The 115,343-nt window shown below is 34.4% G+C and carries 106 protein-coding genes (1 of these 106 running past the window's edge); 37 read left to right on the forward strand and 69 right to left on the reverse strand.

The window, feature by feature from the left end; all coding sequences use genetic code 11:
- Positions 1–32: 32 nt before the first annotated feature.
- From B0A67_RS14895 to gltB, 21 genes are all read right to left on the reverse strand, one after another.
- On the reverse strand, positions 33–722 hold the full coding sequence (locus B0A67_RS14895) for a GNAT family N-acetyltransferase (protein WP_072956811.1): 690 nt from the start codon (positions 720–722) through the stop codon (positions 33–35).
- A 39-nt stretch (positions 723–761) separates the two neighbouring features.
- Complete coding sequence (locus B0A67_RS14900; protein WP_072956807.1) at positions 762–1,631, reverse strand: alpha/beta hydrolase; 870 nt, start codon at positions 1,629–1,631, stop codon at positions 762–764.
- 139 nt (positions 1,632–1,770) lie between these two features.
- Entirely contained in the window at positions 1,771–2,274 is a 504-nt protein-coding gene (locus B0A67_RS14905) for an SRPBCC family protein (protein WP_072956802.1), read from the reverse strand.
- 51 nt (positions 2,275–2,325) lie between these two features.
- Positions 2,326–2,826, reverse strand: a complete 501-nt coding sequence (locus tag B0A67_RS14910; RefSeq protein WP_072956800.1) for an SRPBCC family protein — start codon at positions 2,824–2,826, stop codon at positions 2,326–2,328.
- A complete protein-coding gene (locus tag B0A67_RS14915) occupies positions 2,816–3,142 on the reverse strand; it encodes an ArsR/SmtB family transcription factor (protein ID WP_072956797.1) in 327 nt (108 codons plus the stop codon). Before B0A67_RS14915 ends, B0A67_RS14910 begins: the two co-directional genes overlap by 11 nt.
- A gap of 194 nt (positions 3,143–3,336) precedes the next feature.
- Positions 3,337–4,047, reverse strand: a complete 711-nt coding sequence (locus tag B0A67_RS14920) for a M949_RS01915 family surface polysaccharide biosynthesis protein (protein ID WP_072956884.1) — start codon at positions 4,045–4,047, stop codon at positions 3,337–3,339.
- An 80-nt stretch (positions 4,048–4,127) separates the two neighbouring features.
- Positions 4,128–4,625 (reverse strand): YegJ family protein, encoded by a 498-nt coding sequence (locus B0A67_RS14925; protein ID WP_072956795.1) that lies wholly within the window; start codon positions 4,623–4,625, stop codon positions 4,128–4,130.
- 50 nt (positions 4,626–4,675) lie between these two features.
- Positions 4,676–5,860, reverse strand: coding sequence for a hypothetical protein (locus B0A67_RS14930; protein ID WP_072956792.1), 1,185 nt, complete (start codon positions 5,858–5,860; stop codon positions 4,676–4,678).
- A 195-nt stretch (positions 5,861–6,055) separates the two neighbouring features.
- A complete protein-coding gene (locus B0A67_RS14935; protein ID WP_072956788.1) occupies positions 6,056–6,445 on the reverse strand; it encodes a VOC family protein in 390 nt (129 codons plus the stop codon).
- Between the two features lie 129 nt (positions 6,446–6,574).
- A complete protein-coding gene (locus B0A67_RS14940; RefSeq protein ID WP_072956785.1) occupies positions 6,575–7,132 on the reverse strand; it encodes a hypothetical protein in 558 nt (185 codons plus the stop codon).
- Positions 7,133–7,147: 15 nt separating this feature from the next.
- Positions 7,148–7,516, reverse strand: a complete 369-nt coding sequence (locus tag B0A67_RS14945) for a DUF5071 domain-containing protein (protein ID WP_072956782.1) — start codon at positions 7,514–7,516, stop codon at positions 7,148–7,150.
- Positions 7,517–7,518: 2 nt separating this feature from the next.
- Positions 7,519–8,007 carry a DUF2947 family protein gene (locus B0A67_RS14950; protein ID WP_072956778.1) on the reverse strand — a complete coding sequence of 163 codons (489 nt, stop codon included), beginning with the start codon at positions 8,005–8,007 and terminating at the stop codon, positions 7,519–7,521.
- Positions 7,988–8,707 carry a PA3715 family protein gene (locus B0A67_RS14955; protein ID WP_072956775.1) on the reverse strand — a complete coding sequence of 240 codons (720 nt, stop codon included), beginning with the start codon at positions 8,705–8,707 and terminating at the stop codon, positions 7,988–7,990. The genes B0A67_RS14950 and B0A67_RS14955 overlap by 20 nt, the downstream gene beginning before the upstream one ends.
- 8 nt (positions 8,708–8,715) lie before the next feature.
- The gene (locus B0A67_RS14960) at positions 8,716–9,435 is read right to left on the reverse strand and encodes a hypothetical protein (protein WP_072956772.1); all 720 of its coding nucleotides are present in this window, start codon (positions 9,433–9,435) and stop codon (positions 8,716–8,718) included.
- 324 nt (positions 9,436–9,759) lie between these two features.
- Positions 9,760–10,128, reverse strand: coding sequence for a hypothetical protein (locus B0A67_RS14965; protein WP_072956769.1), 369 nt, complete (start codon positions 10,126–10,128; stop codon positions 9,760–9,762).
- A gap of 93 nt (positions 10,129–10,221) precedes the next feature.
- Positions 10,222–10,635 (reverse strand): helix-turn-helix domain-containing protein, encoded by a 414-nt coding sequence (locus B0A67_RS14970; protein ID WP_072956766.1) that lies wholly within the window; start codon positions 10,633–10,635, stop codon positions 10,222–10,224.
- A 180-nt stretch (positions 10,636–10,815) separates the two neighbouring features.
- Positions 10,816–11,355, reverse strand: a complete 540-nt coding sequence (locus B0A67_RS14975; protein WP_072956763.1) for a hypothetical protein — start codon at positions 11,353–11,355, stop codon at positions 10,816–10,818.
- A gap of 163 nt (positions 11,356–11,518) precedes the next feature.
- Entirely contained in the window at positions 11,519–11,833 is a 315-nt protein-coding gene (locus B0A67_RS14980) for a GIY-YIG nuclease family protein (protein WP_072956759.1), read from the reverse strand.
- 442 nt (positions 11,834–12,275) lie between these two features.
- Positions 12,276–13,499, reverse strand: coding sequence for a diaminopimelate decarboxylase (gene lysA, locus B0A67_RS14985; RefSeq protein ID WP_072956756.1), 1,224 nt, complete (start codon positions 13,497–13,499; stop codon positions 12,276–12,278).
- A 391-nt stretch (positions 13,500–13,890) separates the two neighbouring features.
- Positions 13,891–15,345, reverse strand: a complete 1,455-nt coding sequence (locus tag B0A67_RS14990; RefSeq protein WP_072956752.1) for a glutamate synthase subunit beta — start codon at positions 15,343–15,345, stop codon at positions 13,891–13,893.
- A 184-nt stretch (positions 15,346–15,529) separates the two neighbouring features.
- Positions 15,530–20,047: a glutamate synthase large subunit gene (gene gltB / locus B0A67_RS14995; RefSeq protein WP_072956749.1), complete on the reverse strand. Its 4,518-nt coding sequence runs from the start codon at positions 20,045–20,047 to the stop codon at positions 15,530–15,532.
- Positions 20,048–20,462: 415 nt separating this feature from the next.
- On the opposite strand from gltB, the gene sucC reads away from it, so the two are divergent.
- A complete protein-coding gene (sucC, locus tag B0A67_RS15000) occupies positions 20,463–21,656 on the forward strand; it encodes an ADP-forming succinate--CoA ligase subunit beta (protein WP_072956880.1) in 1,194 nt (397 codons plus the stop codon).
- Between the two features lie 206 nt (positions 21,657–21,862).
- On the opposite strand, the gene B0A67_RS15005 is transcribed toward sucC, so the two are convergent.
- The 4 genes from B0A67_RS15005 to B0A67_RS15020 form a co-directional block, all read right to left on the reverse strand.
- A complete protein-coding gene (locus B0A67_RS15005) occupies positions 21,863–22,327 on the reverse strand; it encodes a DUF1456 family protein (RefSeq protein WP_072956877.1) in 465 nt (154 codons plus the stop codon).
- A gap of 223 nt (positions 22,328–22,550) precedes the next feature.
- Positions 22,551–23,582 (reverse strand): aminotransferase class I/II-fold pyridoxal phosphate-dependent enzyme, encoded by a 1,032-nt coding sequence (locus B0A67_RS15010; RefSeq protein ID WP_072956745.1) that lies wholly within the window; start codon positions 23,580–23,582, stop codon positions 22,551–22,553.
- Between the two features lie 5 nt (positions 23,583–23,587).
- Entirely contained in the window at positions 23,588–24,598 is a 1,011-nt protein-coding gene (locus B0A67_RS15015) for a dipeptide epimerase (protein ID WP_072956874.1), read from the reverse strand.
- A 26-nt stretch (positions 24,599–24,624) separates the two neighbouring features.
- The gene (locus B0A67_RS15020; protein WP_072956742.1) at positions 24,625–25,425 is read right to left on the reverse strand and encodes an alpha/beta hydrolase; all 801 of its coding nucleotides are present in this window, start codon (positions 25,423–25,425) and stop codon (positions 24,625–24,627) included.
- Between the two features lie 56 nt (positions 25,426–25,481).
- On the opposite strand from B0A67_RS15020, the gene B0A67_RS15025 reads away from it, so the two are divergent.
- Complete coding sequence (locus tag B0A67_RS15025; RefSeq protein ID WP_072956738.1) at positions 25,482–25,883, forward strand: excinuclease ABC subunit B; 402 nt, start codon at positions 25,482–25,484, stop codon at positions 25,881–25,883.
- On the opposite strand, the gene uvrB is transcribed toward B0A67_RS15025, so the two are convergent.
- The 11 genes from uvrB to B0A67_RS15080 form a co-directional block, all read right to left on the reverse strand.
- Positions 25,880–27,871, reverse strand: coding sequence for an excinuclease ABC subunit UvrB (gene uvrB / locus B0A67_RS15030; protein WP_072956735.1), 1,992 nt, complete (start codon positions 27,869–27,871; stop codon positions 25,880–25,882). The genes B0A67_RS15025 and uvrB overlap by 4 nt on opposite strands.
- A gap of 233 nt (positions 27,872–28,104) precedes the next feature.
- On the reverse strand, positions 28,105–29,043 hold the full coding sequence (locus B0A67_RS15035) for an alpha/beta fold hydrolase (protein ID WP_072956732.1): 939 nt from the start codon (positions 29,041–29,043) through the stop codon (positions 28,105–28,107).
- Positions 29,044–29,124: 81 nt separating this feature from the next.
- Entirely contained in the window at positions 29,125–29,322 is a 198-nt protein-coding gene (locus B0A67_RS15040; protein WP_072956729.1) for a hypothetical protein, read from the reverse strand.
- A gap of 10 nt (positions 29,323–29,332) precedes the next feature.
- The gene (rlmF, locus tag B0A67_RS15045; RefSeq protein ID WP_072956725.1) at positions 29,333–30,289 is read right to left on the reverse strand and encodes a 23S rRNA (adenine(1618)-N(6))-methyltransferase RlmF; all 957 of its coding nucleotides are present in this window, start codon (positions 30,287–30,289) and stop codon (positions 29,333–29,335) included.
- A gap of 380 nt (positions 30,290–30,669) precedes the next feature.
- The gene (locus tag B0A67_RS15050) at positions 30,670–31,332 is read right to left on the reverse strand and encodes a thiamine diphosphokinase (protein WP_072956722.1); all 663 of its coding nucleotides are present in this window, start codon (positions 31,330–31,332) and stop codon (positions 30,670–30,672) included.
- Positions 31,333–31,585: 253 nt separating this feature from the next.
- Positions 31,586–32,044 carry a RidA family protein gene (locus tag B0A67_RS15055; RefSeq protein ID WP_072956718.1) on the reverse strand — a complete coding sequence of 153 codons (459 nt, stop codon included), beginning with the start codon at positions 32,042–32,044 and terminating at the stop codon, positions 31,586–31,588.
- A gap of 146 nt (positions 32,045–32,190) precedes the next feature.
- Positions 32,191–32,631: a DinB family protein gene (locus tag B0A67_RS15060; RefSeq protein ID WP_072956871.1), complete on the reverse strand. Its 441-nt coding sequence runs from the start codon at positions 32,629–32,631 to the stop codon at positions 32,191–32,193.
- Positions 32,632–32,782: 151 nt separating this feature from the next.
- Positions 32,783–33,265, reverse strand: a complete 483-nt coding sequence (locus tag B0A67_RS15065) for a GyrI-like domain-containing protein (protein WP_072956714.1) — start codon at positions 33,263–33,265, stop codon at positions 32,783–32,785.
- Positions 33,266–33,273: 8 nt separating this feature from the next.
- Positions 33,274–34,095 carry a DUF4249 domain-containing protein gene (locus tag B0A67_RS15070; protein ID WP_072956710.1) on the reverse strand — a complete coding sequence of 274 codons (822 nt, stop codon included), beginning with the start codon at positions 34,093–34,095 and terminating at the stop codon, positions 33,274–33,276.
- Between the two features lie 38 nt (positions 34,096–34,133).
- Positions 34,134–36,515 (reverse strand): TonB-dependent receptor, encoded by a 2,382-nt coding sequence (locus B0A67_RS15075; RefSeq protein WP_072956706.1) that lies wholly within the window; start codon positions 36,513–36,515, stop codon positions 34,134–34,136.
- 272 nt (positions 36,516–36,787) lie between these two features.
- Positions 36,788–39,010, reverse strand: coding sequence for an NADP-dependent isocitrate dehydrogenase (locus B0A67_RS15080; RefSeq protein ID WP_072956702.1), 2,223 nt, complete (start codon positions 39,008–39,010; stop codon positions 36,788–36,790).
- 405 nt (positions 39,011–39,415) lie between these two features.
- Between B0A67_RS15080 and B0A67_RS15085 the strand changes: the two genes are divergently transcribed.
- Entirely contained in the window at positions 39,416–39,829 is a 414-nt protein-coding gene (locus B0A67_RS15085) for a helix-turn-helix domain-containing protein (protein ID WP_072956699.1), read from the forward strand.
- A gap of 701 nt (positions 39,830–40,530) precedes the next feature.
- Here the strand turns inward: B0A67_RS15085 and rplS are convergent.
- On the reverse strand, positions 40,531–40,881 hold the full coding sequence (gene rplS / locus B0A67_RS15090) for a 50S ribosomal protein L19 (protein ID WP_072956695.1): 351 nt from the start codon (positions 40,879–40,881) through the stop codon (positions 40,531–40,533).
- 304 nt (positions 40,882–41,185) lie between these two features.
- Between rplS and B0A67_RS15095 the strand changes: the two genes are divergently transcribed.
- Positions 41,186–41,923: a hypothetical protein gene (locus B0A67_RS15095; RefSeq protein WP_072956688.1), complete on the forward strand. Its 738-nt coding sequence runs from the start codon at positions 41,186–41,188 to the stop codon at positions 41,921–41,923.
- A gap of 56 nt (positions 41,924–41,979) precedes the next feature.
- Here the strand turns inward: B0A67_RS15095 and trmD are convergent, their stop codons facing one another.
- On the reverse strand, positions 41,980–42,660 hold the full coding sequence (gene trmD, locus B0A67_RS15100; RefSeq protein ID WP_072956684.1) for a tRNA (guanosine(37)-N1)-methyltransferase TrmD: 681 nt from the start codon (positions 42,658–42,660) through the stop codon (positions 41,980–41,982).
- A 260-nt stretch (positions 42,661–42,920) separates the two neighbouring features.
- Here trmD and B0A67_RS15105 point away from each other — a divergent pair, with 260 nt between their 5' ends.
- The 10 genes from B0A67_RS15105 (at position 42,921) to B0A67_RS15150 (ending at position 50,056) form a co-directional block, all read left to right on the forward strand.
- The gene (locus tag B0A67_RS15105) at positions 42,921–43,253 is read left to right on the forward strand and encodes a hypothetical protein (RefSeq protein WP_242670974.1); all 333 of its coding nucleotides are present in this window, start codon (positions 42,921–42,923) and stop codon (positions 43,251–43,253) included.
- Positions 43,254–43,367: 114 nt separating this feature from the next.
- Complete coding sequence (locus B0A67_RS15110) at positions 43,368–43,820, forward strand: nuclear transport factor 2 family protein (RefSeq protein WP_072956681.1); 453 nt, start codon at positions 43,368–43,370, stop codon at positions 43,818–43,820.
- 272 nt (positions 43,821–44,092) lie between these two features.
- Positions 44,093–44,554, forward strand: coding sequence for an IS200/IS605 family transposase (gene tnpA / locus B0A67_RS15115; protein WP_072956677.1), 462 nt, complete (start codon positions 44,093–44,095; stop codon positions 44,552–44,554).
- 30 nt (positions 44,555–44,584) lie between these two features.
- Entirely contained in the window at positions 44,585–45,502 is a 918-nt protein-coding gene (locus B0A67_RS15120) for an archaemetzincin (RefSeq protein WP_072956674.1), read from the forward strand.
- A 2-nt stretch (positions 45,503–45,504) separates the two neighbouring features.
- Positions 45,505–46,038 carry an NADPH-dependent FMN reductase gene (locus B0A67_RS15125; protein ID WP_072956670.1) on the forward strand — a complete coding sequence of 178 codons (534 nt, stop codon included), beginning with the start codon at positions 45,505–45,507 and terminating at the stop codon, positions 46,036–46,038.
- A 57-nt stretch (positions 46,039–46,095) separates the two neighbouring features.
- Entirely contained in the window at positions 46,096–46,968 is an 873-nt protein-coding gene (locus B0A67_RS15130) for a sugar phosphate isomerase/epimerase family protein (protein ID WP_072956667.1), read from the forward strand.
- A gap of 55 nt (positions 46,969–47,023) precedes the next feature.
- Positions 47,024–47,371 carry a cupin domain-containing protein gene (locus B0A67_RS15135; protein ID WP_072956663.1) on the forward strand — a complete coding sequence of 116 codons (348 nt, stop codon included), beginning with the start codon at positions 47,024–47,026 and terminating at the stop codon, positions 47,369–47,371.
- A gap of 145 nt (positions 47,372–47,516) precedes the next feature.
- Positions 47,517–48,662, forward strand: coding sequence for an MFS transporter (locus B0A67_RS15140; RefSeq protein ID WP_242670975.1), 1,146 nt, complete (start codon positions 47,517–47,519; stop codon positions 48,660–48,662).
- Positions 48,663–48,713: 51 nt separating this feature from the next.
- Complete coding sequence (locus B0A67_RS15145; protein WP_072956657.1) at positions 48,714–49,646, forward strand: peptidylprolyl isomerase; 933 nt, start codon at positions 48,714–48,716, stop codon at positions 49,644–49,646.
- A 98-nt stretch (positions 49,647–49,744) separates the two neighbouring features.
- Complete coding sequence (locus B0A67_RS15150; RefSeq protein WP_072956654.1) at positions 49,745–50,056, forward strand: cytochrome C; 312 nt, start codon at positions 49,745–49,747, stop codon at positions 50,054–50,056.
- Positions 50,057–50,162: 106 nt separating this feature from the next.
- Here the strand turns inward: B0A67_RS15150 and B0A67_RS15155 are convergent, their stop codons facing one another.
- The 3 genes from B0A67_RS15155 to B0A67_RS15165 form a co-directional block, all read right to left on the reverse strand.
- The gene (locus B0A67_RS15155) at positions 50,163–50,558 is read right to left on the reverse strand and encodes a GreA/GreB family elongation factor (protein WP_072956650.1); all 396 of its coding nucleotides are present in this window, start codon (positions 50,556–50,558) and stop codon (positions 50,163–50,165) included.
- 440 nt (positions 50,559–50,998) lie between these two features.
- Entirely contained in the window at positions 50,999–51,553 is a 555-nt protein-coding gene (locus B0A67_RS15160; RefSeq protein WP_072956646.1) for a thioredoxin family protein, read from the reverse strand.
- A gap of 129 nt (positions 51,554–51,682) precedes the next feature.
- Positions 51,683–52,576, reverse strand: coding sequence for an alpha/beta fold hydrolase (locus B0A67_RS15165; RefSeq protein WP_084074481.1), 894 nt, complete (start codon positions 52,574–52,576; stop codon positions 51,683–51,685).
- A gap of 134 nt (positions 52,577–52,710) precedes the next feature.
- On the opposite strand from B0A67_RS15165, the gene B0A67_RS15170 reads away from it, so the two are divergent.
- Positions 52,711–53,046: a tRNA-binding protein gene (locus B0A67_RS15170; RefSeq protein ID WP_072956642.1), complete on the forward strand. Its 336-nt coding sequence runs from the start codon at positions 52,711–52,713 to the stop codon at positions 53,044–53,046.
- A gap of 140 nt (positions 53,047–53,186) precedes the next feature.
- Here the strand turns inward: B0A67_RS15170 and B0A67_RS15175 are convergent, their stop codons facing one another.
- The 3 genes from B0A67_RS15175 to B0A67_RS15185 form a co-directional block, all read right to left on the reverse strand.
- The gene (locus B0A67_RS15175; RefSeq protein ID WP_072956638.1) at positions 53,187–53,732 is read right to left on the reverse strand and encodes an RBBP9/YdeN family alpha/beta hydrolase; all 546 of its coding nucleotides are present in this window, start codon (positions 53,730–53,732) and stop codon (positions 53,187–53,189) included.
- Positions 53,733–53,841: 109 nt separating this feature from the next.
- Positions 53,842–54,210: a PUR family DNA/RNA-binding protein gene (locus B0A67_RS15180; RefSeq protein ID WP_029268690.1), complete on the reverse strand. Its 369-nt coding sequence runs from the start codon at positions 54,208–54,210 to the stop codon at positions 53,842–53,844.
- 68 nt (positions 54,211–54,278) lie between these two features.
- Complete coding sequence (locus tag B0A67_RS15185; protein ID WP_072956634.1) at positions 54,279–56,057, reverse strand: ABC transporter ATP-binding protein; 1,779 nt, start codon at positions 56,055–56,057, stop codon at positions 54,279–54,281.
- 203 nt (positions 56,058–56,260) lie between these two features.
- Here B0A67_RS15185 and B0A67_RS15190 point away from each other — a divergent pair, with 203 nt between their 5' ends.
- The 3 genes from B0A67_RS15190 to yajC all read left to right on the forward strand — a co-directional run bounded on the left by B0A67_RS15190 (position 56,261) and on the right by yajC (position 58,894).
- Positions 56,261–57,373, forward strand: a complete 1,113-nt coding sequence (locus B0A67_RS15190) for a Glu/Leu/Phe/Val family dehydrogenase (RefSeq protein WP_072956631.1) — start codon at positions 56,261–56,263, stop codon at positions 57,371–57,373.
- Positions 57,374–57,646: 273 nt separating this feature from the next.
- Positions 57,647–58,558 carry a transcription antitermination factor NusB gene (nusB, locus tag B0A67_RS15195; protein ID WP_072956860.1) on the forward strand — a complete coding sequence of 304 codons (912 nt, stop codon included), beginning with the start codon at positions 57,647–57,649 and terminating at the stop codon, positions 58,556–58,558.
- Between the two features lie 60 nt (positions 58,559–58,618).
- Positions 58,619–58,894 carry a preprotein translocase subunit YajC gene (gene yajC / locus B0A67_RS15200; protein WP_072956627.1) on the forward strand — a complete coding sequence of 92 codons (276 nt, stop codon included), beginning with the start codon at positions 58,619–58,621 and terminating at the stop codon, positions 58,892–58,894.
- A gap of 278 nt (positions 58,895–59,172) precedes the next feature.
- Here yajC and pepT read toward each other — a convergent pair whose 3' ends face one another.
- The 3 genes from pepT to B0A67_RS15215 form a co-directional block, all read right to left on the reverse strand.
- Positions 59,173–60,450, reverse strand: coding sequence for a peptidase T (gene pepT / locus B0A67_RS15205; protein ID WP_072956625.1), 1,278 nt, complete (start codon positions 60,448–60,450; stop codon positions 59,173–59,175).
- A 232-nt stretch (positions 60,451–60,682) separates the two neighbouring features.
- Positions 60,683–61,816: a formylglycine-generating enzyme family protein gene (locus B0A67_RS15210; protein WP_072956621.1), complete on the reverse strand. Its 1,134-nt coding sequence runs from the start codon at positions 61,814–61,816 to the stop codon at positions 60,683–60,685.
- A 133-nt stretch (positions 61,817–61,949) separates the two neighbouring features.
- Positions 61,950–62,852 (reverse strand): DUF6515 family protein, encoded by a 903-nt coding sequence (locus B0A67_RS15215; protein WP_072956618.1) that lies wholly within the window; start codon positions 62,850–62,852, stop codon positions 61,950–61,952.
- Positions 62,853–62,986: 134 nt separating this feature from the next.
- Here B0A67_RS15215 and B0A67_RS15220 point away from each other — a divergent pair, with 134 nt between their 5' ends.
- Positions 62,987–64,021 carry a quinone-dependent dihydroorotate dehydrogenase gene (locus B0A67_RS15220; RefSeq protein ID WP_072956615.1) on the forward strand — a complete coding sequence of 345 codons (1,035 nt, stop codon included), beginning with the start codon at positions 62,987–62,989 and terminating at the stop codon, positions 64,019–64,021.
- Here B0A67_RS15220 and B0A67_RS15225 read toward each other — a convergent pair.
- Both B0A67_RS15225 and B0A67_RS15230 read right to left on the reverse strand, forming a co-directional pair.
- Positions 64,007–64,723 carry a DUF3307 domain-containing protein gene (locus tag B0A67_RS15225; protein ID WP_072956612.1) on the reverse strand — a complete coding sequence of 239 codons (717 nt, stop codon included), beginning with the start codon at positions 64,721–64,723 and terminating at the stop codon, positions 64,007–64,009. The two genes, B0A67_RS15220 and B0A67_RS15225, sit on opposite strands and share 15 nt — an antisense overlap.
- Positions 64,720–65,334 (reverse strand): hypothetical protein, encoded by a 615-nt coding sequence (locus B0A67_RS15230; protein WP_072956608.1) that lies wholly within the window; start codon positions 65,332–65,334, stop codon positions 64,720–64,722. Before B0A67_RS15230 ends, B0A67_RS15225 begins: the two co-directional genes overlap by 4 nt.
- 297 nt (positions 65,335–65,631) lie before the next feature.
- Between B0A67_RS15230 and B0A67_RS15235 the strand changes: the two genes are divergently transcribed.
- From B0A67_RS15235 to guaB, 4 genes are all read left to right on the forward strand, one after another.
- Positions 65,632–66,498, forward strand: a complete 867-nt coding sequence (locus B0A67_RS15235) for a hydroxymethylglutaryl-CoA lyase (protein WP_084074479.1) — start codon at positions 65,632–65,634, stop codon at positions 66,496–66,498.
- A gap of 204 nt (positions 66,499–66,702) precedes the next feature.
- Positions 66,703–67,254 (forward strand): hypothetical protein, encoded by a 552-nt coding sequence (locus B0A67_RS15240; protein WP_072956605.1) that lies wholly within the window; start codon positions 66,703–66,705, stop codon positions 67,252–67,254.
- On the forward strand, positions 67,251–68,651 hold the full coding sequence (locus B0A67_RS15245; RefSeq protein ID WP_072956602.1) for a DUF5723 family protein: 1,401 nt from the start codon (positions 67,251–67,253) through the stop codon (positions 68,649–68,651). The genes B0A67_RS15240 and B0A67_RS15245 overlap by 4 nt, the downstream gene beginning before the upstream one ends.
- A gap of 502 nt (positions 68,652–69,153) precedes the next feature.
- Entirely contained in the window at positions 69,154–70,626 is a 1,473-nt protein-coding gene (gene guaB / locus B0A67_RS15250; RefSeq protein ID WP_072956599.1) for an IMP dehydrogenase, read from the forward strand.
- Positions 70,627–70,792: 166 nt separating this feature from the next.
- Here guaB and B0A67_RS15255 read toward each other — a convergent pair whose 3' ends face one another.
- The 18 genes from B0A67_RS15255 to B0A67_RS15340 all read right to left on the reverse strand — a co-directional run bounded on the left by B0A67_RS15255 (position 70,793) and on the right by B0A67_RS15340 (position 89,953).
- Positions 70,793–71,938: an FAD-dependent oxidoreductase gene (locus B0A67_RS15255; RefSeq protein WP_072956596.1), complete on the reverse strand. Its 1,146-nt coding sequence runs from the start codon at positions 71,936–71,938 to the stop codon at positions 70,793–70,795.
- A gap of 102 nt (positions 71,939–72,040) precedes the next feature.
- Positions 72,041–72,631 carry a TetR/AcrR family transcriptional regulator gene (locus tag B0A67_RS15260; RefSeq protein WP_072956593.1) on the reverse strand — a complete coding sequence of 197 codons (591 nt, stop codon included), beginning with the start codon at positions 72,629–72,631 and terminating at the stop codon, positions 72,041–72,043.
- Between the two features lie 332 nt (positions 72,632–72,963).
- On the reverse strand, positions 72,964–73,845 hold the full coding sequence (locus B0A67_RS15265; RefSeq protein ID WP_072956589.1) for a L,D-transpeptidase: 882 nt from the start codon (positions 73,843–73,845) through the stop codon (positions 72,964–72,966).
- 144 nt (positions 73,846–73,989) lie between these two features.
- On the reverse strand, positions 73,990–74,580 hold the full coding sequence (locus B0A67_RS15270) for a hypothetical protein (RefSeq protein ID WP_072956586.1): 591 nt from the start codon (positions 74,578–74,580) through the stop codon (positions 73,990–73,992).
- A 129-nt stretch (positions 74,581–74,709) separates the two neighbouring features.
- A complete protein-coding gene (locus tag B0A67_RS15275) occupies positions 74,710–75,291 on the reverse strand; it encodes an NUDIX domain-containing protein (protein ID WP_207557347.1) in 582 nt (193 codons plus the stop codon).
- 55 nt (positions 75,292–75,346) lie between these two features.
- Complete coding sequence (locus B0A67_RS15280) at positions 75,347–76,618, reverse strand: adenylosuccinate synthase (RefSeq protein WP_072956580.1); 1,272 nt, start codon at positions 76,616–76,618, stop codon at positions 75,347–75,349.
- Between the two features lie 96 nt (positions 76,619–76,714).
- Positions 76,715–77,173, reverse strand: coding sequence for a Fur family transcriptional regulator (locus tag B0A67_RS15285; protein ID WP_026981862.1), 459 nt, complete (start codon positions 77,171–77,173; stop codon positions 76,715–76,717).
- Between the two features lie 89 nt (positions 77,174–77,262).
- Entirely contained in the window at positions 77,263–79,485 is a 2,223-nt protein-coding gene (locus B0A67_RS15290; RefSeq protein ID WP_072956576.1) for a RelA/SpoT family protein, read from the reverse strand.
- A gap of 144 nt (positions 79,486–79,629) precedes the next feature.
- Complete coding sequence (locus B0A67_RS15295) at positions 79,630–80,418, reverse strand: TrmH family RNA methyltransferase (protein WP_072956573.1); 789 nt, start codon at positions 80,416–80,418, stop codon at positions 79,630–79,632.
- A gap of 206 nt (positions 80,419–80,624) precedes the next feature.
- Positions 80,625–81,554 (reverse strand): DUF2167 domain-containing protein, encoded by a 930-nt coding sequence (locus tag B0A67_RS15300; protein WP_072956570.1) that lies wholly within the window; start codon positions 81,552–81,554, stop codon positions 80,625–80,627.
- Positions 81,555–81,599: 45 nt separating this feature from the next.
- The gene (locus B0A67_RS15305) at positions 81,600–82,685 is read right to left on the reverse strand and encodes a phosphoglyceromutase (RefSeq protein ID WP_072956567.1); all 1,086 of its coding nucleotides are present in this window, start codon (positions 82,683–82,685) and stop codon (positions 81,600–81,602) included.
- A 118-nt stretch (positions 82,686–82,803) separates the two neighbouring features.
- Complete coding sequence (locus tag B0A67_RS15310; RefSeq protein ID WP_072956564.1) at positions 82,804–84,135, reverse strand: DUF58 domain-containing protein; 1,332 nt, start codon at positions 84,133–84,135, stop codon at positions 82,804–82,806.
- A 34-nt stretch (positions 84,136–84,169) separates the two neighbouring features.
- Positions 84,170–84,784 (reverse strand): hypothetical protein, encoded by a 615-nt coding sequence (locus B0A67_RS15315; protein WP_072956561.1) that lies wholly within the window; start codon positions 84,782–84,784, stop codon positions 84,170–84,172.
- Between the two features lie 55 nt (positions 84,785–84,839).
- Positions 84,840–85,853: an AAA family ATPase gene (locus B0A67_RS15320; RefSeq protein WP_072956559.1), complete on the reverse strand. Its 1,014-nt coding sequence runs from the start codon at positions 85,851–85,853 to the stop codon at positions 84,840–84,842.
- 220 nt (positions 85,854–86,073) lie between these two features.
- Positions 86,074–87,279, reverse strand: coding sequence for a DUF4350 domain-containing protein (locus tag B0A67_RS15325; RefSeq protein WP_072956556.1), 1,206 nt, complete (start codon positions 87,277–87,279; stop codon positions 86,074–86,076).
- Positions 87,272–88,045 (reverse strand): DUF4129 domain-containing protein, encoded by a 774-nt coding sequence (locus B0A67_RS15330; protein ID WP_072956553.1) that lies wholly within the window; start codon positions 88,043–88,045, stop codon positions 87,272–87,274. The genes B0A67_RS15325 and B0A67_RS15330 overlap by 8 nt, the downstream gene beginning before the upstream one ends.
- A complete protein-coding gene (locus B0A67_RS15335; RefSeq protein ID WP_072956550.1) occupies positions 88,038–88,988 on the reverse strand; it encodes a hypothetical protein in 951 nt (316 codons plus the stop codon). The genes B0A67_RS15330 and B0A67_RS15335 overlap by 8 nt, the downstream gene beginning before the upstream one ends.
- Positions 88,988–89,953 (reverse strand): stage II sporulation protein M, encoded by a 966-nt coding sequence (locus B0A67_RS15340; protein ID WP_072956548.1) that lies wholly within the window; start codon positions 89,951–89,953, stop codon positions 88,988–88,990. The genes B0A67_RS15335 and B0A67_RS15340 overlap by 1 nt, the downstream gene beginning before the upstream one ends.
- 20 nt (positions 89,954–89,973) lie before the next feature.
- On the opposite strand from B0A67_RS15340, the gene B0A67_RS15345 reads away from it, so the two are divergent.
- The 4 genes from B0A67_RS15345 (at position 89,974) to B0A67_RS15360 (ending at position 92,790) form a co-directional block, all read left to right on the forward strand.
- A complete protein-coding gene (locus tag B0A67_RS15345) occupies positions 89,974–90,717 on the forward strand; it encodes an RDD family protein (RefSeq protein ID WP_072956544.1) in 744 nt (247 codons plus the stop codon).
- Between the two features lie 138 nt (positions 90,718–90,855).
- Positions 90,856–91,704: a hypothetical protein gene (locus B0A67_RS15350; protein ID WP_072956541.1), complete on the forward strand. Its 849-nt coding sequence runs from the start codon at positions 90,856–90,858 to the stop codon at positions 91,702–91,704.
- A gap of 7 nt (positions 91,705–91,711) precedes the next feature.
- Complete coding sequence (locus B0A67_RS15355; protein ID WP_072956538.1) at positions 91,712–92,137, forward strand: PH domain-containing protein; 426 nt, start codon at positions 91,712–91,714, stop codon at positions 92,135–92,137.
- Positions 92,138–92,187: 50 nt separating this feature from the next.
- A complete protein-coding gene (locus B0A67_RS15360) occupies positions 92,188–92,790 on the forward strand; it encodes a trimeric intracellular cation channel family protein (protein ID WP_072956518.1) in 603 nt (200 codons plus the stop codon).
- A gap of 159 nt (positions 92,791–92,949) precedes the next feature.
- Here the strand turns inward: B0A67_RS15360 and B0A67_RS15365 are convergent, their stop codons facing one another.
- A complete protein-coding gene (locus B0A67_RS15365; RefSeq protein WP_072956515.1) occupies positions 92,950–93,633 on the reverse strand; it encodes a cell division ATP-binding protein FtsE in 684 nt (227 codons plus the stop codon).
- A 340-nt stretch (positions 93,634–93,973) separates the two neighbouring features.
- Here B0A67_RS15365 and B0A67_RS15370 point away from each other — a divergent pair, with 340 nt between their 5' ends.
- The 10 genes from B0A67_RS15370 (at position 93,974) to secDF (ending at position 114,184) form a co-directional block, all read left to right on the forward strand.
- Positions 93,974–96,988 carry a tetratricopeptide repeat protein gene (locus B0A67_RS15370; RefSeq protein WP_072956511.1) on the forward strand — a complete coding sequence of 1,005 codons (3,015 nt, stop codon included), beginning with the start codon at positions 93,974–93,976 and terminating at the stop codon, positions 96,986–96,988.
- Between the two features lie 74 nt (positions 96,989–97,062).
- The gene (locus tag B0A67_RS15375; RefSeq protein ID WP_072956509.1) at positions 97,063–97,926 is read left to right on the forward strand and encodes a PhzF family phenazine biosynthesis protein; all 864 of its coding nucleotides are present in this window, start codon (positions 97,063–97,065) and stop codon (positions 97,924–97,926) included.
- 106 nt (positions 97,927–98,032) lie between these two features.
- A complete protein-coding gene (locus B0A67_RS15380) occupies positions 98,033–99,787 on the forward strand; it encodes a TonB-dependent receptor (RefSeq protein WP_072956506.1) in 1,755 nt (584 codons plus the stop codon).
- A 139-nt stretch (positions 99,788–99,926) separates the two neighbouring features.
- Positions 99,927–100,376 carry a hypothetical protein gene (locus tag B0A67_RS15385; RefSeq protein WP_072956503.1) on the forward strand — a complete coding sequence of 150 codons (450 nt, stop codon included), beginning with the start codon at positions 99,927–99,929 and terminating at the stop codon, positions 100,374–100,376.
- 733 nt (positions 100,377–101,109) lie between these two features.
- Complete coding sequence (gene asnB, locus B0A67_RS15395; RefSeq protein ID WP_072956496.1) at positions 101,110–102,786, forward strand: asparagine synthase B; 1,677 nt, start codon at positions 101,110–101,112, stop codon at positions 102,784–102,786.
- Between the two features lie 322 nt (positions 102,787–103,108).
- Positions 103,109–104,725, forward strand: coding sequence for an asparagine synthase B (asnB, locus tag B0A67_RS15400; RefSeq protein WP_072956493.1), 1,617 nt, complete (start codon positions 103,109–103,111; stop codon positions 104,723–104,725).
- Between the two features lie 216 nt (positions 104,726–104,941).
- On the forward strand, positions 104,942–107,677 hold the full coding sequence (locus B0A67_RS15405) for a M16 family metallopeptidase (RefSeq protein WP_072956490.1): 2,736 nt from the start codon (positions 104,942–104,944) through the stop codon (positions 107,675–107,677).
- A gap of 322 nt (positions 107,678–107,999) precedes the next feature.
- On the forward strand, positions 108,000–109,943 hold the full coding sequence (gene gyrB, locus B0A67_RS15415; RefSeq protein WP_072956484.1) for a DNA topoisomerase (ATP-hydrolyzing) subunit B: 1,944 nt from the start codon (positions 108,000–108,002) through the stop codon (positions 109,941–109,943).
- 105 nt (positions 109,944–110,048) lie between these two features.
- Positions 110,049–110,984 (forward strand): malate dehydrogenase, encoded by a 936-nt coding sequence (gene mdh, locus B0A67_RS15420; protein WP_072956482.1) that lies wholly within the window; start codon positions 110,049–110,051, stop codon positions 110,982–110,984.
- Between the two features lie 227 nt (positions 110,985–111,211).
- Positions 111,212–114,184, forward strand: a complete 2,973-nt coding sequence (gene secDF, locus B0A67_RS15425; protein WP_072956479.1) for a protein translocase subunit SecDF — start codon at positions 111,212–111,214, stop codon at positions 114,182–114,184.
- Between the two features lie 426 nt (positions 114,185–114,610).
- Here secDF and lgt read toward each other — a convergent pair whose 3' ends face one another.
- Positions 114,611–115,343, reverse strand: partial view of a prolipoprotein diacylglyceryl transferase gene (lgt, locus tag B0A67_RS15430; RefSeq protein ID WP_072956476.1) — the 3' portion only. 200 nt of this gene lie beyond the right edge of the window; the window shows 733 of its 933 coding nt (coding positions 201–933); its start codon lies off the right edge, out of view; the stop codon is at positions 114,611–114,613.

The following is a 115,343-nucleotide window of genomic DNA, read 5'->3' on the forward strand; positions in this document are numbered from 1 at the left end:
ATTTGTGTCCAGACGGTAGGTTGCCATCGGGGCTAGGCGAGAGGTTTAGAAATATTCCAGAAGCTCATTTTTCTTCTTGTGACAAAACCTAGTTTTTCATACAGACCAATTGCTCCAATATTACTTTCGACTACATGCAGGTAAGGCGTTTTGTTCTCCTCGAAAATTCTGTTCACCACATGTGCAATCAATTGTTTTGCGTAGCCTTTTCCGGTGTGATCAGGATGAGTAATAATAGCGCTGACCTCTGTAAAATCATTCATTTTCATGCGTTCCCCTGTAATAGCAATAAGTTGATTGTCTTTAAAAATGCCGTAATAATTGCCTAACGAAGGTGTTTTAGTTTTGAAATATCCCGGCTGAACCAAATTAACCAGCTGTACTAATGCATCATTATGTTCTTCAGTAAGTCTTACGATTTCAGTAGTAATTGGCAGATTTATTTTATTGTAAATAACCATTTGCAGACAAACTAATTCTTTTCCAATCTTTAGGGAATTACCGATTTCGGGTTTTTCGCCCACAATAAAAAAGCTTTCTGCCAAAGCAGAATATTGATTTGCGGCATCTAAAGTGCTTTCTGGTTTTACAAAACCTCCAAAAGGGCAATAATCGGGATTATAAAATTTAGTTCCATTATAATCAATAGTAAATGCGGTATGAGTTTCAGACAAAGAATTCCAAACCGGATTGTCTAATTTATGTTCTGCTGTATTTTTCATGTTTGTCAAACTTGTTTTTTCATTTCAAAATATTCGCTTTTATTCTTTGCCTTGCGGATAAAAGAATTTAAAGGAATTTGAAGCTGCAGGATGTAAAATAGTAGCATGATTTTCCTGAGGGAAATAATCAAAATACACCTTTATATTTTTACTTTTAGTAGCTTTAATTTTTTCGGCCAGCAGATTTGCATCTACTTCCATTACTCTTGGGATTTCTGTTGGCGTAAGACCTTCTTTACCAACAGCGATATAAATATCAGTTTGCTGTGTAAAATTCTCGTGCAAAATTGGACTGTCCAAATTTAATACAGCACCATTATCCCACCAGATACTTGGGCTTACAATGACATATTGATTAAAAAGAGTGGGTTTCCTGAATAAGATTTCGGTTTCTAACAATCCTCCTAATGATTGTCCTATAATGGTTTTAGAATGGGTAGTTTTGTATTTTTTATCAATAAAAGGCTGTAATTCCTTTTCGATAAAAGCAATAAATTTATCCGAATGTCCTGAAGTAGCAAAACGTTTTTGATCTTTTTCGATAGTGGTCGGAAAAGTAAAATCCCTTCTTCTGTCAACCGTAGCAATTCCCACAACAATTGATTTTGGAACCTGATTGATCCACTCAAAACTATTGAATTGTACTAATCCTGCAATATGAATAAAATCCTCGTCAGCTGAGCCATCCAGTAAATAGATTACAGGATATTTCGTGGCGTCTTCTGCTTTATAACCTTCAGGAAGATAAATGTTCAGGATTCTTTTTTCGCCCAGTTCTTTCGATTGTATTTCTTCAATCACACCTAACACAAAAGGTTTACTGGTATCTGTTGACTTGGATTTGTTATTTTGACTAAAAAGAAATGTTGAGGTAAAAAGGAAAAAGGTAAGACAAATAATTTTATTCATTTTGTGGTATTATTGACCATTTAGGTTTTGGTCTTATTATCTAAGCAAGATTTTTTTGTAAAACGAAAATACAAATTTAAAATCAAAAAAATCCCATTCGTTTTTGCCGAATGGGATTTTACCGAGTATGAATCAGATTTTAGTTTGTTCTCGGAGCAAAAATAGCATCCAAACCTTGCATAGCAATTGTAAAACCTTCTTTGAATCCCATTTCGATTATTTTCTCCAAATCAGATAATGTATCATGTTTGATTGCGATATCAACAATCGTTGAATCTCCCTGCTCTGAAAAACTCACATTCCAGTCAGAACGTGGGAAATCGTTGTTCAAATTTCCTTCATTATCCGAAAAAGCATCCAGATATTTGAAATTTGATTTTGGAGTTATAGAAGTAAAATCCGCTAAAGCCCAATGTTCTTCGCCTGCCGGACCAACCATGGCATACAGTCTTCGTCCGCCTTCTTTAAAGTTCATACTTTTTGTTTTAGATTTCCATGGGGCAGGAGCCCACCATTGGTCTAATATCTCCGCTTCTGTCCAGGCAGCCCAAACCTGATCAAGCGATGCATTGAACTCACGTTTTACATTCACCGTACTCGTTTCTTTGTTTACGGTAAAATTCATTAATAAACTAGATTTCATTTCTTTAGAGTTTAAATTTATTACTATTTAAATGGCATGACTAAAAACAATTTATTTTTGTGCTTCAAAGATTTTGTCCAAACTTTCCATTGCACTTGTAAATCCTTGTTTAAAGCCCATTTCAATTATTTTTTCTAATTCAGATAAACTATCGCGTTTAATTGCAATGTCAACAATGACCGAATTTCCTTGTTCAGAGAACGTTATATCCCAGTAAGAACTTCCCATATTAGAATCCGCGATTCCATTAGAATCACAAAAAGCAGCGGCATATTTGAAGTTGGTTTTAGGAGAGATTGAAGAATAGTCAATAGAGCCCCATCGTTCCTGATTGTCCGGTCCCACCATTGCATACAATCTTCGTCCGCCTACTTCAAATTGCATACTCTTGGTTTTAGATTTAAAAGGGGCAGGAGCCCACCATTGATCTAGTATCTCAGCTTCTGTCCAGGCTGACCACACATGATCGAGCGATGCGTTGAACCCGCGTTTCACATGCACCGTCTTGTTTTCTTTGTCCAGGGTAAAATTCATTAAAAGATTAGATTTCATGTTCTTTCGATTTTAAATTCATTAATACCTGATCGAGTTGACTGAATCGGTTTTCCCAAATTTCCTTAAACTGTTCCAGCCATTGGTCAACTTCTTTCATTTTGTCAATTTTAAGTTGATAATAAATTTCCCGACCTATTTTTTTTTCGTCTAGTAAATCGCATTCATTGAGAATTTTAATGTGTTTTGAAACGGCTTGTCTTGTTGTATTAAACCGCTCAGCAATTGCATTTGGCGTCAGGGCATTAGTAGCTACTAATACTAAGATGGCCCGACGGGTTGGGTCGGCAATAGCCTGAAATATATCTCGCTTCATTTTTATTGATTTAATGCGCAACTAATCAGTTGCAAATATAAGCAGACTTTTGGTTTCTAAAAAATATTTTGTAATCTTTTTTAGAAGGTTAGAGAAATGTAGTTGTTGATATACAGTGTTTTGACTTGTAAATGCCGATGGACTTTGATTGCTTCAAAAAGAAATCAATAAGATTTATAACAATGAAATAGGATTTAATTGTCCCAGTTTTCGACCAGGTTTTTATTCCATAAGTCTTTGGCAAAGTCCTGAAAGACTTTAGGCGCATTCTTAAAATTTGCATCAAATGTAAATTCACCACCTTCAAATGATCTTTTTCCATTTTCATCGATTCCAAATTCAACCTTGTTACGCCCTCTCATGGCATATTTCTGATTGCCTTCGTACATAATAATTTTCATGTCACAAGGGCTTACGTCGCCATGGCAAACGGTTTTGTACATTAACCATATTTCGGCAATACCATTTTTATTTAAGTCTGTAATTTTGAAAGTGTTTTTGACAAAAGCCGCTATAATATCAACAGGACAATCGGCAATAAAATCCTTAACTCTCCAGGTTTGTTTTGCTTCATTATCCGATATTATAAAATGATAGGCATACAACTCAGCGTCGCTGCTGTCTTCAAATTCGTGTGCCAGTTTTTGGTTTCTGTAAATGCCGGTTTCAGTCGTGATTACAATATTATCACCTGCATTATCTGTCCAGCGAACAGCATTTTTGATAAAACCTTCGTATTTAATTGAATTGGGAAACTCCGTCGAATCAATTTTAGTGACTGCTAAATTCTGGCTTTTAGCACCATTTTGTTCAGTGCTTTCAGATGCTTTCAGCTGTTCTTTTTTCTCCTCTCTGCAACCTGAAAATGTTATAATTAGCAGTGACAGAATTGCAATTTGTTTTATGTAGTTTTTCTTCAGCATTTTTTAAAAGACTATAGGATTTTGATAAAATACGCTTAAAAACAAGATGTTCTTACTGTTGCTTAATCTATTTGCATACCGCTTTCGGCATCAAATTGTTTTCTTTCGCTTTCAGGCATTCTGTTTCTCAGCACTTTTATGGTGTAACCGCCAAATAGTTTTCCGTTTTCAATATACATCCAGTCGCTAATGTTTTTACTGTCGACATTTAAAGTGTCTCCAATTTTATAATCCGTAATATATTCCGGTTCATTGTCTAAAATCCCCGAATATTTACCATCCTTAAACTGAACATCACTTAGCCAGATATGTTCTACATCAGTCTCGTTTTGAAATTTAACTTTCAGCGATTTAACTTCAATTTCCGCATTAAGTAACGCAGCATTAAAATCTGTCAGGGTCTGGTTGGCTTTTTCTATTGCTGCATTCATTTCTGTATCATTGCCTTTTACGTTGTAGATATCAGGCTGGTATTTTCTTTCCGTTTTTTCTGTCTTTTCAGAATTTTTACAGCTTATAAAACAAAATAGAATTAATGTAATAAGGATTTTAGTTTTCATTTTTTGATTGTATGGCGTTAAATTGTTTTTGGTTCAAATCAGGAATTTTATCACCTGAATTTATTTCGAACAATAATATCTTTGAGTCTCGCTTTCAAATCTTCGCCGGTATCGTACACCATTTGTTCGTTATTAGGGAATGGCACAGCACGTTTATTAAAATAATTCATGTAATTATCCTCACAAGCGCTTCTGTCTCCTTTGTAGGTAGAATAAATATTTTCAAAAATAGATTCGCTCGTGACCGGAAATGATTGTAACAGTGCATTTGTTTTTACATCAACATAATCTACTTTTGCCGTTATCTGGCAGGATTTAAACTGTCTGAATTCGTATACGTTTGCTCGAAGCCATCTGTAATTATCGACTTTTATTTCTTTGCCCAAACTATCTTTTACAGGTCTTCCGCGACTGTCTAAAAGCGTTTTTACACCATCTTTTACCTGTCTTTCTTTTATGAATTCTTTTTCTTTGATCTGTTCCGGAGAGATATTAATTTGTCTGAAATTAATCACCAGACTATAATCGTATATAATATTTTTTTGTCTGGCATTATGATAAACCGTCCATTTATCATTTAATCCGTAGGTTTTAAAATCTAATAAATCATCCTGAAGCATTTTCGGGATCACCATATTGGTTTCATTTGTAGCATAAACGTCTACAAAATCAGTTCCTTTAGACTGTGCATCTTCCATCAGTTTTTTGGTGTTTTTATATCCCGGACTCAGACTTTCCAGATAGAAAAAATCATCATAAGCTTGTCTGAAATCCAGTTTGTTTTTTGATTTTAAAAGAATGGAAGCTTTCTCATATAAATATTTTGTAAGCGCAATTTTACTGCTTACAATTTGGTTGGAGTAATTATCAAAAGCAAATGAAGCATTTTTTCCCTGTTTCAATAAAGGCAACGGCAATAAAGGCCTGATTTTTTCCTGACGGTTATTCAATTGCAAATAGGTATTGTAAACACGTTCTGCATTCGTAGGCGTAGCTTCTTTAATCATCAAATCAAGATCGCGCAAATCCCTGTCCTTTGCTTTTGCAAAAGCTTCTTCAAGTAAATAGACATAATCCTGTTTTCCTTTTGAGTCTTTTTTAGTTCTCAATGCCTCGACGGCACGATCTATGGCACCATCATAATTACCATCACTTAATAAGGATTGTGTCGTTTTTACGCCACATGACGAAAGGGATAAAAATAATATGGAGAACAGTAATGCTAATTTTTTCATTCTAAAGGCGATTGATTTTAAAGGTGTAAATATATCGGTTTTTAGATGAATTGAGATACTGTAAATTTTAAATTTAAGGAGCAGGAATTTTAGTTTTCATAAAGACCAATTGTCCCGCTTTTGCCTTTATCTCTTAGTTTTTATAAAGGGTAAGCCGCAATAGTGTATGTCTGATGGATTTACTGGAAGATCCTTTTATTTAGGCCAGTACAAGATATTAAATTTATGTCCGTCCGGATCAGAGAATCCAAAGAAATATCCTTTTTCAACAGTTTGAGGTTCAGCGAAAATCTTTCCACCTGCATTTTTCACATTCAGTAACCATTGATGTACTTCGTCTACGCTTTCGGCCGAAAGAGAGAAAATAATTTCATTCCCCAATTTTAAGTCGGCAGCTTCACTACTTATTGCCCACTTAAATCTTTCTTTTATAAAAAAATGAATTGTAAAATCATCCTCTCCAAAAGTAAAACTGGTCAATTCTGTATTGGTACCATTGGGTTTAAAACCTAGTTCACTGTAGAATTTGGTTGTTCGTGCCAGATCTTCTACACCCAAATTGGCCCATATTTTTTTAGTTTTCATAATAATGATTTAAAAAATTAGAACTTAGTTTCGACCATGAAATGATAATCGGACAATAAATTTATGCATTTTTAAATTAATAATTGTATAAACATTGATATGTAGTAGTTTATGCAAAGTATGGCGAGATTACTCCTGCTGAATCCATTCGTATTTGTTATTTTTAAGGTAAATGATTCCACCTCCGCAGCTTTCTTCGGCGTGAATAAATATTCCGTCATTTGGCAGTTTTATTTTGTCTTCTTCTTTTATTTCTTCGTCACCCATTATTTCGCCATCGTCACTTACATTATTCCAGTAAATTTCATTTTTTGGTGCTTTTTCGAATATTCCGGCCCAGTCAATTTCATCGAAACCTTGTTTTAAAACAACATTTCCCATTCCCAGATAATCAGTTCGTTTTCCGTTCCCGAATATGATTCTTAAGCCGCTTTTGTCATTATTGGTACTTCTGACAATTTCGACGGTTTCATTTTTTCCGTCGCCGTCTAAATCACATACCATTTTGTTTTTTTTATGTTTAGAAGATAGTACAATAGTATCTGAATCGCTTTTTGAATTTTCTTTTTCCGGAGCGATTTGTACAGTATCTTTTGCTGAAATTGCTGTTTTTTCGGTTGCTGTTTTTTCTTCTTTTTTGCAGGAAACAACGATTAATGCAGAGAGAATTAGAATTTTAATTTTCATGTTTAAAAAAAAAGTTTAATTAATAATTTCATTAGCGATTTCAGAGACTTCATTGTCTGTCTCCTCTTGTGTTGGATTTTTTGCAATCCTGTTTATTTCCTCAAGCACTAATTTATCTTTAGTGATTTTTCCGAAAGTTACGAGCATCCAATATTTCCAGACTTCATCTTTGCCCTGCAGAATTTTCAGTATTTCAGGTGCAATTTTTTCGGAAAACGGAAGTAAATATTCCGCGATAGGCTGACTAATTGGCCAATTCATATCCTGAAGCCATTCTAACAATTCCTGGATAATAGATTCGATTTGATCGTATGAACAGCTTTTCAGCCTGTCAACGGTTTCGTAATCAAATTTATCTTTTGGAATCAAGGTTTTAATATCCATATTTATAAGCGATCAGCAAGAGACAAGTTTCCGTTTGTACTTAAAATGATTACTTTTTTGCTTTTGGGATTGATGACAATATTGGCTTCATCTTCATATAAAAACGAAATCCAGTATTTGCAGATTAAGCGCCATGTAGTTTCTATTCCGGAAAATTTGTTCCAAAAGAATAGAACAGAGTCATCTTCATCCCAATCAATAAGATTTTTTACATTTTTGTTGAATGCGTCAATATTAGATTCATTCCAATCGTTTTGCCAGTTATATTCCTTTTTAATCTCATTTTTTATTTTCAATTCTTCAGGATGATTGATAAGCATCAAATGTCTTTTATTTTTCGAAACATATTTATCCCAAAGTTCAGAGCAATAATCATCTGTTAAAGCCTTTATTTTAGCTTTGTCATCCTTAGTTAATGCCGGAGTACAATATTCGTTTTCAAAACAATATAATTTTTCCGGAGCATCGTATTTATTTATACTCTTTTCCATTAAAAACTAATTTAGAGGTTTCTTTTCTAATGGTATCCTTAGAGATACAATCATCATTTGTGGGCGTGCTTATCGTTTTTACAATTTTAGTTTTGACTATAATATTGTTGAAATTATTCTTTTGCACTTTGTCCATATCAAAAGTCGAATTACGATCTTCAAATTCGCCGGCACAATTAGTGTCCCATTCTCCGTGTAATTCTGAAATGGTATAATTCTTAAGCACTTGCTTCAAAGAATTTTTATCTATAATGTATAAGGATAAATTGGTCTCACCAAACGGATTAGGCTTGCTGCTGCCATTAAAATCTACTCTGACTCCAAAAGCTCTGGTAGTTTTATTAAGAAGATACAATCCGGTATCAATCGTAATACCGGTCAGCAAAAAAGCATCAGATGTCCAGGCATGGGGCTCGACAGATTTACAGATTATTTTTCCTGTCGCATTATCGATTATTACAATATAAGCATCTAATACAAAATAATAATGACCTTCATTATCTTCTTCATTAATATCATATTTAGGAATCACCAAAACACTTTTTTCCTTATCGTAGGGTAATACTTTTTGAGTAAAAAGATTCAGATTTACCTGGCTTTCTTTTAGGTTAAGCTGTTTTAGAACAGTATTGAGATGATCGACATTTTGTGAAAACGAAAGTTGAAAACAAAATAGTAAGGCAAGAATAGATTTTTTCATCGTTTTGATTATTCTATACTGATTAGGTTGAATTTTTTAAGCTCAGGACTAAATTCATAATTAAAAATACTGCCTTTAAAACAATCTTTTGATTCTTCTAATAAATCAGAATCACTAATCTGTATTTTTTTTGTTCCAATGAAATCATAATCAAATAGAATTCGATTATCCTCCAGAAACTCCATGCATTTTTTATCATTTTTGTCAATAAGCAATGCTGTTAAATTGTCAAACAAGCTTTTGAACGGGATGTGTTTCAGTTCGCCGTTTAAGTATTCGAAAGCGTGAAGATCTTTTCCGTCGCCAACAACATCATTTGTAATTACAATATAATTATTGGCTTTTACTTTATAAATAGATAATACCCAATATCCGTCAACAACTTGAATTTGAAGCGTATTGGGTTGGGTGAGAGAAATTTTTGCAAAATGTTCTGCCGGTGTTGTCGTGTAGTTGAGTTTCTGTATTTGTTTTACAAATTCTATCCTTTCCTTTTTATCCCATCGCCAGCTTGCCATCGTGCTGTCCGGTAAAATAGTAAGAATATCAAAGAGATTTTTATGTTCTTGATAGCTGATTCTTAAAGTGTCTAACGCTCTAATGCCATCATTTTCTCTTTCTGAGCTTTCTTTTGTTTTTTCATCTGAAATTTTCGAATCTGCTTTTTCGTCGTTCTTTTTACAGGAAAATAGAAACACGACTAAAAGGGACAAAATTAATTGTTTCATTCTAAGAATGGGTTGGTTAGAAGTTATATACAAAAAATAGTGTTCGTGGGTATTTGAAAAATGGTTGACCAACAAAACGTATCTTTTGCTAAAATATAAAAATTAACTTACGCCATAGAGACTTTAGAATAGAAAGTTCAATTCTTATTTAATTTATAGCAGAAATATAGAATTTAGGATCAACTTTTTTTATCATTTTTATCAGGATAACGAAGATCTGCTTTATTGATAGTATGTCCTTCTTTTCGGTGATGCAGGAAATACAAAACCGAAATAGAAAAGACAGGAGAATTTGTTTCAATACAATAGACTTGTAAAATGCTTTTATTTTAGTTCTTTTCTGCTTTTTACCTGATACACAATTTCCCAGAACAAAATAGATAAAATAGCATTTGTAAATATTGCCGTTTTTACCAGATAAGGATCATAATTGGCAAGCAGGTGTAAATTTGCAAATTGTACGGCCAAATACAAACTTAGAGCAGCAATAGCGACAGCAGAAATCACATTGAGTAAAGGCGTCCACTTTAGGGCTAAGAAAGTATAAATCAGGTTTAAAACTGCAAAACCACAGCCTAAAGTAATATAAGGATCTGTTTTTAATACTTCACCCAGCGAAAGCAAAAGTGACGTTGTAGAAAGATATAAAAAGAAGAGTATGGAGTAAATTAGGATTCGGACTTGTAGTTTCATTTTGATGTTTTTTTATTTTGATAAAGGTCAAAAAAAATGCACAAAGTCCAAAGATATTTGTGCATTTAATAAGAGTTTTATTTTTCACGAAGATTACTTTCCTTTTAGTAATTTTTCTAAATATTCATTTTTTTCTTTTTCAACCTGTACCAAACGTTCGTAAAGTTCAACCACTTTATCAAGGGGATTGAATGTGCAATAATTATTTGAGTTTTCACCTGAATTATTACCTGCGTTGATTACGCTATCTTTTGTATCGTAATACGTATTGAAATAATTAAAAACTGATTCTTCCGAAAAGTTTTCAATAGCTTCTACCGTAACACCAAGAACTTTTGCAATTTCTACCAGTTTTTTGGTTTCGATTTCCTCGCTTCCTTCAATGCTTGAAACAGTTTGTTGACTTAAGCCAATGGCTTCAGCAAGTGCTTCTTGTTTCATGCCACGAAGTTCTCTGATTCGGCTTATATTTCTGCCAATATGCTTGGGTTTTGTTGCTGTGCTCATACTTCAAAGGTATTTAAAATTTTTTTTACAAAATAGTGCTTGGTAAAAAACAAGTTTTTTGGTACGATACTATTTTTGGTTGCACAAATATATGTTTTTTCGGACATGTAATTGATCTTTTCGTTTCAGGATTTCATCAACATTGTGAGCTGGGGTTCATTATCCGTTGTGCGTACAGATTTAGTTAGATTTCGAAAGCGATTCAATTGGTGGTTCAATATTGTTGCTTATTTCAGGCCTTGGCCCCGATAATGCTTTGTCTACATAACGATTGTACTCAAGAGAATAATATTTCTGCCCATCAGTTTGTGTTAAGCCATTAAGAGAGATGTTTTCGCCCGAATAGGAACTAGTAGGCAATTGATAGCGTTTGTTTCTCTTGCTATATTTGAATTTGTATGTCGGCAATGTTGAGATGAATTTTTTATAAGCCAATTCTGTTTTCAAAAAATATTTTATATTAAGATATTCACTTCCTTCTCCGTCTTCAATAAAGGTTAGTTCAATAATTTCCTTACTGTTTTGATTTTTAAAAATAAATTTTCTTTTGTTTGTCAGAATTGAATCCGTACTTAATTTAAAACCCTTTGATAAAAGCTGTTTGTGGTCTGTTGGATTATGATCATTATACGCTTTCCTAAAATCTGTTATTTTTAGGATTTGTCCAAAAGAGAAATTTACAAATAGTACTAAAATTAAAATACAAACATTCTGTTTCATAGTTCTTATTGAATAAGTTGTTCGTGTCTGTTTTGTGTTGGGATATCAGGCTGAGTTTCCGGCTCCAATTATCCACAATTTTGTTCATTTCGATCCCGATGCTTCGGGGAGAGAAATCTTCGCAAAAGTCTCTACAAAGATTGGAAATATAGCTTAGATAAAATTATAAGAATAAATCATTCAAAAAATCAAGATTTGGATTAATAGTCTTTATCAATTCAATTTTCTTTTCTCTTCGCCAGTTTTTTACTTCTTTTTCACGAGCAATTGCTTCTTGAACCCAGGTAAACTTTTCATAATATAGTAAGTATGTAGCGTGATACTTTGAGGCAAAAGTTTTATTTCCATTTAAGTTATTTTCTGCATGTTGGCTTAAACGAATTCTTAAATTATTTGTAACTCCAGTATAAAAAACAGTTTTATGTTTGTTTGATATTATATATATGTAATAACTGTGGTAGCCTTCTTGTAATTGCATTTTCAATTTTTGGCTAAAGTTAGAATTTAATTTTAAGATTTTTCTTTCTTTTTATTCTGGATTTGATATGCTTTGTAGAGTTTCTTGCGAGGATTTCTCCTTACGTCGAAATGACAAGATTGCGCTGAAGCTTCGACTTCGCTCAGCCCGACAAGATTGACTTTATAATATTATGATAAAAAAATCCGTTTCAATCTGTGTTTTCGCAAAGCGAATCCGCGTCATCCGCGTTCTGTTATTGACTATTTGCTTTGTCGAGTTTCTTGCGAAGATTCTTCATTCCTCAGAATGACAAACGTTATGGTTACTTTGCGTGAGCTTCGACTTCGCTCAGCCTGACAAACGTTTGCCAATCTAAAATCTAGAATCAGAAATCTGCAATAAAAAAATCCCGCCTCAATTAAGAAACGGGATTCAATAGATATTCTCTTTTTTTTTATTTTTAAACTGTTGCTGCAACTTCTTGTGGCAACGGAATTTGATTTTTAAGCAAATCTTCGAATGTTTCGTGTTGACGAATTAAGATTCCTTGTCCGTTCATCCATAAAACTTCAGCTGGTTTGTATCTTGAATTGTAGTTCGAAGCCATCGAGAAACAATATGCTCCGGCGTTTCTGAAAGCCAGAATATCACCTTCGGTAATTTCTGAGATTCTGCGGTTGTTGGCAAAAGTATCCGTTTCGCAAATGTATCCTACTACAGAGTAAAAACGCTCTTTTCCTTTAGGGTTAGAGATGTTTTCGATATGGTGTGACGAACCATAAAACATAGGACGGATTAAGTGGTTGAAACCACTGTCAACTCCGGCAAAAACTGTTGAGGTTGTTTGTTTTACTACGTTTACTTTCGCTAAGAAGAAACCTGCTTCGCTTACTAAAAATTTTCCTGGTTCGAAAATCAACGTCAAATCTCTACCGTATTCTGCGCAGAACGCATTGAATCTTTTTGATAGTTTTTTACCTAATTCTTCGATGTCTGTTTCGATATCGTCTTTTTTGTAAGGCACTTTGAATCCGCTTCCGAAATCTAAAAACTCAAGGTCTTTGAAGTGTTTTGCAGTATCAAACAAGATTTCAGCAGCATACAAGAATACTTCGATATCAAGGATATCAGATCCTGTGTGCATGTGAATTCCCACGATGCTCATTTTGGTATTCTCTACAATTCGCAATATATGCGGAATTTGGTGTACAGAGATTCCGAATTTACTATCGATGTGTCCTACCGAAATATTAGCATTTCCTCCCGCCATTACGTGCGGATTGATACGAATACATACCGGAATTTGTGGATATTTTGTTCCGAATTGCTCCAGAATAGATAAGTTGTCAATATTGATTTGTACACCCATTGCGGCAACTTCTTCGATTTCTTCAAGAGAAACTCCGTTTGGTGTAAAAAAGATTTTTTCAGGTTCATAGCCAGCATGAAGTCCCAATAAAACTTCTTGAATCGATACAGTATCTAAACCAGATCCCATGTTCTTTAATAACTGAAGAATCGCAACGTTAGACAATGCCTTCATGGCATAATTAACTCTCAAGTTTTCTACCTTAGAGAAAGCTTTAGTTAACCTGTTGTACTGAGATTGGATTTTTTCGGCATCATAAACATATAATGGACTTCCAAATTGGTCTGCTAACTGCAGTAAATCTTTTGCTTGCATTTTTTAAACTATTTTGAGCAAAGTTATTACACTTTTGACTAACGGCAAATTAATTGTAGAAAAATAACAAATTATAACAAATTGTTTGTTTTTAAACAAAAACTAGCTTATTTCGAATTTTTATAAAAATTTTAAGCCCACGGATTGTACGGATCAAACGGATGAACACAGATTTTTAAAATAAAGATAAAAAAAATCCGCGTAATTTCGTCTAATCTGTGACATCCGTGGGCAAAAAAACAAAACCCCTGAATGTAAATTCAAGGGTTTGTTAGTAGTTATGTTGTTTATCGGAATAAAGACTTTATAGTTTTAATCTTTAAGTTCTTAAGATTATAAGTTAGAAAGAAACCTTAGTTCCTCAGTACCTTAGCAACTTAGAACCTCAAAACTATAGACTCGGTAAGTCTCCGTTTCCTTTGGTTGGCAAGTTAGTAGAGCCCATTAAGAACAAATCTACTTCTCTTGCTGCTTCGCGACCTTCTGAAATAGCCCATACGATTAACGATTGTCCTCTTCGCATATCTCCGGCAGTGAAAATATGAGGTACATTCGTTTGATAATTTTTTGCCTTATAGTTGCTTCTCATGTCTAATTCAAGACCCAATTGCTCGCTTAAAGTTTTTTCCGGACCTGTAAATCCTAAAGCCAATAAAGCCAAATCACATGGCCAGATTTTCTCTGAACCTTCTTTTTCGATCAATTCAGGACGCTGACCCGGAGTCATTTTCCATTGTACCTCAACGGTTTTTAATCCAACTAATTCTCCTTTTTCGTTAGATAAGAATTCTTTAGTATTGATTAACCAGTTTCTGTCACAGCCTTCTTCGTGAGAAGATGACGTTTTCAACTGTAACGGCCAGAAAGGCCATGGCGTAGATTCACTTCTTCCAACCGGTGGTTTTGGTAAAATCTCAAAGTTAGTTACTGATTTTGCTCCGTGACGGTTTGATGTTCCAACACAGTCAGAACCTGTATCACCACCACCAATTACGATAACATCTTTTCCAGTCGCTTTTACCTGATCCGGAATTGATTCTCCGTATAACACTTTAGTTTGTTGTGTTAAGAAATCCATTGCCTGAACAACGCCTTTGCTTTCGATTCCTTTAGTTGGTAAACTTCTTCTTTCAGTTGCTCCACCGCATAATACGATAGAATCGAAAGCATTTAGTTCTTCAACGCTAAAGTTTACTCCAACATTCACGTTTGTTTTAAAAGTGATTCCTTCCGCTTCAAGGATTAATACACGTCTGTCGATGATTCCTTTTTCTAATTTGAAGTTTGGAATTCCGTAACGCAATAAACCTCCAATAGCATTGTCTCTTTCAAAAACAGTTACCGTGTGACCGGCTCTGTTTAATTGTTGAGCCGCTGCCAAACCTGCAGGACCGGAACCAATAACGGCTACCGTTTTGCCTGTTCTGGTTTTTGGCGCTTGTGGTTTGATCCAGCCTTCAGCAAAACCTCTTTCGATGATGTTTTTCTCTATGTTTTCGATCGCAACAGGTTCTTTGATGATCCCTAATACACATGATTTCTCACATGGAGCAGGGCATAAGCGGCCTGTAAATTCAGGAAAGTTGTTGGTAGACTGCAAAATATTTAATGCGCTCTGCCATTCTTCCTGATGTACCATGTCGTTGAAGTCAGGAATTAAATTTCCTAACGGACAAGCACTGTGGCAAAAAGGAATCCCACAATCCATGCATCTTGAACCTTGTTCTTTTATTTTATCTTTTGCTAACGGAATAGTAAATTCGCTGTAGTTCGAAACACGTTCTGCAACTGCTAAATTACTTTCGTCGGCTCTGTTATATTCTTTAAATCCGCCTATTTTACCCATGACATTTTTAATTAAAGTAAAGGTTTAAAATTCCAATCTTTTAAAATTCCAAATTCTAATTTTTTTTAACCGCAAAGAACACAAGGTTTTTGTTTTTGCTTTTTTGAGTGTTTTAAGTCCGCAAAGCTTTGAGGTTAGTTTCAATCTAAAATCTGAACTCTAAAATCTAAAATTCTAAAATCATTTATCCAGCTATTAATTCTTCTATTTTTTTCTCTTCTGCAATTCGCTGTAATGCTTTTTTGTAATCAGTTGGCATTACTTTTACGAAATGGTTTTGTTCATTTTCCCAGTCTGCTAAAATTCTTTTTGCTAATGGGCTGTTGGTGTACAAAGAGTGATTTTTGATTAGTTTTCTCAATTTCGTCACATCTTCTTCTTCGATAGGATCAAAAGCAACCATTTCCATGTTGCATAATGTTGCATCAAATTGTTGTTTAGGATCGTAAACATAAGCAACACCACCGCTCATACCCGCTGCGAAGTTTCTTCCTGTTTTTCCTAAAACAACCACTGTACCACCAGTCATGTATTCGCATCCGTGATCTCCAATTCCTTCAACAACCGCAGTTGCTCCGGAGTTTCTCACACAAAAACGCTCACCGGCCATTCCATTAATATACGCCTCTCCGGTAATAGCTCCGTAAAGGGCAACGTTACCAATAATGATGTTTTCTTCAGGTTTGAAAGTTGCAGTAGGAGGGACTTTGATAATCAATTTTCCTCCGGACAATCCTTTTCCTAAGTAATCATTACAGTTTCCGTGAATTTTAAACGACAATCCGTTTGTTGCAAAAGCACCAAAACTTTGTCCGGCAGAACCTTCAAAATCAACTAAAATAGTGTCTTCAGGTAAACCTTGTGCGCCATATATTTTTGAGATTTCATTACTCAAAATAGCACCTACAGAACGGTCTGTATTTTTAATTTTAAATGTAACTCTTGTTTTTTCTTTTCTATAAATAGAAGGAATTGCTTCTTTGATAATTTCAAAATCCAATACGTTATCTAAAGCGTGATCTTGCTCAGTTGTGTTGTGATTTGGAACCGTCTTAGCTTTTTCAGGTTTGTATAAAATTGATGATAAATCTAAACCATTGGCTTTGTAATGTTTGATCGCTTTGTTCACATTTAATTTTTGTGACTGACCTACCATTTCTTTTAAAGTTCTGAAACCTAACTGCGCCATAATTTCTCTTAACTCTTCAGCAATAAAATACATGAAGTTGATGACGTGCTCCGGAGTTCCTTTGAAATTTTTTCTCAATTCAGGATCCTGAGTGGCAATACCAACAGGGCAAGTATTCAGGTGACAGGCTCTCATCATGATACATCCTGAAGCCACAAGCGGTGCAGTAGCAAAACCAAATTCTTCAGCTCCTAACAATGCAGCGATAGCTACGTCACGACCCGTTTTCAATTGTCCGTCACATTCAAGAACCACACGGCTTCTTAAATCATTCAAGATCAAAGTTTGTTGTGCTTCAGCTAAACCAAGTTCCCAGGGAATACCTGTGTGCTGTAACGATGTCAATGGTGCAGCACCAGTTCCTCCATCATAACCTGAAATCAGGATCACGTCAGCTTTTGCTTTGGCAACACCGGCAGCGATTGTTCCAACTCCAACTTCAGAAACTAATTTTACGTTGACACGTGCTTCACGATTGGCATTTTTCAAGTCGAAAATCAACTGAGATAAATCCTCAATAGAGTAAATATCGTGGTGTGGCGGAGGCGAAATCAAACCTACATAAGGCGTAGAGTTTCTTGTTTCAGCGATCCAAGGCACTACTTTTTCTCCAGGTAACTGTCCACCTTCACCAGGTTTTGCCCCTTGAGCCATTTTAATCTGGATTTCTTTAGCGTTGGTCAAATAGTTGATCGAAACACCAAAACGTCCTGATGCAACTTGTTTGATAGCACTGTTTCTGGAATCTCCGTTAATTTCTTTCTGGAAACGTTTAGGATCTTCTCCACCTTCTCCAGAGTTACTTTTTCCGCCAATTCTGTTCATTGCAATTGCTAAATTCTCGTGTGCTTCTCTACTGATAGATCCGTAAGACATCGCACCCGTTTTGAATTTTTTCACAATTTCGGTCCATGGTTCTACTTCGTCAATAGAAATTGGATCTAAATTGTTGAATTCGAATAAACCTCTAATCGTCATTAAGTTTGAGCTTTGCTCATTGACCATGTCTGAGTATTCTTTATAGCTTTCAGGACTGTTCAGACGAACGGCCTGTTGTAATTTTGAAATCGTTGTCGGGTTAAACATGTGTTTTTCTCCGCCACGTCTCCATCTGTAAATACCTCCAATTTCTAAAGACAATAAACCTGCGATTTTAGAATTTGGAAATGCTTTCTGAAAACGTTTCTTCACTTCTTTTTCTACTTCCATCAAACCAATTCCTTCGATTCTTGAAGGTGTAAATGGGAAGTATTTATTAGTGAAAGTTTTGTTTAAACCTAAAATCTCGAAAATCTGGGCAGCTCTGTACGAATGTAAAGTCGAGATACCAATTTTGTTCATGATTTTAAGGATGCCTTTTGCAATCGCTTTGTTGTAATTTACAATGGCATAATCCGCTTTTACTCCTGTAATGAATCCCTGGTTTACCTGATCGTGAATGATCTCGTTTACCATATAAGGGTTGATGGCACTTGCGCCGTATCCAAACAATAAAGCAAAATGATGTGGCTCACGTGGTTCAGCAGATTCGATGATGATTCCGAATTTAGAACGAACCTGTAAAATGTTTAACGAGTGGTGAATGTAAGAACAAGCCAATAACATTGGTATTGGAGCCAATTCTTCGCTAACTCCTCTGTCTGATAAAATGATGATGTTACATCCTTCAGAAACCGCTTTAAAAGTAGCCTGAACACATTTTTCAAGCGCTCTTTCTAAACCGTTAACTCCTTTTTCTATTTTATATAAAGTAGAAATAGTAGCCGATTTAAAATCTGCATGATCAATGTTTCTGATTTTATCTAAATCTTCATTTGAGATAACCGGATTCTGGATTTTTAATTTTTTACATTGTTTTGATTCAATTTCAAAAATATTAAAATCTCCACCAATTGCTAAACTGATATCAGTAATGATTTCTTCACGAATACCATCCAAAGGCGGGTTGGTAACCTGAGCAAATAATTGTTTGAAATAGTTGTATAACAATTGAGGCTGTTCTGATAAAACTGCCAACGGCGTATCGTTACCCATAGAGCTAATGGCTTCTGCGCCCTGAGCTCCCATTGGGTTAATGATTGTTTTTAGGTCTTCGATAGTATAACCAAATAATTTTTGTCTTGTCAGGAAATCAAGTTTCTCAACAGGAGTAGGATTATTGGTATACGGTATTTTAGATAATTGTAACAAGTTTTCATCGATCCATTCCTGGTAAGGACGTTTTGTTACAATTGCTTTTTTAATTTCTTCATCTTCGATAATACGACCTTCGTTCATGTCTACAAGGAACATTTTCCCTGGCTCTAAACGACCGTGTTGTACTACATCTTCCGGCTCAACATCAAGTACACCAATTTCTGATGACATGATTACAAAACCGCTTTTTGTTAAAGTGTAACGAGAAGGACGCAATCCGTTACGGTCTAATAACGCACCAATTACGTTACCATCTGTAAACGGAATAGAAGCAGGACCATCCCAAGGTTCCATGATACAAGAGTTGAATTCGTAGAACGCTCTTTTCTCCGGAGACATTGTCTGGTGTTTTTCCCAGGCTTCAGGAACCACCATCATCATCGCTTCCGGTAATGAACGGCCTGTCATTAATAAAAGTTCTACCACCATATCCATAGAAGCAGAATCTGATTTTCCTTCTAGGATGATTGGGAATAACTTTTTGATATCATTTCCGAAAATTTTGCTTTCCATCAGCTCTTCACGAGCACGCATACGGCTAACGTTTCCGCGAAGTGTATTGATTTCACCATTATGACACATGTATCTGAATGGCTGTGCTAATTCCCATGAAGGGAAAGTATTAGTAGAGAAACGTTGGTGCACTAACGCCAGACGAGTCACTAAATCGGGATCTTTTAAGTCAACATAATAACGGCTGATGTCTTCCGGCATCAATAAACCTTTATATATTATGGTAGTTGTCGATAAACTAGAGAAATAAAACATGTGGCTTTCAGAGGTTTTAGATCCTCTTACGGCATGTTCAGCAATTTTTCTAGCTGCAAAAAGTTTTGCATTAAATTCGTTTTCAGTTAAATCCTGACCGTTTTTGCTAACAAAAACCTGTTTAACTGTTGGTTCTTTTTCTGCGGCAATCTGCCCTAAATTTTCGACTTCAACAGGTACATCTCTCCATCCCAATACTTTTAAGTTTTGATCCTTAATAGTCGATTCGAAAGCGTTGATACAAAAAGAAACCTGGTTTTTGCTTTTTGGTAAAAAAACCATTCCTACTGCATACTCACGTGTTTCAGGGATTTCAAAGTCACATACTTTTTTAAAGAAAGCGTGTGGGATATCGAATAAAATTCCAGCTCCGTCTCCAGTTCTTCCATCAGAACTAACGGCACCACGATGTTCCAATTTTATTAAGATATCCAATGCTTTGTGAATAATATCATTTGATTTAATACCATTCAAATTACAAATAAATCCTGCACCACAATTGTCGTGTTCAAATTCAGGCAAATAAAGCCCTTGTTCTTTAACTTTCATTCTTGATATTTTTTCTACAAAAATAAAGATTTCGTTAAATATAATGTATTGGAATTGTAATTTGACTTACATTTTTATTGTAATACTAGAAAAACGCTTCTTAATTGATAATAATATTATATTAACCATTGCGAATTGATAAAATGACAACGGCCGTTAAAATATATTAAGAAAAATCGCCGTAAGCCTAATAATTACAGTAATGTATTTGTTAAATATCAAACGTTTTAGTGGTTTTCCGTTAATATTAACAAATTGTTTTGTTAACTATTTCTTCGCATTGAAAAAGAATAAACGTTTTGTAAATATCTCATATGTTTTTTAATTGAAAAAGATTTTACTATTAAGTTGAATTTTGCTACTTTTGTCGCACTTTTATTCTGAAATAAATTCAGAACCAGACAAATTCTATATTATGAACATACACGAATATCAAGGAAAAGAAATTTTAGCAAGTTACGGAGTACGCATTCAACGCGGAATTGTGGCTAACAATGCAGTCGAAGCTGTGGCTGCTGCAAAACAATTAACTGCCGAGACTGGTACAGGATGGCACGTAATAAAAGCACAAATTCACGCAGGTGGTCGTGGAAAAGGTGGTGGAGTTAAGTTAGCAAAAAACTTGCAACAAGTGGAAGAAATTGCTGGACAAATCATCGGAATGCAATTGATTACACCTCAGACTTCTGCAGAAGGTAAAAAAGTAAACAAAATATTAGTTGCAGAAGATGTTTACTATCCTGGTGAAAGTGAAACTTCTGAATTTTATGTTTCTGTTTTATTGAATAGAGCTACTGGTCGTAACATGATTATGTATTCTACTGAAGGTGGAATGGATATTGAAGAAGTTGCTGAGCACACTCCTCATTTAATTTTTACTGAAGAAGTTGATCCTTCTGTTGGATTACAAGGTTTTCAGGCAAGAAGAATTGCCTTTAACTTAGGTCTTTCTGGAAATGCTTTCAAAGAAATGGTGAAATTTATCGATGCATTATACAATGCTTACATTGGTTCTGATGCTTCTATGTTTGAAATCAACCCGGTTTTGAAAACTTCAGATAATAAAATTATGGCTGTAGATGCTAAAGTAAATATCGATGATAATGCTTTATACAGACAACCAAAATATGCTGAGATGAGAGACATCCGTGAGGAGAATCCAATCGAAGTTGAAGCTAAAGAAGTAGGTTTGAACTATGTAGATCTTGACGGTACTGTAGGATGTATGGTAAACGGAGCAGGTCTTGCAATGGCAACTATGGATTTAATTAAATACGCTGGATTTGAGCCTGCTAACTTCTTAGACGTTGGTGGAACTGCTGATGCAAAACGTGTTGAAACTGCTTTTAGAATTATCTTAAAAGATCCTAATGTAAAAGCTATTTTGATCAATATTTTTGGTGGAATCGTTCGTTGTGACCGTGTGGCGCAAGGAGTTGTTGACGCTTACAGAAATATGGGTGATGCTATTAAAGTGCCAATCATCGTTCGTTTGCAAGGAACAAATGCTGAAATTGCAAAAGAATTAATTGACAATTCAGGTATGCCAATCTTATCAGCTGTTCAGTTTCAGGAAGCTGCTGACCAGGTTAAAGCTGCACTTTCTTAATCAAATAAGAAATCAATTATATAGAAAATCCCTTCGATCATCGGAGGGATTTTTTTTGGAGCAATAATTTAACCGGAATTCCGATAGCTATCGGAAGCAAGGATTTTTAATTATAGAATCTATATAAACGCAAAGTTCGCAAAGCTATATTTGATAAAGCTTTGCGAACTTTGCGTAATTCTTACCGCTCTTTGCGGTTAAAAAGCTTATTTCTTATTTTTCCCGTTTTTGTACACTACTTTTTCTACTACCTGTACTTTAGGAGCAGACTTAGTGTTGTTTTTCTTGAAAGGTTTTTTAGCGGCAGGTCCTGATTTAGAAGGAGCTTTATCGCCTCTTCCTTTTTCAGCATCTTTTGCACTGGCTTTAAATTCAGGTCTTTCTTTGGTAGTGTCTTTCTTTGGAATTTCCGCTTTATGTTTTGCTAAAACATCATTTGGGTTTTTCGGGTTTTCTTTCGTTCCTCTTAAATGAATTACCAATCCGTTTAAGAAATTACGCAAAACCTGGTCACCACATTCCATGTAGTTTTCATGATCCTCGGCTCTAAAAAAAGCACCCAATTCAGATTTTGTAATTCTAAAATCTACTAATTCTAAAATTTCAACTATTTGGTCGTCACGGAGCATCAAAGCCACGCGAAGTTTTTTTAGGATATCGTTGTTCGTCATTTTTTGTTTTTTTGTTTCAAGTTTCAAGTTCTCGCAATCTTTGCCTGAACAACAAACTATGCATTTATTTTTTACAAAGGTACGTTTTAAAACTAATTTGATTACAATTTTAGTTTAAGAACTAGAAGTGCTTTTACTGTTTTTTCGCCAGGAATTCACGAATTGTTATTAATCGCATCAATTTTAAAATTTAATTCGTGAATTCGTGGCTAATTTTTTTATTTTAATTTATGGAATTATATTCGTTTATAATGCTTATTAATTTGTCTAAATCTTCAGAAAGATGATTAGCTGTAACTACAATTCTGTTTAGATTATTCGCATTTTCCTGATATTTAAAATTGGCAATAATGATTTTATTGGCTTTTAATACATCAATCAGGTTATCATTTTTTAAATAAATTAAGGGATAAGTTTTGTCAAATTTGATCGTATGATTTTTGATTAACTTTCGATCAATATAATTCAGATTTTCTAATAATTTTTGATGTTGACTTTTATAAAGAGCAGCTGCATCAGCTAAAGTCTGAACAAAAGCAGGATTCATTCCTGCAGCAGAAATAAAAATATCCTGTTCTTTTATTTGATTGATAAAAGAAGTATCACTTGCAATTACGCCGCCGTTTAAACCAAAAGCTTTTCCTAAAGACGAAATCATGATTTTTCGTTTCACCGGAAGATCGATTTCAGAATAAATTCCACAGCCATTTTCGCCTAAAATTCCAAACGAATGCGATTCATCGATAACCAAAGTAATCTCTTTATGATCTGGAATTGCTGCTAAAACTGATAAATCAATTGCACGGGTTTGAAAAGACGGAACACCATCAGCGAGAATTGTAATTCTTTCGGGTTGAGGATCCAGTAATTTGGGATTTATTTTATCGTTTATAAAAACCGGTAAACTATTGGTTTTGATGGCTGTATGAATGTGTGAAAAATGGAAAAATCCATCTGTATTTTTATTCAATACATCAATAACTAATTTTCCGGCGAGCATTCCGGACGAAACCGTAACGGCGCTTTCTGCCTTTATATGTTTGGCTAAAAAAGTCTCACCATTTTCATAAGCCGTTAGTTTGATATTGGCACTTCTGGAACTTCCGTATGTCGTTCCCCATTTTCGTATGTTTTGGATTACCACTTCCTGAAAATCATTATTTGTTGGCAATCCCAAATAAGCCGTTCCGCCAAAATACAAGTATTGTTCTTTGTCGATTTCGATAATTCTGTCCGGAAACTGATTGACATTCATAAGATTTAAATTAAGGTAACTCCGGTTCCGTTAAGCTCAGAATAATGAATTACACCATTTTTTATCGTTACGCCCGTTGCAATATCTTCGGCTAAAAGTAATGCTCCATCCATATCAACATAATCCAATTGAGGCAATAAATGGGCAATGGCAGAAATTCCCACAGTCGATTCGGTCATACAGCCCACCATGGTTTTTAATCCCAATGTTTTTGCTTCTTCAATCATGCGTTTGCCTGGAGTTAATCCGCCGCATTTGACCAGCTTTACATTTACACCATGAAAATGGTTGAAACATTTGGCAACATCTTCTTCGATAATACAGCTTTCATCTGCAATTACAGGTAAAACCGAATGTTTAAAAACTTCCTTGTGGGCTTCCCAATTATCTGCTTTCATTGGCTGTTCCAGAAATTCGACGCCAAGTTTTTTTAGTTCAATGGCATTGTTTATTGTTTCCTCAACACCCCAACCGCAATTGGCATCAATTCTAAAAATGGCATTAGTATGTTTTCTGAGTTCCTTTACAATCGCAATATCTTCTTTGGTTCCTAGTTTGATTTTATAAATAGGCCACGGAAGTTCCTGCATTTTCGAAACCATTTTTTCTATAGAAGCAATCCCAATGGTATAATCTGTAAGCGGATTATTTTCGATCGTATAGTTCCATAATTCGTATAGTTTTTTGCCTTTCATGCGCGCATATAAATCATTATAAGCTAAGTCTAAAGCGCACAAAGCAAACATATCGTCTTTTAGATACGGATAGATTTTGGCCCAGAAAACTTCAGGAGTTTCATTTTCTGTCCTTTCAATAATGGTTCTGATTTTTTCTAAATCCTGCATCATCATTGGAACGGTTGTTTTGTAATACGGATTCGAAGTGGCTTCTCCAAAACCCGAGAAACCCTCACTTTTGAGTTCGACAATAAGTGAAGGCTGAAAATCAATAGATTCTCTGGAAATCGTAAAAGTATGTTTTAATTTGAGATTGTATTCTCTTAAAATAAGTTCCATAATATATTCAATTGAAATGTATTTTTTTAATAACCCAGCCAAAGAACTGCTTTTGCAAAACCATCCCGCCAGAGTTTCTCGTTATGTTCGCCGCCTTTTACAATTTTAGATTTGGTAAGATGCAAACAATAACACCGTTTAGTGTCTAATAAACGTTCCATTTTGGTCATGTCTTTTACCATATCATCGCTTTCTTTATCTCCGCATAAAAAGTAAATTTTGGTTTTGATTTTTTTGGTTTTTTCTGTCAGCGTATAGATGTCATTCGAAAACCAGAAAGAAGGCGAAAAAACGCCTGCTTTGCCAAATGTTTCGGGATATTTTAGAATGGTATAATAGGACAGCAATCCGCCAAGCGAACTTCCCATAATGATGGTATTTTTAGCTTTTGGTTTGGTTCTGTAATGGTTGTCGATATATGGTTTTAATGTTTTTACAATAAAATCAAGATAATTATCGGCATTTCCGCCACCATATTTTTCATTTTTAAATGGTGTTAATTCATCTGTTCGTTTTTCATTTCCGTGTTCGATTCCTACCACAATTACGGGAGCTTTCAGACTATCCAGTTTTTCATCGACATTCCATTCTCCGGAATAAGCGGTTTTAGAATCGAATAAATTCTGAGCATCATGCATATAAATCACGCTGTATCTTTTGGCTGAAGCCGAATAACCGTCAGGAAGATAAATCCAGATTTTTTTAGTGGTTTTTAATTGAGGTGCTTCAAGAGTAAAAGTAGATACATTTTTTGAAGCAGTACTTTTTTGTGCACTTGCAATAGAAGTGATCCATAACAATACAAAAAAGAAGAGTCTTCTAATCATGAGTTCAGTTGCGTTTTAGATTTAAAAACAATATTTTAGCTAAAAATAATAAATTGATGAATACCGAAACAGAAAAGAGAAGTTTACTTTTAGAAATGATTGCTTTTTCTACCGTTGATGGGCAATTGCATAGAAGAGAGTATGATTTTTTGTGGCTGGTCGCTCAGGAATTGAATATTGATTTAGCTGTTTTTAATGATTTATTTCATCAGGAACATTCTATTCAGATTATAAAGTCTGAGTTTCAAAGAATTCAGCAATTTTACAGACTGGCTTTGATCATGTATTGCGATGGTATTTTGCATGAAAAAGAAGCGAAAGCCATACAACAAATAGCAATAGAGATGGGGTTGAACCCCAATGCAACCAAACGCGTTTTAGATTTAATGAAAAACGCACCAAATGCTATTATTGATCCTAATGTTTTATTGAAGGTCTTTCAGGAACAACACAATTAAGCCAATTGTTCCTGTAGTTTTTTGATATCGTCACGCAACTTCGCTGCTTGTAAAAAGTCTAATTCTTTGGCCGCTTTCTCCATTGATTTACGTTTTTCACGGATCATTTTCTCTAATTCTGCTTTCGATAAATACGCCGTTTCCGGTTCTGCAGCAACAGATAATGTATGACCCAATTCGTATTCTACCAAAGGATTTTTGGTAAAGGCGCTATCAATCTTTTTATTCAAAGCCTGTGGCGTAATGCCGTGCTCTGTATTATAATTGATCTGTTTGGTTCTACGATATTCTGTTTCGTCTATGGTTCTCTGCATACTTGCCGTAACTTTATCCGCGTACAAAATTGCTTTTCCATTCAGGTTTCTTGCCGCACGGCCAATAGTTTGTGTTAAAGATCTGTGATTACGAAGAAAACCTTCTTTATCAGCATCTAAAATCGCAACCAGTGAAACCTCCGGTAAATCAAGGCCTTCACGAAGTAAGTTCACTCCAATCAAAACATCAAAAATACCTTTTCGTAAATCCTGCATAATTTCGATACGTTCCAGCGTATCTACTTCAGAATGTATATAACGACAACGAATGTTTACTTTGGTTAAGTATTTGGCCAGTTCTTCGGCCATTCTTTTCGTCAGCGTAGTCACTAAAACTCTTTCGTCTAATTCGCAGCGTACCTGAATTTCTTCGATCAGATCATCGATTTGATTCAAACTTGGTCTTACTTCGATGACAGGATCTAATAGTCCGGTTGGGCGAATAATTTGTTCTACATAAACACCATCTGTTTTTTGTAATTCGTAATCTGCCGGTGTTGCAGATACGTAAATTACCTGATTTTGTATGGCCTCAAACTCTTCAAATTTCAAAGGTCTGTTGTCCATTGCAGCAGGTAAACGAAAACCGTATTCTACCAGATTCTCTTTACGGCTTCTGTCGCCTCCGTACATGGCGTGAACCTGAGAAACGGTTACGTGACTTTCGTCTACAATCATTAAATAATCACTCGGGAAATAATCTAATAAACAGAACGGTCTTGTTCCGGCTTGTCTTCCGTCAAGGTATCTTGAATAATTTTCGATTCCGGAGCAATAACCTAATTCCCGAATCATTTCTAAGTCGAAATTGGTACGTTCTTCTAAACGTTTTGCTTCTAAGTGTTTTCCTATTTCTTTAAAATAATCGACTTGTTTCACCAAATCCTGCTGAATTTCCCAAATGGCACCTTGCAGTACATCCGGAGAAGTCACAAACATATTAGCGGGATAAATAGTAAGTCTTTTGAATTTTTCGATCACTTGTGAAGTCTTCACATCAAAGGATTCTATTTCTTCGATTTCGTCACCAAAAAAGTGAATTCTGTAGGCATCATCGGCATAACTTGGATATACTTCGACTGTATCGCCTTTAATTCTAAAAGTTCCCGGATTAAAATCGGCCTCGGTTCTGGCGTATAAACTCTGAACCAGACTGTGAAGTAATTTAGTCCTCGAAATAACCTGATCTGTGCTTATTTCAATTACATTTTTCTTAAATTCAACCGGATTCCCAATACCATATAAACACGAAACAGAAGCGACAACCAAAACGTCCCGACGTCCTGAAAGAAGGGAAGAAGTGGTGCTTAAACGCATCTTTTCGAGCTCTTCGTTAATAGATAAATCTTTTTCGATAAAAACCCCTGTTACAGGCATAAAAGCTTCGGGTTGGTAATAATCATAGTAAGAAACGAAATATTCTACCGCATTATTTGGAAAGAATTGTTTGAATTCAGAATATAATTGCGCTGCCAAAGTTTTATTATGGGCCAATACTATCGTTGGTCTTTGCACTTCCTGAATAACATTGGCTACCGTAAATGTTTTTCCGGATCCGGTAACGCCTAATAATGTCTGGTATTTTTCGCCATCGATCACACCTTGTGAAAGTTTTTCGATCGCTTGCGGCTGATCACCTTTTGGACTATACTCTGAGGATACTTGAAAATTCATTTTTGGATGATGAAAAGATTAGTTTTGTAAAGATACAAAGTTTGAATTCTATAAAAAAGCTAAAAAAATACTGCCGTAAATTATACGAATTATTAATCAGTAAATGTGTTGTATTCTATTTGTTTGTCATATTCTTTATGAAAAAGACAAGAAAAAATAGCCACGAATTCACGAATTTATATTAGCTTAATATAGATATGATTCGTGAATTCGTGGCGAATAATTTTAGAAGTTTATTCTAAAAAATCAATCATCGCATCATTTACAATTTTTGACTGATCGATGGATAAAAAATGCCCTGCGTCTTTTATCGTTTGCGTTTTGGCTTTGATTAAGTATTTTTTTGCCCTTTCTAAGCTTTCTTCTGAATTAATGACATCATGATCACCAATTAAAACCAAAACCGGACTGTTAATCAATTTTAACTCATCATCAGAAAAGGGATGCATTTTGAACATACTCGAATTTGATTTAGCATATTTATTGGCCAGATAAAATTGTTTTTTATAAACAGGACTAATTTTTTCCGGATGGGAAGAAAACGTATTTAATGTTTTTCCGAATTTCTTTTCACTCGGAAAAAGTTTTAGCATCAAAGCAGAAGTTGTTTTCCCAACTTTATCAATAAATTTAAATGTTTGTGCCGGACTCAGCAATACTACTTTATCAATTGAGTTTCCTTTTTGAGTGGCCAGTAAAGTGGCGATCCAACCGCCTCGCGAAGCGCCAACAATGTCAAATTTCTTTAACTTATAATGATTAAAAATTTCGTTGTATAAAATCACAATGTCTTCTGAAGAAAGGGATTTTGAAGTTAATGTGGATTTTCCGGGCTCCATCATAAAATCAATAGCGTAGATGCGATGATTTTTGGCTAAAGGCTTTATGTTGGGGTACCACATTGTTGAGCTGGCATCCATTCCGTGAAGTAAGACCAAGTCTTTCCCGTTTTTTGGTCCCGCCAGAATAACATGAGCAGTTCCGTATGAAGTTTTTATATTTTCTTCGGAATATGGAATATCCCAAAGTTTTAAGGCTTTGTCGTAAGAATTGATATAAGCTTGTTTTTCGCTTTTGGTTTTGAAAATATAATCGTCAAATTTTGCATTTTTAGTTGAAGAACAACCGGTAATTATAAGTAATAACAGTATTCTGAAGTATGTTTTTGGCATAGTAATAAAATTCAATTGATATTAAAGGTACGGAAATTGCGCGCCGATACAGTATCAGAATTTTATTTTAAAGTATTATAATTATAATGTTTTTCTTTTCCAGTTTTCAATTTTATTCTTCATTTCATTATGAGAATAAAATTCGCCATTTTGAATTTCATTTTCTGAAATCATAATGTCGTTATTATATAGGTCTGAATTACTTACGGATGTAGATAAATTGTCATCAATTTTTGAAATTTCATAGTTCAAAAGTTTTTTTGATTTAAGAGAATTCATATTATAAATATTACTCAATTTCAAATTTCCACGCTTTTTGCTGGCTTTCACTTAAAAAAGTCCAGGCTACAATACGGCTTGTTTTTTGGCCTTGAGCCATATCAATAGTTTTTATCGAAGAGGCATTTACTTTATTAAGGGTTTTGTAAATGCTCGAAAGATTTTCTCTTTTTGAAACCAAAGTAGTGAACCACAGGGTTTGCATGGCAAATTTTGCACTTTCGTAAATCATTTGGGTTACAAAACCAATTTCCCCGCCATCGCACCATAATTCGGCATTGTGGCCTCCGAAGTTTAAAACCGGATTTGTCTTTTTTCTTTCTTTGGTTAAATTGGAAACTTTACGAACGGTGCTTTGATTCGCGTCTTCGGCAGAAGAATGAAAAGGCGGATTACACATTGTGAAGGTAAAACGATCTTCGGGCGTGATGATATTTTTGAAAATAAAGCGTGATTCGGTTTGTTGCTGTAAACTTATAGCGTCAATCAATTTTGGATTGGCTTCGATGATTTTACTGCAATTTTCGATTGCTTTTTCGTCGATATCAGTTCCTACGAAACTCCAGTCGTAAATGGCATTTCCTAAAATAGGGTAGATGCAATTGGCTCCGGTTCCTATATCTAAACCTAAAACGGATGATCCTTGCGGAATGATTCCGTTATTAGTTTCGGCCAATAAATCGGCCAGATAATGAATGTAATCTGTTCTTCCCGGAATGGGAGGACAAAGATAGTTTTTAGGAATGTCCCAGTTTTGTATGTCGTAATAGGTTTCTAATAAGGCTTTGTTAAGCGCTTTTACAGCCAATGGATTACTGAAATCAATAGTTTCAATTCCGTGAATGTTGATCGCAACGTATGCTTTTAGTTCTGGACAATTCGCGATAAGAAGTTCGAAATCATAGCGGGAACGATGAAGGTTTCGAGGATGTAAATTGTTTTTTTCGGAATTGTCTGTTTCTTTCATTTTTCTGAATTTCCGTGCAAAGATAGTCATTCTTTTTGCGGTAAATGATAATTATGAAAACGATTGCCCTAGCCCTGATGGAAGCGGCATCCTTTTGTGCCGTTGTTCGGCACAAAAGATAAAGTGGACAGCAGGAATAGCTTCTGAAAATAATACTAAAGTTTAAAATTTCAATACTAAAAATCCCAATTCCAAATGCGAATTTAAACACAGAGACATAGATTTTCTGTTGTTATTTTTAGGATACAAAAAAAGCTCGCTTTCTCACATAGCTTGCTATTGTGATTTAAAGTTAGAGTGAAACGACTTTTTTATAGATTTTAAACTATGTTTCTATGTGTTTAAATGAAATTTTTGAGCCTTTTATTCTAATGAAATAATTAATCCATACACTCCATTAACAACAAATCACCATCGGTATGGGTGATACTGACCAAACCATCATGAAGAACAGCATTGCTGCTGCCGGTTCGATAGCCAATTGTTAAAGTGTCGTTTTTTAGTGGATATAATAAATTGGTCGAATTAATTCCGTTTACAACTCCAATAGGAATCAATGAAATAGGCGTTTTTGCCGTATACCATTTTTCGAATTTATTGGGTAACAAGAATATTTTTGAATGATCGTCGAGAATCACAATTTTAAGCAAATTGCGGTAACGAACAATATTAGTGAGGTTTGTAATGGTGTGATCGGCACGTTTTCCTGTCGCCCAAACAACGTTTACAGCGGGGATTTTTCTGGCGATCAAGTAATCAAAAGCTTTTTCTAAATCAGTTTTGTCCTGATCCGGTGTGTGTACAATTTCTATTGGATATTGAGATGTTTTGTAGATTTCGGGATCAAAACCATGATCGAAATCGCCTAAAAGGACATCGATTTTTATCCCTAAATCGACAACTCTCTCGATGGCAGAATCTAATACGATAACCAGTGGCGACCATTCGAGCAATTGTCCCAGTAATTCAGGATTGCATGCTGCTCCGTTGGCAATAATTAGAGCGGGTTCCTGGTCGTCGCGTACGATGTGGTGTGAAGACATTTAGATTTTTGATTTGAAATGTGCTGCAAATGTACGAAAGGAAAGGATTTTAGAGGTTAGATTTTAGATTTTAGATTTTTTTATCGCCGTGATGTTTTGTTTAACCATTAAGATATTAAGAAAGTTACGTTGGCGGGCTGAATATCTTAATGGTTAATTTTTTTTGCCACAGATTATTAAGATTAAAAGGATTTTAACGGGTTTGTGTTTAAGATATCCAAACTTAACTTTCTTAATATCTTAGTGGTAAAAACTATTTTGCAGCTTTAAAAGCGATAGCATCAACTTCGATCTGCATTCCGTCGATGGCTAGTTTGGGAACGGGAATTAAGGTACTTGCCGGAAATGGCTTGTCTTTCCATACTTTTCTGATTTCTTCATTCCATATTTTTAATTTTTCGGGTGAATGATCTACAATCAGAATGGTTATTTTCAGGATGTTTTCCGGTTTTAGTTTGTAGCTGTCTAAAACGATTACGATGTTTTGTAACGCAACCTGAGTTTGTTCTCTGAAGCCGGGGCTCAAAATGTGTTCTTTTCCTAATCCGCCACTTTGTCCTGAAATATAAACGAACTCACCCGGAGCAGTAACTGATGATGCGTGGCTGAAGCCATAAGGCGTTGGGTCGAATAAGGACTCAGGATTTTTGAAAGTCTGGGCTTTTGCACTAAACGCGCAAAGAGAAAATAGTGTAAAAAGTAAGTGTTTCATGTTTTCGAAATATTGAATTAATTGTATGCAAAGTTTGCTTAATTCTTATTTCTAAACCTTTACATATGTTGAGGTTTTTTTAGTATTCAGTCTCAGTATTCAGTCTCAATATTTACTGTAAACCGGGACTGCACGGTAAACAGCTACTAAATCAGTCTTCTATGGTAATTAATTTGTCCTAAATGATAGGCTAAATGGGTGGAGAGGTGTACTAAAAAGAATCCTGTTGTCATTTCTTTTTCGAATACAATTTGGGGATAGATGGCTTCAAGATCTTTTTCGGTTAAACTATTGAAAGCATTGTTTACAGCCAAAATGGTATTATTGATTTTGGTTATTAACTCAGCTTTTGGGATATCTTTCGATGAAAATTCTAAAGGACGATCACGGACATAACCGGTCTTTCCTATTTCGGCCCCAATATAAGTGTTGATGTTTCCGATAAGATGAAGGCAAAGATTTCCTGCTGAATTTGAAATACTTTTATCAATTGCCCAAATTTGACTTTCGTTTTGATACAATTCGATTTCAACTTTTAATTTGTTGAGATCACGGTTGAAGAGAGATTTTAGGGTTTCAATTAGCATAATGTTTTTTTTTTTTTTTGCCACAGATTTTAAAGATTAATCTGAGTTTTTTTAATTAAAAATTACAGGGAAATTCAAATTTTAGTCAATGTTGCGTAATTGTTTATAATCAGTAGATAACCTTTTTAATCAGTGAAATCTGTGGCAAAAATTAAGCTTTATTAATTATCGGAATCCAGATTTCTTCTTCAGAATCCGGATCTTCTTTTTTGTATTGATCACCCATAACGGCAAAATGTGGTCTTTCGTCTACTGTATACCCTGAATTGGGTAACCATTCGACAAAAATAGAATGATAGGTTTTGTGTCCTTCGCTTTGTGGGCCTTTATGAATAAATACAGCATACAAGCCAGTCGGAATTATTAAAGTTTCCATTTCTGAAGGGACTTTATCAAAATTAGAAACTTCAACGGCGGCCCATTTTTGAAAGCTGTTGCTGGGGTCAAAATTATTAAAATGTCCATCAGGGAAAACTTCAAGCGAATATAAATTAGAGTCAATTGAATTCTTGATCTCTTTTCGTTTTGGCATGAAGGAACTCCACAATTGAAACGTTTTATTTTCGATAAACGACATGACAATGTGTTTACCAATTAATTTTTTTTCGGATAATATCTCAATTCTCGCTTCCATTGTACTAATTATTGAATGGTGTATTTTTTATAATCTGTTTCGCTAAGCGAAAAATAACCTAACGGATAATTGGCTTTATCTATTGTATTGATGATGTTCCCTTTTACTGTAGCGGGTGGGGATTGAAATGGTCCGCCAACATTACTCCCGGCAATACTCACTAAGATGCTCATATAATTGTAGTATTGTTTTGAAATTCCATAATGCGTGATTTCGACTTCATTTCCAATTTTTAAATCATCATCATCTGATTTACTGAAATATTCGTTGCCCTGAAAGAATTTATCTTCACCAACATAATAAGTTGAGGTAACTTTATTAGAGTATCCGTATTTGTATAAGTAGAAATTATCTGCATCGGGAGGATCGTTATAAAAGGCTCTGATTTCGATTTCATCGCCTGTAAAACCACCTTCGTTATTTTGTTCTATGCGAGTTATTGGTGCTACAGATTTCATTGTTTCAGTAGCTGTATAAGTAATTCCGTTGCTAATGACAGTCAAAATATAAGTCTCGTCAATCACAGGGTTGAAGTTGGTGCAAACGTATCGGCCTGTTTTAGGAATTTCAATAAAATTGAATTGGTCATTGTGGCTGTTTTTTACAAAAATAGTTGCTCCGGAAACGGTTGGAATCACATTTTCAAAATAACCGGTCGTCGTACTCAGTTTTATAGTCTGCTGTTTTCCTGATGTTCCTTTTTGCCAGTTTATTGCGGCTTCTATGACCAATTTTGGCGGAGCAGTGTCGAGATCAACATCAACAACTTCCTCACAGCCAGTGAAGAAAATCGATATAAAAAATAAGATTAATAAGGTTGCTTTTTTCATGGTATATCTTTTGTTTTCTTTTTACAGAAATTGGTTTTTTAAAATTTGAAGTTATAACTAACGGCAGGAACAATTCCAAAAATAGAAGTTTGTACCGCTTCATTTGCTCCTGTATCGACGTTCTGACGGAAGTTGATAGAAGCTGCATTATGGCGATTGTATAAATTATAAATACTAAAAACCCATTCTCCTTTCAGTTTCCTGTCTTTGTTTTTTCTGGGTGTTAAAGTTGCCGAAACATCGAGATGGTGGTATGCCGGCAGACGATTTTCGTTTCTTAATCCGTAACTCGGAACTGTAATTCCCAAATATTCGTATTGACCGTTTGGATACGTAACCGGCTGACCGGACTGCAAAGCAAAGTTAGCGCCAAAAGACCATTTCTCGTTTAAAGTATAAGCAGATGTAACGGCTAAATTATGTGTTTTATCATAAGCAGAACTGTACCATTGCCCATTGTTGATTCCTGTTTCTTCAGGAGTTCTTCCCGGCGTCTGTTGTTGTGATTTTGACAGCGTATAAGAGATCCATCCGTTTAGTTTGCCTTCGTTTTTCTTCAGCATAAATTCAACTCCGTAAGAACGCATTCTTCCGTTCAGGATTACTTGCTCGATAGCGTCATTGGCAATCAGATCAGCGCCATCAATATAATCCAGTCTGTTTTGAATTTTCTTGTAATACGTTTCGACTTCTACAGAATAAGCGCCGTTATTAATATTTCTAAAATAACCCAACGCAACCTGATCTGCAATCTGTGGTTTGATATAATTATCACTTGGCATCCAGACATCCAGCGGGGTAGGTGATGAGGTATTGGATATCAATTGTAGATACTGCGCCATTCTGTTGTAACTCGCTTTTATCGACTCGTCATCATTTAGTTGATATGAAGCGGAGAATCGTGGTTCTAAATTATTATAACTCTGAATTTCTTTGTTTTTACCAAAATACTTGGTTGAGGCTGGTGTTCCTTTTTCATAAATCTGCATATCAGTATTGAAAATAACAGGTTCGTTATTGTCATAATAATTGATTGTAGAAGCACCTAAACGATAAAATAAGCTGTAACGCAATCCGTAAGAAACGGTAATTCTTTTCGAAATTTGATTTTCGGCTTCTATATAAACAGAAGGTTCAAACGCATATTTTTTATCCAGCTGATCCGGATTAATTCCCGATGTTTCATTACTTGGTTTGATTGTTCCGGGATTAAATTCGTAATAAATACCGTTTAAACCATAATTCAATTTGAATTTATCTGAGATATAGTTCTTGAAATCGTATTTGATATTGTAATTTTTAATCCCCGAATCCCATTTGAAACCTACGAAGTCCAGATCAAGTCCATAATAATAGTCGCTGTAAATCAAAGATAAATTAGCAAACAGTTTATCAGAGTACAAATGATTCCAGCGCAGGTTTAAAGTAGAGTTTCCGTAGATATTCGTAAAACTTTTGTTCAGGCTAAACACGTCACGGCCAAAATAACCGGATAAATACAAACTGTTATTGTCGTTTAATTTATAACTTAATTTTGTGTTTAAATCATAAAAATAAGCGGAATTGTCTTTTTGATCTTCTGATAATTTTAAAAACAAATGCGCATACGAAGCTCTTCCGCCAATTAAAAAAGATCCTTTGTCTTTTACTATTGGGCCTTCTGCAAGAATCCGGCTTGAAATTAATCCGATTCCTCCATTCACATGAAATTCCTTGCTGTTTCCGTCTTTTTGATAAATATCCAAAACAGAAGAAGCCCTTCCGCCGTAACGAGAAGGGATTCCGCCTTTGTATAATTTTAAATCTTTGATGGCATCCGGATTAAAAACAGAGAAAAACCCAAAGACATGAGAAGAGTTAAAGATTGTGGCCTCATCTAATAAAATTAAATTCTGATCAGCTCCACCGCCACGAACATTAAATCCTGAAGCACCTTCGCCGGCATTGGTAACACCCGGAAGTAATAAAATCGATTTTAGAACATCGACTTCACCCATCACAACAGGCATTTTTTTAATAGTAGCAATAGAGAGTTTATTGGCACTCATTTCAGGCGATTTAATATTGATTTTGCCCCTGTTGTCTTTTATAACAACTTCCTGAAGCTCTTCGCCGCCTTCCTTAATTCCAAAATTTGTTTTGGTATTTTGATTTAAAATAACTATTTTTTGAATGGTTTGGTAGCCTACATAACTAATTTCGATCTCATGTTCGCCTTTAGGAACAGTAAGAGAATAAAAACCGTATTCGTTGGTTGTAGTTCCTATTTTTAAAGCAGGAATATAAACATTTACACCAATTAGGGTTTCGTTGTTTTTAAAGTCAGTGATTATTCCGCTTAAAGTATATTTTTCCTGAGAAAATGATGTTAGGGTCGTTAAAATGAAAAAGAAGATAAGGCCAATTTTTTTTGTAATCATTGTCTTGTATTTGAAGCACATAGTTAATAATTCTTACTAAATATTGTTGCGTAACATCTGTTAAACATTAGTTAAGAATATTCCTTTTTTGTTACAGGCTTTTGATCCTTTTATTTATTGCCTATAAAATCCTCAATTACCGCTTTTAGTATTTAATAGTATCTTAAAATGGGAATTCCAAAATACAAAAAAAAAAGACAACCGTTTAAAGTTGTCTTTTTTGATATTTATAATTCACAGCAAAGATGTACCGCAGTACTCTTTTAGAGTAATTATTTTATTTCAGCAATAATAGTATTGAATGTTGCACTAGGACGCATTGCTTTGCTCACTAACTCAGGAGTTGGCTGGTAGTAACCGCCAAGAGTTTGAGGTTTTCCCTGCGCACCAATTAATTCAGTATCGATTTTGGCTTCGTTAGCTTCAAACTGAGCAGCAATTGGAGTAAAGATCGCTTTTAATTCTGCATCTTTATTTTGAGCCGCTAAAGCTTGTGCCCAATAATAAGCAAGGTAGAAATGAGAACCACGGTTGTCAATCTGACCTACTTTACGAGCTGGAGATTTATCGTTTGCCAAGAATTTATCGTTTGCCTGGTCTAAAGTTTCAGATAAAACAATTGCTTTAGAATTGTCTAAAGTTTGTCCTAAATGCTCTAATGAAGCACCAAGAGCTAAAAACTCTCCTAATGAATCCCAACGTAAATATCCTTCTTCAGTAAATTGCTCAACGTGTTTAGGGGCAGAACCTCCGGCACCTGTTTCGAACAATCCACCACCATTCATTAACGGAACGATAGATAACATTTTAGCAGAAGTTCCTAATTCTAAAATAGGGAATAAATCTGTTAAGTAATCACGTAAAACGTTTCCTGTTACTGAGATCGTGTCTAAACCTTTGATGATTCTGTCTAAAGTAAATTCAGTGGCAGCAATTGGGTTTAAGATACGGATGTCTAAATTAACGGTATTGTAATCTTTTAAATATTTTTGAACTTTTGCAATCAATTCTCTGTCATGTGCTCTGTTTTCATCTAACCAGAAAACAGCTGGAGTATCAGATAAACGTGCTCTGTTTACGGCTAGTTTAACCCAGTCCTGAATAGGAGCGTCTTTTGCCTGACACATTCTGAAAATATCATTAGCTTCAACATCCTGCTCCATTAAAACAGTTCCTTTGGTATCTACTACACGAACAACACCGTCAGCTTTTACCTGGAAAGTTTTGTCATGAGAGCCGTATTCTTCTGCTTTTTGAGCCATCAAACCTACGTTAGGAACGCTTCCCATTGTTTTAGGATCAAAAGCACCGTGTTTTTTACAGAAATCGATAGTTGCAGTATAAATTCCTGAATAAGCGCGATCCGGAATCACGGCGATGGTATCTTGTTGTTTTCCTTCTTTGTTGTACATCTGTCCTGAAGTACGGATCATTGCCGGCATAGAAGCATCAACAATAACATCAGAAGGAACGTGTAAATTAGTGATTCCTTTATCAGAATTTACCATTGCCAAAGCTGGTCCGTTTTCGATAGCTTTAGTAATATCAGCTTCAACTTCAGCCTGCTCAGGTCTTCCTGCAATTTTTGCATAGATATCACCTAAACCATTTCTGGTGTCAATGTTTAATTCAGCAAATAAAGCAGCATATTTTTTGAAAAGATCAGCAAAATATACTTCAACGATAGCGCCAAAGATAATTGGATCTGAAACTTTCATCATAGTAGCTTTTAAATGCACAGAAAGTAAAACTCCTTCTTTTTTAGCGTCAGCAATTGCACCGGCAACAAACGTTTTTAGAGCTTTTAAATGCATTACAGAACTGTCGATGATTTCACCGGCTTTAAGAGGCGTACTTGCTTTAAGAACAGTTGTTGTACCGTCTTTAGCCACGAATTCGATCTTTACATCATTTGCTTCTGCTACAGTAAGTGATTTTTCACTTCCGTAGAAATCACCATCCGGCATAGAAGCTACTTTTGTTTTAGAATCAGCTGACCATGCACCCATTGAGTGTGGATTTGCTTTTGCAAAGTTTTTAACTGCTCTTGGAGCTCTACGGTCAGAGTTGCCTTCACGTAAAACAGGATTTACGGCAGAACCTAAAACTTTAGCGTATTTTGCTTTTATTTCTTTTTCAGCATCATTTTGAGGATCTTCCGGAAAATCAGGGATTTTGTAACCGTGAGATTGCAATTCAGCAATAGCAGCCTTTAATTGCGGTACAGATGCTGAAATGTTTGGTAATTTGATGATGTTTGCTTCTGGTTGTGTTGCTAATTGACCTAATTCAGCCAAAGCATCTCCCGTTTTTTGAGCATCTGTAAGAAGCTCAGGAAAATTGGATAAAATTCTACCAGCTAAAGAAATGTCTCTAGTTTCAATTGCAATACCAGCTGTGGCAGTAAATGCCTGAACAATAGGTAAAAAAGAATAAGTCGCTAACAATGGCGCCTCATCAGTCAAGGTGTAATAGATTTTTGAATTCTGTGTCATTTTTTTTTTTTTTTTTTATAATCGTATTGCCAAGATGTAGCAATGTAAAAGGTATAGTCGGCTCAGAATGAGCGGAGCAAATATAATAAAAACAGTCCGAAAACGGTATAGTTTTCCGGAGAAATGCCGAAATTATCAGATTGTTATTTCGGGATCGATTAATTGTCAAATCGATTGTTTTGGTATTAAAAAATTACGGTTTTGATGAATCATAAGTAAAAGTGGAAGATTTAGAAAAAGGAAAACGTGAAAGGTTGCAGAAAACCATTTTGGCTTTGGTAGTTTTTGTCTGAAAAGTTGTAATTTTGACTAAAATGTAATAGACATATAACAAATGTAAGATACATTGTTTAATATGTTTTTTACTTGTTGTTTATTATTACCCTTAATCATTATCTTTGAATTATGAGCACACTTACAAAACCAAATCATATAGGGCGAAAAATAAGCCGTATTCGTGAACTTCGTGATATGAAACAGGAAGCTTTGGCGCAAGCTTTAGGAACAAACCAACAAGCTATATCTGCTATTGAAAACAGTGAAACGATAGACGATCAAAAACTTGCCGAAGTTGCAAAAGCGCTTGGTGTAACTGTTGAGGCAATTAAAAGTTTTTCAGAAGAAAATATGATTAGCTATTTTAATAGTTTCCATGACAACAGTATCAATAATGGTCAAAATGCTGCATATCCAATATATAATTTTAACCCGCTTGATAAATTAATTGAAACTTTTCATGAAAAAGAAAAGCTTTACGAGCGTTTGCTACAAGCTGAAAAAGATAAAATCGAATATTTGGAAAAACTATTAAAAAAATAGAAAGCCAATTTTCCTTAAAATACAAACCAATGCTTTATGAGTGTCGGTTTTTTTATTTTGGGCGTGTTCGCCGAAAAAGGCGAACCAGGCTATCCGTTTTAAGTCCTCGCACTTCCTTCGTCAGGCTGTGGGCTTTCCAACTTCTATCCCTCACGCAAACCGTAAAACAAGAGCTTCAATCTTGTCATTTCGACCGAAGGGAGAAATCACACGCGGGATTCGACAAAGATTAACGATTTTGATTGCGTCCCGAAGCTCGACAGTAATTCGTAGAGTTTGTCATTTCGAGGAACGAGAAATCTCCGCAAGAAACTCGACAAAGATTGGTGATTTTAGGAACGGAGTTTCTCGCGAAGATTTCTCCTCCGTCGAAATGACAAGATTAAGCAGATAAAATCCGTTTTAATCTGTGTTTTCGCAAAGCGAATCCGCGCCATCCGTGTTCAATATTGTCGCCAATCTTTGTCGAATCCCGCGTGTGATTTCTCGTTCCTCGAAATGACAAACTAAACGAAAATATTGTTATGAAAACGATTGCCCTAGCCCCGATAGAAGTGGAAATCCTTTTGCTTTTTTCTTTAAAAAGCAAAAGATTGAAACGAATAGCGGGATTAGCTCCTGAAAATTTTAAAAATCAGGCACAAAAAAAAACTCGTTTCAAATGATATGAAACGAGTTTTTTATAACAAATAGATAAATGATTATCTTCTTTTATCTTTAATCTTAGCTTTTTTACCAGTAAGTTCTCTGAAGTAGAAAATTCTAGCTCTACGAACAGCTCCTTTTTTGTTGATTTCAACTTTCTGTAAAGCTGGTAAGTTTACCGGGAAGATACGCTCAACTCCAATAGCTCCAGACATTTTACGGATAGTAAAAGTTTCTGTGTTACCAGAACCTCTTCTTTGAATAACAACTCCTTTGAAAAACTGAGTTCTTGTTTTTTCACCCTCTTTAATTTCGTAGTAAACTGTGATAGTATCTCCAGCTCCGAAAACAGGGAAATCTTTTTTAGCAACTAATTCGGTTTGAACGAATTTCATTAAATCTGCCATGATATCTTGTAATTATGGTTTTTTATATAGAGCAACATTCACGGATCTCGCCAGAGGTTAGTCTAATTCGGGTGCAAATGTAGAAAATAATTATGAATTATAAATTGTAAATTATAAATTATTTTAACTTGTTGATAAGATGTGTTTTAGTTTGTTTTTTAAAATTACAGTTTTCAATCTCAGCCTATAGTTACGAAGGTCTTAAAACTGAGTCTGAAGACTGAAAAATGAGTTTTTAGTATAAAAATTAGAAGTAAAATCCTATGTTTGCTTAAGTGTGAAGGTAATTATAAGCTAAAATTATATGGAAAGAAATTATTTAAGGGATTATATTGAGTTTTCTAATGAATTTAAAAAATCTTATGGTTCTAACGAAAGCGTAGCAAAAATCTATGATTTGCTTTATGAATTGGAAAATTTATGTAAAACTAAAGAACAAAAACAGGTCCTTTCAAATGTATATATTCTTTTAGGTTATCACAGATCAGCTTATGAGATTTTTAAAGAAACTGTTGAAAGTAATAATACAAAAGAGGTTTCTAAATTATATGTATTGGAGCAAAAAGCAAAATCACATGAAAACAATTTTATAATTAAAGATGTTAGAAAGGTCAAAGAAAAGAAACAGCAGACGAAATTAGTATTATCTGATTTTGTTACTACTGAAAATGATCCAGATAAGTTTGAAATTCCACAAAAAGAAATTGTTATATTCAATAAAACTATAAAAGGAAAAATAAGAATTTTTCTTCCCGATTCTGATTTTAGAAAATATGCAGATACCATTTCTGAATATTTATCCTGGCTTGCAGATTGTAAAAAGGATTTAATTGAATTTTATAATCAAAACAATGAATTTACAGACAAACACGCAGATGATGACTGGTATAACACTTTAGATATTTACCGAGCGGTTATAACAATTAAGAAGTCTAAAGATATAGAAGCTTTTGTTGCCACCGGAGATACCTTTTCACAAGATCATATTCTTGATTTCGAAATAGCAAACAAAATGATTATTTCAATGAATTATGACGGATAATTTTTAGCCGCAGTTTTCTGATGAACTAAAACTGAAAACTGCGACTGAATACCTTTTTAATGTCCTTCCAGTAAATCAGGACGTCTGTTTTTCGTATGTTCATACGCCATGTCTTCACGCCATTTGTCAATTTTGGCAAAGTGACCACTCGTTAAAACCTCGGGAACTTTCCATCCTTTATAATCTGCAGGTCTTGTGTATATGGGGCCTGAAAGTAAATTATCCTGAAAACTATCTGTCAAGGCCGAAGTTTCATCACTTAAAACACCTGGAATTAATCGGATTAAAGCATCAGATAAAACCAGGGCTCCTAATTCTCCTCCGGACAAAACGTAATCACCAATCGAAATTTCTTTCGTAATAAAATGATCACGAACACGCTGATCTACACCTTTATAATGTCCGCATAGAATGATAATATTCTCATACATCGACATTGTATTGGCCATTTTTTGATTCAGCGTTTCTCCGTCAGGTGACATATAAATGATTTCGTCGTATTCACGTTCACTTTTCAAATGAGTAATACAAGCGTCGATAGGCTGAACCGTCATGACCATTCCGGCACCTCCTCCAAAAGGATAATCATCGACACTTTTCTGTTTGTTCGTAGTATAATCCCGTAAATTATGAAAATGTACTTCGACCAAACCTTTGTCTATGGCACGTTTCATAATCGAAGCCTCAAACGGACTTCTTAATAATTCAGGCAAAATCGTTATAATGTCAATTCGCATTTTTTTTCTTCAAAGAGTTCTAAGCGGCAAAGATACAAAGTTAATTTTTGGGAATTTTAAAGAACTGAAAAATGAGATTTTTTAGTAAGTAATTAAAATGAATACTATTTATTAAAAATGGATTGATTGTTTATCTAACAATTTGTTAAACAATTAGAAACATAGGTATTATATAAGGTGTACGTGTTTTAATGTAATTTTGTGAGGCCCCTTTTCATCTAATATTACACCGTAAAACATTTTACATAAAAATAAATATTATGATAAAAAAAATACTTTTGCTGCTTACAATTTTCATTTTACATTCCTGTTCTTCCTCTAAAAATGCAAGTGACAAATGGATTGGTCAATCTAAAAAAAATCTAATCAAAAGTTGGGGAACACCAATACGCACTTTAAATAATGCGGAACAAGGTGAGATACTTATTTATGGACAACAGGTTTATGCAAACGCCGGTAATGAAGAAGGATCCAGAATTGCCGGCCCAAATCATTGGATTTATACTTATGTATATGCCAATCAGGAAGGGAAAATCTATTCGTATAAAATAGATAAACAGCGCATTACACCTCAGGAAATTGCTGTAAAATAACTATTTACATTTATTTTTATCAGGAGAGATTACATTTTTTAGTGTAATCTCTAATCATTTTTATTATATTTAAATACTGTTATGGTCTGATTTATAATAATTTAAAATGAAGTCATGAAAAAAATAATACTATTTGGTATCGCTTTTTTAGTTATTTCCTGTAATAATCAAAACCAATCAAAAATTATGGAAATCACAAAAAATGAGAAATTAATCAAACAATATTTTGAGTATTTCAACAAGCATGATTGGAAAAAGATGTCGGAAATGTATACTGAAACGGCCGATTTTAAAGATCCTTCCCTGGGGCCAGGAATTATAACACAAACACGCAAGCAGATCGAAGATAAATATGCGGAATTAAATAATATCTTTCCGGATTTACACGATAAGGTGATCCAGGTTTATCCTTCAGGAGAAAAGCATATTATTGTCGAGTTTGTTTCGACTGGAACAGCACCTGATAATTCAAAATTTGAATTGCCTATCTGCACCATTTTCACAATCGAAAACGGATTAATTACCAAAGATTTTACTTATTTCGATAATTTTGAGGAAGGTGAGTAATGGATTGATGGATTTTTAATTTATGTAGTCCCTACGGGACAAATGGGTGTGGTTAAAATTTTTGTTACCGGTATTTTGTTCCTAACCGAACATTTTAAAATGATGTTTTTTTTGATTATAAAAGGATATTAAAAAAAAATAACTGTAGTTTTATTCTTTCATTTTTTTAATGTATTTGCTGTAAAAAATCTATCTTTATTCCTTTTAGGAATTAAATATTGGTAGAAAAAACAATTATAAATTAAAAAATGTTCCGTAGGGACTACACATTTATGGCAAATACATACACTCAAATACATATCCATTTTGTTTTTGCAGTAAAATTTAGACAAGCTATAATACATACTGAATGGAAAGTGGAGTTATATAAATATATAACTGGCATAATTAGAAATAACAACCACAAACTTTTAGCTATAAATGGTGTTTCAGATCATGTTCATATTTTAATTGGGATTAGACCCGCTCAATCCATTTCTGATTTAATGAAAAATATTAAACAAGATTCTTCAAAATGGATCAATAAAAATAAATTTTTAAAAACTGATTTTGAGTGGCAGGAAGGTTATGGAGCTTTTTCATATAGCAAATCACAATTAAATGCTGTAATTAATTATATAGAGAATCAGGAAGTACAGCATAAAAAGAAAACTTTTAGAGAAGAATATATTGACTTTCTTGAAAAATTTGAGGTAGATTTTGATGAAAAGTTTATTTTTAAGGAATTAATCTAAAATTGGTTTTTTAAAAATAGGCTAAAGCAAATGAAAAAAATAATCCTCTTCCTCCTGATAATATTCTGTTCCTGTAACAAAGAAAAAGTAAAAGAAACCCGAAAAGAGGCTTTAAATGATACTTCAAAAGAAATTCCTGAGGAAGCGTCCTATTTTAAACAAATCAAAAATAATGACGTTAAATTGGGTGAACCTGTTTATGGAGATTGGTTGTATACCCGTAAAGAGAAAGGACAAACTTTTGATCAGTATTTCAAGTCTAGACATATTGTTCCAACAAAAGAAGCGAATATTATTTATGTACTGCCTATCGGGAATTTTAATGCTTTGCAAAAGAAACAAATTGAGCTTCTCAATGAATATTTAGAAATCTACTTTCAATTAAAAACCAAAACTTTAGCGCCTATTTCTAATGATGTAGTGCCAAATTCTGCCAGAAGAATGATGGATGGTCATGAACAATTACTGGCCGGTTATCTTTTAACTGATGTATTAAAAGAGCAAAAGCCATCAAAGAGAATTGCATTAATGGGACTTTCAGAACTTGATTTATATCCTAAACCGGAATGGAATTATGTTTTTGGTTTGGCTTCTTATCACGATAAGATTGGTGTGAGTTCAATTTACAGATTACAGGACGGAGAATTAACATCTGAAAACTTTGATCTTTGTTTGTCACGATTACTTAAAATCAGTTCTCATGAAATCGGGCATATGTTTGGGCTGCATCATTGTATTACGGCGAACTGTGTAATGAATGGGACTAACAGCATGTCTGAAACAGATAAAAATGCTATCCGATTGTGTTCTGTTTGTCAGCGAAAATTAAATTCATGTATTTTATACGATAATAAAAAAAGGCTGGAAGATTTAGAAAAATATTTTAAAAGAAATAATTTAACCGAAGGATTTGAGTTAATGAAAAAAGACAGGGTCGTAATTCAGTAAAAATGCAGACAAAAACAATTAAAATCTTCGCCATAACGGGAAGTACAAGAAGAAATTCAAGTAATTACAAAATTTTAAAATACATTTCCGAGAATATAAAACCCAAATTTGAAATTGAGATTTTTGAAGATCTGGTTGATATTCCCCATTTTAATCCCGATTTAGATACTGAGAATCCGCCTAAAGAGGTAAAGGCATTCAGGAATAAAATTAATGAGGCAGACGGGATCCTGATTTGTACTCCTGAGTATGTTTTTAGTTTGCCCGGAAGTTTAAAAAATGCTTTAGAATGGTGCGTTTCGACTACTATTTTTTCAGATAAAAAGACAGGTTTGATAACGGCTTCTGCTTCCGGAGAAATGGGACATGAGCAATTGACATTGATAATGAAAACCCTTGAAGCTGAATTTCAGGATGAAACCAAACTGTTGATACAGGGAATTCGCGGAAAAATTGATGAAGAAGGAAAAATTATAAACGAGGAAACGAAAGTCGGGCTCCGGGATTTTATATATAATTTCGAAAAGCAGTTTTAGTATTTTAACATTCAGTTAAATACGTTAGTTTTACTTCAGGTTTTTTAAAATCAAAAAATGATCACAAGAAGAAAATTTATAATAAATACAAGTCTGGCTGCAGCAACAGTTTTGGCTTTGCCATCATTCGCTTTTACTATGGATAAAAAAGAAATAGGTTTGCAATTATACACCTTGCGTGATGAACTTCCAAAAGATGTAAAATCAATTTTAGAGAAAGTTGCAAAATCGGGATATAAAACAGTCGAAACATATGGTTTTTCTATAAAAGATCAGTTTTGGGGATTGAATCCAGTTGAGTTAAAAAAAATCTTAGATGCAAATAATTTAAAAGCTTTAAGCGGACATTATAATTTAGGAAGCTTTTTGTATGACGGCAACACAGAAGAATTGATTGCCGCAATAGAAGCAGCAAGGATTTTAAAAAGTGAATTTTTGACGATTCCCTGGGTTGATGAACCGTTTAGAAGAAATATTCAGGATTATAAAAAGATTGCATCCCGATTGAATGAAGCAGCGGCAATGTGTCAGAAAGCAGGTTTAAAACTAGCATATCACAATCATGATTTTGAATTTCAGCAACATGACGGAACTACAGGCTATGAAATTTTACTAAAAGAAACGGATAAAGATTTAGTTTATTTTGAATTGGATTTGTACTGGGTGGTTCGTTCAGGAAATGATCCGCTAAAATTATTTGCAGCAAATCCGGGGCGTTTTAAACTGTGGCATGTAAAAGATATGGATAAGGCAAATCCCGCTTTGAATACAGAAATAGGTTCAGGATCTATTGACTTTAAAACTATTTTTAAACAAGCCAAAGAATCCGGAATGAAACACTTTTTTGTAGAACAAGAGAATAATTATAATCCTGGAACTTTTGAAGCTATTAAAACAAGCAGTGATTTTATTTCTAAAAATCTGATTTAAAAATAAAACCATCTAAAAGTATTATTTTTGTACCAATTCAATTAAAAAATCAGATATGCAAACTTTCGGAACAAGCAAAGAATTTATAAAAGGAGATGAAATAGAGTGGGAAGTGGTTGGTGAAGGAATCAAACGCAAAATCCTGGCCTACGATGACAGAGTGATGTTGGTGAACGTTCATTTTGAAAAAGGCGGAATTGGTACTTTACACGAACATTATCACACACAAGTAACGTATGTATCCAGTGGTAAATTTGATGTGACTATAAATGGAGTAACTCAAACTTTAAAAGAAGGAGATAGTTTTTATATCCCGCCTCATGCAATTCATGGAGTTGTTTGTTTGGAAAGCGGACTTTTAACGGATGTTTTTAGTCCGATTCGTGAAGATTTTATGAAGTAATGACATTTGAAAAAACGGTATAATTGTTATATGGACGGCCTATTTGAGTCCTGAATTTATAAAATTTATACTTTTTTTAAAGTTTTCATACGAATTAGAATAGTATTTTTGCAAAATGAATTTATCCAAAACGAATGTCTTATTTATGGCAGCTTGCACTGGACTTATAGTTGCAAATCTGTATTACTGCCAACCCTTAATTGTTTTAATTGCCAACGAATTTAAAATTCCTGAAGCCAATGCAGGAACAATAACCTATCTCACACAAGCCGGTTATGCGATAGGGTTATTTTTTATGGTTCCGCTAGGGGATAAAATCGAGCGAAAAAAACAAATTTTAATGACCACTTTTGCCTCTGTAATTGCCTTAATTCTGGCGGCTACGGCAAAAAGTTTTTTTCTTTTGCAAATTGCGTCTTTGTTGATAGGAATTACGTCAATAGTACCACAGCTTATTTTGCCTTTGGCCGCTTCATTATGTGCGCCTGAACAACGAGGAAAAGTAGTGGGAACAATCATGAGCGGATTGCTTGTAGGTATTTTACTGTCAAGAACTTTAAGCGGTTTTATTGGTCAGTATTTAGGCTGGAGATCAATGTTTTATATCGCTGCAGGAATTTGTCTCCTTATCTTTTTTGTCATTCAGAATAAATTTCCGGTCAATAAACCTCAGTTTAAAGGAAGTTACGGTGAATTGATTAAATCCCTTTTCACGCTTATAAAAACAGAACCTGTTTTAAGAGAAGCCACCATCATAAATGTATTTAGTTTTGCGCAGTTTGGAGCTTTCTGGACTACCATGGTTTTATTGCTTTCAGGAGCACCTTTCCATTATAACAGTGCCACAATTGGTTTATTCGGGATTGTTGGAGCATCAGGAGCTTTAGCAGCACCTTTAGTAGGGAGATTGGGCGATAAAGGAGGTTCAAGGGTAGCGGTTGGATACGGCTGTTTATTGATTTTAATAAGCTTCCTCGTTTTTTATTTTTCAGTAGAAAGCGTTATCGGGATCGCTATCGGAATTGTGTTTATTGACATAGGAATTCAGGGTGTTCACATTTCGAACCAAACCCGCGTATATTCTTTGCTTCCTGAAGCCAGAAACAGATTAAACACAGTATTTATGTCGTTTAGCTTTTTAGGAACAGCAGCGGGATCAGCGTATGGATTGTTTCTGTGGAAATTAGGCGGATGGCATGCGGTAAGTATCGGATGTGTTGGCCTTTCAGTATTATCATTAATAGTATACGGGCTTACTTATAAATCAAAATCTAAAAAACAGAAAGCATAAATTGATATAAAATTAATTTGTAAATTTGCATTTAAATAAAAAATAACAACAATGGAAAACGGAATATACGCTAAATTCAATACAAGCAAAGGTTCGATTTTAGTAAAACTAACTCACGATTTAACACCGGGAACCGTAGGGAATTTTGTAGCTCTTGCAGAAGGAAATATGGAAAATAAAGTAAAACCTCAAGGACAAAAATTCTATGATGGATTAACATTCCACAGAGTAATTCCTGATTTTATGATTCAGGGTGGATGTCCAAAAGGAACAGGAACTGGTGATCCCGGATATAAATTTGATGATGAATTTCACCCAAGTTTAAAACACGATCGTCCGGGAGTTTTGGCAATGGCAAATTCAGGACCTGCTAGTAATGGTTCTCAATTTTACATCACTCACGTTCCAACTTCTTGGTTAGACGGAAAACACACTGTTTTTGGTCACGTTGTAGAAGGTCAGGATGTAGTTGATGCTGTTGCTCAGGGAGATAATCTTGATGCAGTAGAAATCATCAGAGTTGGAGAAGAAGCTGAAAAATTCAATGCTATCGAAGCTTTTGTTGGTTTAAAAGGTGCTCGTCTAAAAAGAGATGCAGCTTTAAAAGCGGAATCTGAAGCAAAAATGGAACAATTGGCTGCTGGTTTTGATAAAACAGATAGTGGTTTACGTTATAAAATGATTCAAAAAGGAGATGGTAAAAAAGCTGAATCTGGTAAAACAGTAGCAGTTCATTACGAAGGATCTTTGGAAAACGGAAAAGTTTTTGATTCTTCTTACCCACGTAAAAAACCAATCGAATTTAGATTAGGTCAAGGGCAGGTTATCGAAGGATGGGATGAAGGTATTGCTTTATTACAAGTGGGTGACAAAGCTCGTTTTGTAATCCCTTCTGACTTAGCTTACGGTGCTGCCGGAGCTGGAGGAGTAATTCCGCCAAACGCGACCTTAATTTTTGATGTTGAATTAATGGAAGTAAAATAATAAGATTAAATACTATTTAATTTTTATTTTAAATAATAATCCCGTATGTCATGGCATATGGGATTTTTTTATATTTACTTATAAAATAAAGTAAAACAATGAAATCAAAAATCTTAATTATAACTGCTGCAGTACTGCTTTTAGTTTCGTGCGGAACTCAAAAATCTGGTTCGACTGCTGCTACAACAGCTCCTGTTACTGAAACTGCTAAAGTTGTAGTGTTAACACCTGAATTAGAAGAAGGTAAAAACTTGTATGAGAACAGTTGTGCAAGATGTCATAAATTATATGATGCAAAGAAATTTACTCAGGAAGAGTGGAAACCAATTTTGACAAGGATGCAGAAAAAAGCGAAGTTAGATGATACTCAAATGGCTTCTATATCCAATTATATAATTTCTCAATTGTAGAGAGTTGTTATTGCAGCTATATAAAAACTATTCAGTAAAATTTATTGGATAGTTTTTTTTAATAGAACATAAAAAAACACCTTCACGAGTGAGGTGTTTAAAAAAATTAAGAGTTTTCTTCGGTTGTATTATCAACCGCAACTATTTTTAGCGTCTTTATTCCCGCCGGTAATTCCCAGTCTACTTCGTCATTTTCTTTAAAGCCAATAATAGCAACACTTAATGGTGCCAGAATCGATATTTTACTTTGTTTTAAATCAGCAAAAGAAGGTAAAACAATTTGAATTTTCATTTGTTTTTTTGCTTTTACATCTTCGATAGTAACATGAGAATTGATTCTTATAATCGAGTTGTCCAGTTCGCTTTCTTTGCTGATTACAGCGCGATCTAATTCCTGCGAAAGCTGATTCGCTTCTTTTGCGTTTGTTGAATTTTTACTTTTTAGAATCAATTCTCTTAAGAAATGATAATCTGTTTTACAGAAAGTGGGTGTTGGTTTCATAACTATGTTTTTATATTAATTTATTATTATTGTTATTATTTGTTTGATTGTTAATGGTTTGTTTTACTTCTTTGCAGGCTGATAAATGCATAATTAATATTCCAAATTGTATAAGTACAGTTGAAATTTGAAAATAATGTATGTATTGGAAATTTTTGATTGAAAAAACCAAAAAATTATCTGAGAGAGAATTTACTCTTTCAAATAAAATAAATGATTAAATCGTGGTATAAATCCTCCGCCTGAAAGAAAAGTAATTGAGATAGACGGAGGCCTAATTGATAAAGGCCTTACTATGTGAAATAAATACAGCGGTGCGTGGTCTTCTCGTTAGAGAAAACAACAACATAAAAACTGTAATTAGATTTATAGTGCTCACAATGAGAATGATTAATTTGATCTGCAAAGATAGGTAAACTTTTTGAAATAACGATAATTCTTTATTTCCATTTGATATTACAGCCAATACTTGGCTTTTGAGACTCTTTTAGGCTTCTGTTATAGATGATCGCATCAATAGCACTGCGAAGATCACTTCCGCTTAGGGAAATTCCGTTTCCGGGCCTTGAATCATCCAGTTGGCCATGATAAAATAAGCGATCCTGGTTGTCGAATAGATAAAAATCAGGAGTACAGGCAGCATCATAAGCCTTGGCAACTTCCTGGGTTTCGTCAAATAAATACGGGAAATCTATTTTATTTTCGAAAGCAAATTCAGTCATCAATTCAGGAGAATCCTGTGGGTATTTTTCGATATTGTTGCTTGAAATTGCTACGACCCCAATTCCCTGAACGCGATAATCATTGGCAATCATCACAATTTCATTAATGACATGAAGCACAAACGGACAATGGTTGCAAATAAAAATAACTAAGGTACCTTTTGATCCTTTCAAATCATCAAATGAATATTCATTATTAGAATTCGTATCTTTTAGTCTGAAGTTTGGAGCAATTGTTCCAAGGGGAATATTATTTGAAGGAGTTTGTGCCATTTTTATAGAAATAAGATCTTCAAAAATAGCTTTAAAATTCTGTAAAAGAAAGTTTACAGGATTAAAAAAAAATATCCAAAGGAGCTTTTACAAAATGTATAAAGCTTCTTTGGATTTATATGGTGGTTTTTATGAATTCAAAAAATTCAGTATATCCGCATTCAATTTGTCTTTATGCGTGTAGAACAATCCATGTGGTGCGCCTTCGTAAACAATATAGGTGTTTTCAGTAATGGCTTTGGCAGCTTTTGCTGATGTCAGGTCAATAGGAACGATTTTATCATCGTCGCCATGAATTATAAGTGTTGGTACTTTTATGTAATCCAATTCATCCCTGAAATCAGTAAATGAAAAAGATTCAGCACATTTTAATGTAGCACGAGGAGAAGCAAAGGAACATAACATTCTGTAGTATTCCATTAATGGTGTGCTCAAAGGTTTGTTGATAATATTGATACCAAAAAAGGTTTTACCAAAATTGTCTACAAATCCTATTCTGTCTTCCTTGATGGCATTGGCCGTTGCTTCGCTCTTTTCTTTTGGGTGTCCGTCAGGATTATCATTCGTTTGCAATAAAAAAGGAACTACTGAAGAAATTAAAGCTGCTTTTGTAACGCCTTTTCCGCCATGGCGGCTAAAATAACGTACTACTTCGCCACCTCCCATAGAAAAACCTATAAGCGTTGCGTTTTCTAGCTGAAGTTGCTCTATTATTTCTTTTAAATCATCAGTCAGGGTATCATAATCATATCCGTCATAAGGTTGTGATGATTTTCCAAATCCTCTGCGATCATACACGATTACTCTATAATTGTTCTGAACAAGAAAATCGATTTGATATTCCCACATTTCATTAGAAAGCGGCCAACCATGAATCAGAATTACAGGTTTTCCTTTTCCGTAATCCTTCACATACAGCTTTACATTTTTAGCAGTGTGTATGTATTTATCGGTATTTTGCTCTTGAATATCAAATTCAAAATCTCTTAGAGTTTGATCGGTATTGAGGATTGTATTTTCCATTTCTATGTCTTTTTTGTGTTAGATTAAAAAACTTGTTTTGTAAAATTAACAGTAGAACTCAAAAAAACGGTTATAGAATTAGTGGGAATAATTACAAAATTAATAGGTTTGTAGTTAAACAAATTGAAAATAATATGGATTTAACCTGGAATGAATTTGAAAGAACCGATATGCGTGTGGGAACCATTATAGAAGTAAATGATTTTCCCGAAGCCAGAAAACCGGCTTATCAGCTTACAATTGATTTTGGGGCTGAAATAGGTATTCGAAAATCATCGGCGCAAATAACGACACATTACAAAAAAGAAAATTTAGTAAACAGACAAGTTATCTCAGTCGTAAACTTTCCGAGAAAGCAAATAGGGAAATTCATGAGCGAATGTCTGGTTCTAGGTGCAATAGGCAAGGAGGGAGATGTTATTTTACTGGCTCCTGATTTTAAAATAGAAAACGGCCTTAGGATTGGGTAGATTAGTTTTTAGTCGCAGTCGCACTTTTCAGTCTGAATATAAAAATAGGGCTAATTCTTGGCGTAAATCATTGCGAACTTTGCGGTTGATTTCCTTACCAGCTTAAACTGAAAAGGACGACTGCGACTGAAAATTAAAAATTAAGAAATTTTCTCAATTAACTGCTGTAATATCAACTGCCCTTCTTCCCAGTATTTTAAGTCAGAATCAGAGTTGATATGACCTTGTTGGCCTATGTTTACAAAATTACTTCCCCATTCTTTGGCAAAATATTGTTTTCTTTCGAAAGAAGCATAAGGATCGTTTTCGCTTGCAACAACTATTGAGGGAAATGGCAATTTATAAATGGGCATTGGTGAAAAATTTCTAATGCTTTCCGGAGTGTGTTCCGGTGAATCTACATCTGCAGGAGCTACTAATAAAGCGCCTACGATGTTTTTGTTGGTATTTGTTGCAGCCCAATGCAAAACCAAAGAAACGGCCAAACTATGCGCCACTAAAATCGTTGGCTGATGTAGCTTTGCTACCTCTTCATTTAATCTTTTGAGCCATTCTTCGCGAACGGGTTCGTCCCAATTGTCCTGAACTAATCGAATTGAATTTTTGAACTTTTCATGCCAAAAGGTTTGCCAGTGTTTTTCGCCTGAATTTCCAAGTCCGGGTATTATTAATAATTGTGTTTCCATTGCCGTGGATTTATTTATAGGTTATTTTTTAAAATGGAAATTAAATATATAAAAAAAGTCCAAAATGCAGGACATATTGGACTTGTACTTTTTAAAAAGTTATTTTGGACTAAATATCGTCGAAATCAATATCAGTAAAACTAGATCTTTGTCCTTCAGGTTTATCAGAACCGTATTCTTTTTTAAAATCTTTTTGGTGTCTTTCAGAAATTACTTCTTCGCCTTTGTGGTTCAAGACATACGAAGTCATTTCTTCTAGTATTTCGGCAAAAGCACTAAAATCTTCTTTGTACAAGTAAATTTTGTGTTTTTTAAAATGAAAAGAACCATCTTCTTCAGTAAATTTTTTACTTTCGGTAATAGTGATATAATAATCATCAGCTTTAGTAGCTCTCACATCAAAGAAATAAGTTCTTCTTCCTGCTCGTAATACTTTAGAAAAAATCTCTTCTTTTTCTAACATGTCATTTTCTCTCATAATACGTTCTATCATTTTTGGAATTAATAGTACTCAAAAATCATAAAAAATTATCTATTACGCAACATTTAAAGTAATTCTTTTTCCGAAAGTTGTTTTAAATATAAAGATGCATAATAACCCTCCTGATTTATTAATTGATTATGAGAGCCTTGTTGGATGATTCTGCCATCTTCTAAAATGATTATTTTGTCGGCATTTTTTGCTGATGAAACACGGTGACTGACTATTATGGTTGTTTTATCTTTACAAATCTCGAATAAATTATTCAAAATTGTTTCTTCTGTTTCTGTATCGACTGCTGACAGGCAATCATCAAAAAGCAGGATCGCAGGTTTTTTAATAATGGCACGGGCAATCGATACACGCTGCTTCTGTCCTCCTGAAAGCGTGATGCCTCGTTCTCCTAAAATCGTGTCATACTGCTTGTTGAAAGCGGTAATATTGTCATGAACAACAGCATTTTTAGCCGCTTCGATTACTTCTTCGTCTGTAGCGTTCTGATTACCAAATTTGATGTTGTTTTTGATAGTGTCCGAGAATAAAAAAGCATCCTGAGGAACGATTCCAATATTGTTACGAAGATCATTTAAGTTCAAAGTACTTATTTCGTTCCCGTCAATTGTGATTCTTCCTGAGGTAACATCATACAAACGGGAGATCAAAGATAAAATAGTAGATTTTCCTGAGCCGGTTTTTCCTAAGATAGCCAGTGTTTCTCCTTTTTTTACTGTAAAAGTCACATTTTTCAACGCTTCAATATTAGTATCCTGATACGTATAGCTTACATTTTCGAAAGCAATAGAGCCCTGAATGTCTGATGAGTTTTCGTTGTTGTTTTTGATTTCCGGTTCTATTTTAAGGAATTCATTCAAACGTTTTTGAGAAGCTTCTGCTTCCTGGACCATCGATGAAACCCATCCTAATGAAGCAACAGGCCAGGTTAACATGTTTACGTATAAAATAAATTCGGCTATGGTACCAATGTTTGCAATTGTACCATTGATGTACATAACACCTCCAAAATAAATCACTACCAAATTACTGATTCCGATTAAGGCAATCATTAAAGGACCAAACAAGGATTGCACTTTGGCTAAATCTAAGCTCTTCTTTTTGCTCTCATCGGCAAGCGCTACCATATTATTCTGGTGCTGGTTTTCTAAGGAGTTTGCCTTAATGACCCTGATTCCTGAAAAAATCTCCTGAGAGAAACTCGATACTTTCGATAAATACTGCTGAAAAGTCGTGCTTCGTTTATTGATTTCAGAACTTAATTTAAAAATACAATACGAAAGAATAGGCAAAGGCAGGATAGTATATAATGTCAATAAAGGCGAAACATTGTACATATATATAATGACAATGGCAAAACGTATAAAGGTATTGATGGTGTACATCACGGCCGGACCAACATACATACGTACTTTTGACACGTCTTCGCTAATACGGTTCATTAAATCTCCGGTACGATTTTGCTTATAAAAATTCTGCGAAAGGTTCTCGTATTGTCTGAATACTTCATTTTTTAAATCAAACTCAATATGACGCGACATTACGATTAAAGTCTGTCGCATTAAGAAAGTCAGGAATCCTGCAACGATCGTAGTGGCTATGATTAGCAATACGTTATGGATTAATCCGTCTCTGTAGGTGTCGATAACTGCTTGCGATGTTTGTTCCGATTGTGGGAGCTTATCAAACTTTTCGATAGCATTTAAGGACTTGCTAATTAGCTTAGGAGTGAATAAAGAGAATATTTGTGCGATTATAGTGATTAAAATTCCTAAAGAGAAACTATATTTATATTTGATGAAATATTTGTTTAAATAGCTTAATTCTTTCATTTTTTTAAGAGATTCTATGACGAAATGTTTTGATTTTGTAAATTATTGTGAATTAAAATTAACGGAAAGTATAATTTTATCAAAACAAAACGATTGTTATATTGTTATTTTAAAGATAAAAAATTAGCACATGTATATTTTTTATATAAATTTGAGAAGTCTTTTTGACAAATTCATAATTTTAACTAATAAATACTAGCGCTATGGATGCAACTTTCGCAACTGGAAAGGAACTTCAAAAAATGGATCCTGTTTTTGGTCAACTATCATTTGATGATCACGAACAAATTGTTTTTTGCAATGACAAAGATACAGGTTTAAAAGCAATTATTGGTATTCATAATTCAGTTATGGGACCAGCTTTAGGAGGAACCAGAATGTGGAACTATAATACCGAATGGGAAGCATTAAACGATGTTTTGCGCCTTTCAAGAGGTATGACATATAAATCAGCCATCACAGGATTAAACATCGGTGGAGGTAAAGCAGTAATTATTGGTGATGCTAAAACACAAAAGACGCCAGAATTAATGCGCAAGTTTGGAGAGTTTGTACACTCTTTGGGCGGAAGATATATTACAGCTGAAGATGTTGGAATGGAAACGAAAGACATGGACACTGTTAGAGATGTAACACCTTATGTTACAGGTATCTCTGAAGGAAGAGGTGGTTCAGGAAATCCTTCTCCAATAACAGCTTACGGTGTTTATTTAGGAATGAAAGCTGCTGCGAAAAGCCAGTTTGGAACTGATGTTTTAGAAGGGAAAAAAGTTTTGGTTCAGGGAATTGGTCACGTTGGTGAAGCTTTAGTAGAATATTTGACTAAAGAAGGAGCGATCGTTACGATTACAGATATCAACGAAGAAAAATTATTTCAGGTAGCTCAAAAATACAACGCAACAGTTTATACTGGCACAGATTTGTATACTGCAGATGTTGATATTTATGCGCCATGTGCAATGGGAGCAATCATTAATGATGATACAGTAAACAAAATAAAAGCTAAAGTGATTGCAGGTGCTGCAAACAACCAATTGGCAGATGAGAATGTTCACGGTCAGAGATTGCAGGAAAGAGGCATTTTATACGCTCCGGATTTCTTAATCAATGCGGGTGGAATTATCAATGTTTATGCTGAATTAGAGCATTATGGTAAAGCAGAAATCATGACAAAAACAGAAAATATCTATAATACTACTTTAGAAATTATCGATTATGCTGTTAAAAACGGAATGACTACTCATAAAGCGGCTCTTACAATTGCTCAAAATCGTATCGATTTGAGAAAAATTGAAAACGCTGCTGCTAAGAAATAATTTTTAGTTTACAGTCTTAATTTACAGTCTCAGACTCTGTTTTCAGTTTTGAAAATAGAGTCTGAGACTTTTTTTATGCATTGCGACTGAAAACCACGACTGAATACTGCGACTTTTTAAGCGGTTTCTACAGTACTAGATACCGTGGCTGAATACTATGACTAAAAAGAGGCGAATAAATTTTAATATAAGGATTGAAATCCTTAATTTTGCAGACTAATTTTTAAATGTTCTTACAAGGTGGTAAACAGAAGACACATACGCGTTAAAGTAATGCAATCCATTTATGCAATGCATCAAAGCGGTTCTGATAATATGGAAAAAGAAGAGAAGTTTCTTTTTTACAGTATTGACAATATTCAGGATTTATATCTTATAATGCTTTCTTCATTGATTGAGATTTGCAAAAAAGAATCTATCTTTTTACATCTTTCAAGCAAAAAACATCTTGCAACTGCTGCAGAACGTAATCCGAATGAAAAATTCATCAACAACAAAATTTTTCAACTTCTTGCTGAAAGCAATTCACTTAGCATCGCTTTAGAAAATCGTAAAATCAACAACTGGTCATTAAATGATGATTATATTATTTTACTTTTAAATGATATTAAAGCAAGTGACCTGTATGCAAAATACATGAGTACTTCAGTTAATACTTTTGAAGAAGACAGACAATTTGTAATCGATTTATTTGCTGATGTAATTGTTCCGAATGAGAAATTATATGAGTATTTAGAAGACGATAAATTAACATGGGTTGATGATATTCCAGTTGTTAATACGCATATTGTTAAGCAATTAAAAGCGATTAAAACACAGGATCCTGACGATTTCAGAGTACCAAAATTGTATAAAGATGTTGAAGATAAAGATTTCGCTAAAGATTTGTTTAGAAGAACAGTTTTAAACGAAACTATTTTTGCAAAAGAATACGATGATAAAACACCAAATTGGGACAGTGACAGGATTGCTGAAATTGATACGATTATTTTGAAAATGGCGATCTGCGAGTTTTTAAAATTCCCTTCAATTCCGGTAAAAGTAACTCTTAACGAATATTTAGAAATTGCAAAAGAGTATTCTACGCCAAAAAGCAGTATTTTTATCAACGGAATTTTAGATAATCTTGTTAAAGAGCTTACGGCTAATAAAAAGATGGTTAAAGTTGGACGTGGTTTAATGTAAGACTCAGTCAAGGATTTCAAACTATTAATAATATAATAAATCAAAAACAGAATTTAAATTATGGGACAATTAACTCAATTTGCGCCATTTCTATTAATGTTCGTGGTAATCTATTTCTTCATGATCAGACCACAACAAAAAAGAGCAAAAAACGAAAAAGAATTTGAAAATAGCCTAAAAATAGGTGATAGAATAATTACTAAAAGTGGTTTTCACGGTAAAGTTGTTGAATTAGCTGAAACAAGTGCAGTTATCGAAACAATGTCAGGAAAACTAAAAATTGAGCGTTCTGCTATTTCTATGGAAATGAGTGCTGCTTTGAATAAAAAAGCATAATTTTTTTTTAGAATATCAATATTTAAAATCCCAAATTCCAAAACTGGAATTTGGGATTTTTTTGTTTAAAACTGTCCTTACAAGCAACAAATCGATCTTACTTAGATTTATATAAAAGCATAAAATAAAGTATCCCGGAAGTATGTCATCCCTCGTTCCTTCAATAACAATAAAACGAATAAAAAAACCTTTGTCAAAGTTTTAAAACTTTGACAAAGGTTTATAGGTATAATTGGAATTTAGAATTTTTCTCCTTCACCAATCTTCAAAATTGGAATTTATTTCTTTCTTTTAGGTTTTTCAGCTACATCAAAAATACCCGGAATTGCAGTTAATTCGGCAATTTTTACAATAACATCAGTTGCTTTTTGAATGCTTTCTGCAGGAACATATTCGTATTTTCCATGAAAGTTATGTCCGCCTGCAAAGATGTTAGGGCAAGGTAATCCCATGAATGACAATTGAGATCCGTCAGTTCCGCCGCGAATTGGTTTAATGATAGGTTTGATGTTTAGTTCTCTCATCGCTTTTTCAGCAATATCAACGATGTGTTTTACCGGTAATACTTTTTCTTTCATATTATAATACTGATCTTTTACTTCAGCGGTTACAATATCTTCACCAAATTGTTTGGCGAATTTTTTATTTATTTTTTTGGCAATTTTACCTATTAGATCTTTTCTTTTTTCAAATTTAAGTTTATTGTGATCGCGAATAATCAATTCTAACACCGTTTCTTCGATACTTCCGGTTAGGTGATGTACGTGAAAGAAACCTTCGTAACCTTTAGTTTCCTGAGGCGTTTCTCCTTTTGGGAGTTCGTTGATGAAATCATTCGCAATCAACATCGAATTGATCATTTTTCCTTTGGCATAACCAGGATGAACACTTTTTCCTTTGAAAGTGATTTTGGCTCCCGCAGCATTAAAATTCTCATATTCTAATTCGCCAATCTGACTTCCGTCCATAGTGTAGGCCCATTGTGCCCCAAATTTTTCCACATCAAAATGATGTGCGCCACGGCCAATTTCTTCATCAGGAGTAAAACCAATCCTGATTTTTCCGTGTTTGATTTCAGGATGCTGGATTAGGTATTCCATTGCTGAAACAATCTCCGTAATTCCGGCTTTATCATCTGCGCCTAACAAAGTAGTTCCGTCAGTTGTGATAATGGTTTGTCCTTTATATTGTAATAGATCTTTAAAGTAATTTGGAGATAAAATAATGTTTTTTTCTGCATTCAATACAATGTCTTTTCCGTCGTAATTCTCGATAATTTGAGGTTTTACGTTTGCTCCGCTAAAATCCGGTGACGTATCAAAATGCGAAACAAATCCAATTACAGGAACTTCATGAGCTACATTACTTGGTAAAGTTGCCATGATATAGGCTTTGTCGTCAATGGTTACATCCTTGAGACCAATTGTTTTTAGTTCTTCGACTAATTTATTGGCAAGATTCCATTGTTTTTCTGTACTTGGAGTGGTTTGTGAGCTTGGATCTGATTCGGTATCAATAGTTACGTAACTGATAAAACGATCTATAATATGTTGCATTTTTTTAATTTTTAGCAAATATAAGCAAATAATCAGGCGTTGTGAAGCTCTAAATTATGAAAAATGAAAATTCTGGTTGAAAAAAGTTTGCCACGAATTCCACGAATTTTCTCTGGTAACCATTATTCTGCATGTTAAAATATAAATCCGGTTTAACGAATTACAATTCGCGAAACCGGATTCATATTTAAATTAATTCATGAAAAATCGTAAAATTTGTCGCGAAAGAAAATTATTGTACACATCTAAAACCAATATGGTTCGCAGGTGATTTATAATCTCCTTTACCTCTTGTGCCAACCATGTAGCGCGTGCAATATTGATCTGTACATAAAAAGGATCCTCCGCGCTGTACTTTTTTAGGTAAGTTGGGTTCTCCGGGATCGTATGATGATTCAGGGCCTTGAGGATTTCTTGTAACTTTATCTTTTTGGCTGACTACAGTATAATAATCTGCGGTATACCAATCGTTAGTCCATTCCCAAACATTTCCTCCAATGTCATAAAGTCCATAAGAGTTTGGTTCAAATTGGGCTGTTGGAGCGATACCAATGTAACCATCTTCGCCAGTATCTCCTTTTTCTATAGGAAACTGTCCCTGATAGATATTTGCCTGAAATTTTTCTTTAGGTTTTAATGTGTTTCCCCAGGCGTATAATTGTCCGGATTTTCCTCCACGTGCTGCAAATTCCCATTCTGCTTCAGTAGGTAATCTTTTACCGGCCCATTTGGCATAAGCAGCTGCATCATCATAAGAAACTTGTACAACTGGGTATTTTTCTCTTCCTTTTATAGAACTCATTGGTCCTTCCGGGTGTCTCCAGTCTGCTCCTCCAACATAACTCCACCATTGCATGTAGTTTCCCAGATTTACTTTGGCGGGAGTAGGGGTGAATACTGCTGATCCTGCAATTAGATTTTCTAATGGTGCATCAGGATATTCTTCATGAGTTGGTTTTATTTCGGCTAATGTTACATAACCGGTAGCTTTAACAAAAGCTTCAAATTGCTCGTTTGTTACTTCGGTTTTGTCCATATAAAAACCGTCAACATATACCTGATGTATTGGTGCAGCATCTTTTGTGACGCCTTTTATACTGCACAAACTTTCGTCTTCGACATTGCTTCCCATAGAAAATTCTCCACCGGGAATCCATACCATTCCTTTAGGTGTTTTATTGGCAGGAGGCTTGTTTTTATTTTCGATTGTCGGTTTAAATAAAGAGGTATCAGAAGCATTTGGAGTTTCGGCACAATCCATTGCAGCTAACTTTTGTTCGGGAACAATCAGCTTGTTGTAGCCATAAGCAATTGAAATAATAGAAACTGTAAGTATTGCAATAATCCAGTAGGTTTTCTTTTTCATTGTAATTATTTAATTTTTATAATTGTACGCAAATTATTACAAAAATAGTAAAATAATTTTGCTGATAATAATTTATAAAGTTAAAAAAAATAACCCTATTAAATTCTATTTATTTTATGTAGTTAGTAAAGTTTTATTTGTCTTTCTCAACAAGTACAACTTCGTATTTGTCTTTTCCGTCAACTTGAACAGGCTGATAATAGGTTTCTCCAAATTTCACATATTTTACATCGCCAATAGTAACCTCTTCGCCACCTTCCGGAAGATTATCTACTACAGTTCCTGCAGTTGGAGGAACTACTTTGTAGGAGCTTCCGTCTTTTTCGTAATAAGTACCTCCGTAATAATAATTATTGACAGTTCCTGTATTGACCGTTTCGGCTCCACTCGGAATATTGTTTATTGTTGCGCCAACAGGTGCCGGTACGGCCGTGTAGCCTCCGCTGGACGGTTTATACCAGACGCCCTGGTCATAATGGTACTGGGTATTTTCGACACTAACTACAATTGCCGTAACTGCTAAAGTCGCAACGAAAAATCCCCATGGATGCCAAACAGGTCCCCAATAATAAGGATGGTAAGGACGTGGATAGTATGGGTGGTAACAATTGTATCTGTAGCCATTGTATCTGTAGGGAGGGCGAACGTACGGTCTTGGATTTGGTCGTACATATGTATTGCGATTGTTGCGAACGTGTACGCTATTGTTGACATTAATATTGACATTGTTTCTGTTTCTATTCACGGTATTACCGCTAATATTGGTGTTTCTGTTTACTGTTCTGTTTTGGTTATTAGTGGCATTATTGCCTCCAATTCTCGAGTTCGTACCTGCAGAAGGTCTCGTGATCTTATTGTTTGGTTTTTTAATTCCCGATCCGTTAGACCCTGGTCTTGTTTGAGTTGCCGGTCTCTCACGAACTGCTCTGCGTTCTCCTGCATGGCGCTGTGCTGCACTGTCAATTGAAATCAAAAAAAGAGATCCCATTAAACAAATAAGTGCAGTGTTACTAAGGTTGTTTTTTATTGTTCTCATTTTCAGTGTTTTATGGTGATTAAAGTTATAAAAAAAACAAGAATAATTGTAGGGAAATAAAAAACATTTTAGTGTATAGTTGTGTGAAGTATTATAATTAAATTTGCAATCGAAAAAACACACACAACACTCTTATGTATAAATTGATAATTCGCCCGATACTTTTTTGGTTTGATCCGGAAGAAGTGCACTATTTTACTTTTTCATTTGTTAAATTCATTTCAAAAATCCCAGGAGTTTCATCGATTATACGATCAATTTATGAAGTTAAGGACGTTCGTTTAGAGCGTGAAGTTTTTGGAATTAAATTCAAAAATCCGGTAGGTCTTGCGGCAGGATTTGATAAAGATGCTAAGTTATACAAGGAACTTTCTGATTTTGGTTTCGGTTTTATAGAAATAGGAACCGTAACACCGGTTGGTCAGGAAGGAAATCCTAAAAAACGTTTGTTTAGATTAAAAGCGGATCAGGCGATTATTAACCGAATGGGATTTAATAACGGAGGAGTTCTGGAAGCCGTAGAGCGTTTAAAGAAGAATTCAGGAGTTTTAATTGGCGGTAACATCGGTAAGAATAAAGTAACACCAAATGAAAATGCTGTAGACGATTATATCATTTGTTTTGATGCTTTGTTTGATCATGTCGATTATTTTGTAGTGAATGTGAGTTCGCCAAACACACCAAATTTAAGAGCTTTACAAGACAAAGAACCTTTGACTGCTTTGTTGCAGACATTGCAGAATAGAAATGTCGAAAAGCAAAAAACAAGTACACAGAAAATAAAGCCAATTCTTCTAAAAATTGCTCCGGATCTTACAGACGAACAATTATTAGATATTATTGATATTGTGAAAACGACTCAAATTGCAGGCGTAATTGCAACCAATACCACAATTTCGAGAGAAGGATTGCAATCTGAAAACCAATCTGAAATGGGCGGTTTATCAGGGAAACCATTGACAAAACGTTCGACAGAGGTGATCCGTTTTCTTTCTGAAAAAAGCAATAAAGCATTTCCAATTATCGGAGTAGGAGGAATACATTCTGCAGATGATGCGATCGAAAAACTTAATGCAGGAGCAAGCTTAGTACAATTGTATACCGGATTTATTTACGAAGGCCCGGCTTTGATAAAAGCAATTAATAAAAAGATTTTAAAGCAATTGTAAAAGAACCGTCTGAACAATTAATCCCGTAATAATAGCAGTTCCAAAACTCATCAAAGTACCAATCATAACGTACTCGGTGAGTTTTCTGTCTTTAGCCTCTTTCAGATCTCCAAATCTGAAAATAGATTTAGCAGCCAATAAAAATCCAATTGCTTCAAAATGCCCCGTCAATATAAAGCAAAATACAAATAGCCGCTCTAATATACCAATGTAATTTCCTGCAGTGGCGAGGGAATTATCATCGTGACTATTTTGACTTTCTGGTGTCCAGATAGAAATGATGGTTTTGATAAAAATAGAAGTCGGTTTGGTAATCAGTAAAATTCCCGTTATTAAAACCCAAAGCTGATTGTTCAGCCAGAGAAAGTTTATGGTCTCGCCTTGATAGAGTAGTACAATCCCAATTAAAATCAGGATATGAGCAATTTGGTCCATAACAAACCAGGTGCGTTTTGTATTTGGTTTTTGAAAATTGAGTTTGATTAAATCAATGATGCCATGTGTTACGGCAATTAAAACAGCGTAAGGTATAAACGAAATTTTCCCCACCAAAATTGCTGCCAGAACTGCATGCAGCAGAATATGAAAATATAAATAAATACTTTTATGTTTTTTGACTTCTTTATCCTTGACCCAGGAGTTGGGCTGCCATATAAAATCGCCTAATAAATGTGCTAAAAGTAGTTTTATAAATAAAATCATGGCGTTGTAAGTTGTTTTATTTGTGTTCTGAAATAACGATCTAAATTCATGACCAAATCAAAGTGAGCCCGTTTTTGTCTTCGGCTTACGGCGGCTTGATTAATTCCTAGTTTTAGTCCTAATTCCTCTTGCGATAAATTCGGGTTTTCTATTGCAACGCCAACGAATTGCGCAGGTTGTGCGAGCCAGTTGTCCATAAAAGTCAGTGCCAATTGTAGCATCAAATTCATTTTTTCATCGATAATAGCATCGCCGGTTCGTATCGCTAAAGTCACTTTTTGTTTTTTTAAAGTTTCAAAAAGTTCTCCCGAATGTATAAAAGCAGTACCATAACTTTCGGATATTTTTTTTGCATTATGCGTTTTGTCACCAAAACCAATACTCATTCTGGCGTCTAATTTTATAGCTTTTAAATGTGCTTTTATTAAAATAGCAGACAATAGCGCTTCTTCGGGATTGTTAATCTCGATTTGAAATTCGTCACCTCTGTAAACTTCCCATTGGCTTGGTGTTTCTCCAAACGGGGATAAGATTTTTTTTAAACCTTCTACCCAATCTTTCGATTTTTGCTTTCTGGAATCGATAATATCTCCTGTAATTACGCTTGTCATAATTCAAATATAATTAAAAATAAATTAACTTATATATTACAAATATAGGTAATATTGTTTTCTATTACGTTTTTATGTAATGTTGTATATTATTACATATTTAGGTAATAATTAATGTTATTACGCTATTAGAGAATAGGATAAAAATAAACAATTTATATGATTATTATCACTAGTATTCATGTAGTTAGGTCTTATAACAACTTATATAACTTATAACGTATAAAAATAACACCAACAGTTTTTTTTTATTTCTTTAAAAAAGACATTAACTTAGCCTTCACTAAAGAATAAGCTTTGAATAAAGAAATCAAGATTATCGAATGTCCCCGTGATGCTATGCAAGGTATCAAAACTTTTATTCCTACTGAAAACAAGGTTTCTTATATACAGGCTTTGCTTCGCGTAGGTTTTGATACGATTGATTTCGGGAGTTTTGTTTCTCCAAAAGCAATTCCGCAAATGCAGGATACAGCTGAGGTTCTGGCACGACTTGATTTATCTCAAACTAGAAGCAAATTGCTGGCTATAATTGCCAATACACAAGGTGCCGCATCAGCGTCAGAACATGAGCCTATTCAGTATCTGGGTTTTCCTTTTTCGATATCTGAGAATTTTCAGATGCGAAACACACATAAAACAATAGCGGAATCTTTAATAACGCTCGAAGAAATTCTTGAAATCGCCGATAAGAAAAATAAAGAAGTTGTAACGTATCTTTCGATGGGTTTCGGAAATCCGTACGGTGACCCTTGGAATGTTGAAATCGTTGGTGAATGGACAGAAAAATTAGCCGGAATGGGCGTAAAAATATTATCGCTCTCTGATACCGTAGGCAGCTCAACTCCGGAAGTGATTACGTATCTTTTTTCAAATTTAATTCCAAAATATCCCCAAATAGAATTTGGAGCACATTTGCATACAACGCCAAATAGCTGGTTCGAAAAAATAGACGCTGCCCATAAAGCAGGATGTACACGTTTCGACGGAGCAATTCAGGGTTTTGGCGGATGTCCAATGGCAACGGATAAACTGACCGGAAATATGCCTACAGAAAAACTGATTTCTTATTTTACTGCCAATAAAAAAGCAACAGGCTTAAACTCCTTAAGTTTTGAAAGTGCCTATAATGAAGCTTCAAAATTGTTTGGTAAATATCATTAATAAATCAATAAAAAGGGTTAATCTATTTGTTAGGAGAGATTTTTGAACTTGGGCTGAAATTTGAAGAAGTATTAGATTTAGGCATAATTTCAAAAAGTAATCTCAAAGATTAACGTGATGAAAAATAATAACAAAAAGATAAATACCAATTACGCAATATATAACAAATAAAAGACGTTTTTTGTGTATCCAAATACCACTTCTATGAAGTCAAATCTTATCAATAGGATTTCTATACTACTATTTTTATCCGTTTTGTGTCTTTCCTGTTCAAGCGATCTTGATTTTAATCAGACTAAAGATCTAAAATTAGAGCCTGTTTTTGTGGCTAATCTGGCTTATTTTAATGTTCCTGCAACTGAACTCGCTAATACTGGCGGAGGTCTGGTCGTAGGTGATGTACAGGAATTTGATGCTTTTAAAGAAAAGTTCTTTAGGGACAACCTGGTAAAAGCAGAGCTTAATTTCGAATTAGAAAATACTATAATCCGATCTTTTACTGTCGATGTAGTACTTTTAGATGCCAATAATAAAGTACTAGAAACCGACTCCTATCCAATTCCGGCCTATTCCGGCGGTTCAAATATTGTGAAATTTCCAACTGAAGTATTCGAGAACCAAAGACTAGAGCTGTTGAAAAAAACAGTAAAAATAGCTTTTTATGTCAGAATGGCGGCGGGACCACCGTTAGATCAAAATAGTACAGGAAGTTTGAAATTACGCTCAGGTGCAACTGTTTATATGGTAATAGAATGAGAAAAGTATACCTGATTTTAGTCCTGGCTTTTCAAATTTCGTCTTTTGCCCAAAACAAAGAAGTATTATACAATTTTACATCCATTCCGCAATCTTCACTCGTAAATCCCGGAGCAGATGTTTCGTATAAATTCTATTTCGGAATTCCTGTTTTGTCCGGAGTTTCGGCAAATATAGGGTCTAGCAGTTTTTCTGCTTATGATTTATTCGCCAATAATGGAGTCAATTTTAATGATAAAGTCCGAAACATTATCAATAACTCTTCCGGTCAAGACAAAACTCAGGTCAACCAACAACTCGAATTGTTTTCCGGAGGTTTCAGGGTTGGAGGTAAGGAAAGTAAGTCTTATATTTCGTTTGGAGCCTATCAGGAATTTGATTTCTTAATGTATGTTCCAAAAGACCTTGCTATATTGGCCTTAGACGGAAATAGAGATTATATCGGTAAATCATTCAATCTGGCTGACTTAAATGTCAGAGCCGAAGTGCTGTCTGTATTTCATGTAGGATTTCATAAAAAAGTAAACGACAAACTTGTTTTAGGAGGTCGTGCAAAATTGTATTCGAGCGGAGCAAATGCAACTTCGACTAAAAATTCAGGGTTTATTTATACAGGTCAGAGCACGGGAACGCCAAATGTTTACAACCAGATCATCACCTCAAATTTAGAGCTTAAAACGTCCGGTATTGCCACATTTACAAAAGACGAATACGAAGGGAATATTGCCAAAGATATTGCACACAATACTTTCTTTAACGGAAGTTTAGGTTTAGGAGTTGATGCCGGACTGACGTATTATTTTAAGGATAATCTTCAATTTACAGCGAGTGTTGTCGATCTTGGTTTTATAAAGCACACCAAAGATATCGAAACCCTGACTTACAAAGGAACCTATCAATACAATGGCGTAAATCCTAGTTTTGATCCAAAAAATCAACCTGAAAATGTTTTCGATGAGTTTGAAAAAGCCATACCGCGAGATACACTTTATAATAAATATACCACCTGGCGACCAACCAAATTCTATTCGTCACTTCAGTATTCATTTGGTGAATCACGTTCAGATGATGATTGCAATTGTAGAGGAAAAGTAGCCCGAAAGTATGACAATGCAGTGGGCGGACAATTGTTTGTGATGTCTCTGCCTGCTGAGCCTTTTGTGGCGCTGACTGCTTTTTATAAACGAAGTGTTTTTGAGAAACTGGATGTCAAAGCAACTTATACCTTCGATTCATATTCTAATAAAAATATAGGTGTAGGAATTTCAGGGACACTCGGGAAACTCAATATGTATCTTCTGGTCGATAATGTCCTCGAATATAAAGATGTCTCAAAAGCCAATAGTATAGCATTTCAGTTTGGTTTCAATTTTATTTTCCAGAATTCTGACGATTAATTTACCATATAAGTAATACAAGTTCATTTAATTCTTAGTTTAGTTGCTACTACTTTACGTATAATTCTCTCCCGAAGCCAATGTCATTAAGTTAAGCTTTTAGAAGATAAAATTATTACAAATCAAATCCGTTTTTATCCGCGTTTTTACGAAGTAAATCTGTTTTATCCGCGTCAAAATTAGACGCTGATTTTACTGATTCGCTAAAGCGAAAACGCTGATAAAAATGGATTTTTCTAATTACTGTCTAAACTGTTAAGTAATTTTATAGATTTCCCACTTAACTTAATGACATTGCCCGAAGCCTCGGTACGCTCGAACGGATCAACCTTATTATTCAGATTAAGAGAAATTAAATGAACTTATATTACTTATATGGTTCAAAATGGGAGAGGTCTTTTTTGTAGCCAGTTTCGTGTAAAGTTAAATTTATGAATAAGTTAGTATTCAAGTTTCCAATTTATTCACTATATTTGCACGCAATTCAACTAGAAATTGCAACATGATAGCACACAACTCCAAGATTATCGGCGAAGGTTTAACTTACGACGATGTATTATTAGTACCTAACTACTCGAATGTGCTTCCTCGCGAAGTGAGTATCAAATCAAAATTTTCACGAAATATAACACTTAACGTTCCAATAGTATCAGCTGCTATGGATACTGTTACAGAAAGTTCTATGGCAATTGCTATGGCACAAGAAGGCGGAATTGGTGTTTTGCATAAAAACATGACTATCGAGCAGCAAGCTGCGAAAGTAAGAAGAGTAAAACGTGCTGAGTCCGGAATGATTATCGATCCGGTAACTTTGCCAACGAATTCTACAATTGCAGATGCAAAAAATGCCATGAAAGAATTTGGAATTGGCGGAATCCCAATCGTTGATGAAAACAAAATCCTAAAAGGAATTGTTACCAATCGTGATTTGCGTTTCGAAAAAAACGGAGCCAGACCAATCGCTGAGGTAATGACCAGTACCAACTTAGTTACTGTTGCAGAAGGAACTTCATTAGAACAAGCCGAAGTAGTTTTACAAGGACATAAAATCGAAAAATTACCGGTAGTAAATGCTAACTATGAATTAGTTGGTTTAATTACTTTTAGAGATATTACAAAACTGACTCAAAAACCAATCGCTAACAAAGACGTTTTTGGTCGTTTAAGAGTAGCTGCAGCCATTGGTGTTACCGGTGATGCGGTTCAAAGAGCAGAAGCTTTAGTTGCTGCCGGAGTAGATGCTATCATTATCGATACTGCTCACGGACATACTGAAGGTGTAGTAAATACATTGAAAGAAATAAAATCAAAATTCCCAAATATTGATGTCATTGTAGGAAACATTGCAACTCCGGAAGCAGCTAAATATTTAGTGGCAAACGGTGCAGACGGTGTAAAAGTTGGAATCGGACCTGGTTCTATCTGTACAACCCGTATCGTTGCAGGTGTTGGTTTTCCACAGTTTTCAGCAGTTCTTGAAGTAGCTGCGGCTATCAAAGGAACCGGAGTTCCGGTTATTGCTGATGGTGGAATTCGTTATACAGGAGATATTCCTAAAGCGATCGCTGCAGGTGCTGACTGTGTAATGTTAGGATCTTTATTAGCAGGAACAAAAGAATCTCCGGGAGAAACTATTATCTTCGAAGGAAGAAAATTCAAATCTTACCGCGGAATGGGTTCTGTTGAGGCAATGCAAACAGGTTCTAAAGACCGTTACTTTCAGGATGTTGAAGACGACGTTAAAAAATTAGTTCCGGAAGGAATTGTAGGTCGTGTTCCTTACAAAGGGGAATTAAACGAAAGTATGCTTCAGTTTGTTGGTGGTCTTCGTGCCGGAATGGGATACTGCGGTTCAAAAGATATTCCAACTCTGCAGGAAACCGGACGTTTTGTTAGAATCACGTCAAGCGGAATCACAGAAAGTCATCCACACAACGTTACTATTACAAAAGAAGCTCCAAATTATTCAAGATAATTTTTAGTTTTCATTATAAAACAAAAGGCATAAGAGTTTGATTCTTATGCCTTTTTTGTTTTTACTTAATAGATTTGGCGCAATCTTGTCATATCACAAAATCACGCACAAATTATTGACTTTCAGATTAAATGAACTTACATCGCTTATATGGTAAAAAAAAATATTAAACCCCGCCACGGCTATTCAGGATTTTCTCAGTTGTAACATCTGAATGCAGTAATTCCTCCATTTGGTAAGTTGTACGTTGTGCTTCTAAAGCATAACCGAACATTTTTTGTTCATAATCATCAATTGCCGATTGTAGATCTGAGAACTCGCCATTAGTTAAATTCTCTGTCAATTGATACGCATCCATTAATCCCATATTTACACCTTCGCCGGCAAACGGAGGCATTAAGTGTGCCGCGTCGCCAACAAGTGTAATATTTGAATGGTTTTTCCAGGATTCTTCTAAAGAGAACAAGCGTAATGGCAATCCCCAAAAATCTGTAGAAGCGTTAAAGAATTTTTTATAATCTTCATTCCAGTTCTCGAATTTTTTATTCAGAAAAGCAATTACAGAAGCATTGTCTTCAAAGTCAATTCCATTATTTAAAACCCATTCTTCATTTGCTTTAAAAGAAACACCAAAATGCACAGAACCATCGCGTAAAGTGTGGCTATAAAACATTTTTTTTTCCCCCATTGCCATTACATTTCCATCACCGTATTTAAGTTTGAATTCAGGATAATCTTGATCCGGATTTTCAATTTCTCCCTGAATAATATAAGTTCCCGAAAGTTGAGGTTCTTTATCGGTTACAAATTTTCTGGCATTTGATCTACCGCCATTGGCAACAATTACAAAATCAGCAGTTGTTGTATTGCCGTTTTTGAATTCCAGATGATATTGTTCTTCAACTTTTTCTATATCGATCAATTGACTGTCCCAAACTACGGTTTTTTCCTGTAGATTTTCCAGCATGATTTTTCTCAAATCATTTCTGTCAATTTCAGGTCTTGAATAAGCATTCTCTTCAGTAGGCATTTCTTCCGAAGTAATATTCCCGTGCATATCCGCCATTTTTTCTCCGGTAGGTCTTGCGTATTGATAAAACTCATTCATTAAATCCGCTTTTAGGATCGCTTTTTGTCCTGAATCAGCATGTATGTCCAATGTTCCGCCCGAGGTTCTTGCCTGAGCATTCAGGTCTCTTTCATAAACCGTTACATCAGCACCGTTAATTTGTAAAATTCTCGCTGTTGTCAATCCAACAGGTCCGCCGCCAATAATGGCGATTTTTTTGTTTTTTATAAGTGAAGTATTCATTTGATTTTTATTTAATTGATTTTTTTAGTTTGAATTTGATACCGTTATTGAAATTAACATTGCAATTCATATTAATTTTTGAAATTGAAATTGATTTTTTAATCAGGGAGTCAAAGCTTTTATAACCAAATTAAAAGCTTCATTCCTAATTTCCTCAGTAAATACAAAAGCTTTCCCTGACATAGATTTGCCTTCTCTGTGAAGTTCTAAAAGCGAGTAAAGAGATCCGTAAGCGATGCTCCAGAAAACCTCGAAAGTAATGGGAAGAAGTTCTTTATTTTCAATTGCCTTTGTGATAAATTTTGACATTTGTTCCTTAAAGTCTGTTGTGATTTCTGCTAAAATAGCATCGCCATAAGTAGAATGTTTTAAAAGCTCGAAACAAGTAGTCTGTAAAGAAAAATTAATAGCAAACTTAGAGCGGTTGTCCCATTGCCTGCGTAACCCATCAACAAAGGGCATTTCGGGAGAAAAACCGACGAGCATTTCTTCGAAGAAATTTTTGCCAATTTCGATTCCAACTTTCCTGATTAGATCTTCTTTATCGGAATAATAGATGTAAAGAGTTGCTACAGAAACCCCGCATTTTTTCGCTAACCGATTCATTCCAAATCCTTCGACACCTTGTGAAACCAGCATTTCAATAGCTTTTTGTTTGACGATTTCTTCTTTATTGATATCTCTTGTTCTCATGATTTTACTTAATTATGATGCAAAGATATTAATAATAAATGAACGTTCGCTTATTTATTGTTAAAAAGGTTCAAAGGCTCAAAGAGGTAGAGGGACAAAGGTTAAGGTAGAGAAGCACAGCAGTGCGTTTATTTGAGGTTTTAATAGAATAGCCTCCCGTTTTCGCTCGAGGTTTTGTAAGAGTTAGTTATAAGTGGCTTTAGCCAAATTTAAATAGTAAAAAGAACTTTGTGTCTTAGCGCCTTCGTGGCATAAAAGCATTAAAGAAAAAAAAACTGCTACCATAATTCGTCAAAATTATAATAGCAGCTTTTCCTTGGATAACAATGTATTTATGGAGTAGCGGTTTGTTCTGACGCTCTGACTTTTTGATTTTCTAAAATATTTGGTATAAAAGGTTTTGTTTGTGTTTCTATTTCAGCTTCTGAAATGTCCAATGCTTTTGGATCTTTGACTAATTCAAACCATGGTTTTGGTTCTCCAAAAGGATAACTTCCAAAAACAATTACCGGAGTTCCTTTTACTTTTACATTTTCCTTGTCTTGTAATATCCATTCATCGGCAAATTTGTAAAGGAATTTAGCATCAGTTTCTTGTAATCGTAAACAAGAATGTGAAGCAGGATAACCCGGCAGTGCATATTCGTGAAAACCAACACCTAATTTATTTTCGATATTAAAATTCCATTTTAAGTCCCATTCGTCATTAAAAGTGCTGGTTGTTTTTTCAGCTTTCCAATTGGTAAAAAATAATCCGGTTGGAGTAGGATCTTTTTTTCTTCCCATATTAGTTGGACCTGTATAGACCAATTCACCATTCTCATAAGCAGCAAATGCCTGAGCCGGATAAGAGAAAATGATTACTTTAGAAACTTCTTCTAAAGCAGTTACATGTAACGGAAAAGGAAGATAGTACACGATATCACCCGTAAAATCCGCCGGAATTACAACTGAGTCTAATTTTGAAAAGTTTGCTTTATCCGTTCTGTTTAGCGCATAAGCAATACGAAGTTTAGCGCTGTCAGATTCATTTGTTTTTAGCCATTCTTTTGTTTTTTCAAAATGATAGGCAACAGATTTAGGCTTTGTATGCTCAATTGTTTTTTTTGGTTTTGCTTTTTCTGTGGTTTCAGTTGATTCATTCTTTTTGCATGAACCTAATAAAACTAAAATTAATACAAGTACGATATTGGATGTGTAATATAACTTTTTCATAAAACTGGTTTTTTATTTATGTAAAGTTATTTTAATCATCGGTATAATGAATTACACAATTTTTTGAATTGGTTTCGAGATTTACATTACAACGCATTTGAAAAAGAATTGAGCTTAATTTAAAGAATATTTAGAGGTCTTAGATTATTTTTCTTCAAAAATATCAATTATCTTACTTTTAAAAATGTTGGAATCAAGATCTTCCCATACATCACTTATCTCGTTGCTCTCATAGGTTTTTTGTTTAATCCACTCACCTTTAAATTGCACAAATAATGTGCATTTGATTTTAAATTTATGTGGTGCATTATATCTTGCAATATTTGGAAACTTGGCAAATACATACCTTTTTACAGTCGTACTCTTTGCGGATACTACAATGGGTAAAATTTCAGTAATAGTAGCTGAGTCATTAAATATATCTGTGTATTCTCGTATAGTAACAAAATCAATATTTTCTTTTTGTTGACCAGTTGAAATTTCAACCACCAATTTCACATCATCTAGACACTCGGTTTTACCGCCATTATTAAATAGTGAAATATTTGCAAAAATTACCGGTATTATGCTGTTATCAGTTTTTGTTACATAAAGTTTTACTTGTTTTCCGACTGCGGATTTTAGTTTAAATGAGTAATTACTATCCCAATAAGTATATCCAGAAACTACAATAGCTATAAAAGCTAAAATTACTGCTACTATATCCCAATTATTAGCTGACCAACTTGTATTCATCTTTTTTTTAGCAAATATAGTTGATTGTAAGTGTATGGAAAATCTAAACAAAATATTTATTTAAGTAAATACTTTTATTTGTTTCCTGCCTCAATAAATTTTTAATCTTGTCAATTCTGTCATTTATTTCTAAAACAATCCTTTTATCTTTGCATGCTGTAGTAATAAAATGGTTTTAGCATCTGTAATTTCACCGGATTCAATCATGTTGTAAGCTTCTTCAAAAGTATATTCAAGTACTTCAATATTTTCCTGTTCGGCGTCTAATCCGCCGCCATCATTTACTTTCATGGTTTCGTCGTATTCTCCAACAAATAAATACAAGATCTCTGTTACGGAACCTGGCGACATATAGGTTTCGATTACTTTTTGAACTTTTTGCAAACGATAACCAGTTTCTTCTTCGGTTTCACGAATTACGGCTTCTTCAGCATTGTCCTGATCCAAAAGTCCGGCGCAAACCTCAATCATCATTCCGGTTTTGTTTCCGTTAAGGTAAGTCGGTAAACGAAATTGTCTCGTCAGGATAACTGTTTTTTTTGAAGTATTATACAATAAAATAGCAGCTCCGTTGCCTCGGTCATAAACTTCACGAATATGAGATTCTACTTTACCGTCTTTCTTTTGGTAATCGAAAGTTACCTTGTTTAATATGTACCAATTGTCTGAAAGTAATTTCGTTTCGGTAACTTTAATTTCTGGATTTTTCATAATAAGAAATCTTTTGTATAAAAAAACGCTCTGGTTATCAGAGCGTTTAGAAGTATTATTTTGTTATTGTTTGCTTTCTGTCTGGTCCAACAGATACAATCTTAATTGGCACTCCAACTTCTTCTTCAATAAACTCAATATATTCTTTTAGTTCAATTGGCAATTGCTCGTAAGTAGTCAATCCCGTTAAGTCCGCTTTCCATCCTTTAAATTCTTTATAAACAGGAGTTACGTTTTCCGGCTCGATGTTATAAGGAAAGTGAGAAATGTTTTGTCCTTTGTAGTTGTATTCTGTACAGACTTTCAAAGTTTCGAATCCTGAAAGAACGTCGCCTTTCATCATCATTAACTGAGTTACTCCGTTTACCTGAACAGCATATTTTAAAGCTACAAGGTCTAACCATCCGCAACGTCTTTGTCTTCCTGTAACAGATCCAAATTCGTTTCCAACTTTTGCCATAGTAGCACCAACTTCGTCAAAAAGTTCCGTTGGGAAAGGTCCGCTACCAACACGTGTTACATAAGCTTTAAAAATTCCGTAAACTTCTTTGATTTTGTTAGGAGCAATTCCTAAACCAGTACAAGCTCCGGCAGCAGTAGTATTTGATGAAGTTACAAATGGATAAGTTCCAAAATCAACATCTAATAAAGATCCCTGAGCACCTTCGCATAAAATAGATTTACCTGCTTTTTGGGCCTGGTACATATATTCTTCACTGTCAATGAAATCTAATTTTTTTAATTCTTCGATAGCTTCAAAAAACTCTTTTTCAAGTTCAGCTAAATTGTATTGAATCGCTACATCATAAAAAGCAATCATTGCTTCATGCTTGTCTGCCAATGCTCTGTAACGGTCTTTGAAATCTTCTAATTCTATATCTCCAACACGCAATCCGTTTCTTCCGGTTTTGTCCATATAAGTTGGTCCAATTCCTTTAAGAGTAGAACCAATTTTTGCTTTACCTTTAGAAGCTTCAGATGCTGCATCTAATAAACGGTGTGTTGGTAAAATTAAATGTGCTTTTCTTGAAATGATCAGTTTGCTTTTGATGTCAAGGTTGAATTTTGCTAAACCTTCGATTTCTTTTTGAAAAACTACCGGATCTATTACGACACCATTACCAATGATGTTTATTGAATTTTTATGAAAAATTCCAGAAGGAATGGTTCTAAGTACATGTTTGATTCCGTCAAATTCTAATGTATGTCCTGCGTTTGGTCCTCCCTGAAAACGTGCAATAATATCATAATTAGAGGTAAGAACGTCAACAATTTTTCCTTTACCTTCATCTCCCCATTGTAATCCTAGTAATAAATCTACGGTCATTCTGTTTTAATTTGCGTTGAGGCACTTTGAGTTGCCCTACTGATTAATGTAGTTAATTTTCTTTTTTTTTTATTTTTTAAATAATGCCTTTCCGGATTATTGTTTTTGCTTTTTGTTTCCGTAGAAATACAATGAATGATTCGTGATTTCGATATCAAATATTTCTTCGATTGTTTTTTTGATGGTTTGAATTCTTGGATCGCAAAATTCGATTACCTCACCAGAATCAGTCATGATAATATGATCATGCTGTTTATCAAAATATGATTTTTCGTAGTAAGCCTGATTTTGTCCAAATTGATGTTTTCTAACCAAAGCGCAGTCTAACAATAACTCGATCGTGTTGTATAAGGTAGCTCTACTCACGCGATAGTTTTTGTTTTTCATTTTGATATATAAGTTTTCTATATCAAAATGCTCTTCGCTATCGTAAATTTCCTGAAGTATAGCATAACGCTCAGGAGTTTTGCGATGCCCTTTTTGCTCAAGATACATTGTAAAAACATTTTTTACAATTTCTTGATTTTTAGTGTTGTCAGTTGAAATGAGTGTCATATCCGGCAAAGATAAATTTTTATTTTTAATGAATAAAAGTTTCGGGTTTAAAGTTTAGTTATAAAACCCTTATAGATAGGTTAAAAAGTTTAGGTTCTGTATTCTCTGGTCACTTTATCAACACCATCAATTTTTTTAATCGCATTAATCATTTTTTTCAGGATGGTATTGTTCTGAACAATTACAGCGATCTGACCATGAAAAATTCCGGCATCTGTACTCAGCGAAATACTCTGGATGTTGACGCTCATATTGTTCGAAATTACTCTTGTTAACTGGTTTGTAAGTCCTAATACATCCATTCCGGTAATGTTGATAATGGCTTTGAATTCTTCCTGTGATGAATCAATCCATTTGGCACTCATAATACGATACGCATAATTCGACTGCATTCCGATTGCGTTTGGACAGTCTTTTTTATGAACTTTTATACCTTCGTTTATGGTTACAAATCCAAAAACGTCATCTCCCGGAATTGGGTTACAGCAAGGCGAAAGTTTGTAATCGAGTTTATCGTGCTCAGTTCCAAAAACCAGCATGTCATAATTACTGCTCATCACAGGTTTATGAATGTCTTCTGCAGCGGTCGTTTCTTTATTTCGTTTAATTTTATTTTTAAAGAAATTGATAAACGTATTGCTTTTTTGAGCTGCGTAATCCTTTAACTGCTGATTTTCGATCGCTCCAATTCCAACTCTGTAAAATAAATCTAAACTGGTTTTGAGTTTAAAAAAGTTTACTAATTCGTTGATAACTTGTTCGTTGATCGTTATTTTTAAATGTCTTAGTTTTCGGGTAAGTAATTCTTTTCCTTCTTCAGCAATTTTTTTGGTGTTCTCGTTAAGAACATTTTTTATTTTAGTTTTGGCTCTTGAAGTCGTTACATATTCTAACCAGTTTACTGTTGGTTTTTGGTTGGCAGAAGTAATCACTTCGACCTGATCGCCACTTTTTAATTCGTGATTTAACGGAACCAAACGACCGTTTACACGCGTTCCTCTGGTTTTTATTCCAATTTCGGAGTGAATACTAAACGCAAAATCCAGGGAAGTAGCACCTTTAGGCAGCGATTTGATTTCTCCCTTTGGCGTAAAAACGAAGATTTCTTTTGAATATAAATTCATTTTAAAATCTTCTACAAAGTCAACGGCATTGGTTTCCTGATTTTCCAGTGCTTCGCGAAGTAAATTCAACCAGACATCTAAACCGCTTTCTTCTGTAGCTCCGTTTTTGTATTTGTAGTGTGCTGCATATCCTTTTTCTGCAATTTCATCCATACGTTCGCTTCGAACCTGCACTTCGACCCAACGGCCTTTTGGTCCCATCACGGTAATGTGCAACGCTTCGTAACCGGTTGATTTTGGAGAAGAGATCCAGTCACGCAAACGACTCGGGCTGGGTCTGTAATGATCTGTTACAATCGAATAAATTTTCCAGGCGACAAATTTCTCATCGTGCGGATCTGATTTATAGACAATTCTTAAGGCAAACTTATCGTAAACTTCGTCAAAACTCACATTTTGAGCGCGCATTTTGCGACGAATCGAATAAATAGATTTCGGACGGCCTTTGATTACATAATCGACACCTTCATTGTCTAAAGATTTCTTTAAAACTTCTGAAATATCTTTGATATACGCATCCTGCTCTTCTTTTGTTTCTCTTATTCTGCTGACAATATCATTATAAACAGCAGGTTCAGTATATTTTAAACCTAAATCTTCGAGTTTGGTTTTAATATTATAAAGTCCTAAGCGATGGGCGAGGGGAGCATAAATATAAAGTGTTTCTGAAGCAATTTTGGTCTGCTTGTATTCTGCCATCGAGTCCATGGTTTGCATATTGTGCAAACGATCTGCCAGTTTTATCAAAATTACACGAACATCATCGTTCAGTGTAAGGATCATTTTTCTGAAATTTTCTGCCTGCATCGAAGCATTCAGGTCTTTTTGTACCAATGAGATTTTCGTCAGACCTTCGACCAGCTGAGCTACTTTGGGGTTGAATAATCGCTCAATATCTTCGACTGTCATAGGAGTATCTTCTACAACATCGTGCAATAAAGCCGCAGCAATAGAGGTCGCTCCCAAACCAATTTCAGAAGCCACAATTTTTGCAACTGCAATAGGATGAAAGATATACGCTTCGCCAGATTTACGTCTTTGTTCTTTATGAGCATCAACGGCAACGTCAAATGCTTTACGGATAAGTTTTTTGTCTGTTGGACTTAAAGTCTGATAACTGATTCGAAGTAGTTCTTTGTACTCTTGGGCAATTGCTTTATTTTCTTTCTCAATGTCTATTTCTATCATAACGGCATGGTTCAAGTACTAAAAATAGTAATAAGTTACAACATACACAAGAGAATGGATTGTTGATTTGGGACTAAAAAGGTCGATTTTTTAAATTCTAAATTCCAATAAAAAAGAGCGCAGCGATTTTTATAAATCGAAAATCTAAAACCCTCGTTGGCGTTTCGCTTCGAAAATTAAAATAGCTGCAGCAACAGAGACATTCATACTGTCGATTTCGCCCTGCATGGGGATTATAATATTTTGCGTTGCAGCATCACGCCAATCCTGTGTGAGTCCCGTAGCTTCTGTACCTACAACCAAAGCAGTTGGAGTAGTAAAGTCCTGTGTATGATAAGAGGTTGAATTTTGTAAAGTAGCGCAGTAAAAATTGATCTTTTTTTCTTTCAGAAAAGCAATGATTTCAGCTGTTGTTCCTGTTGCAATTTGGTTCGTAAACAAACAGCCAACACTGGAACGAACGATATTTGGATTGTATAAATCACTTTTTGGGTTGGCGATCAAAACAGCGTCTAGATTTGCGGCATCGGCCGTACGCAAAAGTGCACCAATATTTCCTGGCTTTTCTGGTGCTTCGGCCACAATAATCAAAGGGTTATCAGATAGTTTTAAATCTGATAGTGACATCGATTTGGTTTTGGCTATAGCCAAAATTCCTTCGGTGGTATCGCGATACGCTAATTTTTGATAAACTTCTTTGTTGATTTCGATTAAAGAAACTGGTGTGTCTACCAATTTACTAATCTGATTTTCAGTAACCAATTCCGGTAAAAATAAAACCGTTTCTATTTCGTAACCGCCTTTTATTGCCAATGAAATTTCACGAAGGCCTTCAATCAAAAATGTTCCGGTTTGTTTTCTGGCTTTCGCCTTTTCCTGAAGTAAAACAAGTGATTTTATAAACGGATTTTGTATTGAGGTAATTTGTTTCATTTTTTTTAAGGTACTTAGGTTCTGAGGCGCTAAGGTACTGAGATTTTTTTTAAAAGTTGCAAAGGTTCAGAGTTGCAAAGGTTCAGAGGTTTAAAACGAAATAACAAAAGGTTGCCACGAATTATACAAATTTTTACAAATTAATGTTTAATTCAATGCGAATAAAAATTAGCGAAAATTCGGGTGATTCATGACAAAAAATAAAATTATTCTTCCTTATAATTGTTCTCTTCTAAAGATGCTGTTTCTTCTTGTATTTTTGTTGTTACCTGATTTTTTTTACCAAAGAAAAATTTTCTTATAGCTGCAAAACCGGCTGCAATCGCTAAAAATATGATTTTACCAAATTTAGCAATGATTGCAAAGAAGCCAACTTTTGCCAAAACTTTTCCGGCTACTAATCCGCCAATAGTCCAGGCTGCGACAGTATCTGTATCAGCATCAAAGTCAAGGTATTTATGACCTTCATTAAACTCAACACTTTTTAATACTCCCGGAATACTGGCTTTTACTTCTGCAAGTTCATCCATTCCTGCAACGGCAGAGATATTGTACATTCCTTTTCTTCCTAAAACTCTTAAATCATAGTTTAAAGTATTAGCTTCATCCGTGCCGAATTTTAATTCTTTGGCCCAATGCAATACTTTTAAATTATTGTCGTAATATGGTTTTGATGCCCAGCCTACTAATTGCACTTCTGGATAACCGCCTTTTTTGCGTTCTGCATTTTCTGCCTGAACATCTTCTTTCATTGTTTTCAGCAAATCATCGTAGTCAATATCTCCGGCATCATCATCTTTTACAAAGCCATCTCCGCGGTAACTAATGACAAACATCCAACTGTTGCTGTGTGTAACGCCTTTTCCGTCAGGAACAAGCGATCCTAAAACGCTTTTATCTTCAGGATTTCCCCATAAGTTGCTTAAAACATCCTGTGTTTGCGCTGCATTTAGGAATTTAAATCCTTTAGGAACATTAAGAATTCCTTCTCCTTCTGATAAAGTGATTTTTCCGGATTCATATTTGAAAGATTTTTCGATCTTATCATAATACGCTACAAGTGTATCGTTTGTTTGTGCTAGTAATTTTGGACTGAAGACAGTCATTAAAAAAAGAAATACTAAAGTTTTTTTCATTTTGGTAAATTGGTTTTGGTTGGTTGTTATTTTTTGTTTAATTTATTATTCCTGAAATAGTTCTGTAAATTCATTGGCAACAGGATGTGATGTTGTAAACGTGTATCCCATAATTTTGGCAATGGTTTGTGCGATTTGTTTTTGATACAATTGCGATGCTGTTTTGATTTCGCCTTTAGGTGCAATTTCTGGTCCAATTGCGGCAAACCAAATTTCAGATGCACCCGGAACATCGGCGCCATGATCTGTCCATTGTGTTTTTGTTTTATCTCCGCGGCCATGATCAACAGTAATCAATAAAGTTGTTTTGTTTTTGTATTGAGGATCATTTTGTACAAAATCCCAAATTGCTGCAATCCATTTGTCTACCTGATTGGCAGCGTCAAGATAGGATCTGTAATGTCCGGAGTGTGCCCATTCGTCAGTTTCTCCGTAGGCAATATAAAGTACTTTTGGTTTCTTGGTTTTTAGTTCATCTAAAGCCTGATAATGCGTGAAAACATCCAGACATTCATCTTCATGAAAAGGTTTAAACGAATTGTTGCTCATTTCGTTTAGCAGTTTTTGAGTGGCTGTTGGTTTATTTCCTCCCACATTATCAAAAGCAGATATTACAGGAAAACCACTTCTTTCTTCGTTTAAGATTCGGTCAAAAGCATCCCAGGCACCAAAAGCATTTACTTTGCCTTTTAGTTTAGGCTGCTGGTTTAGAAATTCCAAAACATTGACATTTGGATTTGCTTTATAACTATTAGAATTAACGGCAACATCTACATTTCCGGTCATGATTTCGCTGTATCCGGGATAACTGAACCAATACGGATTCGAAACATCTACCTTATTCCCTAAATCTCGATTGCCATAAATCTGACCTTTCGAAACAATTTCTGACCATAAAAAAGGCATTATTTTTTTGCGGGATTCCTTGAAGTCTGAACTTGAGTATTTTTTGTAAATATAAGTACTATCGCCCTGATTGAATTTTTTGTCGTTGGCAATTGCAGGATCAATTCCTTTAAAAACTTCCTGCCATCTAAAACCGTCTGTGGTAATAATGATAATGTTTTCGGTTTTTTGTGCCAATGATTTATAGCTTAATAAAATGAACAGAATTAGGATTGATTTTTTCATTTTTTATTAATTTGAAATTACATTGATTCGTTTGAATTTTGTTTCAAAACTACTTAATTTAATTAATCAATTTTTACGTGATAACGTAATGTAACTATAAATTAATACAACATAAAAATTACAAAATCCCTCTTGCTTTAATCTCCAGATATTTATTAATCGCATCTAAAGTCAGGTTTTCGGGCTGTGTTAAAACCGAATGTATTCCGTATTTCTTCAATTCATTAGCGATTAAACGTTTTTCGAACATGAATTTTTCGGCAATTACTTTATCATAAACTTCCTGAATGGTGTCGGTTTTTTTATTGATAATGGCATTTAGTTCTGTATTACTAAAGAAAACGACCACTAATAAATGGTTTTTAGCAATTCCCTTTAAATAAGGTAACTGACGATTTAAACCGTCCATGGTTTCAAAATTAGTATACAAAATAATCAAGCTTCTCTGATTGATGTTTTTCTTGATGTCAACATACAAACGGCTGTAATCACTTTCGAAAAAATCAGTTTTGATATTGTATAAGGTTTCCAGGATTTTTTGCATCTGCGAGGATCTTTTCTCCGCAAAAACTCTGTTCTCTACTTTTTTAGAGAACGCAAAAATTCCGGCTTTGTCTTGTTTTTTCAGAATTACATTCGCTAAAACTAAGGTCGAATTAATAGCATAATCGAGTAAACTCAATCCGTCAAAAGGCATTTGCATGACACGGCCTTTATCAATCGCCATATAAACAGATTGTGATTTTTCGTCCTGAAACTGGTTGACCATCAAAGCATTTTTCTTTGCCGTGGCTTTCCAGTTTAAGGTTCTAAGATCGTCGCCTTGTACGTATTCTTTAATTTGCTCGAATTCCATCGTATGGCCAATTCGGCGAATTTTCTTGATTCCGTATTGATACAGATTATTCGAGAAAGCCAATAAATCGTATTTTCTCAGCTGAATGTAAGACGGATAAGCGGGAACCATTTTATCCTTATCGAACGAATATCGCTTAGAAATTAATTTTAAAGGAGAAGAAGCATAAATATTGAGATAGCCAAAATAATATTCGCCACGTTCTGTGGGACGCAAATCATATCCAATTTCTTTTTGTTCAGAAGCTTTGATTGTTTTTACAATTTTGAAATCGCGTACCTGAAACTGAAACGGAATCTCGTCTATGATCTTAACTGAAATCTTAAACGTGTAGTGATTTTTTATTTGGATTTTTACAGGATTCAGATCACCGTTAGAAAGTTTTTCCGGTGTTATCCTTTCTGCTTCTATTCCGGTTTTTGTTATGTATAAAAGTAAAATATCAATCCCTAAGAAAGTGACCAAAACCAAAACAACAAACCAAACGGCATTGTATAAATTTGGAAAAATAAAAGCGCAAACAAACAATCCAATGATGCCTAGAAGCACATAGAAGAAGAAGTTATTGAGGTAAAGGCTTTTTATGAATTTCAATTTTAAGAATATTTAAAGTTTAATTTTTTAATTCCTATATTTTAGTGAGGCTGTTGTAATCAAAGCCTTCTAAATAAGCGATTTTCCAGATGCCGTTTTCTTTGACTGCTTTTACGTTATATTTAGCTTTATCCTTCCATTCCGTCCATGTCCAGTTTAAGCTAGCTTTGTTATTCTCTATTTTTATGATGTTTATCTTCATCGTTTTCCAATATTGTTCCGGGCTGTCCTGACAATCACACCACATATTGGCATCATTGCCATACGGAGGTAAATCACCAACAAGATATTCCATTTTTTTAGTTTTAAGATTATCGCCAATTTTCAGTCCAATCTTATTATAATTGTCCAGGAATTCCTGTGCAAAAAAGTTCGTTTTTTTTAGTTCTTCCAGTCTTTTGTTGTGTGCTTGTAAATTCAAACCAATGTATTTGTCTCCTTTTTTATTTTCAACAACATCAAAATCATTATTTGAGTTTTTGGTTTCCACCCATTCATACGTTTTTCTCAGTAATGTTTCAAGTTGTTGTTTGTCAGTTAAAAAGTAGATTGATGTATTTGTATTGTTTGCCTGTTTTGTATTCATTGGTGTAAAACTTACCAAGGAAATACAAAGAAGAGACAGAAGGAATAATGTAGAAAATTTCATTTAAAAAAGTTTGTTATTAAGCATAAAGTCTGAAAATTGCCACTGCCACTGAAAACTATCTCGGAATCTCTACCGTTTCAATAATTTGCCTGATAATTTCAGAGCTGCTAATTCCCTCCATTTCACGTTCCGGTGCTACGATAACACGATGCTGCAAAACCGGAATTGCTGCTTCTTTGATATCTTCGGGCGTAACAAAATCACGTCCGCGAATGGCTGCAAAACCTTTGGAAGCATTTAGAATAGCGATTGAAGCACGAGGCGAAGCTCCTAAATACAAGAAGGCATTTTCGCGCGTGTTTACCACAATTCGGGCAATGTATTCTAATAAATTTTGTTCTACCCTGATTTGTTTTACCAAAGCCTGATATTCTTTGATTTCGGCTCCGGAAAGTATGGTTTTTATAGTTTCAAGTTTTCCTTGATCCTGCAATACATGTTCTCTTTGTATGATCAGGATTTCTTCGTTTAGTTTTGGATAATCAATTGTGATTTTGAATAAAAAACGGTCTAATTGTGCTTCCGGCAAACGATAAGTTCCTTCCTGCTCAATTGGGTTTTGTGTTGCAATAACCAAAAATGGCGTTTCGAGCTGATAAGCAGCTCCGTCAATTGTGATCTGGCGTTCTTCCATAACTTCAAAAAGTGCTGCCTGTGTTTTGGCGGGAGCACGATTGATCTCATCAATTAAAATCAGGTTAGAGAAAATAGGTCCTTTTTTAAATTCAAACTCTGAATTTTTCAGATTAAAAATCGAAGTTCCTAAAATGTCCGATGGCATTAGATCCGGTGTAAACTGAATTCGGCTAAAACCAATATTCAGGGTTTTAGACAATAGTTTAGCTGTAATTGTTTTGGCAACTCCGGGAACGCCTTCCAGCAAAACGTGACCATTTGCCAAGATCGCAACCAAAAGCTGATCGATCATTTTGTGCTGTCCTACAATAACCGTTTCGAGTTCTTTTTTGATATTGGTTACGTGATCCAGAAGCGGACCTAAGTTTAGTCTGGTTTCAAAATTCACATTTTCGTTTGTGATTTCGTTTTCTGTTGTATTGATATCGTCCATATTGGTATGTTTTCGGGTTGTTTTTTTACCACAGATTAAAGGATTAAAATGATTTTATTAAAATTTATTAATTTTTTCTAATCTGTGTAATTCTTTAATCTGTGGCAAATATTTTTATTTAATTCTCTATTAATTATGTCTTTTTTGCAACAGATTAGAATGATTCTCACAGATTTAAATATCATTTTAATCCTTTAATCTGTGGCAAATATTTTTTTATCTAATGTATAATCTTTTCTATTGCATTATTTATTCTAATTAAATCTTCTTCAAGACTTCCGTGATAGCTATTTCGATGTTCGTTGATCAAAAATACAAGTTCTTGGATGTCAGTTTCGCTTTTTCCTGTTTTATGATGTAATTTTTTAATAAAAGTATCGTCCAGTTTTGTAGTGTCAATCAGATATTCAAGCCTGATTTTTTCTAAAAAGTAAATGATTTTTTTATCGATAATATTTTTATGATCGCCTTCCTGATAATATAAATTTCCTATTGTTTTTGTAAAATCAATTGTTGAGTTTGGTAAAGGTTTCAGTATCGGAACAATGCGCTGTTTTCGTTTGGCATTAAAAACAATAAAAATCAACATTCCGATTAAAAAGAGGTACCATGCCCATTTTAGTGCCGGCTGACTTAAGATATAACGTAATGGCGAACCGGAAATGCTTTCATTGTTTTGTCCTTTTGTATACCAGAAAACATCGCCTTTTGGCAGGTAAGATAAAACACTTTCTGCATATCGGTAATGATCTGATTTCAGTAAATTAAAATTGGTAAAAGCGACAGGCTGTGTGTGCAGATAAAAATAGCCGTTTTTATAGGGTACTTTTATATAATTGATGTGCTTTTGTTTTAATTTATTGCTTTGATAACCTAAAACGGTGGTGTTTAAAGTATCAATTTTAGAAAAATAATCTTCGATGTTTTGCGCGAAACTATATTTTTTTGTTGTCAGTTTTTTGTTTGCCAGCCAGACCAAAGTAGATCCTGTTGGCTGCAATGGCGAAATTACTTCGATTTTTAAACTGTCTAATAAAAGTTTAGGAAATGCCCTCATGCTCAAAAAAGCACTGTTTCCGTGTGATACAAAATAGAAAATCTCCTTAATAGACTGATCGTCGATTGTATTTGATTCTGATATGTTGATGAAGGTTCCTTTGATTTTATAATCTTCTTCTTCACTATTGTCATCATAGTTGGCATCTAAAAACTCATACGGTGTCTGCGTTGCAATTCGTTCTACTTTATGATTTTTAAAAAAGCCATTGATTTCTTTATCAAAAACATATAATCCGTACGGAATCTTGTCATTGACAGCATAGGTTGGGCGCCAGTCAACAGGTTTTGGCTGGTCACGGTCTGTTATTAAAATTAAGGCTAAAATTAAAACCAGAACAGCAATGTATATTTTGATACTTTTATCCATTACTAAAGGTTTTTATAGCATTCTTAAATCGGCTTTCGGCTTTTATAAATGAGGTTTCATCGATTTCGAATTCACCATACCAGATATAATTGTATAAATAAGACAGGTAAGTAAATTCTTCTTTGTGAATTGGTTTTTGAAGCTCGTATAAATAATCAGAATTTGTTTTTTCGATATCCCATTCGATATAATGATTTTGTGCCATAACCTTTAATAACCAAAGATAATAATAGCGTATAACGACTCTTTTTTCTCCGGATTGAAGGCTTTCTTTGATGAGTTTGTCAAAATCCAGAAGATGAATGTTTTTCTCAATATCAGAGTAATAGATATTTCTTTTATTAGAGTTTTTGCCAAAAATCCATTGTCCTTCTTTATTGATAATGGCTTTTGCAATTAAATAAATCACAAAAATGATGATGAGAACTGCGATTGTTTTTAGAAAAATCCCCACATAATTGATGGAGGTTTCGGCACTTTGTTCCTTAAAAATACTTCTATAGATTTTAGCAAGCCATTCTGTAAAACGCTGCCATAAACCCTTTTCAGGAGCTTTGTATTCATAAACAAAGTCAGAGCCGGTATATTTTTTCCTGAAATTTCTAGAAAATGTTTTGGCCTCTACAGTACTTGAATCAATCTGAATGTCTTTTTCAGTGTATTTAATGGAGCTTATTTTTGGAGGCTCAGCCGTATTCAAAGAATCCTGAGCATTGCTGTTGCCCCAGAAGAAAAGAAAAGTCAGGATAAGGAGAATTCTATTCATTATGGGTTCCAATTAAATCAATATCAGTAGCTGAAGTTTTGTTTTCGGTATCTAAACTATAATAAATAATCCCTTGATTAATTACTAATATGTTATTAAAAATAGTGCTTATTGCAAGTAGTATAACAAATATTGCCGTTATCGTAAACAGTAATAGTGGCGAGCCCTCAATTGGTTTTACATCGAAGTCAGGATTTACCAGTACGGAACCCAGAAATATAAAGATACCGATAAAATAAAAGAATAAAGTGATAGATCCCTGTATCATCTGTATTATGACCATGACTATAAAGGTGGCGCCTATTATCGACCAGAAATCTTTTTTCAGTAAAATGTAAGCGTGATTTAAAGACTGGAAAAAGCTTTTTTCCTGAGTAAGATAACTATAAAAACTAAAGTTTATAAAAGCAAATATAGCAGGAATCGCAATTACTAATAACGGGAAGCCAATTAAAACAAGGCACAGAAAAAACAATAAAAAAATAGTCACAAATAAGATTGGAAATACGATAAACAGCATGCCAATACTGAACTTTAGCATTTTCCAGATATTCTGTTTAAAACCGGATAAAATCTCTTTTGACGTGAAGTCATTTGTATTTTTTTCGGCAATCAGTTTTAAATATAAAATAGGATAAGAGGAGTTGAATAGTGATACGATGACCAGTATAAGAACAAAAAGTACTACTATACCAATTAGAAGTGGATAGCTGTTGTTGAAATAATTGAGAAGATAATCTCCTTGTGCGTCTTTTAGCTTATTATCGAACAAAAACTTGAAATTAATTTTCAGGAACCAATACATTAACGCACCTGTTACCAGCAGCATACCGGTATTGATCAGGAAAAAAATCCTGAAAAAATGTTTTCCAAAAAATTTAAAAAAAGTAAAAGAGTCTACTATATAGTCGCCGAGTTGTCGTTTTTTGGAAAGTTCAAACATTATAATGAGGTTGTTTTTTTGTGAACAATGAAAGGATAAACTAAATAATAAAATGAAATTATTCCCAGTGTAAATAAGATGATAAAACTACTTAACCAGTTGGGCATGTCGATAGAATATCGGGTAATAAAACCTTCAAGAAATCCGGCACTTATGGTAAAAGGAAATGTACTCAGAAATATTTTAAAACTGTTTTTAAATCCTATTTTGAATGAGTTGATTCTAGAGAATGTTTTAGGAAATAGTATTGAAGCTCCTAAAATAAATCCTGCGGCAGTTTCGATTACAATCGCAAAAATTTCCATCGAACCGTGAATCCAGATACCACGGACACTTTTCCAGAAAACGCCCTGCTCATAAAAAAAGTACTGAAAAGATCCTAGCATCAATGCATTTTGAAGGAAAATATAAAAAGTTCCCAAACCGCCAAAAATCCCGTAAATGTAACATCTTGCGCCTACATAAAGATTGTTCATTGTAATACCGATAAAACTTCCCCAGTTACTTCCGGATCCGTAAACAGCCATTGGATTTCCCTTTTTTATATTATCCAGCGTCATGTTAACGTAATTGTCTCCTAAGATCAAACGGACAAAATTTTGATCGTATCTGGCCGAAACAACTCCCATCGCAACTGTGGCAAAAAACAAGATAAAGGCATACAGCAAATATCTCCTGTACTGATAGAGGAGTAGAGGCACTTCAGTTTTAAAGAATTCTAAAAATCTGTTTTTTTCAGTTCGCTTGGTTTTGTAAATTTTTTGATAAATCTGCGAAGCAAGATGATTTAAATACACGACTGTCTTACTTTTTGGGTAATACGTTTGGGCGTAAGATAAATCATTCATCATTTGAATGTACAAATTAGCTAACTCATCAGGATTTTTTTTAGCTTTACCAAAAATAGCGAGTTCAAACTCCAGCCATTTTTCTTTATTTTGTTTTATGAAGGCGACTTCTCTCATTGCAGGCTAAAATATAAAATATGTCAGAATTATCTATTAATACAACACAAAATGTTAGAATAAATTTTATTGCCGCTTCGCCGGGCGAACGTATCGGATCTTATTTTATAGATCTGGGTATCAAAGTTGCCTATGTCACGGTGATTTCCCTTGTGTTTTTTTATTGGTTAAATTTCGATAAATTATTCCAGACCTTAGATAATTGGTCGAAGTTTTCGATCGTTTTGATCCTTTATTTCCCGTTTTTTATTTATTCCTTAACCTTAGAAAGCATTTTTGAAGGGCAAACCATCGGGAAAAAATTAGTCAAAATAAAAGTCGTAAAAATAGACGGTTATCAGGCAGGATTTGGAGATTATTTAATGCGCTGGTTTTTCAGGCTGGTAGACATTACACTTTTGTATGGAATAGTGGCAGTGGTAAGTGTTGTTTCGAGTAAAAAAGCGCAAAGATTAGGCGATATGGTTGCGGGAACTGCCGTTATAACTTTAAAAAATAAAATCAATATCAGTCATACAATTCTTGAAGAAATAGGAGATTCTTATGTACCTACTTATCCTTTGGTGATTAAATTATCTGATAATGATATGCGAATTATTAAAGAAACATTTCAAAATGCCGAGGCAAGACATGATCATGAAGTCATTTATAAATTGGTGGCTAAGATTGAAAGTGTAACAGGAATTAAAAACCAATCAGGTAACAACAGTGATTTCCTGAGGGTTATTTTGAAAGATTACAATTTCTATACGCAGAATATGTAATTAATTCGGTTTTTAATGAGTGTTTATTTAGAATTTCGTAACTTTGAGTATGCGCTTATTTTACAAATTTAGAGCGTATTTTTTATAAAAAGGCGAATCCGAAAAGCCAAAGAGTAGGAAAATTTTAACTTAAATACCATGAACTTCACAAAAGTTATTACCGTAATAGTACTACTGTTCGTTTCTGTTTTTACTTTCGCTCAGGGCGGAAAAAAGCTGGATAAAATAATTAAAAGAGATTATCAGATCATTGAATGTACGATTGCTAAAATGTCTGACAAAACGGTTGAATATTCTTTGCCGGGAGAAACAATGCAAATCGCGCTTGATGTATCTCAAATTGCCAGAATTGATTTTGCCAGCGGTCGTTCGCAAACTTTTGATGTCTCTGCAGGAACTGCAACATCAGATAATACAGGTCAGGTAATTGCTGCTGCAGAAATGAAACCCAATACAATTGCCGTTCTGCCGGTTCCTTACGTGAATTCCGGTACTATGGAGAGTTCTGAGGAGATGGCGAAATTTGCTCAAAATGACCTTTATAATAAACTGTTAGACAAATCTGCAAACCTTTTTCCGCTTACGGTTCAGGACTTAAGAGTGACCAACAGCCTGTTGCATAAAGCGGGAATCGATTATAAAAATATCGATGAAACGCCAATTGAGGATCTTCAGAAAATCCTGGGAGTTGATAATGTTATTGCTGCTAAAGTTTCGTTTACTATTACTGAAGGTTCTACGGCTTCGACTTACAACAGCGGAAATGCTAAAGTAAGTGACAATAACAAAAAGGTAAAAACGAGCGATATTTCGACAACAACGGCCAGTAATCAGACTTACTATAATTACATGGTTTATTTTGACATGTATAAAAACGGAACCAAAATTTACTCTCAAACCCGTAAACCTTTCCTGAATATAAAAGACAGCTGGATGGATTCTATTACGTATTTATTAAAAAGAAGTCCAATTTACGTAAAGAAATAAGGGCTAAATGGAAAAATTTAAATCTAAAACGGATCTCTGGTTTGTCCTGTTTTTAATTTTACTCTTTGGACTAATCCTGGTAAGATTAATATATGACCGAAGCTGGATTGGTTTTGGTTTTATACTTTTGGTATCCGCTTTTATAGTTCATATATTTTTGACTACTTATTACACTATTAAGGATAATAAAGTATTGATAAAATGTGGTTTCTTTTATAATTTGGCAATTGAAATTAAAGATATTAAGAAGGTTTCCGAAAGTTATAATATCATAAGTTCACCCGCGCTTTCTTTTGACAGACTCGAAATTGTATATGATAAGTTGGATACAGTTTTGATTTCGCCAAAAGATAAACTTAGGTTTATTGATACGATTAATAAGATAAACCCTCAAATAGAAATAAAAATAAAGGATCAAAAACGACATAATTAATTCGGTTTTTGAATGTTTGTATCTGTACCTTTGCACCTAAAAAAAACAGCATGTTTCATTTATTAGATCTTATCGGTACAATGGCTTTTGCAATGTCAGGCGCTTTAACGGCAATGCATAAAAAGCTGGATCCGTTTGGTGTTTTTATTATTGCTTTTGTTACGGCCGTTGGTGGCGGTACGCTTCGTGATGTTTTAATAGGCAGAACACCGGTAGGATGGATGCTGAATTTGCAATATGTTTATGTGATAATCTTAGGTTTTGGCTTCGCAATTCTGTTTAGAAAAAAGTTTGACAGATTAAGAACTTCCTTGTTTTTGTTTGATACTATCGGACTTGGGGTTTTTACTTTAATAGGTCTTGAAAAAGGACTTGAAAAGGGTTTGCATCCTGTTATTTGTATTGCCTTGGGAACTATGACAGCTTGTTTTGGCGGTGTAACACGCGATATTTTGTGTACCGAAATTCCAACAATATTCAGAAGGGAAATTTATGCTACGATCTGTATTTTTGGCGGTATCGTATTTTTTGCGCTAAAAAAACTGAATTTAGATAATGATATTTTATACTTAACAACTTCAGTTATCATAATTACTGTTCGATTATTGGCGGTAAAATTCAAATGGTATTTACCGGCATTTGATCACAAATAACAGCTTTTGCAAATCAATCATCACATTCATTTTGGTAAATGAGGGTAGCAGAGTCAGAGTCATGATTTTGTACTTCAATTACTGAGTCGTCGAATTATTGCTTAAATGCTGAACAAGCAGAAAAACATAAGTTATCAGATCGCAATAAAATCAAGAGTATTAGACGCTGCGTTGTACTACTTCAAAAATTCTTTCGTCTTCACATTTTAATGTTTTAGACGGGAATTTCATTAATAAAGCATAATCATGGGTTGCCATGATAATCGTTTTGCCGTTTGCGTTGATCTTTTTTAATACTTCAAGAACTTCAGAACTTGTTTGCGGATCAAGGTTTCCGGTTGGTTCATCTGCCAGGATAAATTCAGGATCGTTTAACAAGGCTCTTGCAATAGCAACACGCTGTTGTTCTCCTCCGGAAAGCTGATGCGGCATTTTGTTGGTATAATCTTTCATGCCCACTTTATCCAGAACTTCATCAATTTTACGTTCCATTCCTTCTTTATCAACCCAGCCAGTAGCACGCAATACAAAAAGCATATTGTCTTTTACGGAACGGTCCGGAAGCAATTTGAAATCCTGAAATACAATCCCGATTTTACGTCGCAAATACGGAATATCATTTTCTTTTAAAGTAGCCAAATCAAATTCAACGATATGACCTTCACCTTCACTTAAAGGCAAATCTCCGTACAATGTTTTTAGAAAACTACTTTTTCCGGAACCTGTTTTTCCAATAACGTAGATAAACTCGCCGTGGTTAACATCTAAATTAATATGAGATAAAATTTTTCTTCCTTCCTGATATATAGTGACTTCTTTAAGAGACAGTACGGTTTGTGACATAATAAATTGATTTGATTGGTAAAAGTAATAAGATAACGGTTGTATTCAAAATAAATTTGAATCATTTCTTATAAAATATCGAAATGAATTTTATAACCATATAAGAGATATATGTTCATTTTAGATTAGTAACGCTAAAATTTTTATTTGTAGCAACTTAATGATTTACTATCGAAAAGAAGTTGCTAAAGCTCCTAACTTATAATTACTTATATGACTTATATGGTTTCAGCTTAATTTCTAAATAAGCATTGTTAAAATATTTGTTTATAATAAAAGCTTAAAACGTTTCGTTATAAACGGTATAAAATGATACATTTGAATACTAAATATAATTAAAATGCGTAAACTTTCCTGGTTCTTTTTATTACCAATTATCCTCATCTCGACCATAGTTTCGGCACAAAAATCGGCTATTTATACTTATGATTTAAAGGATTTTGACAAAGCACTGGCTTTATACAATGACAAACAATATGCTTCGGCACAACTTATCTTTGAGTCTGTAAAAAATAATGCCACAACCGAAGAAGTTCAGTCAGATTGTGCGTATTATATCGCCAATTGCGCCATTAGAACCAATAAAGCAAACGCTGATGCGCTGATGGAAAAATTCGTTACCGATTATCCTACAAGCACCAAACAAAATCAGGCGTATATCGAAGTGGCGCAGTATTTCTTCGAACAGGGAAATTATCCAAAAGCGTTGCAATGGTTTGATAAAGTAGACGAAAGTTACATGAGCAAATCTGATTCGGATAAATTCAATTTCCAGAAAGGATACAGTTATTTTAATGCCAAAAAGAAAAAGGAAGCAACAACTTATTTTAATAAAGTCGTTAATTCTCCTGAATTTGGTTCTCAGGCCAAATATTATTTAGGATTTATGGCTTATGAAGGCGACGATTATAAAGAAGCAACCAAATATTTTGATGAAGTTTCAGGGGAAGAAAAATACAAAGAAAAGCTTTCGTATTATCAGGCTGATATGAATTTCAAATTAGGGAATTTCCAGAAAGCCATTGATCTGGGACAAAAAGCTATGGCGAAATCAAATGCGCTTGAAAAATCTGAACTGAACAAGATTATCGGAGAAAGTTATTTCAACCTCAAACAATACGATAAAGCGATTCCGTTTTTAGAGCAATATGCTGGTAAAAAAGGAAAATGGAGTAATACTGATTTCTATCAATTGGGTTATGCGTATTATGAGCAAAAAGACTATGAGAAAGCAATTTCCCAATTCAATAAAATTATCGAAGGAAAAGATTTTGTAGCTCAAAATGCCTATTACCATTTAGGTTTGAGTTATTTGAATACGGGTAAAAAACAAGAAGCCCTGAATGCTTTTAAAAATGCTTCTGAAATGGATTTTAATGCACAAATTCAGGAAGATGCAGCTCTAAATTATGCTAAAGTGAGTTATGATATCGGAAACGCTTATCAGACTGTTCCGGCAATTTTACTTGATTTCTTAAAGAAATATCCAAACAATTCAAGTAAATCAGAAGTAGAAAAATTATTGGTGGATTCTTATATTTCGACTAAAAACTACAAGGAAGCTTTGACTTTATTAGAGAAAAACAGAACAGCAGAAAATAAAGCGGCGTATCAGAAAGTACTTTTCTATAGAGGTATAGAATTGTATAATGAATCGAATTATCAGGAAGCGGGAAAAATGTTCAAAAGTGCCATCAGCGAACAAAAAACGCCTGAGTTCACAGCGCGTGCCACTTTCTGGAAAGCAGAGACAGAATACGTGACAGGTGATTTTCAAAATGCATTATTGACGTACAAACAGTTTGTTGGGCAGGCCGCAGCAAAAACGACAGACGAGTATAAAAACATCAATTACAATATTGGATATACTTATTTTAAACTAAAAGAATACGATCAGGCAGGAAATTCTTTTCAGGCGCAAATCGACAATTCTAAAGCAGATAAAGTTCGTTTGAATGATTCGTATTTGCGTTTAGGAGATTCTCGTTTTGTTACTTCAAAATATACTGCAGCAAATGAAGCTTACGCAAAAGCAATTGAAGGAAAAGGAGTTGATGCTGATTATGCGCAGTTCCAAAAAGCGATGTCTTTTGGTTTTATGTCAAAAAATGATAAAAAAATTAGCGAGCTGAATAATTTCCTTCAGATGTATAAAAAATCAGAATACCGTGATGATGCTTTATATGAATTAGGAAATAGTTATGTGGCAGACAAAAAGAATGATCTGGCTCTAAAAACCTACGATCAGTTAATTTCTGAATATAAAAACGGTGCCTTTACTTCAAAATCAATTTTAAAACAAGGATTGATTTATTATAACTCAGATCGTGAAGATCAGGCATTAGCTAAATTTAAAAAAGTAGCTGCAGAATTCCCGAAAACTCCGGAAGCTTTAGAAGCAGTTTCGACAGCAAGATTGATCTATGTTGATTCAGGAAAAGTAGATGAATATGCCACATGGGTTCGTACGTTAGACTTTGTTGCCGTTACAGATGCAGAATTGGACAACGATACTTATGATGCCGCTTTTAGACAATACAGCCAAAACAACAGCAAACAGGCCATTACTGGTTTTGTGGGTTATATCACTAAGTTTTCAACGGGACTTCATTCTTTAGAAGCTAATTATTATTTGGGACAATTGTATTATGCTGAAGGCTCTGAAACGAAATCAGTTGCCAATTATCAATACGTAATCGATCAGCCAAGAAACGAATTTACAGAGAAATCTTTAATGAAATTAGCGCAGATCTTCCTAAAAGCAAAAGATTGTGATCAATCGGTTCCGGTTCTGACAAGATTAGAAAATGAATCTGATTCATCTCAAAACAAAAGCTTTGCACAGGCGAACCTGATGAAGTGTTATTATGACAAGAAGGATTATGACAATGCAGTCGTTTATGCTGACAAAGTACTCGAAAATGTAAAAGCGGATGCAAATGTAAAAGCGGATGCTCAGATCATCGTGGCGCGTGCAGCAATGCAAACGGGTGATGAAGACAAAGCTAAAGCAGCTTACGCAAAATTATCAGCAACATCAAAAGGAGAATTGGCCGCAGAAGCATTGTATTATGATGCGTACTTTAAAACCAAAGAAGGCAAATTTGATGCTTCGAATGTTTCAGTTCAGAAACTGGCAAAAAACTATTCAGCTTTTAAATATTACGGAGCGAAGAGTTTGGTCTTAATGGCAAAAAACTTTTACGGTTTAAAAGACAGTTATCAGGCAACTTACATTTTAGATAACGTAATCAACAATTTTACCGATTTTCCGGATGTTGTCGAAGAAGCTAAAAAAGAGTTGGCTGCGATAAAAGCAGAAGAAGCTAAAACGAATTCGTCGATCAATAAATAGTTAAATGTTAGATGTAAAATGTGAACACAAGGGCATTTTACATTTCACAAATTACATTTCACAATAAAAAAAATATGAGTTTACCTTTTTATATAGTTGATGTTTTTGCTGATAAAAAATATGCCGGTAATCAATTGGCAGTTTTTATGGATGCAGGAAAATTAAGTTCAGCAGAAATGCAGCAAATTGCGCGCGAAATTAATTTCGCCGAAAGCACTTTTATCACCAAACTTGATATAGAAAATAATAAAGCCGAGATAAAAATATTTACCCCATCTCAGGAAATGCAATTTGCGGGACATCCAATAATTGGGACTTCATGGGTTTTGATGAATAAAGTATTTAATGATGCTCCGGAGCATATAAAATTAAATGTTCCAATTGGACCCATTTCAATTCATCAATCTGAAGGTTTGATTTGGTTAAAAGCAGCTCAGCCTAAATTTTGGGATATTTTTGCAAAAGAAGATTTTACAGTTTTTAGTAATCTGAAAAATCATGATTTCGAAAATCAATTTCCTATTCAGGAAGTAACCACCGGAAGTGCCTTTGTAATGGTTGGATTAAGCAGTAAAAGAGCGTTGGAAAATTTAGTCGTAGACAAAGATAAAATGGAACAATGGCTTAAAAATAATTGTAAAACAAGCCACAGGGCTTTATATTTTTATTATTTAGAAGGGTCAAAATTATTTAGCAGAATGTTGTGTATCGAACACAATCAATTGGTAGAAGATGCAGCAACGGGAAGCGCGAGTACTTGTTTACAGGCTTTTTTATTAAAATATCACAAACCTGAATTTGAATTGATTAATTATCAGGGAGATTATATCGGTCGTCCGTCTGAGATTTATTTTAACGGAAGTGTAACTGACAATCAGTTTGATATTAAAATAGGCGGAAAAGCGCAGTTTATAGCAAAAGGAGATTGGGAAGCTTAGAATTAGAGAATTTGTTAATTAGAAAATTAGATAATTGTAAAATGTGAAAAGTAAGCTGTAAGACACTTTGCATTTCACAGAATACATTTTACAAAATAAAAGAAATATGAAAATTAATTGCCATAATAAAATCATCATTTTACTAGTGTTATTTGTTGTCCAGATTTCGTTTTCTCAGACTAAAAAAGAGGAAACTATAGGAACAGAAACTGTAAACGTGGTAAAACCGTATTCGCCAACGATTTCAGATGCTTTTAAAATAAAAGAAACTCCTTCGCTTGACGACACCGGAAATCAGCCTAAAGAAACTATAAAATATAGTATTTTGTCAGTTCCTGTAGCTTCTACATTTACGCCTTCAAAAGGAAAAGCTGAAGGTGTTGAGAAATCTAAAAAAGAAAAATTGTTTAATAATTATGCGACTTTGGGAGTTGGAAATTATGGTACTTTAAATGCTGAATTATTCATAAATCAGGATTTAGGAAACAATGATTATGTGGCCGGAATGTTCCGTCACCATTCGTCTCAAGGCGGTATTAAAGGTGTAGATCTTAATGATGAGTTTTATGATACAGCATTAAATGTAGGGTACGGAGTAAACAATCGTGACATGTCCTGGAATATTGATTTGGGCTACCAAAATCAATTGTACAACTGGTATGGTTTACCGGCTGAATTTGGTTCGACTTTGGCAGGACAAACCCGTGATGATCTAATTAGAGGTATTAACCCGAATCATTCTTATAATACCATTTCGTTAGGTGGAAATATCGAATTTAATGAAGGGGTTTTTAGTAAAATCTCTACGAAGTTTACCCATTTTTCAGATAGTTTTTCTTCTTCAGAGAATCGCTTTTATGTAAAACCTTCTTTCAAGGTTGAAGTAATGGATCAATCAATTAATACTAATATTATTGTGGATCACGTAAGTGGATCTTTCGAACATAATTATACTAGAGATAATACGCAACCTCTAAAATACAGTTTGACGAATTTTGGAATCGAACCAAGTTTTGTAATTCTTGAAAACGACTGGACACTTGAATTAGGAGCTGGTTTGTTTTATGGGCTGGATTCTGAAAACAGCGGAAACAAGTTTTATATTTATCCAAAAGTAAATGCTTCGTATAAATTAGTAGGCGATTTAATGATTTTCTACACAGGAGTAAATGGTGGTTTAGAGCAAAACTCTTATGCTGATTTTGTAAACGATAACCCGTTTTTATCGCCAACATTAAATATGAAACCTACGAATAATCAATATACTGTTTTTGCAGGTTTAAAAGGTAAATTGGCCAACAATATCAATTATAATCTTACCGGTTCGTACCTGAATGAAAAAGATAAAGCGTTATATAAAGGCAATGATTATACAGAGGATTTTTCGAATCAGAATTATGCTTTCGGAAACTCTTTTGGAGTAGTTTATGATGACGTAAGAACCTTCCGTTTTTATGGAGAATTAAAAGCTGATTTTTCAAGAAATGTATCTTTCGGAATCAACGGAACTTTTAATAGTTACAAATATGACGGTATTGAAGCATGGAATTTACCATCGATGAAATTAAGTTCGAATCTAGATGTAAATATCACAAAACAATGGTACGCAGGATTGAACGTTTTCTATGTAGGAGAACGTAAAGACATGCAATCGAATCTGGATTTAGGAACAGATCCGGTTATTACGAAACTAAAAAGTTATTTTGATGCCAATGCACATTTAGGATACAAATACAACGAACGTCTGACTTGTTTTCTTAAGCTTAATAATATCGGAAATCAGGCGTACGAAAAATGGCTGAATTATCCTGTACAAGGATTTCAGGTGTTAGCAGGTGCCAATTATAAATTCGATTTTTAAGGAATATTTGCCACGAAGGCGCTAAGACAAAGTTTTTTTAAGCCACGAATTCACGAATTAATTTTAACTAAATTCGTGAATTCGTAGCTAACTTTTTTTTACGATCTTTGCGACTTAGCGCCTTTGTGGCATACAACCTATGACTTTCAAACAAAAAATACATTCTCATTACCTGCAAATGGTTCAGGACCGAATTGATGTTTTCAGGGACATGATTTCGGTATTGACTGAAGATTCTAAAAACGATGCCAAAGGTTCTGCCGGCGATAAGCACGAAACCGCTTTGTCGATGATGCATATCGAACAGGAAAAACTCACCAACAAACTAAAAGAAGCAATAACCCAAAAAGCGATTTTAGATAAAATAGATGCCTCAAAAACTACTGAAAATATTATTTCAGGCAGTTTGGTAAAAGCCAACGGAATTTATTTGTACGTAAGCGTTGCACTTCCTAAAATTGCAATTGATGGTATCAATGTTATTGCATTGTCCCCTCAATCTCCGCTTGGTTCTCATTTGATGGGAAATAAAGTCGGGTTCGAATTTGAGATTAATGGAACAAAGTATTTAATTCAGGAAATCAATTAAGGGAATGGATTACATGTACTTAATATGTAGTTTTTCATTTTTTATTTCAGCTTTTGCTTTTTATAAAATACACAAACTCTGGCATAAGGATGTTACTGAAAATGACAAACTTTATAAATTTCAGGTTAATTTTCAATCTTTCAAAAATTGGATGGGAATCGTAGTATTGATAATAGCGGGAATAGTCTACTTTTTTAAAGCAATGCCTTAGTTAAAAGAAGATTTTTATATGACGACATAAATAAATGACCTTTGTAAAAGTTTTAAACTTTGACAAAGGTTTGTTTGTACAAAGAATGTCTACACAATCCCTCATTCCTTAGGATGACAAAGGGCTTCGAAAGAAACATTCATATTATTAATTTTTGTCGAGTTCCTGGTGCGATCTTTCATTCGTCAAAATGAAAAACTTAAAAGCTGTTTCTTGCTAGTAAAACAACAATTTCTAAACCGCTTTTGTTCTTCTCTTTGTGAATCTTTTAATCAATTTATCATATTGTGAGTTTTAATTCAATTATTCCTTTAAAACCTTGCGTTCTGTACTCCGTTTAATCTCAAAATTGAAATTTTCAAGTTCAGGGCTTTTTTTAGTGTTAAAATTTTACATTTTATATGTAAAAATCGATTTATGGTTTTAAATTATAACTGAAATAAAGATTTGTGTTTTTCAATTGTAACCGATACCGCATCTTTGCCTTGTCAAAATAAAATTTATAATAAAAAATATATAGTTATGTGTGGAATCGTATGTGCCTTTGATCTAAAACAAAAAGCCGAAACCTTAAGACCTCAAGTATTAGAAATGTCTAAAATCATTCGTCACCGCGGACCGGACTGGAGCGGAATTTACAGCAATGATAAAGCAATACTTTCTCACGAGCGTTTGGCGATTGTAGATCCAGCTTCAGGAAAACAACCTTTATTTACAGAAGATAAAAAATTGGTTTTGGCTGCAAATGGTGAAATTTACAACCACAGAGAATTGCGTAAACAATTTGAAGGGAAATATAACTTTCAAACAGAAAGTGACTGTGAAGTAATCTTGGCACTTTACAAAGAAAAAGGACCTCACTTTGTAGATGAAATGAACGGAATCTTTGGGTTTGCGATTTATGATGTAGAAAAAGATGAGTATTTTATCGCTCGTGATCATATGGGGATTATTCCATTATACATTGGTTGGGATCAACACGGAACTTTTTATGTAGCTTCTGAATTGAAAGCTTTAGAAGGATATTGCACGAAAATTGAGTTATTTCCTCCGGGACATTATATGACAAGCAAAGACGGTGAATTTGTACAATGGTACAAAAGAGACTGGACAGATTATGATGCTGTAAAAGACAACGAAACAAGTATTCCCGCGATTAAAGAAGCACTTGAAGCAGCGGTTCACAGACAATTAATGAGTGATGTTCCTTACGGAGTTTTACTTTCAGGAGGTTTAGATTCGTCTATTACTTCGGCTGTAGCCAAAAAATTTGCACAAAAACGTATTGAGTCAGATGATACAACAGATGCCTGGTACCCACAATTGCACTCTTTCTCAGTAGGATTAGACGGTTCTCCTGATTTAGCGGCAGCTCAAATTGTGGCAAAACATATCGGAACGATTCACCACGAAATTAAATTTACAATTCAGGAAGGTTTAGATGCAGTTCGTGATGTAATTTACAACTTAGAGACTTATGATGTAACTACAGTTAGAGCTTCAACACCAATGTGGTTAATGGCGAGAGTTATTAAATCAATGGGGATTAAAATGGTATTGTCAGGTGAAGGTGCAGATGAGTTGTTTGGAGGGTATTTATATTTCCATAAAGCGCCAAATGCTAGAGAATTTCACGAAGAAAACGTTCGTAAATTAGGCAAACTGCACATGTATGATTGCTTGCGTGCGAACAAAAGTTTAGCAGCTTGGGGAATCGAAGGTCGTGTTCCTTTCTTAGATAAAGAATTTATGGATGTTGCGATGCGCATCAACCCACAAGATAAAATGATCAACAAAGAGCACCCGATGGAAAAATGGGTAGTTCGCAAAGCTTTTGAAGATATGCTGCCGGAAAGTGTAGCATGGAGACAAAAAGAGCAATTTTCTGATGGAGTAGGATACAGCTGGATTGATACTTTGAAAGAAGTGGTAGCCAAAGAAGTTTCAGATGAACAATTGGCAAATGCAAGATTCAAGTTCCCATTGCAGACACCAACTTCTAAAGAAGAATATTACTACCGTTCGATCTTTACAGAACACTTTCCAAGTGACGCTGCAGCTTTATGTGTGCCTCAGGAAGCAAGTGTAGCTTGTAGTACTAAAATCGCTTTAGAGTGGGACGAAGCCTTCAAAAACATGAACGATCCTTCAGGAAGAGCAGTTGCCAGCGTGCATGATGATGCTTATGCGAAAGCATAAATAGGAATTATTAGAATTAGTATATATTATTTTTCCGAAAGACGTTCTCAGTATTGAGGACGTTTTTCTTGTCTAATAATGTTAAATTATATTATTTCAGATACTTAATTTTTTTTTTGAGCAATTGTTTAAGTTTCTTTTTTATATTTGACATTGGCTGAAATAAAAACAAATCGCCTGTATTGTAACTGTACAACTACAGAAACAATGAGATTACTACAGTTATTTTGGCTAAAAATCAGATCATTATAAGAGGATTTATACCTGTCTCACTTTGTTTTGATGTGAGTAAAAAAAATGAAATAAATAAAAATAGAATAGTATGTCTGGATTATTGGCCGTTATTGGTAAAGGAAAAGACCCGCAACTCGTAAAAGAGCTTTCTAAAAGAATGTCGCATCGTGGTCCTGATGAACGTGATTTGCATATTATGGAAAATGGCAGTATTATATGCCATGAAAGCCTGTCGATTATTGATTTGAAATCAGGTAAACAGCCAATTCAGGGAACCAACAAAGCCTGGATGGTTCATGATGGTGAAATATACAATTATCAGGAATTAAAAGATACAGTATTAAAAAATCATACGTTTAGAACAAAATCAGATTCAGAAGTGATTGTGCATCTGTATGAAGAATTTGGATACAAGTTTTGCAATATGCTTGATGGCGATTTTGCTTTTGTAATTATCGACGGCGATAATTATATTGCAGCCAGAGATGCAGTGGGTGTTAAGCCCTTATATTACGGATTAGATGAACGAGGAAGAATCTATTTTTCTTCAGAAATGAAATCAATTGCAGATCAGTGTAAATCGTTTTCAACTTTTCCTCCCGGGCATTATTACACAGGAAAAACAGGTTTTGTAAAATATTACAATCCTGAATACGAAGATCATTCAAATGCTAATCAGGCATTAGATCTTAATCTGGTTCGTGAATCATTGATACAGGCTACTCGTAAACGTTTAATGAGCGAAGTGCCGGTTGGAGTTTTGCTTTCAGGAGGTTTAGATTCTTCGTTGACATCAGCAATTGCAGCACGTTTGCTGAAAGAAAACGGAGAGAAACTACATTCGTTTTCTATTGGTTTAGATGCTGATTCTCCAGATAATAGTGCGGCAAGAAAAGCAGCTGAATTTTTGGGTACAGAACATCATGAGATACATTTTACAGTAGAAGAAGGTGTTGCTATTTTAGAAAAAGTCATTTATCATATCGAAACTTACGATATCATTTCGGTACGATCAGGAGTGCCAATGTATTTACTGTCAAAAGCAGTAGCTGATCAGGGAATTAAGGTGATTCTTTCCGGAGAAGGTGCTGATGAGGTTTTTGGAGGTCATTTGTATTTTAGAAATGCACCAACAGCAGAAGAATTTCAGGATGAAACCATCGAAAGAGTTCAGAAATTGTTTACCGCAGATTTATTACGTGCTGACAAGACAACAATGGCACACGGATTAGAAGCCAGAATCCCGTTTTTAGACAAAGATTTTTTAGACGTTTCTATCCGAATTAAAACAGAAGAAAAACAGCCAAAAACGTACGATGGTATTGAGAAGTACGTTTTAAGAAAAGCATTTGATACGCCTGAAAATCCTTATTTGCCAACTGAAATTTTATGGAGACAAAAAGAACAGTTTTCTGATGGTGTAGGATACAATTGGGTTGATGGATTAATTGATTATTGCGCCTCACAAGTAACTGATGAGCAATTGGCAGGAGCAAGTGCAGAGTTTCCGTACAACTCGCCAACAACGAAAGAAGCTTATTTTTACAGATCCGTTTTTCATAAGTTTTATCCACAGGTTAGCGCTGCGCAAACCGTTCGAAAATGGATTCCAAAATGGCAGGAAAATCAGGACCCAAGCGGAAGAGCAAATGCAGCACACGTAAAAGCAGATGTTGAGATTGCTAAAGCCGGAGTAGCGGTTTAAAACTCCAAAAAAAATAAATTTCAAATTTCAGTTTTGGAAGGAAATAAAAAGAATCCGAAAGAGCATTTAAAGTGTTTATTTCGGATTTTTTTTATGCCTGAATTTTAGTTTTACGGTTTACCGTAAATTACTAAAAGTAAGTTAATGTTAATATCGTATTTAGGAAAAAAGCTATATTTGATTACCAAAAATTAACTAATACTTTAACTAGAATCTATGAGAAACTTACTATTAAGCAGCGTGTTATGCTGTTCTCTTGTTTCATTTTCTTCTGTTTATGCGCAGAAAAAGACAGAAGCTCCAAAATACATTAAAAATGTAGAAGGTGTAAAAGAATATTCGTTGAATAACGGATTGAAAGTTCTTTTAATTCCGGATGCTTCTCAAAGCAATATGGTCGTAAATATTGTTTACAATGTGGGTTCCAGAAATGAAGGTTATGGCGAAAAAGGAATGGCTCATTTATTAGAGCATATGCTTTTTAAGAGTACTAAAAATTTAGGAGACATAAAAAAAATGCTTTCTGATAAAGGAGGAAATGCAAACGGAACAACATGGCTGGATCGTACTAATTATTACGAAATTTTTCCCTCTAATGATGAAAATCTAAAATGGAGTATCGAAATGGAAGCAGATCGAATGATCAACGCGACTATTTTGCAGGCAGATTTATCTAAAGAGTTTTCGGTGGTAAGAAACGAATTTGAAATAGGAGAGAATAATCCGGATCGTGTATTACAGGAAAGAATACTTTCGACAGCTTATTTGTGGCACAATTACGGAAATAGTACTATTGGGAGTAAAGAAGATATAGAAAGGGTAAAAGCAACTACGCTTAGAGCTTTTTACGAAAAGTATTATCAGCCTGACAATTCTACATTAATAATTGCAGGTAAGTTTGATGAGCAAAAAGCATTACAATATGTTGGGCAATATTTTGGAGCTATTCCAAAACCAAAAAGAGTTTTGGATAAAACGTATACCGTTGAACCTGCACAAGATGGTGAAAAATTTGTAGAGCTTAACAGGGCAGGAGACAGCAAGAATATTGGAGCTGTGTATCATACGGCAGCTTATGTAGATAAGGATTATGCTGCAATTGATGCTTTGGGCGAGATTTTAACTTCAGATCCATCCGGATATTTGTATAAATCATTAATAGAGACTCAAAAAGTGTCTAGTGTTTATTATTGGCAGCCAACAACCAGAGACGCAAGTTATGTATATTTTGGCGTAGCGGTTCCTAATGATAAAGATATCAAAGCTACTAAAGAATTAGTAAGAACAGAGTTGGATAAAATTGCAACGACTAAATATACTGATGAAGATGTAGCCAGAGCAAAAGCAAAAATTATAAAACAACTTGACGGTATAAAAAACAATACCATTTCGTTTGCCATAAATCTTACGGAAATTGTTGGAGCTGGAGATTACAGATTAGGGTTTTTATATAGAGATGTTGTCGAAAATCTAACCAAAGAAGATATACAAAGAGTTGCTGAGAAATATTTTAGAAGCAACAATAGAACAGTTGGTATATTTATTCCGTCTAAGGATGAGCAAAGACTAAAGCCTGTTGAATATACAGATGAGCAAATAGTGGCGGTAACAAAAGATTATAAAGGAAAAGCTTTAGAAAAAGAAGCTGCTGCATTCGAAGCTTCTATCAAAAATTTAAAACAAAATTTTGTAGAAGGAAAACTTAGTAACGGAGCAAAATATGGCTTAATCAAAAAAGAAATAAAAGGCGGAAAAGTTCAGGCTGCTTTTAAATTTCCGGTAAGTAACGAAAAAGATTTAGAGGGTAAAGAGGATGTAGGAGCTATACTTGCTCAATTAATGAAAACAGGTACCAAAACCAGAACTAAAGAACAAATTAGTGATCAGTTAGATCAACTAAAATCAAGTCTGTACTTTGACTATTCAGGGCAAACTTTGTCAATCAACATTAATACTTACAAAGAAAGTTTTAAGGGCGTAATGGAAATTTTGGGAGATTTGCTGGTGAATGCTACTTTTCCTGAAAATGAATTAACTAAGACAATCAATGAATACAATACTTATTTAGAATCTAATCTTAATGATCCTCAGTCGATTGCTTTTATCGAAGTTTCAAGATTAACATCGAACTATCCAAAAGGAAGTATTTTTTATACCTCGACCGTTCAGGAGCAAATTGATGCTTACAAAAAAATAAAACAATCTGAAATCGTTGATTTTTACACCAATATCTTTGGAGGAAATAACGGAGTAGGAACTGTTGTCGGAGATTTAGATGCAAAAGAAACGGGACAAATTCTTGAAAATACTTTTGGCAAATGGAATTCTAAGTCAAAATATGTTTTTGCATTGCCAACGTATTCAGAGACTAAAAAGATAGACAAAGATTATATTACTCCAGACAAGGAAAATGCGGTGGCAACAGGTAAAATTGCTTTTAAAATGAATTTGAAAAGCCCGGATTATCCTGCATTTGTAATGGCGAATGAAATTCTTGGAAGTGGTGGTTTTTTAAGCGCGAGAATTCCAATGAGATTAAGAGAAAAAGAAGGAATTAGTTACGGCGCAGGTTCATTTATTAGTATTCCGGTTGTAAGCGAAGTTGCATTTTGGGAATATTACGCATTTCTGAATCCAACGAAAAAAGGTGCAGTTGAAGCAGCAACAAAAGAAGAAATTGCAAAAGCATTAAAAGACGGATTTACGGCTGAAGAAGTGAAATCAAATTTAGTTAGCTGGCTTAACGAAAGAAAAACAAGATTAGGAAATGATATGATGTTGATTAGTTTAACGAATAGCTATCTTCAATACGGAATTCCTTTAGAAGATTATGATGAACTTGAAGCTAAAGTTAAAGCCTTAAAAGTAGAAGATGTGAATGCAGTTTTGAGAAAGTATTTAAGCTTAGAAAAAATGACTTCGATTTATGTTGGTGATTTTAATAAGAAATAATAAAAAAGGAAAATTCCAATTTTGAAAATTCCAAATTCCAAATCCGAAATAACATTAAATGTTGCTTCGGATTTTGTTTTATGTAACTTAAGGTTTGGAATTTGGTCCCGAAGACTCGGGATAAAAATTGAGTTTATTTTTTGTTTTGGAATTGGGAATTTTAAAAAATTGGGATTTATTCTCAATTTAGAATTTTTTTTTGGTTTTTAAGACAATTGTGTTAATAACTTAAGTGCTTTAAATGGTATTTTAACGGATATATAATTTGCGTTTTTATATATTTGCGTGTTAGACAATAATTACATTTTTTAGAATAAATTATATGAGCGAAGAAATCAAGAAGAACAATTATTCAGCAGATAGTATTCAGGCATTAGAAGGAATGGAGCACGTAAGAATGCGTCCATCGATGTATATTGGAGATGTGGGTGTTCGAGGACTGCATCATTTGGTTTATGAAGTTGTAGATAACTCTATTGATGAGGCTATGGGAGGGCATTGTGATACTATTGGTGTTGCAATAAACGAAGATGGTTCTGTAAGCGTAGAAGATAATGGTCGTGGTATCCCGGTAGATATTCATAAAAAAGAAGGAGTTTCCGCATTAGAAGTTGTAATGACTAAAATTGGTGCCGGAGGTAAATTTGATAAAGATTCGTATAAAGTTTCCGGAGGTTTGCACGGTGTTGGGGTTTCAGTAGTAAATGCCTTGTCAAATCACTTGCGTGCCACTGTTCACAGTAGCGACGGAAAAGTATATGAGCAGGAATATGAAAAAGGTAAAGCGCTTTATCCGGTTAAACAAATCGGAGAAACCACTAAAAGAGGAACTATTGTAACTTTTTATCCTGACGAAACAATCTTTACCCAAAGCACAGAGTTTTCTTATGATACTTTGTCAGCTCGTATGCGTGAGCTTTCTTTCCTGAATAAAGGAATTACAATCACATTTACAGACAAAAGAGAAGTAGATGATAAAGGCGAATTTAAAGTTGAGGTTTTTCACTCTGATGAAGGTCTTAAAGAATACATTCGTTATTTAGATGGTAACCGTGAGCCAATTATTTCTCATGTAATCAGCATGGATCACGAAAAAGGTGAAATTCCGGTTGAGGTTGCCCTTATTTATAATACAAGTTATACAGAGAATATTTTTTCTTATGTAAACAATATCAATACGCACGAAGGAGGAACACATTTACAAGGTTTTAGAAGTGGTTTAACAAGAACCCTTAAGAAATATGCAGATGCTTCCGGAATGCTGGACAAGTTAAAATTCGAAATTTCGGGAGATGATTTCCGTGAAGGATTAACTGCTATTATTTCGGTAAAAGTACAAGAGCCTCAATTCGAAGGTCAGACAAAAACCAAGCTAGGAAACAGAGAAGTAGTTTCTCCCGTTTCTCAGGCAGTTGGAGAAATGTTGGAGAATTATCTGGAAGAAAATCCAAATGATGCCCGTATCATTATCCAAAAAGTAATTCTTGCTGCACAAGCCCGTCACGCTGCTAAAAAAGCACGTGAAATGGTACAGCGTAAAACCGTTATGGGTGGCGGTGGATTACCGGGAAAACTTTCAGATTGTTCTGAACAGGATCCTGCAAGATGCGAAGTTTACCTTGTCGAGGGAGACTCGGCTGGTGGAACGGCAAAACAAGGTCGTGATCGTAACTTTCAGGCAATTTTACCATTACGTGGTAAGATTTTGAATGTAGAGAAAGCGATGCATCATAAAGTTTTCGAAAACGAAGAGATTCGTAACATCTTTACTGCACTTGGAGTTACCGTGGGTACTGCAGAAGACAGTAAAGCCTTAAATCTTGAAAAACTAAGATACCATAAAGTAATCATCATGTGTGATGCCGATGTCGATGGTAGTCACATTTCTACCTTGATATTAACGTTCTTCTTCCGTTTCATGAAAGAACTGATCGAAGAAGGTCACGTTTATATCGCAGCGCCGCCTTTATACTTAGTTAAAAAAGGAAATAAAAAAGAATACGCATGGAATGACGTTCAACGTGATCAGGCAAACGAAAGAATGGGCGGAAGTGCCGGTATTCAGCGTTATAAAGGTCTTGGAGAGATGAATGCGGAGCAATTGTGGGAAACTACAATGGATCCAAGCTTCAGAACTTTACGTCAGGTAACTATTGATAGTTTGGCCGAAGCGGATAGAGTTTTTTCAATGTTAATGGGAGACGAAGTTCCGCCACGTAGAGAGTTTATCGAGAAAAATGCAGTGTACGCTAATATCGATGCATAATAAAATTTAGTCATCAATTCGTTTAATTGTTTAAATTTACTTAAACGATTAAACGAATTGTTCATTTATCAAATAAATTAATTAATAACCGATAAAGTATAAAATATGAAAGTTACCATTGTAGGAGCAGGAAATGTTGGAGCTACATGTGCAGATGTTATTTCTTATAGAGGAATTGCAAGCGAAGTAGTGTTGTTGGATATTAAAGAAGGTTTTGCCGAAGGGAAAGCATTGGATATTATGCAATGTGCGACAAATACAGGTTTTAATACCAAAGTGTCTGGCGTGACCAACGATTATTCTAAAACTGCCGGAAGTGATGTAGTAGTTATTACATCAGGAATTCCAAGAAAACCAGGAATGACCCGTGAAGAATTAATAGGTATAAACGCAGGAATTGTAAAAACAGTTGCCGAAAATGTACTGAAACATTCTCCAAATACCATAATAGTTGTAGTTTCAAATCCAATGGATACTATGACTTATTTAGCTTTAAAAGCTACAGGAGTGCCAAAAAACAGAATTATAGGAATGGGTGGGGCGTTAGACAGTTCACGTTTCAGAACGTATCTTTCTTTGGCTCTGGATAAGCCTGCAAATGATATCTCAGCAATGGTTATTGGAGGTCACGGTGATACCACTATGATTCCTTTGACTCGTTTGGCTTCTTATAACGGAATTCCGGTAACTGAATTTCTTTCAGAAGAAGTGTTGCAAAAAGTAGCTGCTGATACAATGGTTGGCGGAGCTACTCTTACAGGTCTTTTAGGAACATCAGCATGGTACGCGCCAGGAGCTTCTGTTGCTTATCTTGTAGATAGTATTTTAAATGATCAGAAGAAAATGATTGCCTGTTCTGTTTTTGTTGAAGGAGAATACGGGCAAAATGATATCTGTATAGGAGTTCCGTGTATAATTGGAAAAAATGGAGTTGAAGAAATTTTAGACATCAAATTAAATGACCAGGAAAAAGCTTTGTTTGCAAAAAGTGCAGATGCAGTTAGAGGCATGAATGATGCTCTGAAATCGATTTTAGTATAACGATTTTCGTAAAAAAGGGAAAAGACTGCACTTTTGCAGTCTTTTTTTTAAGATTAATTAATAAATAAATTGGTTAATCTTTTCGTTAATTATATATTTGCTCGGTTTAAAAAAAATGTGGTAATTCGTGATCTTGATTTTTTAGTTTTAAAAACTCACGTCAGGGCTTATTTTATGGGACTTTAAAACAAAAACAAACTATAAAACATAATTAATTTTTAGTAATAATGCAGAATAAAGGACTTATTAAATTTTTCGCAATTCTATTTGCATTGGTAAGTATTTACCAACTCTCGTTCACTTTTGTGGCAAATAATGTCAAAAGTGAGGCTAAAGCTTTTGCAGGAGATAATCCTGATAAAGAGCTAAAATATTTAGACTCTATTGGTAAAGAAAAAGTGTTTAATCTTGGTTTTTCGGATTTTACTTACAATGAAGTAAAAAACAAACAACTAAACAAAGGTCTTGACTTAGAAGGAGGAATCAACGTGATTCTTCAGATTTCTATCAAAGACGTTTTGAAAGGTTTAGCTAACAATTCTAAAAATCCGGTATTTAATAAGTCATTAGCCGACGCGTCTGCAAATTTAGAAGGAAATAAAACCTATTTAAATAAGTTTTTTGAAGCTTTTGAAGCGAATTCAAAAGGAACTGTAAAATTAGCTTCACCTGATATTTTTGCAAACAGAAGTTTGCAGGGAGAAGGTGGAATCGATTTTCAAATGTCTGATTCACAAGTTCAAAAAGTAATTAAAAGAAAAGTTGACGAATCTGTTGAAAGTGCTTTTAAAGTATTAAGAGAGCGTATCGATAAATTTGGTGTAACACAACCAAACATCCAGAAATTAGGTGAAACAGGAAGAATCTTAGTAGAGCTTCCAGGTGCTAAGGATGTAGACAGAATCAAGAAATTATTAGGTGGTAAAGCTCAATTAGAGTTTTGGGAAACTTATAAAATAGAAGAAATAGGGAACTTTTTGGTAGCAACTAACGAAGCACTAAAAAAGACTGAAATCAAAAAAACAGAAACTAAAACTGTTGCTAAAGATTCATTGAATGCTTTATTAACAGATGCAAAAGATTCAGTTGATACTAAAAAAGGAAACAACCCGTTATTTGACAAAATGTTAGGTCAGGGTGGTGGACCGGTTTTAGGTTATTTCGCTCCAAAAGATACTGCTGTAGTAAACGCGTATTTTAAAAGATCAGATATCAGAATTTTATTGGGAGCTGACCAACACTATGCAAAATTTGTATGGAGTAAGCCAACTACGATAAATGATGCAAAAGGAAAAAGCATTGAAGCTGTTGAATTATATGCATTAAAAGGAAACAGAGATAACGTTCCTGCTATGAGCGGTGGTGTTGTTACTGATGCAAAAGATACTTTTGACCAATTAGGAAAACCAGCTGTTTCTATGCAAATGAACAGTCAGGGTGCTAAAGTGTGGGAAGAATTAACAGGTAGAGCTTTTTCTCAAAAAAGTTATATTGCTATTGTTTTAGATGATATTGTTTATTCTGCTCCTGGTGTAACTAGTGGACCAATTGCAGGTGGAAGATCTGAAATTACAGGTTCATTTGATGTAGCTGAAACTAAGGATTTAGCTAACGTATTAAACGCAGGTAAATTGCCGGCTTCTGCAGATATCGTACAATCTACTGTTGTAGGACCATCTTTAGGTCAGGCTGCAATTGATGCAGGTACAGTTTCGTCTGTATTAGGATTTTTATTAGTTTGTTTATGGATGGTATTCTATTATGGTAAAGCAGGTTGGTATGCTAACCTTGCGTTATTATTAAACTTACTTTTCTTATTCGGAATTATGGCAAGTTTTGGTTTCGTACTTACATTGCCAGGTATTGCAGGTATTGTACTTACATTAGGTACTGCGGTAGATGCGAACATTATTATATTTGAAAGAGCAAAAGAAGAATTGCGTGAAGGTAAATCATTATCTGAAGCAGTTGCTGAATCTTACGGATGGCACGGAGCAATGCGTTCTATCATTGATGCAAACGTAACGCACGTTTTAACTGGAGCAATCTTGTTTATTTTCGGAACAGGACCAATTAAAGGTTTCGCATTAACGTTACTTATTGGTATCGTAACTTCGATGTTTACGTCAATTTTTATTGCTAGAATTTTTATCGACAGAAATATTGCTGGAAAAGGAGATTTGACTTTCTCTACAAAAATTACTAAAAACTGGTTTACTAATTTCCACTTTGACTTTATTAAAATCAAAAAATTCACTTACATCTTCTCTTCAATTGTAGTTGTAGTAAGTTTAACTTCTATCTTTTTTGTTAACGGATTAGATGAAGGTGTTGATTTTGTTGGAGGAAGAACATTTCAGGTAAAATTTGAAAAACCTGTAGATGCTACTGTAGTTGCAGATGAATTGTCTGCTGCTTTTGGAACTCCTGTTGAAGCTAAAATTTTAGGTGATGACGATCAGTTGAAAATCACAACAAAATATAAGATTAAAGAAGATGGTGTAGCTATCGACGAAGAAGTGAATCAAAAGTTATACAATTCATTACAAAAGTATTACCCAAACACTTCTTACGATAAATTCATCAACTCATTTGATGGTAAAAAAATCGGTGTATTGCAAGCTTCTAAAGTTGGAGCTTCTATCTCTGAAGATATCAAGACAAACTCTTACTGGGCAGTTCTTGGTGCAATGGCGGCTATTTTCTTATACTTAATGGTTTCTTTCCGTAAATGGCAATATTCATTAGGTGCGATTGCTGCTGTAGCGCATGACGTTATCTTTGTATTAGGAATTTACTCTTTATGTTATAAATTCATGCCATTCCACATGGAAATGGATCAGCACTTTATCGCTGCAATTCTTACTGTTATTGGTTATTCTATGAATGATACCGTAATTGTATTTGACAGGGTTAGGGAGTTTATTATCGGAAACCGTAAAGGTAGTTTCGAAGATATTGTAAACGCTTCTATTAATACTACTTTATCAAGAACGTTGAATACGTCATTAATGATGATCATTGTATTGTTGACGATGTTTATCTTTGGTGGAGAATCTATCAGAGGATTTATCTTCGCAATGTTGATTGGTATCGTTGTAGGAACTTATTCTTCATTATTTATCGCGACACCAGTATTGGTAGATACGATTTCAGGTGATGAGAAACATACAATCGAAGACAAGCATAATAAGATTTAATTAAAATCTTAGTGTATATAAAAAAGATCCGGCGTAAGCCGGATCTTTTTTTTTGTGCTTTGTTCTCTGTTGAATTGTATTTTTTTAAGTTCAGATAAAAGCTGTAGTGTTTGTTTTATGTGTTTGTTTCTCTGTATTAATTTGAGTGTAAAATGTTTGTATGCGGTCTTGCTAAAATGTCTTTTGAAATTAAAATGTTCTGGTTTAGCCCCGATGGAAACGATATCCTTTTTCCTGCTTCTTTAGCGGGCAAAAGATATAGTGGACAGCGGGACTGAAAGTTGTTTGGAAAACGATAGTTTCTGCTTCTTGAAATACTATAAAGATTATCACAGATACTGGAAATAATAAGCTGAAATGTGTTCGTTTCATGCTAAAAAAAAGCCCGATAAAAAATCGGGCTTATGATCTATTGAGTTCTAAATTTTAAGATGCTGCTAAAGGATTTCTTTGTGCTCTGATGATAAAGAAAAGCCCGATAATGATAAAAGGGATACTTAGCCATTGTCCTGTTGAGAAAACGCCTAATTCGTTCTCAAAACCGCCCTGGCTTTCTTTTACAAACTCTACGATAAAACGTACTACAAATAAAAGAACTAAAAATAATCCGAATAATAATCCTGATTTAAGTCTTGCATTGGTTTTCCAGTATAAGAAATACAGGATTGCAAAAACAAAAATATAGGCAATACCTTCATATAATTGTGTTGGGTGTTTTACCGGAACCTGTGCTAATAAATCAGCAAATTTAGGATCTGTTGCAATTGCTGTATAAGCCGCTTTTGGGTCTGCAATTTGAGTTGCATTTACAGCTTCGGATTTGCTGAATTGATCGTGTAAAAAGCGAATCCCAAATGCAGAATCAGTTTCTTTTCCGATGATTTCAGAATTAAAAAAGTTTCCTAAACGAACAAATATAGCGCCGCTTGCTACTGGAATAACCACACGGTCTAAAATCCATAATAAAGGACGTTTTAAGACTTTTTTGCTGTAATAGTACATGGCAATAATAATCGCTATTGCGGCACCGTGACTGGCTAGTCCCTGAAAACCTGTAAATTCGAATTTTGGCTCGAATCTAACCGGTAAAAAGATTTCAAGCAAGTGATTTCTAAAATATTCCCAGTCATAAAATAATACATGTCCTAAGCGAGCACCT

The sequence above is a fragment of the Flavobacterium aquidurense genome, from assembly GCF_002217195.1.
Lineage (GTDB): Bacteria > Bacteroidota > Bacteroidia > Flavobacteriales > Flavobacteriaceae > Flavobacterium > Flavobacterium frigidimaris.

Coding starts and splice junctions, on each gene's coding strand:
- B0A67_RS14895 (WP_072956811.1), bottom strand. CDS start 722: ATGAAAAATACAGCAGAACATAAATTAGACAATCCGGTTTGGAATTCT.
- B0A67_RS14900 (WP_072956807.1), bottom strand. CDS start 1,631: ATGAATAAAATTATTTGTCTTACCTTTTTCCTTTTTACCTCAACATTT.
- B0A67_RS14905 (WP_072956802.1), bottom strand. CDS start 2,274: ATGAAATCTAGTTTATTAATGAATTTTACCGTAAACAAAGAAACGAGT.
- B0A67_RS14910 (WP_072956800.1), bottom strand. CDS start 2,826: ATGAAATCTAATCTTTTAATGAATTTTACCCTGGACAAAGAAAACAAG.
- B0A67_RS14915 (WP_072956797.1), bottom strand. CDS start 3,142: ATGAAGCGAGATATATTTCAGGCTATTGCCGACCCAACCCGTCGGGCC.
- B0A67_RS14925 (WP_072956795.1), bottom strand. CDS start 4,625: ATGAAAACTAAAATCCTTATTACATTAATTCTATTTTGTTTTATAAGC.
- B0A67_RS14930 (WP_072956792.1), bottom strand. CDS start 5,860: ATGAAAAAATTAGCATTACTGTTCTCCATATTATTTTTATCCCTTTCG.
- B0A67_RS14935 (WP_072956788.1), bottom strand. CDS start 6,445: ATGAAAACTAAAAAAATATGGGCCAATTTGGGTGTAGAAGATCTGGCA.
- B0A67_RS14940 (WP_072956785.1), bottom strand. CDS start 7,132: ATGAAAATTAAAATTCTAATTCTCTCTGCATTAATCGTTGTTTCCTGC.
- B0A67_RS14945 (WP_072956782.1), bottom strand. CDS start 7,516: ATGGATATTAAAACCTTGATTCCAAAAGATAAATTTGATTACGAAACC.
- B0A67_RS14950 (WP_072956778.1), bottom strand. CDS start 8,007: ATGGAAAAGAGTATAAATAAATACGATGCTCCGGAAAAATTATATTGT.
- B0A67_RS14955 (WP_072956775.1), bottom strand. CDS start 8,707: ATGAAAAAATCTATTCTTGCCTTACTATTTTGTTTTCAACTTTCGTTT.
- B0A67_RS14960 (WP_072956772.1), bottom strand. CDS start 9,435: ATGAAACAATTAATTTTGTCCCTTTTAGTCGTGTTTCTATTTTCCTGT.
- B0A67_RS14965 (WP_072956769.1), bottom strand. CDS start 10,128: ATGAAACTACAAGTCCGAATCCTAATTTACTCCATACTCTTCTTTTTA.
- B0A67_RS14970 (WP_072956766.1), bottom strand. CDS start 10,635: ATGAGCACAGCAACAAAACCCAAGCATATTGGCAGAAATATAAGCCGA.
- B0A67_RS14975 (WP_072956763.1), bottom strand. CDS start 11,355: ATGAAACAGAATGTTTGTATTTTAATTTTAGTACTATTTGTAAATTTC.
- B0A67_RS14980 (WP_072956759.1), bottom strand. CDS start 11,833: ATGCAATTACAAGAAGGCTACCACAGTTATTACATATATATAATATCA.
- lysA (WP_072956756.1), bottom strand. CDS start 13,499: ATGCAAGCAAAAGATTTACTGCAGTTAGCAGACCAATTTGGAAGTCCA.
- B0A67_RS14990 (WP_072956752.1), bottom strand. CDS start 15,345: ATGGGTAAAATAGGCGGATTTAAAGAATATAACAGAGCCGACGAAAGT.
- gltB (WP_072956749.1), bottom strand. CDS start 20,047: ATGAAAGTTAAAGAACAAGGGCTTTATTTGCCTGAATTTGAACACGAC.
- sucC (WP_072956880.1), top strand. CDS start 20,463: ATGAACATACACGAATATCAAGGAAAAGAAATTTTAGCAAGTTACGGA.
- B0A67_RS15005 (WP_072956877.1), bottom strand. CDS start 22,327: ATGACGAACAACGATATCCTAAAAAAACTTCGCGTGGCTTTGATGCTC.
- B0A67_RS15010 (WP_072956745.1), bottom strand. CDS start 23,582: ATGAATGTCAATCAGTTTCCGGACAGAATTATCGAAATCGACAAAGAA.
- B0A67_RS15015 (WP_072956874.1), bottom strand. CDS start 24,598: ATGGAACTTATTTTAAGAGAATACAATCTCAAATTAAAACATACTTTT.
- B0A67_RS15020 (WP_072956742.1), bottom strand. CDS start 25,425: ATGATTAGAAGACTCTTCTTTTTTGTATTGTTATGGATCACTTCTATT.
- B0A67_RS15025 (WP_072956738.1), top strand. CDS start 25,482: ATGAATACCGAAACAGAAAAGAGAAGTTTACTTTTAGAAATGATTGCT.
- uvrB (WP_072956735.1), bottom strand. CDS start 27,871: ATGAATTTTCAAGTATCCTCAGAGTATAGTCCAAAAGGTGATCAGCCG.
- B0A67_RS15035 (WP_072956732.1), bottom strand. CDS start 29,043: ATGCCAAAAACATACTTCAGAATACTGTTATTACTTATAATTACCGGT.
- B0A67_RS15040 (WP_072956729.1), bottom strand. CDS start 29,322: ATGAATTCTCTTAAATCAAAAAAACTTTTGAACTATGAAATTTCAAAA.
- rlmF (WP_072956725.1), bottom strand. CDS start 30,289: ATGAAAGAAACAGACAATTCCGAAAAAAACAATTTACATCCTCGAAAC.
- B0A67_RS15050 (WP_072956722.1), bottom strand. CDS start 31,332: ATGTCTTCACACCACATCGTACGCGACGACCAGGAACCCGCTCTAATT.
- B0A67_RS15055 (WP_072956718.1), bottom strand. CDS start 32,044: ATGAAACACTTACTTTTTACACTATTTTCTCTTTGCGCGTTTAGTGCA.
- B0A67_RS15060 (WP_072956871.1), bottom strand. CDS start 32,631: ATGCTAATTGAAACCCTAAAATCTCTCTTCAACCGTGATCTCAACAAA.
- B0A67_RS15065 (WP_072956714.1), bottom strand. CDS start 33,265: ATGGAAGCGAGAATTGAGATATTATCCGAAAAAAAATTAATTGGTAAA.
- B0A67_RS15070 (WP_072956710.1), bottom strand. CDS start 34,095: ATGAAAAAAGCAACCTTATTAATCTTATTTTTTATATCGATTTTCTTC.
- B0A67_RS15075 (WP_072956706.1), bottom strand. CDS start 36,515: ATGATTACAAAAAAAATTGGCCTTATCTTCTTTTTCATTTTAACGACC.
- B0A67_RS15080 (WP_072956702.1), bottom strand. CDS start 39,010: ATGACACAGAATTCAAAAATCTATTACACCTTGACTGATGAGGCGCCA.
- B0A67_RS15085 (WP_072956699.1), top strand. CDS start 39,416: ATGAGCACACTTACAAAACCAAATCATATAGGGCGAAAAATAAGCCGT.
- rplS (WP_072956695.1), bottom strand. CDS start 40,881: ATGGCAGATTTAATGAAATTCGTTCAAACCGAATTAGTTGCTAAAAAA.
- B0A67_RS15095 (WP_072956688.1), top strand. CDS start 41,186: ATGGAAAGAAATTATTTAAGGGATTATATTGAGTTTTCTAATGAATTT.
- trmD (WP_072956684.1), bottom strand. CDS start 42,660: ATGCGAATTGACATTATAACGATTTTGCCTGAATTATTAAGAAGTCCG.
- B0A67_RS15105 (WP_242670974.1), top strand. CDS start 42,921: ATGATAAAAAAAATACTTTTGCTGCTTACAATTTTCATTTTACATTCC.
- B0A67_RS15110 (WP_072956681.1), top strand. CDS start 43,368: ATGAAAAAAATAATACTATTTGGTATCGCTTTTTTAGTTATTTCCTGT.
- tnpA (WP_072956677.1), top strand. CDS start 44,093: ATGGCAAATACATACACTCAAATACATATCCATTTTGTTTTTGCAGTA.
- B0A67_RS15120 (WP_072956674.1), top strand. CDS start 44,585: ATGAAAAAAATAATCCTCTTCCTCCTGATAATATTCTGTTCCTGTAAC.
- B0A67_RS15125 (WP_072956670.1), top strand. CDS start 45,505: ATGCAGACAAAAACAATTAAAATCTTCGCCATAACGGGAAGTACAAGA.
- B0A67_RS15130 (WP_072956667.1), top strand. CDS start 46,096: ATGATCACAAGAAGAAAATTTATAATAAATACAAGTCTGGCTGCAGCA.
- B0A67_RS15135 (WP_072956663.1), top strand. CDS start 47,024: ATGCAAACTTTCGGAACAAGCAAAGAATTTATAAAAGGAGATGAAATA.
- B0A67_RS15140 (WP_242670975.1), top strand. CDS start 47,517: ATGGCAGCTTGCACTGGACTTATAGTTGCAAATCTGTATTACTGCCAA.
- B0A67_RS15145 (WP_072956657.1), top strand. CDS start 48,714: ATGGAAAACGGAATATACGCTAAATTCAATACAAGCAAAGGTTCGATT.
- B0A67_RS15150 (WP_072956654.1), top strand. CDS start 49,745: ATGAAATCAAAAATCTTAATTATAACTGCTGCAGTACTGCTTTTAGTT.
- B0A67_RS15155 (WP_072956650.1), bottom strand. CDS start 50,558: ATGAAACCAACACCCACTTTCTGTAAAACAGATTATCATTTCTTAAGA.
- B0A67_RS15160 (WP_072956646.1), bottom strand. CDS start 51,553: ATGGCACAAACTCCTTCAAATAATATTCCCCTTGGAACAATTGCTCCA.
- B0A67_RS15165 (WP_084074481.1), bottom strand. CDS start 52,576: ATGGAAAATACAATCCTCAATACCGATCAAACTCTAAGAGATTTTGAA.
- B0A67_RS15170 (WP_072956642.1), top strand. CDS start 52,711: ATGGATTTAACCTGGAATGAATTTGAAAGAACCGATATGCGTGTGGGA.
- B0A67_RS15175 (WP_072956638.1), bottom strand. CDS start 53,732: ATGGAAACACAATTATTAATAATACCCGGACTTGGAAATTCAGGCGAA.
- B0A67_RS15180 (WP_029268690.1), bottom strand. CDS start 54,210: ATGAGAGAAAATGACATGTTAGAAAAAGAAGAGATTTTTTCTAAAGTA.
- B0A67_RS15185 (WP_072956634.1), bottom strand. CDS start 56,057: ATGAAAGAATTAAGCTATTTAAACAAATATTTCATCAAATATAAATAT.
- B0A67_RS15190 (WP_072956631.1), top strand. CDS start 56,261: ATGGATGCAACTTTCGCAACTGGAAAGGAACTTCAAAAAATGGATCCT.
- nusB (WP_072956860.1), top strand. CDS start 57,647: ATGCAATCCATTTATGCAATGCATCAAAGCGGTTCTGATAATATGGAA.
- yajC (WP_072956627.1), top strand. CDS start 58,619: ATGGGACAATTAACTCAATTTGCGCCATTTCTATTAATGTTCGTGGTA.
- pepT (WP_072956625.1), bottom strand. CDS start 60,450: ATGCAACATATTATAGATCGTTTTATCAGTTACGTAACTATTGATACC.
- B0A67_RS15210 (WP_072956621.1), bottom strand. CDS start 61,816: ATGAAAAAGAAAACCTACTGGATTATTGCAATACTTACAGTTTCTATT.
- B0A67_RS15215 (WP_072956618.1), bottom strand. CDS start 62,852: ATGAGAACAATAAAAAACAACCTTAGTAACACTGCACTTATTTGTTTA.
- B0A67_RS15220 (WP_072956615.1), top strand. CDS start 62,987: ATGTATAAATTGATAATTCGCCCGATACTTTTTTGGTTTGATCCGGAA.
- B0A67_RS15225 (WP_072956612.1), bottom strand. CDS start 64,723: ATGATTTTATTTATAAAACTACTTTTAGCACATTTATTAGGCGATTTT.
- B0A67_RS15230 (WP_072956608.1), bottom strand. CDS start 65,334: ATGACAAGCGTAATTACAGGAGATATTATCGATTCCAGAAAGCAAAAA.
- B0A67_RS15240 (WP_072956605.1), top strand. CDS start 66,703: ATGAAGTCAAATCTTATCAATAGGATTTCTATACTACTATTTTTATCC.
- B0A67_RS15245 (WP_072956602.1), top strand. CDS start 67,251: ATGAGAAAAGTATACCTGATTTTAGTCCTGGCTTTTCAAATTTCGTCT.
- guaB (WP_072956599.1), top strand. CDS start 69,154: ATGATAGCACACAACTCCAAGATTATCGGCGAAGGTTTAACTTACGAC.
- B0A67_RS15255 (WP_072956596.1), bottom strand. CDS start 71,938: ATGAATACTTCACTTATAAAAAACAAAAAAATCGCCATTATTGGCGGC.
- B0A67_RS15260 (WP_072956593.1), bottom strand. CDS start 72,631: ATGAGAACAAGAGATATCAATAAAGAAGAAATCGTCAAACAAAAAGCT.
- B0A67_RS15265 (WP_072956589.1), bottom strand. CDS start 73,845: ATGAAAAAGTTATATTACACATCCAATATCGTACTTGTATTAATTTTA.
- B0A67_RS15270 (WP_072956586.1), bottom strand. CDS start 74,580: ATGAATACAAGTTGGTCAGCTAATAATTGGGATATAGTAGCAGTAATT.
- B0A67_RS15275 (WP_207557347.1), bottom strand. CDS start 75,291: ATGAAAAATCCAGAAATTAAAGTTACCGAAACGAAATTACTTTCAGAC.
- B0A67_RS15280 (WP_072956580.1), bottom strand. CDS start 76,618: ATGACCGTAGATTTATTACTAGGATTACAATGGGGAGATGAAGGTAAA.
- B0A67_RS15285 (WP_026981862.1), bottom strand. CDS start 77,173: ATGACACTCATTTCAACTGACAACACTAAAAATCAAGAAATTGTAAAA.
- B0A67_RS15290 (WP_072956576.1), bottom strand. CDS start 79,485: ATGATAGAAATAGACATTGAGAAAGAAAATAAAGCAATTGCCCAAGAG.
- B0A67_RS15295 (WP_072956573.1), bottom strand. CDS start 80,418: ATGAAACAAATTACCTCAATACAAAATCCGTTTATAAAATCACTTGTT.
- B0A67_RS15300 (WP_072956570.1), bottom strand. CDS start 81,554: ATGAAAAAAACTTTAGTATTTCTTTTTTTAATGACTGTCTTCAGTCCA.
- B0A67_RS15305 (WP_072956567.1), bottom strand. CDS start 82,685: ATGAAAAAATCAATCCTAATTCTGTTCATTTTATTAAGCTATAAATCA.
- B0A67_RS15315 (WP_072956561.1), bottom strand. CDS start 84,784: ATGAAATTTTCTACATTATTCCTTCTGTCTCTTCTTTGTATTTCCTTG.
- B0A67_RS15320 (WP_072956559.1), bottom strand. CDS start 85,853: ATGGACGATATCAATACAACAGAAAACGAAATCACAAACGAAAATGTG.
- B0A67_RS15325 (WP_072956556.1), bottom strand. CDS start 87,279: ATGGATAAAAGTATCAAAATATACATTGCTGTTCTGGTTTTAATTTTA.
- B0A67_RS15330 (WP_072956553.1), bottom strand. CDS start 88,045: ATGAATAGAATTCTCCTTATCCTGACTTTTCTTTTCTTCTGGGGCAAC.
- B0A67_RS15335 (WP_072956550.1), bottom strand. CDS start 88,988: ATGTTTGAACTTTCCAAAAAACGACAACTCGGCGACTATATAGTAGAC.
- B0A67_RS15340 (WP_072956548.1), bottom strand. CDS start 89,953: ATGAGAGAAGTCGCCTTCATAAAACAAAATAAAGAAAAATGGCTGGAG.
- B0A67_RS15345 (WP_072956544.1), top strand. CDS start 89,974: ATGTCAGAATTATCTATTAATACAACACAAAATGTTAGAATAAATTTT.
- B0A67_RS15350 (WP_072956541.1), top strand. CDS start 90,856: ATGAACTTCACAAAAGTTATTACCGTAATAGTACTACTGTTCGTTTCT.
- B0A67_RS15355 (WP_072956538.1), top strand. CDS start 91,712: ATGGAAAAATTTAAATCTAAAACGGATCTCTGGTTTGTCCTGTTTTTA.
- B0A67_RS15360 (WP_072956518.1), top strand. CDS start 92,188: ATGTTTCATTTATTAGATCTTATCGGTACAATGGCTTTTGCAATGTCA.
- B0A67_RS15365 (WP_072956515.1), bottom strand. CDS start 93,633: ATGTCACAAACCGTACTGTCTCTTAAAGAAGTCACTATATATCAGGAA.
- B0A67_RS15370 (WP_072956511.1), top strand. CDS start 93,974: ATGCGTAAACTTTCCTGGTTCTTTTTATTACCAATTATCCTCATCTCG.
- B0A67_RS15375 (WP_072956509.1), top strand. CDS start 97,063: ATGAGTTTACCTTTTTATATAGTTGATGTTTTTGCTGATAAAAAATAT.
- B0A67_RS15380 (WP_072956506.1), top strand. CDS start 98,033: ATGAAAATTAATTGCCATAATAAAATCATCATTTTACTAGTGTTATTT.
- B0A67_RS15385 (WP_072956503.1), top strand. CDS start 99,927: ATGACTTTCAAACAAAAAATACATTCTCATTACCTGCAAATGGTTCAG.
- asnB (WP_072956496.1), top strand. CDS start 101,110: ATGTGTGGAATCGTATGTGCCTTTGATCTAAAACAAAAAGCCGAAACC.
- asnB (WP_072956493.1), top strand. CDS start 103,109: ATGTCTGGATTATTGGCCGTTATTGGTAAAGGAAAAGACCCGCAACTC.
- B0A67_RS15405 (WP_072956490.1), top strand. CDS start 104,942: ATGAGAAACTTACTATTAAGCAGCGTGTTATGCTGTTCTCTTGTTTCA.
- gyrB (WP_072956484.1), top strand. CDS start 108,000: ATGAGCGAAGAAATCAAGAAGAACAATTATTCAGCAGATAGTATTCAG.
- mdh (WP_072956482.1), top strand. CDS start 110,049: ATGAAAGTTACCATTGTAGGAGCAGGAAATGTTGGAGCTACATGTGCA.
- secDF (WP_072956479.1), top strand. CDS start 111,212: ATGCAGAATAAAGGACTTATTAAATTTTTCGCAATTCTATTTGCATTG.